This is a genomic window from Thioalkalivibrio versutus (assembly GCF_001020955.1).
Classification (GTDB): Bacteria; Pseudomonadota; Gammaproteobacteria; order Ectothiorhodospirales; family Ectothiorhodospiraceae; genus Thioalkalivibrio; species Thioalkalivibrio versutus.
Genome location: NZ_CP011367.1, coordinates 2,453,968 through 2,563,935, shown reverse-complemented (window position 1 = coordinate 2,563,935; position 109,968 = coordinate 2,453,968). Strand labels below are relative to the sequence as shown.

General features: G+C 67.5%; 113 protein-coding genes and 2 pseudogenes (2 of these 115 cut by a window edge). 70 read left to right on the top strand and 45 right to left on the bottom strand.

Translation table 11 applies throughout. From position 1 onward, the window contains the following. Positions 1 to 873: the 5' portion of an outer membrane protein assembly factor BamC gene (gene bamC, locus TVD_RS11870; protein WP_047251680.1), read on the bottom strand. Its footprint begins 294 nt before the window's first position; the window shows 873 of its 1,167 coding nt (coding positions 1-873); the start codon lies at positions 871 to 873; its stop codon lies beyond the left edge, outside the window. A gap of 8 nt (positions 874 to 881) precedes the next feature. Beyond that, positions 882 to 1,760: a 4-hydroxy-tetrahydrodipicolinate synthase gene (gene dapA, locus TVD_RS11865; protein ID WP_018145300.1), complete on the bottom strand. Its 879-nt coding sequence runs from the start codon at positions 1,758 to 1,760 to the stop codon at positions 882 to 884. A gap of 270 nt (positions 1,761 to 2,030) precedes the next feature. Between dapA and TVD_RS11860 the strand changes: the two genes are divergently transcribed. The 3 genes from TVD_RS11860 to TVD_RS11850 all read left to right on the top strand — a co-directional run bounded on the left by TVD_RS11860 (position 2,031) and on the right by TVD_RS11850 (position 4,582). Next, positions 2,031 to 2,585, top strand: coding sequence for a glycine cleavage system transcriptional repressor (locus tag TVD_RS11860; RefSeq protein WP_018937257.1), 555 nt, complete (start codon positions 2,031 to 2,033; stop codon positions 2,583 to 2,585). 68 nt (positions 2,586 to 2,653) lie between these two features. Then, positions 2,654 to 3,130, top strand: coding sequence for a peroxiredoxin (locus TVD_RS11855; protein ID WP_047251679.1), 477 nt, complete (start codon positions 2,654 to 2,656; stop codon positions 3,128 to 3,130). A gap of 33 nt (positions 3,131 to 3,163) precedes the next feature. Beyond that, positions 3,164 to 4,582 carry a PhoH family protein gene (locus TVD_RS11850; RefSeq protein ID WP_018937255.1) on the top strand — a complete coding sequence of 473 codons (1,419 nt, stop codon included), beginning with the start codon at positions 3,164 to 3,166 and terminating at the stop codon, positions 4,580 to 4,582. Positions 4,583 to 4,835: 253 nt separating this feature from the next. Here the strand turns inward: TVD_RS11850 and queD are convergent, their stop codons facing one another. Genes queD through TVD_RS11830 form a run of 4 tightly spaced genes read right to left on the bottom strand, consistent with a single transcriptional unit; the run spans position 4,836 to position 8,386 of the window. Then, entirely contained in the window at positions 4,836 to 5,219 is a 384-nt protein-coding gene (gene queD, locus TVD_RS11845) for a 6-carboxytetrahydropterin synthase QueD (protein WP_018145304.1), read from the bottom strand. Between the two features lie 41 nt (positions 5,220 to 5,260). Continuing rightward, positions 5,261 to 7,162 (bottom strand): 1-deoxy-D-xylulose-5-phosphate synthase, encoded by a 1,902-nt coding sequence (gene dxs, locus TVD_RS11840; protein ID WP_047251678.1) that lies wholly within the window; start codon positions 7,160 to 7,162, stop codon positions 5,261 to 5,263. A gap of 14 nt (positions 7,163 to 7,176) precedes the next feature. Then, the gene (gene ispA, locus TVD_RS11835) at positions 7,177 to 8,070 is read right to left on the bottom strand and encodes a (2E,6E)-farnesyl diphosphate synthase (RefSeq protein ID WP_019571470.1); all 894 of its coding nucleotides are present in this window, start codon (positions 8,068 to 8,070) and stop codon (positions 7,177 to 7,179) included. Between the two features lie 10 nt (positions 8,071 to 8,080). Further along, positions 8,081 to 8,386 carry an exodeoxyribonuclease VII small subunit gene (locus TVD_RS11830; protein WP_047251677.1) on the bottom strand — a complete coding sequence of 102 codons (306 nt, stop codon included), beginning with the start codon at positions 8,384 to 8,386 and terminating at the stop codon, positions 8,081 to 8,083. A gap of 237 nt (positions 8,387 to 8,623) precedes the next feature. On the opposite strand from TVD_RS11830, the gene TVD_RS11825 reads away from it, so the two are divergent. The 4 genes from TVD_RS11825 to TVD_RS11810 all read left to right on the top strand — a co-directional run bounded on the left by TVD_RS11825 (position 8,624) and on the right by TVD_RS11810 (position 11,579). Then, on the top strand, positions 8,624 to 9,043 hold the full coding sequence (locus TVD_RS11825; RefSeq protein WP_018145308.1) for a rubrerythrin family protein: 420 nt from the start codon (positions 8,624 to 8,626) through the stop codon (positions 9,041 to 9,043). Between the two features lie 156 nt (positions 9,044 to 9,199). Further along, entirely contained in the window at positions 9,200 to 10,552 is a 1,353-nt protein-coding gene (locus TVD_RS11820; protein ID WP_018145309.1) for a heterodisulfide reductase-related iron-sulfur binding cluster, read from the top strand. Positions 10,553 to 10,617: 65 nt separating this feature from the next. Further along, complete coding sequence (locus tag TVD_RS11815) at positions 10,618 to 10,920, top strand: encapsulin-associated ferritin-like protein (RefSeq protein WP_017940767.1); 303 nt, start codon at positions 10,618 to 10,620, stop codon at positions 10,918 to 10,920. A 47-nt stretch (positions 10,921 to 10,967) separates the two neighbouring features. Then, positions 10,968 to 11,579, top strand: a complete 612-nt coding sequence (locus TVD_RS11810; protein WP_018169074.1) for a DUF3501 family protein — start codon at positions 10,968 to 10,970, stop codon at positions 11,577 to 11,579. Positions 11,580 to 11,912: 333 nt separating this feature from the next. Here the strand turns inward: TVD_RS11810 and TVD_RS14970 are convergent, their stop codons facing one another. From TVD_RS14970 to TVD_RS11790, 4 genes are all read right to left on the bottom strand, one after another. Next, complete coding sequence (locus TVD_RS14970) at positions 11,913 to 12,119, bottom strand: hypothetical protein (protein WP_026330526.1); 207 nt, start codon at positions 12,117 to 12,119, stop codon at positions 11,913 to 11,915. A gap of 409 nt (positions 12,120 to 12,528) precedes the next feature. Continuing rightward, complete coding sequence (gene radA, locus TVD_RS11800) at positions 12,529 to 13,875, bottom strand: DNA repair protein RadA (RefSeq protein WP_047251676.1); 1,347 nt, start codon at positions 13,873 to 13,875, stop codon at positions 12,529 to 12,531. Then, on the bottom strand, positions 13,875 to 15,161 hold the full coding sequence (locus TVD_RS11795) for an HlyC/CorC family transporter (protein ID WP_047251675.1): 1,287 nt from the start codon (positions 15,159 to 15,161) through the stop codon (positions 13,875 to 13,877). Before TVD_RS11795 ends, radA begins: the two co-directional genes overlap by 1 nt. 100 nt (positions 15,162 to 15,261) lie before the next feature. After that, positions 15,262 to 16,062 (bottom strand): cytochrome C assembly family protein, encoded by an 801-nt coding sequence (locus tag TVD_RS11790; protein ID WP_018169176.1) that lies wholly within the window; start codon positions 16,060 to 16,062, stop codon positions 15,262 to 15,264. Positions 16,063 to 16,261: 199 nt separating this feature from the next. On the opposite strand from TVD_RS11790, the gene ffh reads away from it, so the two are divergent. The 18 genes from ffh to TVD_RS11700 all read left to right on the top strand — a co-directional run bounded on the left by ffh (position 16,262) and on the right by TVD_RS11700 (position 32,038). Next, positions 16,262 to 17,650 carry a signal recognition particle protein gene (gene ffh, locus TVD_RS11785; protein WP_018145314.1) on the top strand — a complete coding sequence of 463 codons (1,389 nt, stop codon included), beginning with the start codon at positions 16,262 to 16,264 and terminating at the stop codon, positions 17,648 to 17,650. Between the two features lie 135 nt (positions 17,651 to 17,785). Further along, entirely contained in the window at positions 17,786 to 18,049 is a 264-nt protein-coding gene (gene rpsP, locus TVD_RS11780; RefSeq protein WP_018145315.1) for a 30S ribosomal protein S16, read from the top strand. 37 nt (positions 18,050 to 18,086) lie between these two features. Continuing rightward, complete coding sequence (rimM, locus tag TVD_RS11775; RefSeq protein ID WP_047251674.1) at positions 18,087 to 18,596, top strand: ribosome maturation factor RimM; 510 nt, start codon at positions 18,087 to 18,089, stop codon at positions 18,594 to 18,596. Between the two features lie 10 nt (positions 18,597 to 18,606). After that, positions 18,607 to 19,374 carry a tRNA (guanosine(37)-N1)-methyltransferase TrmD gene (gene trmD / locus TVD_RS11770; protein ID WP_047251673.1) on the top strand — a complete coding sequence of 256 codons (768 nt, stop codon included), beginning with the start codon at positions 18,607 to 18,609 and terminating at the stop codon, positions 19,372 to 19,374. Positions 19,375 to 19,383: 9 nt separating this feature from the next. After that, positions 19,384 to 19,740 carry a 50S ribosomal protein L19 gene (rplS, locus tag TVD_RS11765; protein WP_018145318.1) on the top strand — a complete coding sequence of 119 codons (357 nt, stop codon included), beginning with the start codon at positions 19,384 to 19,386 and terminating at the stop codon, positions 19,738 to 19,740. Between the two features lie 23 nt (positions 19,741 to 19,763). Further along, the gene (locus TVD_RS11760; protein ID WP_018169172.1) at positions 19,764 to 20,330 is read left to right on the top strand and encodes a methylated-DNA--[protein]-cysteine S-methyltransferase; all 567 of its coding nucleotides are present in this window, start codon (positions 19,764 to 19,766) and stop codon (positions 20,328 to 20,330) included. A 442-nt stretch (positions 20,331 to 20,772) separates the two neighbouring features. Next, complete coding sequence (gene soxA, locus TVD_RS11755) at positions 20,773 to 21,582, top strand: sulfur oxidation c-type cytochrome SoxA (protein ID WP_018169171.1); 810 nt, start codon at positions 20,773 to 20,775, stop codon at positions 21,580 to 21,582. Positions 21,583 to 21,610: 28 nt separating this feature from the next. Beyond that, positions 21,611 to 22,303 carry a sulfur oxidation c-type cytochrome SoxX gene (gene soxX, locus TVD_RS11750; RefSeq protein WP_018169170.1) on the top strand — a complete coding sequence of 231 codons (693 nt, stop codon included), beginning with the start codon at positions 21,611 to 21,613 and terminating at the stop codon, positions 22,301 to 22,303. A gap of 241 nt (positions 22,304 to 22,544) precedes the next feature. Continuing rightward, positions 22,545 to 23,231 (top strand): sulfur oxidation c-type cytochrome SoxX, encoded by a 687-nt coding sequence (soxX, locus tag TVD_RS11745; protein WP_047251672.1) that lies wholly within the window; start codon positions 22,545 to 22,547, stop codon positions 23,229 to 23,231. A 90-nt stretch (positions 23,232 to 23,321) separates the two neighbouring features. Continuing rightward, positions 23,322 to 24,230 (top strand): 23S rRNA (adenine(2030)-N(6))-methyltransferase RlmJ, encoded by a 909-nt coding sequence (locus TVD_RS11740; RefSeq protein ID WP_047251671.1) that lies wholly within the window; start codon positions 23,322 to 23,324, stop codon positions 24,228 to 24,230. After that, positions 24,227 to 26,137 carry a molecular chaperone HtpG gene (gene htpG / locus TVD_RS11735; protein WP_019571103.1) on the top strand — a complete coding sequence of 637 codons (1,911 nt, stop codon included), beginning with the start codon at positions 24,227 to 24,229 and terminating at the stop codon, positions 26,135 to 26,137. The genes TVD_RS11740 and htpG overlap by 4 nt, the downstream gene beginning before the upstream one ends. A gap of 108 nt (positions 26,138 to 26,245) precedes the next feature. After that, positions 26,246 to 26,728, top strand: a complete 483-nt coding sequence (locus TVD_RS11730; RefSeq protein WP_018169167.1) for an FKBP-type peptidyl-prolyl cis-trans isomerase — start codon at positions 26,246 to 26,248, stop codon at positions 26,726 to 26,728. Positions 26,729 to 27,112: 384 nt separating this feature from the next. Then, positions 27,113 to 27,871: an energy transducer TonB gene (locus TVD_RS14965; RefSeq protein WP_240472314.1), complete on the top strand. Its 759-nt coding sequence runs from the start codon at positions 27,113 to 27,115 to the stop codon at positions 27,869 to 27,871. A 42-nt stretch (positions 27,872 to 27,913) separates the two neighbouring features. Continuing rightward, positions 27,914 to 28,663, top strand: a complete 750-nt coding sequence (locus tag TVD_RS11715) for a MotA/TolQ/ExbB proton channel family protein (protein WP_018169164.1) — start codon at positions 27,914 to 27,916, stop codon at positions 28,661 to 28,663. A gap of 3 nt (positions 28,664 to 28,666) precedes the next feature. Then, on the top strand, positions 28,667 to 29,083 hold the full coding sequence (locus TVD_RS11710; RefSeq protein WP_018169163.1) for an ExbD/TolR family protein: 417 nt from the start codon (positions 28,667 to 28,669) through the stop codon (positions 29,081 to 29,083). Further along, a complete protein-coding gene (gene hemP, locus TVD_RS14455) occupies positions 29,080 to 29,253 on the top strand; it encodes a hemin uptake protein HemP (RefSeq protein WP_018169162.1) in 174 nt (57 codons plus the stop codon). The genes TVD_RS11710 and hemP overlap by 4 nt, the downstream gene beginning before the upstream one ends. A gap of 147 nt (positions 29,254 to 29,400) precedes the next feature. Beyond that, a complete protein-coding gene (locus TVD_RS11705; protein ID WP_476718447.1) occupies positions 29,401 to 31,626 on the top strand; it encodes a TonB-dependent receptor family protein in 2,226 nt (741 codons plus the stop codon). A 223-nt stretch (positions 31,627 to 31,849) separates the two neighbouring features. Further along, entirely contained in the window at positions 31,850 to 32,038 is a 189-nt protein-coding gene (locus TVD_RS11700; RefSeq protein ID WP_018145331.1) for a hypothetical protein, read from the top strand. A 107-nt stretch (positions 32,039 to 32,145) separates the two neighbouring features. On the opposite strand, the gene TVD_RS11695 is transcribed toward TVD_RS11700, so the two are convergent. Then, complete coding sequence (locus TVD_RS11695) at positions 32,146 to 32,424, bottom strand: hypothetical protein (RefSeq protein WP_047251668.1); 279 nt, start codon at positions 32,422 to 32,424, stop codon at positions 32,146 to 32,148. 212 nt (positions 32,425 to 32,636) lie between these two features. Between TVD_RS11695 and TVD_RS11690 the strand changes: the two genes are divergently transcribed. Continuing rightward, positions 32,637 to 33,302, top strand: coding sequence for a tetratricopeptide repeat protein (locus tag TVD_RS11690; RefSeq protein WP_047251667.1), 666 nt, complete (start codon positions 32,637 to 32,639; stop codon positions 33,300 to 33,302). Positions 33,303 to 33,372: 70 nt separating this feature from the next. Here the strand turns inward: TVD_RS11690 and TVD_RS11685 are convergent, their stop codons facing one another. The 3 genes from TVD_RS11685 to TVD_RS11675 form a co-directional block, all read right to left on the bottom strand. Next, positions 33,373 to 33,804, bottom strand: a complete 432-nt coding sequence (locus TVD_RS11685) for a hypothetical protein (protein ID WP_047251666.1) — start codon at positions 33,802 to 33,804, stop codon at positions 33,373 to 33,375. Between the two features lie 50 nt (positions 33,805 to 33,854). Next, positions 33,855 to 34,070: a hypothetical protein gene (locus tag TVD_RS11680; RefSeq protein WP_018145335.1), complete on the bottom strand. Its 216-nt coding sequence runs from the start codon at positions 34,068 to 34,070 to the stop codon at positions 33,855 to 33,857. 93 nt (positions 34,071 to 34,163) lie between these two features. Then, complete coding sequence (locus tag TVD_RS11675; RefSeq protein ID WP_047251665.1) at positions 34,164 to 35,300, bottom strand: hypothetical protein; 1,137 nt, start codon at positions 35,298 to 35,300, stop codon at positions 34,164 to 34,166. A gap of 102 nt (positions 35,301 to 35,402) precedes the next feature. Here TVD_RS11675 and TVD_RS11670 point away from each other — a divergent pair, with 102 nt between their 5' ends. From TVD_RS11670 to TVD_RS11660, 3 genes are read left to right on the top strand one after another with little or no spacing between them, the layout of a single operon-like run. Beyond that, positions 35,403 to 36,104, top strand: coding sequence for a hypothetical protein (locus TVD_RS11670; RefSeq protein ID WP_018937237.1), 702 nt, complete (start codon positions 35,403 to 35,405; stop codon positions 36,102 to 36,104). Further along, on the top strand, positions 36,097 to 36,609 hold the full coding sequence (locus tag TVD_RS11665) for a YcgN family cysteine cluster protein (RefSeq protein WP_018937236.1): 513 nt from the start codon (positions 36,097 to 36,099) through the stop codon (positions 36,607 to 36,609). Before TVD_RS11670 ends, TVD_RS11665 begins: the two co-directional genes overlap by 8 nt. Before the next feature lie 2 nt (positions 36,610 to 36,611). Continuing rightward, positions 36,612 to 37,097, top strand: a complete 486-nt coding sequence (locus TVD_RS11660; RefSeq protein WP_047251664.1) for a gamma-glutamylcyclotransferase family protein — start codon at positions 36,612 to 36,614, stop codon at positions 37,095 to 37,097. A 184-nt stretch (positions 37,098 to 37,281) separates the two neighbouring features. On the opposite strand, the gene recN is transcribed toward TVD_RS11660, so the two are convergent. Both recN and TVD_RS11650 read right to left on the bottom strand, forming a co-directional pair. Further along, positions 37,282 to 38,943 (bottom strand): DNA repair protein RecN, encoded by a 1,662-nt coding sequence (gene recN / locus TVD_RS11655; protein ID WP_047251663.1) that lies wholly within the window; start codon positions 38,941 to 38,943, stop codon positions 37,282 to 37,284. A 4-nt stretch (positions 38,944 to 38,947) separates the two neighbouring features. After that, positions 38,948 to 39,826: an NAD(+) kinase gene (locus tag TVD_RS11650; RefSeq protein WP_018169154.1), complete on the bottom strand. Its 879-nt coding sequence runs from the start codon at positions 39,824 to 39,826 to the stop codon at positions 38,948 to 38,950. Between the two features lie 115 nt (positions 39,827 to 39,941). Here TVD_RS11650 and hrcA point away from each other — a divergent pair, with 115 nt between their 5' ends. From hrcA to dnaJ, 4 genes are all read left to right on the top strand, one after another. After that, positions 39,942 to 41,000, top strand: coding sequence for a heat-inducible transcriptional repressor HrcA (hrcA, locus tag TVD_RS11645; RefSeq protein WP_018175854.1), 1,059 nt, complete (start codon positions 39,942 to 39,944; stop codon positions 40,998 to 41,000). A gap of 118 nt (positions 41,001 to 41,118) precedes the next feature. After that, positions 41,119 to 41,685 (top strand): nucleotide exchange factor GrpE, encoded by a 567-nt coding sequence (grpE, locus tag TVD_RS11640; RefSeq protein ID WP_018175853.1) that lies wholly within the window; start codon positions 41,119 to 41,121, stop codon positions 41,683 to 41,685. A gap of 140 nt (positions 41,686 to 41,825) precedes the next feature. Next, positions 41,826 to 43,757, top strand: a complete 1,932-nt coding sequence (gene dnaK / locus TVD_RS11635) for a molecular chaperone DnaK (RefSeq protein WP_018145344.1) — start codon at positions 41,826 to 41,828, stop codon at positions 43,755 to 43,757. 124 nt (positions 43,758 to 43,881) lie between these two features. Beyond that, positions 43,882 to 45,030, top strand: a complete 1,149-nt coding sequence (gene dnaJ / locus TVD_RS11630) for a molecular chaperone DnaJ (RefSeq protein ID WP_018145345.1) — start codon at positions 43,882 to 43,884, stop codon at positions 45,028 to 45,030. A gap of 324 nt (positions 45,031 to 45,354) precedes the next feature. Here dnaJ and TVD_RS11625 read toward each other — a convergent pair whose 3' ends face one another. The 3 genes from TVD_RS11625 to epmB form a co-directional block, all read right to left on the bottom strand. Then, on the bottom strand, positions 45,355 to 47,427 hold the full coding sequence (locus tag TVD_RS11625) for an EAL domain-containing protein (RefSeq protein ID WP_047251662.1): 2,073 nt from the start codon (positions 47,425 to 47,427) through the stop codon (positions 45,355 to 45,357). A gap of 4 nt (positions 47,428 to 47,431) precedes the next feature. Continuing rightward, entirely contained in the window at positions 47,432 to 49,309 is a 1,878-nt protein-coding gene (locus tag TVD_RS11620; RefSeq protein WP_047251661.1) for a hypothetical protein, read from the bottom strand. Positions 49,310 to 49,398: 89 nt separating this feature from the next. After that, on the bottom strand, positions 49,399 to 50,442 hold the full coding sequence (gene epmB / locus TVD_RS11615) for an EF-P beta-lysylation protein EpmB (RefSeq protein WP_047251660.1): 1,044 nt from the start codon (positions 50,440 to 50,442) through the stop codon (positions 49,399 to 49,401). Between the two features lie 77 nt (positions 50,443 to 50,519). Here epmB and efp point away from each other — a divergent pair, with 77 nt between their 5' ends. The 3 genes from efp to dacB all read left to right on the top strand — a co-directional run bounded on the left by efp (position 50,520) and on the right by dacB (position 53,644). Further along, positions 50,520 to 51,083: an elongation factor P gene (efp, locus tag TVD_RS11610; RefSeq protein WP_026182087.1), complete on the top strand. Its 564-nt coding sequence runs from the start codon at positions 50,520 to 50,522 to the stop codon at positions 51,081 to 51,083. 25 nt (positions 51,084 to 51,108) lie between these two features. Further along, positions 51,109 to 52,068 (top strand): EF-P lysine aminoacylase EpmA, encoded by a 960-nt coding sequence (gene epmA, locus TVD_RS11605; RefSeq protein WP_047251659.1) that lies wholly within the window; start codon positions 51,109 to 51,111, stop codon positions 52,066 to 52,068. 175 nt (positions 52,069 to 52,243) lie between these two features. Next, a complete protein-coding gene (dacB, locus tag TVD_RS11600) occupies positions 52,244 to 53,644 on the top strand; it encodes a D-alanyl-D-alanine carboxypeptidase/D-alanyl-D-alanine endopeptidase (protein WP_019628690.1) in 1,401 nt (466 codons plus the stop codon). A gap of 79 nt (positions 53,645 to 53,723) precedes the next feature. Here dacB and TVD_RS11595 read toward each other — a convergent pair whose 3' ends face one another. Continuing rightward, positions 53,724 to 54,293, bottom strand: a complete 570-nt coding sequence (locus TVD_RS11595) for a hypothetical protein (protein WP_047251658.1) — start codon at positions 54,291 to 54,293, stop codon at positions 53,724 to 53,726. A 67-nt stretch (positions 54,294 to 54,360) separates the two neighbouring features. After that, positions 54,361 to 54,912 carry a hypothetical protein gene (locus TVD_RS11590; RefSeq protein ID WP_047251657.1) on the bottom strand — a complete coding sequence of 184 codons (552 nt, stop codon included), beginning with the start codon at positions 54,910 to 54,912 and terminating at the stop codon, positions 54,361 to 54,363. A gap of 159 nt (positions 54,913 to 55,071) precedes the next feature. On the opposite strand from TVD_RS11590, the gene TVD_RS11585 reads away from it, so the two are divergent. After that, the gene (locus TVD_RS11585; protein WP_018145354.1) at positions 55,072 to 55,545 is read left to right on the top strand and encodes a Z-ring associated ZapG family protein; all 474 of its coding nucleotides are present in this window, start codon (positions 55,072 to 55,074) and stop codon (positions 55,543 to 55,545) included. A gap of 244 nt (positions 55,546 to 55,789) precedes the next feature. Here TVD_RS11585 and TVD_RS11580 read toward each other — a convergent pair whose 3' ends face one another. The 13 genes from TVD_RS11580 to TVD_RS11520 form a co-directional block, all read right to left on the bottom strand. Continuing rightward, on the bottom strand, positions 55,790 to 56,185 hold the full coding sequence (locus TVD_RS11580; RefSeq protein ID WP_018145355.1) for a hypothetical protein: 396 nt from the start codon (positions 56,183 to 56,185) through the stop codon (positions 55,790 to 55,792). A gap of 92 nt (positions 56,186 to 56,277) precedes the next feature. Further along, positions 56,278 to 57,003 carry a glycosyltransferase family 2 protein gene (locus TVD_RS11575; protein ID WP_047251656.1) on the bottom strand — a complete coding sequence of 242 codons (726 nt, stop codon included), beginning with the start codon at positions 57,001 to 57,003 and terminating at the stop codon, positions 56,278 to 56,280. Positions 57,004 to 57,010: 7 nt separating this feature from the next. Then, positions 57,011 to 57,733: a 3-oxoacyl-ACP reductase FabG gene (gene fabG / locus TVD_RS11570; protein ID WP_018649688.1), complete on the bottom strand. Its 723-nt coding sequence runs from the start codon at positions 57,731 to 57,733 to the stop codon at positions 57,011 to 57,013. Then, positions 57,730 to 58,191 carry a hotdog family protein gene (locus tag TVD_RS11565; protein ID WP_047251655.1) on the bottom strand — a complete coding sequence of 154 codons (462 nt, stop codon included), beginning with the start codon at positions 58,189 to 58,191 and terminating at the stop codon, positions 57,730 to 57,732. The genes fabG and TVD_RS11565 overlap by 4 nt, the downstream gene beginning before the upstream one ends. Before the next feature lie 30 nt (positions 58,192 to 58,221). Further along, on the bottom strand, positions 58,222 to 59,001 hold the full coding sequence (locus TVD_RS11560) for a beta-ketoacyl synthase chain length factor (RefSeq protein ID WP_018169141.1): 780 nt from the start codon (positions 58,999 to 59,001) through the stop codon (positions 58,222 to 58,224). Next, positions 58,998 to 60,185, bottom strand: coding sequence for a beta-ketoacyl-ACP synthase (locus TVD_RS11555; protein WP_047251654.1), 1,188 nt, complete (start codon positions 60,183 to 60,185; stop codon positions 58,998 to 59,000). Before TVD_RS11555 ends, TVD_RS11560 begins: the two co-directional genes overlap by 4 nt. Before the next feature lie 67 nt (positions 60,186 to 60,252). Then, entirely contained in the window at positions 60,253 to 62,658 is a 2,406-nt protein-coding gene (locus TVD_RS11550) for an MMPL family transporter (protein WP_047251653.1), read from the bottom strand. Between the two features lie 262 nt (positions 62,659 to 62,920). After that, positions 62,921 to 63,466 carry a LolA-related protein gene (locus tag TVD_RS11545; RefSeq protein ID WP_047251652.1) on the bottom strand — a complete coding sequence of 182 codons (546 nt, stop codon included), beginning with the start codon at positions 63,464 to 63,466 and terminating at the stop codon, positions 62,921 to 62,923. A gap of 58 nt (positions 63,467 to 63,524) precedes the next feature. After that, the gene (locus tag TVD_RS11540; RefSeq protein ID WP_047251651.1) at positions 63,525 to 64,424 is read right to left on the bottom strand and encodes an LpxL/LpxP family acyltransferase; all 900 of its coding nucleotides are present in this window, start codon (positions 64,422 to 64,424) and stop codon (positions 63,525 to 63,527) included. Further along, on the bottom strand, positions 64,421 to 64,753 hold the full coding sequence (locus TVD_RS11535; RefSeq protein ID WP_047251650.1) for an ApeI family dehydratase: 333 nt from the start codon (positions 64,751 to 64,753) through the stop codon (positions 64,421 to 64,423). The genes TVD_RS11540 and TVD_RS11535 overlap by 4 nt, the downstream gene beginning before the upstream one ends. 13 nt (positions 64,754 to 64,766) lie before the next feature. After that, complete coding sequence (locus TVD_RS11530; protein ID WP_047251649.1) at positions 64,767 to 66,116, bottom strand: AMP-binding protein; 1,350 nt, start codon at positions 66,114 to 66,116, stop codon at positions 64,767 to 64,769. Continuing rightward, positions 66,113 to 66,727 (bottom strand): COG4648 family protein, encoded by a 615-nt coding sequence (locus TVD_RS11525; RefSeq protein ID WP_047251648.1) that lies wholly within the window; start codon positions 66,725 to 66,727, stop codon positions 66,113 to 66,115. Before TVD_RS11525 ends, TVD_RS11530 begins: the two co-directional genes overlap by 4 nt. After that, the gene (locus TVD_RS11520; RefSeq protein ID WP_047251647.1) at positions 66,724 to 66,996 is read right to left on the bottom strand and encodes a phosphopantetheine-binding protein; all 273 of its coding nucleotides are present in this window, start codon (positions 66,994 to 66,996) and stop codon (positions 66,724 to 66,726) included. Before TVD_RS11520 ends, TVD_RS11525 begins: the two co-directional genes overlap by 4 nt. 220 nt (positions 66,997 to 67,216) lie before the next feature. Here TVD_RS11520 and TVD_RS11515 point away from each other — a divergent pair, with 220 nt between their 5' ends. Together TVD_RS11515 and TVD_RS11510 are read left to right on the top strand one after the other, a co-directional pair. Further along, on the top strand, positions 67,217 to 68,530 hold the full coding sequence (locus TVD_RS11515; RefSeq protein WP_018145368.1) for an NAD(P)/FAD-dependent oxidoreductase: 1,314 nt from the start codon (positions 67,217 to 67,219) through the stop codon (positions 68,528 to 68,530). A gap of 10 nt (positions 68,531 to 68,540) precedes the next feature. Next, entirely contained in the window at positions 68,541 to 69,215 is a 675-nt protein-coding gene (locus TVD_RS11510; RefSeq protein ID WP_047251646.1) for a YdcF family protein, read from the top strand. A 197-nt stretch (positions 69,216 to 69,412) separates the two neighbouring features. On the opposite strand, the gene TVD_RS11500 is transcribed toward TVD_RS11510, so the two are convergent. Then, on the bottom strand, positions 69,413 to 72,190 hold the full coding sequence (locus tag TVD_RS11500) for a valine--tRNA ligase (protein ID WP_047251644.1): 2,778 nt from the start codon (positions 72,188 to 72,190) through the stop codon (positions 69,413 to 69,415). A gap of 508 nt (positions 72,191 to 72,698) precedes the next feature. On the opposite strand from TVD_RS11500, the pseudogene TVD_RS15080 reads away from it, so the two are divergent. Then, positions 72,699 to 72,912, top strand: a pseudogene (locus TVD_RS15080) (hypothetical protein). A 281-nt stretch (positions 72,913 to 73,193) separates the two neighbouring features. On the opposite strand, the gene TVD_RS11495 reads toward TVD_RS15080, so the two are convergent. Then, complete coding sequence (locus TVD_RS11495; RefSeq protein ID WP_047251643.1) at positions 73,194 to 74,039, bottom strand: SDR family oxidoreductase; 846 nt, start codon at positions 74,037 to 74,039, stop codon at positions 73,194 to 73,196. A gap of 130 nt (positions 74,040 to 74,169) precedes the next feature. Between TVD_RS11495 and TVD_RS11490 the strand changes: the two genes are divergently transcribed. Next, the gene (locus tag TVD_RS11490; RefSeq protein WP_047251642.1) at positions 74,170 to 74,577 is read left to right on the top strand and encodes a YchJ family protein; all 408 of its coding nucleotides are present in this window, start codon (positions 74,170 to 74,172) and stop codon (positions 74,575 to 74,577) included. Beyond that, complete coding sequence (locus TVD_RS11485; RefSeq protein ID WP_047251641.1) at positions 74,574 to 75,179, top strand: DNA-J related domain-containing protein; 606 nt, start codon at positions 74,574 to 74,576, stop codon at positions 75,177 to 75,179. The genes TVD_RS11490 and TVD_RS11485 overlap by 4 nt, the downstream gene beginning before the upstream one ends. Positions 75,180 to 75,182: 3 nt before the next feature. Here TVD_RS11485 and TVD_RS11480 read toward each other — a convergent pair whose 3' ends face one another. The 3 genes from TVD_RS11480 to queG form a co-directional block, all read right to left on the bottom strand. After that, positions 75,183 to 75,974, bottom strand: coding sequence for a ferredoxin--NADP reductase (locus TVD_RS11480; protein WP_018175830.1), 792 nt, complete (start codon positions 75,972 to 75,974; stop codon positions 75,183 to 75,185). A gap of 110 nt (positions 75,975 to 76,084) precedes the next feature. After that, entirely contained in the window at positions 76,085 to 78,529 is a 2,445-nt protein-coding gene (locus TVD_RS11475; protein ID WP_047251640.1) for an EAL domain-containing protein, read from the bottom strand. Positions 78,530 to 78,671: 142 nt separating this feature from the next. Further along, positions 78,672 to 79,841 carry a tRNA epoxyqueuosine(34) reductase QueG gene (queG, locus tag TVD_RS11470; protein WP_047251639.1) on the bottom strand — a complete coding sequence of 390 codons (1,170 nt, stop codon included), beginning with the start codon at positions 79,839 to 79,841 and terminating at the stop codon, positions 78,672 to 78,674. 18 nt (positions 79,842 to 79,859) lie between these two features. Here queG and TVD_RS11465 point away from each other — a divergent pair, with 18 nt between their 5' ends. The 7 genes from TVD_RS11465 (at position 79,860) to hflX (ending at position 88,042) form a co-directional block, all read left to right on the top strand. After that, positions 79,860 to 81,344: a bifunctional ADP-dependent NAD(P)H-hydrate dehydratase/NAD(P)H-hydrate epimerase gene (locus tag TVD_RS11465; RefSeq protein ID WP_047251638.1), complete on the top strand. Its 1,485-nt coding sequence runs from the start codon at positions 79,860 to 79,862 to the stop codon at positions 81,342 to 81,344. Continuing rightward, positions 81,341 to 81,826 (top strand): tRNA (adenosine(37)-N6)-threonylcarbamoyltransferase complex ATPase subunit type 1 TsaE, encoded by a 486-nt coding sequence (gene tsaE / locus TVD_RS11460; protein WP_047251637.1) that lies wholly within the window; start codon positions 81,341 to 81,343, stop codon positions 81,824 to 81,826. Before TVD_RS11465 ends, tsaE begins: the two co-directional genes overlap by 4 nt. Before the next feature lie 191 nt (positions 81,827 to 82,017). Beyond that, complete coding sequence (locus tag TVD_RS11455) at positions 82,018 to 83,322, top strand: N-acetylmuramoyl-L-alanine amidase (RefSeq protein WP_047251974.1); 1,305 nt, start codon at positions 82,018 to 82,020, stop codon at positions 83,320 to 83,322. 120 nt (positions 83,323 to 83,442) lie between these two features. Then, positions 83,443 to 85,320, top strand: coding sequence for a DNA mismatch repair endonuclease MutL (gene mutL, locus TVD_RS11450; protein ID WP_047251636.1), 1,878 nt, complete (start codon positions 83,443 to 83,445; stop codon positions 85,318 to 85,320). Beyond that, positions 85,320 to 86,288, top strand: coding sequence for a tRNA (adenosine(37)-N6)-dimethylallyltransferase MiaA (gene miaA / locus TVD_RS11445; protein WP_047251635.1), 969 nt, complete (start codon positions 85,320 to 85,322; stop codon positions 86,286 to 86,288). The genes mutL and miaA overlap by 1 nt, the downstream gene beginning before the upstream one ends. Positions 86,289 to 86,416: 128 nt before the next feature. Continuing rightward, the gene (gene hfq / locus TVD_RS11440; RefSeq protein ID WP_018175824.1) at positions 86,417 to 86,677 is read left to right on the top strand and encodes an RNA chaperone Hfq; all 261 of its coding nucleotides are present in this window, start codon (positions 86,417 to 86,419) and stop codon (positions 86,675 to 86,677) included. 24 nt (positions 86,678 to 86,701) lie between these two features. Beyond that, positions 86,702 to 88,042 (top strand): ribosome rescue GTPase HflX, encoded by a 1,341-nt coding sequence (gene hflX, locus TVD_RS11435; RefSeq protein WP_018175823.1) that lies wholly within the window; start codon positions 86,702 to 86,704, stop codon positions 88,040 to 88,042. Between the two features lie 81 nt (positions 88,043 to 88,123). On the opposite strand, the gene TVD_RS11430 is transcribed toward hflX, so the two are convergent. After that, on the bottom strand, positions 88,124 to 89,704 hold the full coding sequence (locus tag TVD_RS11430) for a LysM peptidoglycan-binding domain-containing protein (RefSeq protein ID WP_018175822.1): 1,581 nt from the start codon (positions 89,702 to 89,704) through the stop codon (positions 88,124 to 88,126). Here TVD_RS11430 and TVD_RS11425 point away from each other — a divergent pair. The 3 genes from TVD_RS11425 to dnaQ are packed head-to-tail and all read left to right on the top strand — an operon-like array spanning position 89,703 to position 91,640. Next, positions 89,703 to 90,464 (top strand): hypothetical protein, encoded by a 762-nt coding sequence (locus tag TVD_RS11425; protein WP_018939211.1) that lies wholly within the window; start codon positions 89,703 to 89,705, stop codon positions 90,462 to 90,464. The genes TVD_RS11430 and TVD_RS11425 overlap by 2 nt on opposite strands. Then, positions 90,457 to 90,918 carry a ribonuclease HI gene (gene rnhA / locus TVD_RS11420; RefSeq protein WP_018145389.1) on the top strand — a complete coding sequence of 154 codons (462 nt, stop codon included), beginning with the start codon at positions 90,457 to 90,459 and terminating at the stop codon, positions 90,916 to 90,918. Before TVD_RS11425 ends, rnhA begins: the two co-directional genes overlap by 8 nt. 11 nt (positions 90,919 to 90,929) lie before the next feature. Then, a complete protein-coding gene (gene dnaQ, locus TVD_RS11415; protein ID WP_018168068.1) occupies positions 90,930 to 91,640 on the top strand; it encodes a DNA polymerase III subunit epsilon in 711 nt (236 codons plus the stop codon). A 268-nt stretch (positions 91,641 to 91,908) separates the two neighbouring features. Here the strand turns inward: dnaQ and TVD_RS14960 are convergent, their stop codons facing one another. Further along, entirely contained in the window at positions 91,909 to 92,115 is a 207-nt protein-coding gene (locus TVD_RS14960; RefSeq protein WP_038084186.1) for a hypothetical protein, read from the bottom strand. A 487-nt stretch (positions 92,116 to 92,602) separates the two neighbouring features. Continuing rightward, entirely contained in the window at positions 92,603 to 93,082 is a 480-nt protein-coding gene (gene smpB / locus TVD_RS11410) for an SsrA-binding protein SmpB (protein WP_047251973.1), read from the bottom strand. A 199-nt stretch (positions 93,083 to 93,281) separates the two neighbouring features. Here smpB and TVD_RS11405 point away from each other — a divergent pair, with 199 nt between their 5' ends. Genes TVD_RS11405 through TVD_RS11395 form a run of 3 tightly spaced genes read left to right on the top strand, consistent with a single transcriptional unit; the run spans position 93,282 to position 95,462 of the window. Further along, the gene (locus TVD_RS11405; RefSeq protein ID WP_018168070.1) at positions 93,282 to 94,640 is read left to right on the top strand and encodes a sodium-dependent transporter; all 1,359 of its coding nucleotides are present in this window, start codon (positions 93,282 to 93,284) and stop codon (positions 94,638 to 94,640) included. After that, complete coding sequence (locus tag TVD_RS11400; RefSeq protein WP_018145393.1) at positions 94,640 to 95,080, top strand: type II toxin-antitoxin system RatA family toxin; 441 nt, start codon at positions 94,640 to 94,642, stop codon at positions 95,078 to 95,080. The genes TVD_RS11405 and TVD_RS11400 overlap by 1 nt, the downstream gene beginning before the upstream one ends. A gap of 28 nt (positions 95,081 to 95,108) precedes the next feature. Then, on the top strand, positions 95,109 to 95,462 hold the full coding sequence (locus TVD_RS11395; RefSeq protein ID WP_047251972.1) for an RnfH family protein: 354 nt from the start codon (positions 95,109 to 95,111) through the stop codon (positions 95,460 to 95,462). A gap of 41 nt (positions 95,463 to 95,503) precedes the next feature. On the opposite strand, the gene TVD_RS11390 is transcribed toward TVD_RS11395, so the two are convergent. Further along, a complete protein-coding gene (locus TVD_RS11390) occupies positions 95,504 to 95,866 on the bottom strand; it encodes an outer membrane protein assembly factor BamE (protein WP_018145395.1) in 363 nt (120 codons plus the stop codon). A gap of 98 nt (positions 95,867 to 95,964) precedes the next feature. Here TVD_RS11390 and fur point away from each other — a divergent pair, with 98 nt between their 5' ends. Together fur and TVD_RS14955 are read left to right on the top strand one after the other, a co-directional pair. Beyond that, complete coding sequence (gene fur, locus TVD_RS11385) at positions 95,965 to 96,390, top strand: ferric iron uptake transcriptional regulator (protein ID WP_018952118.1); 426 nt, start codon at positions 95,965 to 95,967, stop codon at positions 96,388 to 96,390. Between the two features lie 423 nt (positions 96,391 to 96,813). After that, positions 96,814 to 97,021: pseudogene (locus TVD_RS14955) on the top strand (hypothetical protein). 289 nt (positions 97,022 to 97,310) lie between these two features. Here TVD_RS14955 and TVD_RS11380 read toward each other — a convergent pair. Next, positions 97,311 to 98,000 carry a glutathione S-transferase family protein gene (locus TVD_RS11380; protein ID WP_018168072.1) on the bottom strand — a complete coding sequence of 230 codons (690 nt, stop codon included), beginning with the start codon at positions 97,998 to 98,000 and terminating at the stop codon, positions 97,311 to 97,313. 106 nt (positions 98,001 to 98,106) lie between these two features. Between TVD_RS11380 and TVD_RS11375 the strand changes: the two genes are divergently transcribed. The 12 genes from TVD_RS11375 (at position 98,107) to TVD_RS11320 (ending at position 108,627) form a co-directional block, all read left to right on the top strand. Next, entirely contained in the window at positions 98,107 to 98,547 is a 441-nt protein-coding gene (locus TVD_RS11375) for an RNA-binding S4 domain-containing protein (RefSeq protein WP_047251634.1), read from the top strand. Further along, complete coding sequence (locus TVD_RS11370; protein ID WP_047251633.1) at positions 98,544 to 99,014, top strand: NUDIX domain-containing protein; 471 nt, start codon at positions 98,544 to 98,546, stop codon at positions 99,012 to 99,014. The genes TVD_RS11375 and TVD_RS11370 overlap by 4 nt, the downstream gene beginning before the upstream one ends. 52 nt (positions 99,015 to 99,066) lie before the next feature. Then, positions 99,067 to 100,506 (top strand): polynucleotide adenylyltransferase PcnB, encoded by a 1,440-nt coding sequence (pcnB, locus tag TVD_RS11365; RefSeq protein WP_018168075.1) that lies wholly within the window; start codon positions 99,067 to 99,069, stop codon positions 100,504 to 100,506. Continuing rightward, the gene (gene folK, locus TVD_RS11360) at positions 100,503 to 101,048 is read left to right on the top strand and encodes a 2-amino-4-hydroxy-6-hydroxymethyldihydropteridine diphosphokinase (RefSeq protein ID WP_047251632.1); all 546 of its coding nucleotides are present in this window, start codon (positions 100,503 to 100,505) and stop codon (positions 101,046 to 101,048) included. The genes pcnB and folK overlap by 4 nt, the downstream gene beginning before the upstream one ends. After that, positions 101,045 to 101,695 carry a deoxynucleoside kinase gene (locus TVD_RS11355; RefSeq protein WP_018144144.1) on the top strand — a complete coding sequence of 217 codons (651 nt, stop codon included), beginning with the start codon at positions 101,045 to 101,047 and terminating at the stop codon, positions 101,693 to 101,695. Before folK ends, TVD_RS11355 begins: the two co-directional genes overlap by 4 nt. 34 nt (positions 101,696 to 101,729) lie before the next feature. Next, on the top strand, positions 101,730 to 102,524 hold the full coding sequence (gene panB, locus TVD_RS11350) for a 3-methyl-2-oxobutanoate hydroxymethyltransferase (RefSeq protein ID WP_047251631.1): 795 nt from the start codon (positions 101,730 to 101,732) through the stop codon (positions 102,522 to 102,524). Between the two features lie 30 nt (positions 102,525 to 102,554). Then, positions 102,555 to 103,433 (top strand): pantoate--beta-alanine ligase, encoded by an 879-nt coding sequence (gene panC, locus TVD_RS11345; RefSeq protein WP_019562815.1) that lies wholly within the window; start codon positions 102,555 to 102,557, stop codon positions 103,431 to 103,433. Positions 103,434 to 103,752: 319 nt separating this feature from the next. After that, entirely contained in the window at positions 103,753 to 104,133 is a 381-nt protein-coding gene (gene panD / locus TVD_RS11340) for an aspartate 1-decarboxylase (protein WP_018144141.1), read from the top strand. A gap of 68 nt (positions 104,134 to 104,201) precedes the next feature. Next, positions 104,202 to 105,362 (top strand): ADP-forming succinate--CoA ligase subunit beta, encoded by a 1,161-nt coding sequence (gene sucC, locus TVD_RS11335; RefSeq protein ID WP_047251630.1) that lies wholly within the window; start codon positions 104,202 to 104,204, stop codon positions 105,360 to 105,362. Continuing rightward, positions 105,359 to 106,234 (top strand): succinate--CoA ligase subunit alpha, encoded by an 876-nt coding sequence (gene sucD, locus TVD_RS11330; RefSeq protein ID WP_047251629.1) that lies wholly within the window; start codon positions 105,359 to 105,361, stop codon positions 106,232 to 106,234. The genes sucC and sucD overlap by 4 nt, the downstream gene beginning before the upstream one ends. 7 nt (positions 106,235 to 106,241) lie before the next feature. Then, a complete protein-coding gene (locus TVD_RS11325; protein ID WP_047251628.1) occupies positions 106,242 to 107,936 on the top strand; it encodes an NAD+ synthase in 1,695 nt (564 codons plus the stop codon). 352 nt (positions 107,937 to 108,288) lie between these two features. Further along, positions 108,289 to 108,627, top strand: coding sequence for a P-II family nitrogen regulator (locus TVD_RS11320; RefSeq protein ID WP_017940393.1), 339 nt, complete (start codon positions 108,289 to 108,291; stop codon positions 108,625 to 108,627). Positions 108,628 to 108,888: 261 nt separating this feature from the next. Here the strand turns inward: TVD_RS11320 and TVD_RS11315 are convergent, their stop codons facing one another. Next, a complete protein-coding gene (locus TVD_RS11315; RefSeq protein ID WP_018144137.1) occupies positions 108,889 to 109,731 on the bottom strand; it encodes an outer membrane protein assembly factor BamD in 843 nt (280 codons plus the stop codon). A gap of 79 nt (positions 109,732 to 109,810) precedes the next feature. On the opposite strand from TVD_RS11315, the gene rluD reads away from it, so the two are divergent. Further along, a protein-coding gene (rluD, locus tag TVD_RS11310) for a 23S rRNA pseudouridine(1911/1915/1917) synthase RluD (RefSeq protein WP_018175812.1) crosses the window boundary here: on the top strand, positions 109,811 to 109,968 show its beginning. Its footprint extends 802 nt past the window's final position; the window shows 158 of its 960 coding nt (coding positions 1-158); its start codon is at positions 109,811 to 109,813; its stop codon lies beyond the right edge, outside the window.

Genomic DNA, 109,968 nt, shown 5'->3' with positions numbered 1-109,968 from the left:
CATCTGCGACCACATGCGGTCGAAGTCGCTGCCCGTCACCAGTACCGGCTGGCCTTCGTGTTCCGTCTGGTGCAGCTCGGTCGGACGGTCGCCAATGGTCTCGGCTATCCGGGTGCCGCCCTCGGGGGTCTCGCCCGTGGCGAGGTAGACACGCAGGCGATTAAGCATTTCGGCTTCGAGTTCGGGATCGGACGGGCGCATGGCCCAGCGCCAGGTCTCGCCCTCGGGTTCTTCGGTGGCCCTTCGGTGCGAGATGTAGATGGCTGAGCGGCCATTGTCGCGTTCGACACGCAGCCGGTATTGGTCGCGCGTGTTGGCGTCGTACACGTTACCCAGCGCACGGGCGAAGATGTTCTGTGTGCCCCGCAGCGGAATCCCGGCGCGGTCTTCGGCCCATTCGGTCTCCATGACGCCGACCTGAGGTTCGTTGCGCTCCAGGCGCAGGTTCTGACTGTCCCAGAATGCGGTCAGGCGATCCCAGAGATCCTCCGGGGCCACCTCGACACTCAGCCAGCGGACGCTGCCTTCGCGCATCAGCTGGATCTCGGTCGATTCCGGAAGGACCCGGGCATCGCTGCGGACCGGCGCGGTTGCCCCGGTGGGCTGGCGCTGCTGCTGGCGGGCCGCGGAGTCTTGCTGCATCTCGCGGGCGCTGATCCGTTCGCCCGGGGCGTCCGGAATACGGTAGGCGCGTTCGCTGTCGGGCGCGATCAGGTCCGGTGGGACCTCGAGGTTGTCCATCTGCCGACTCATTTCGTACTCGGGGCCGGACTGGCGGTCGCCGGAGGTCGAGCACCCGGCGATGGCCAGGCCCGTAGCCAGGGCCAGGGCGGTGCGGGTCGCGTGACGGTGGAGCTTGGCAGACTGTTTCATGTCGGGGATCAGACCTCTATGCCGGCCTGGCGCATCGCGTCCAGGACCGGCGCATGGAAGGGTTCGGACAACGGAGTCAGAGGCAGGCGGATGCCTTCCTCCATGAGGCCCATGCGTTGCAGCGCCCATTTGACCGGAATCGGGTTGGCCTCGAGGAACAGGGCTGAATGCAGCCCGTCCAACTGGCGATTGATCTCGCGCGCCTCGTCGGGGCGGCCTTCGCGCACGGCGCGGCACATGGCGGCCATCAGTTGCGGTGCGACGTTGGCGGTGACAGAGATAACCCCGTGGCCGCCCGCGAGCAGAAAGGCCAGCCCGTTGCCGTCATCCCCACTGTAGAGGTCCAAGCGGTTGCCGACACGGGCGACCAGCTCGGCGGTGCGTTCGTTACTGGCCGAGGCTTCCTTGATCCCGATGATGTTCGGGATGTCGGCCAGACGCTCCACCGTCTCCGGTAACAGATCGACTGCCGTGCGGCCAGGCACGTTGTACAGGATCTGCGGGATGTCCACCGCTTCCGCAATGGCCTTGTGGTGCAGGTAAAGGCCTTCCTGGGTCGGCTTGTTGTAGTAGGGGGAGACCAGCAGGCAGGCATCCGCGCCGCCTTCCTTGGCGCAGCGGGTCAGGGCGATGGCCTCGCGCGTGGAGTTCGCGCCGGTACCCGCGATCACCGGCAGGCGCCCCGCGACGGTCTTCACCGTGTGGGCGATGGCCTCGCAGTGCTCGTCGAAATCGAGGGTCGCGGATTCGCCGGTGGTGCCGACGGCAACAATGGCATCGGTGCCGGCCTCGATGTGGAATTCCAGGAGCCGATCCAGGGCCGGCCAGTCCAGGCTGCCGTCCGCGTGCATCGGGGTCGCCAGTGCGACCATGCTGCCTTGAAACATCGACTCCTCCAACAACGGTAATGGTGCAGTCTAACGGGCGGGTGACAGGGCATTCAAGATTCCTTCGGCCGGGTGTTCGCCGCACCTCGTCTTTCGTGCACCCGGTCGCCTCCCCTGGCGGGGAGAGACGCGGATCAAGTCGCCCGGCTGCGTTGGCGCCGCCGGGGCAAGGTGGTATGTTGCGAGCCATCATGCCTGTCGCCGCTTTCACGCAGAGAACCCCCGGGTGCTTGCCCGCCCCTTGCCTCGCGCGCAGCCGGCGGGTGCCGCATGGCTGAGGTGGTTGGCGCGGGCACCCACACCCACCTGATCCTCAACCTGATCGGGCCCGATCAGCCCGGTCTGGTGTCCAGCGTGACCCGGGTGATCGCCGACACCGGCTGCAATCTCGAATCCAGTCGCATCACGGTCGTGGGTGGCTACTGCTGCATGGCGCTTAGCGCCAGCGGCAACTGGAAGACCCTGGGTACTCTGGAGTCCCGCCTGCAGCGCCTGGAGGCGGAGATGGGGCTGGTCGTGGTGGCCCGTCGCGGCCCGCTGGAGGAACGCCCCGAGGCCGCCATGCCCTATGCCGTGGACGCAGTAGCCCTGGACACCCCGGGCCTGCTGAATGCCCTGGCCGATTTCTTTACCAGCCGTGGGGTAAACCTGCGCGACGTTCAGACCCGGGTATACATCGCCCAGCAGACCGGGGCGCGCATGTTTGCGGCCAATATGGTCGTGGATATCCCCGCAGGGCAGCACCTGGCCAGCCTGCGCGGCGAGTTCATGGATTTCTGTGACGAACTGAACGTGGACGGCGTGCTGGACCCGATCAAGGCCTGAACCGGCCCGGCTCGCGTGGCGTCCGCGGTCTTACGCTTTGAGACCCTCTACTCAAGGAGCAACGCCTGATGAGCATCGCAATCGACCAGCGGGTACCCGAGAACCTGCGTGTGCCGGCGACCGGCGACCAGACCCTGGGACCGGCCGACTTCAAGGGCCGCATCGTGGTCCTGTATTTTTACCCCAAGGACAGTACCCCCGGCTGCACCAACGAGAGCCGCGACTTTGCTGCCAACCAGGCCGCCTTTGACGCCGCCGGTGCAGTGATCCTCGGTGTCTCGCGCGACAGCGTGAAGAGCCACGAGAACTTCCGCGCCAAGCAGGAGTTGCCCTTCGATCTGTTGAGCGATGGCGACGAGACCCTGTGCGACGCCTTCGATGTCATCAAGATGAAGAACATGTACGGCAAGCAGGTGCGTGGTATCGAGCGCTCCACGTTCGTGATCGATGCCGATGGCGTGTTGCGCAAGGAGTGGCGCAAAGTGAAGGTGCCGGGCCATGTGGACGAGGTCCTCGCCGCGGTGCGCGAACTCGCAGGGAGCTGAGTCCCTCTTCCCCCACTTCGCCCCGGAGGTGTCATGAACGCGACCGCCCAGGATCCGAAACGCCTGCTCGTCCTGGACACCAATGTCCTGATGCACGACCCCACGGCGCTGTTCCGCTTCAAGGAACACGACATCTTCCTGCCCATGGTCGTACTCGAGGAGCTCGACCGTGGCAAGAAGGGGGTTTCCGAAGTCGCGCGCAACGTACGCCAGGTCTCGCGCTTCATTGACGAGCTCACCACCGGCGCCCAGCACGAGCAGATCGCCGCCGGGTTGCCGCTTCAGGCGGATTCGCTCAGCGAGTCGACGTTCGCGCCCACCGGGCGCCTGTTCTTTCAGACCCGCAACCTGTCCTCCAGCCTGCCGGCCTCGCTGCCGGGCACCTCGGCCGACAATGACATCCTCGCCACTGCCCAGGCGCTGAAGACCGAGTATCCCGACACCCCGGTGACGCTGGTATCCAAGGACATCAACCTGCGCATCAAGGCCACGGTGATCGGCCTGCACGCGGAGGACTACTACAACGATCAGGTGCTGGACGACGTCAGCCTGCTGTTCTCCGGCATGACCGAACTGCCAGCGGACTTCTGGGAGACCCACGGTGCCAAGATGGACTCCTGGCAGGAGTCCGGCCGCACCTACTATCGCGTGACCGGCCCGCTGGTGGCCGAGTGGCAGCCCAACCAGTTCGTCTACCGTGAGGGCGAGAACCCGCTGTCCGCGATCGTGCTGGAGATCGACCAGCCGAACGAATCCGCGGTAATCGAGCTGGTCGACGACTACATGACCCCGCGCCACAGCGTCTGGGGCATCAACGCCCGCAATCGCGAGCAGAACTACGCCCTGAACCTGCTGATGGACCCGGAGGTGGACTTCGTCTCCCTGCTGGGGGCCGCCGGCACCGGCAAGACCCTGCTGACCCTGGCCGCCGGGCTCGCGCAGACGCTGGAGGACAACACCTACAAGGAGATCATCATGACCCGGGTCACGGTCCCGGTGGGCGAGGATATCGGCTTCCTGCCCGGGACCGAAGAGGAAAAGATGACCCCGTGGATGGGAGCGCTGATGGACAACCTCGAGGTGCTGGCCAAGTCCGAGGGCGCCGGGGACTGGGGGCGCATGGCCACCAACGACGTGCTGACCAGCCGCATCAAGATCCGCTCGCTGAACTTCATGCGCGGGCGTACCTTCCTCAACCGCTACATCATCCTTGACGAGGCGCAGAACCTGACCTCCAAGCAGATGAAGACCCTGATCACTCGTGCCGGACCGGGGACCAAGGTGGTCGCGCTGGGGAATATCGCGCAGATCGACACCCCGTACCTGACCGAGACTTCCAGCGGACTGACCTATGTGGTGGACCGGTTCCGCAACTGGACCCACAGCGGCCACATCACGCTGACACGCGGGGAGCGCTCACGGCTGGCGGACTACGCCTCGAATCACTTGTAGTCGGCGAGTAAGGCACGCGCAGGCCTAATAGCGGAGCGGGCACCTGGCACCGTCATTGCGAGGTCCCACAGCGGCCGGACTTTGGTTATCGCGCGCAGCGTCATCGCGAGGAGCGAAGCGACGTGGCGACCTCCTGAAGCTGGCAACGAGCCGGGATCTGGTGGTTCCGGATGGAGGTTGCCGCGTCGCCTTCGGCTCCTCGCAATGACGGTGCGTGTGGCGGGGCGCGGGGGTTGCTGGAGCGAGTGGGGCGTCAGCCGTCTTCGCTGTAGCGCACGCAGGCGCGGTCGGTCTCCCACAGGGTCAGCGCGTGCATGCGCAGGCCCGGGCGGTTCAGGCGTCCGGCCATTTCCCGGTAGAACCACTGGGCAATGTTCTCGGCCGTGGGGTTGACCGTGTCGAACGGCGGGACGTCGTTCAGGTAGCGGTGATCCAGCTGCCCGGCGATCTCGCGCGCGGCGGTCTTGACCACCTTGAAGTCCACCGCCATGCCGGAATCGTCCAGGGTCTCGGCCTGGACCTCGGCCTCCACCTTCCAGTTGTGCCCGTGCATGTTCGCGCACTGCCCCGGGTAATCGCGCAGGGTATGCGCGGAGGCAAAGTCGGTCAGGACGCGAAGGGTGTAACGGGCACTCATGATCGTTTTCCGGGCGAGCGGCCATGGCGGCCGGGTTTTGATTAGCCCGCGAAGCCTATCCGGCTGCCGTCGTCCGCGCAATTCTCCAGCCCGAAGGCGTGGCGAATCGCGGCCAGTACGCCGGCCGTGTCGAGGCCGCAATCGGCGAGGATCTGCTCGCGCGAGCCATGCTCGGTGAAGGCATCCGGGATGCCCAGTACCTGGCAGGGCCGGGTCAGCCCTTCGGCCGAGAGCCACTCCAGTACTGCGCTGCCGGCACCACCGGCGCGCGCATGATCCTCGAGCGTCACGAAGCCCTGGTGGCTGGCGGCCAGTTGCGCCAGCAGATCCGTATCCAGGGGCTTGATGAAGCGCATGTTGACCACGGTGGCATCCAGCGCCTCGCCGGCCGCCAGGGCGGTCTCCAGCAGCGCGCCGAAGCTGAGGATGGCCAGACCCCGGCCCTCGCGCACGACCTCGGCGCGCCCGACCGGCAATGTTTCCAGATCCTCGCTGTCGCCCTCCGGCAGTTCGCCGGGCCCGCCACCGCGCGGATAGCGCACCGCCGCCGGGCCGTCGTGGGCGAAGCCGGTGGACAGCATCTGGCGACACTCGCGCTCGTTGGCGGGTGCCATCAGCAGCAGGTTGGGGACCGTGCGCAGCAGGGCCGTGTCGAAGGTGCCGGCATGGGTCGGGCCATCGGCGCCGACGATTCCGGCGCGATCCACGGCGAACAGCACCGGCAGGTTCTGCAGTGCGACGTCGTGGATCACCTGATCCATGGCGCGCTGCAGGAAGGTCGAGTAGATCGCAACCACGGGCTTCTGGCCCTCGCAGGCCATGCCCGCGGCCAGGGTGACGGCATGCTGCTCGGCGATCCCGACGTCGAAATAGCGCTGCGGGAATTGTTCGGAGAACGCGACCAGGCCGGAACCCTCGCGCATGGCCGGGGTGATACCCAGCAGGCGATTGTCGGCCGTGGCCTGGTCGCACAGCCACTGGCTGAAGATGTCGGTGTAGGTTGGGGACTTCGGGGCGGACGGGGCGAGGCCGTTTTCCGGCTCGAACTTGGACACGCCATGGTAGCGGCAGGGGTCTTCCTCCGCCGGTGCATAGCCCTGGCCCTTGCGGGTAACCACGTGCAGCAGTTGCGGCCCGTGGGTGCCGCGCAGGTTCTTCAGGATCGAGACCAGCCCGTTCACGTCGTGGCCGTCCACCGGGCCGAAGTAGCGAAAGCCCAGTTCCTCGAACAGCGTACCGGGCACGAACATGCCCTTCATGTGTTCCTCGGCGCGCTGGGCAAAGGCCTTCATCGGCGGGACGAACTCCAGCATGCGCTTGGAGCCCTCGCGCATCGAGCTGTATAGCGGGCCGGACAGCAGTCGGGTGAAGTACTGATTGAGTGCGCCGACATTGGGCGAGATCGACATATCGTTGTCGTTCAGGATCACCAGCAGGTTGCAGTCGAGATCGCCGATGTGGTTCAGCGCCTCGAAGGCCATGCCCGCGGTCATCGCGCCGTCGCCGATCACCGCCACGTGGCGCCGGTCCAGCCCGGCGTGCTTCGCGGCCAGGGCCATGCCGGCGGCAGCGCTGATGGAGGTGCTGGAGTGCCCCGCCCCGAAGGCGTCGTATTCGCTCTCCGCGCGCTTGGGGAAGCCGGCCAGGCCCCCGTACTGGCGCAGACGGGCCATGTCGGCCCGGCGTCCGGTCAGGATCTTGTGGGCGTAGGCCTGATGGCCGACGTCCCAGACGATGCGGTCGTCGGGGGTGTTGAACGCGTAGTGCAGCGCGATCGCGAGTTCCACCGTGCCGAGGTTGGCAGCGAGATGGCCGCCGGTGCGCGAGACGCTTTCGATCAGGAATTGACGCAGTTCGTCGGCCACCCCGGTGAGGTCCGAGGCCGGGCGTTCCCGCAGGTCGGCGGGCCATTCGATTGCATCCAGCAGGGGTGTGGGGGTCATCTAGGCGGGCCGGTTCAATTCATGCGATCGACGATGTACCGCGCCAGGAAGCGAAGCAAGTCCGCCTCCTGACCGAAGGGTTGCAGCTCGGTCAGTGCCTCGTCGACCAGAGCCACCGCCCGCTCGCGCGAGGCCTCCAGGCCCTGCAGCGAGGGGAAGGTGGGCTTGTGCAGGCGGGCATCCGCGCCACAGGCCTTGCCCAGGATCTCGGGGTCGCCTTCCACGTCGAGGACGTCGTCACGGATCTGGAAGGCCAGGCCGATGCATTCGGCGTAGCGTGTCAGGCGCTCCAGGGCGTCGGGGTCGGGCGTGCCGGCCAGCGCCCCCAGCCGCACCGAGGCGCGGATCAGGGCGCCGGTCTTCAGCCGGTGCATGCGTTCCAGTTCCGGCAGGTCGATGGGCTGGCCGCAGGCCCCGAGGTCGATCGCCTGGCCGCCCGCCATGCCGTGCAGGCCGGCGGCGCGTGCGAGCTCGCGCACCGCGTTCAGCCCGGTCGGCGCGGGCAATTCCGCGACGCCATCGGTCAGGATGTCGAAGGCCAGGGCCTGCAAGGCATCCCCGGCGAGGATGGCGGTCGCCTCGTCGAAGGCCTTGTGGCAGGTCGGGCGGCCGCGACGCAGGTCGTCATCGTCCATCGCCGGAAGGTCATCGTGGATCAGTGAATAGACGTGGATCATCTCCACCGCTGCGGCCATCGCATCCAGCGCCGGTTCCGGGGCGCCGGTCGTGCGCCCGGCCGCGTAGACCAGGACCGGGCGCAGGCGCTTGCCGCCGGAAAGCGTGGCGTAGCGCATCGCCTCGATCAGGCGGGCGTCGGGGGCGCCGCCCGTGCCCAGGTGGCGGTCGAGGACGGCCTCGATGCGATGCTGGTATTCGTTCAGGGCCTGCTCGGGGTCGGTGGCGGTCAATGGCGGCTCGCTAGAACGGGACATCGGGGTCCGTCGTATCGTGCGGCTCCGGTGTCCGGGGAACATGGGTGCTTGCGTGATGGTCATTCTGGGCAGCGGTGGCGGAAGGTGCTTCCTGGGCCAGTGCCTCGATCCGGCGCTGGGCATCGTCGAGCGCCAGCTGGCAGCGGTTGACCAGTTCCATGCCACGCTGGAATTCGCCCAGCGACTGCTCCAGGCCGAGCTCGCCGGACTCCATCCGGGCGACCAGGGCCTCCAGGGCCTCCAGGCTGGCTTCGAATTCCGCCGGGCTGTCGGCGCTGGGCGAATCGGTCATGATGGATTACCGGGTCGAAAAGGTGAGAAAGTATCCGATCCGCTGCGGCGAGGAAAGGCGTGGCACACGGCAGCCCTTGTTTATGGCGCCACCGCCCCCATAATCCGGAAGGCTTCCGGTTGACACTGAACCGGGTGCCGACTAGAGTTTTCGTACGGTTTAGACCGAGTCTAAACGCCCGTCTGCACAGGCATTCCTGTGGTTGTGTAGAACTTATCCAGAAAGAAGGAGAGCACCATGGACCTGAAAGGCAGCAAGACCGAAGAAGCCCTGAAAGAGGCCTTTGCCGGCGAATCGATGGCCAACCGCCGTTACCTGTACTTCGCTTCCAAGGCCGACGTGGAAGGCTACAACGACGTCGCCACCGTGTTCCGTTCCACCGCGGAAGGTGAAACCGGCCACGCCCACGGTCACCTCGAGTACCTCGAGAGCTGCGGCGATCCGGCCACCGGCCTGGAGTTCGGCCCCACCTCCGCCAACCTGAAGACCGCCGTCGCCGGTGAGACCCACGAGTACACCGACATGTACCCGGGCATGGCCAAGACCGCCCGCGACGAAGGCTTCGACGAAGTCGCCGACTGGTTCGAAACCCTCGCCAAGGCGGAGCGTTCCCACGCCAACCGCTTCCAGAAGGCGCTGGACCAGCTGGACGACTGATCGTCTCGCAGTGCTGGAAGTACACGGGGCCGGTCCGCCGGCCCCGTTTTCCGGGAGATACGGAACAGCCTGTGGCGTGGCTGAATGCAGTTCACCTCGCATGCTGTTCCGTGTTTCCCTCGAAGCATCGTACTGATACGGACACCGGAGGGATGCATGTCTGCGCCGACGCACCAACGTGAAGGAAGTCTCGAAGCCCCGACCCGTCATCCGCTGGACTGGAAGAACCCGGAGTTCTACAACGAGGAATCGCTGTTCAGCGAACTGGAACGGGTCTTTGATATCTGCCACGGCTGCCGTCGTTGCGTAAGCCTGTGCAACTCCTTCCCCACCCTGTTCGACCTGGTCGACGAATCCGAGACCCTGGAGGTCGACGGGGTCGACAAGAAGGATTACTGGCAGGTCGTCGATCACTGTTACCTGTGTGATCTGTGCTACCTGACCAAGTGCCCCTATGTGCCGCCGCACGAATGGAATGTGGACTTCCCGCACCTGATGCTTCGGGCCAAGGCCTTCCGTTTCCAGAACGAGGGCGCCAAGACCTCGCACAAGCTGATGTCCAGCACGGACATGGTCGGCAAGCTGGCGGGCATCCCGGTGGTGGCCGGCGCGGTCAATGCCGCGAACAAGAACGGCGCGGTGCGCAAGATGCTGGACAAGACCATGGGCGTGCACCCGGACGCCCCGGTCCCCGAGTACCACTCCAGCAAGGGCCGCTCGCGTGTTGCCAAGACCGCGAAGGGTGTCAGCAACCCCGAGCCGGCCGGTGCCACCCAGGGCAAGGTCGCCCTCTACGCGACCTGCTACGGCAACTACAACGAGCCGCATCTGGTCGAGGACCTGGTCAAGGTCTTCGAGCACAACGGTATCGAGGTCACCCTGGTCGAGAAGGAACAGTGCTGCGGCATGCCCAAGCTGGAGCTGGGCGACCTGAAGTCGGTAGAGGCCTCCAAGGACGCCAACATCCCGGCAATGAAGCGCATGATCGACCAGGGCTATGACATCGTGGCCCCGGTGCCGTCCTGCGTGCTGATGTTCAAGCAGGAACTTCCGCTGATGTTCCCGGACGACGCCGATGTGATCGCGGTGCGCGACCGCATCTTCGACCCGTTCGAGTACCTGATGGAGCGGCACAAGGACGGCAAGCTGAATACCGATTTCCCCGAGAAGCTTGGCAAGATCGCCTACCACGCGGCCTGCCACCTGCGGGTGCAGAACATGGGGCTGAAGACCCGTGATCTGCTCAAACTGGTGCCGGAGACCGAGATCGACGTGATCGAGCGCTGCTCCGGACACGACGGCACCTACGGGGTGAAAAGCGAATTCTACGAGACGGCATCCAAGATCTGCCGTCCGGTGGTCAGCCGCGTGCAGAAGGCCGAGTCCGACCACTACTCGAGCGATTGCCCGATGGCCGGCCACATGATCGAGAACGGGCTGCAGGGCAAGGGCGAGGACAAGGCGCCCGAGCATCCGCTAACCCTTCTGCGCCAGGCGTATGGCCTGTAAGGCTGCCGGGCGGTATATCAGGATCAGCAAGGGCGTGAACGAACGCCCGCGAACGGAGAGAACCCATGGCGAGTGACAGCTACCACGAACCGGTCGAGGAACTGAGCGACGAGTCGCGCGAGATGCATCGCGCGATCGTCTCGTTGATGGAAGAACTCGAGGCGGTGGACTGGTACCAGCAGCGCATCGACGGCTGCAAGGACGAAGAGCTCAAGGCGATCCTTGCGCACAACCGCGACGAGGAGATCGAGCACGCCGCGATGGTGCTGGAGTGGATCCGTCGGCATAACCCGGTGTTCGATCACGAACTGAAAGACAACCTCTGGTCCGACAAGGACTACACGAAGACGGGGCATCACGATCACTGAGGTGTGCTGATCCTGACGGACCCGTCCGGCGCGAAGGAGGTATCGAGATGAAGATGGAGGCAAGTGTGGACAAGCTGAGTCGTGAAGACCTGTATTCGCTGGAGAAGTACCACGAGATGCGGCCCCAGTTCCGCGCCGAGGTGATGCAGCACAAACGCAATCGCGTCGTGCAGGTGGGCCCGGCCGTGAGCCTGCACTTCGAGGATCGCAAGACGATGCAGTACCAGATCCAGGAGATGCTGCGGGTCGAGAAGATCTTCGACGCCGAGGGCATCCAGGAAGAGCTGGATTCCTACAACCCCTTGATCCCGGACGGCTCCAACTGGAAGGCGACCATGATGGTCGAGTATCCGGACGTGGATGAGCGCAAGGTGCAGCTGTCCAAGCTGATCGGGATCGAGCGCAAGACTTATGTGCAGGTCGAAGGGCATGACAAGGTCTACCCGATCGCGAACGAGGACCTCGAGCGCGAGACGGACGACAAGACCTCGTCAGTGCACTTCCTGCGCTTCGAGTTGACGCCGGAGATGGTCGCGGCGGCGAAGTCGGGTGCGGCCATTGCCATGGGTGTGGAGCACGAGAACTACAACCACCGGCTGGACGCGGTCGCCGAAGGCACCCGCGAGTCGCTTGCCGCCGATCTCGACGCCATCAACTAACGCCGCGCGCTCCCGCGCATCGCAAAGGCGCCTCCGGGCGCCTTTTTTGTGCCTCCGTGTTGCCGGCGAACAGGCTGACCGTGGCCCGAAATCCGGTGTTTACATGCCTTCGCCCAGCCGCCTGCCCTGTTGTGGCTAGGCCGGGTTCGTCATCTGGTGTTTACGGTGCGTTCGTCTGGCCGCCTGCCACGCGCTCTCTCGCGAGCGCACCGCGAGGTCCTTTCTTGCTTGTCCAAGAAAGGACCCAAAGAAGGACACCCGGATTCCGCCCGGGAACCTTGCTCCAGGGCCCTCGGGCCGGCGGCGCTGAACTCGCTGCGCCTGCGGCTCCGCTCAGACATCCAGCGCCTTCTCCCGGCCCGAGAACCCTTCCGCAAGGGGCTCCATACGGGAGGCGAAGGTCAAAACCGACCGCATCCCGACGCTTCCGCCTAACCATAGGCATCGCCGCTCGAAAGCCCCCGGCGCCCGCCGCGCGGGCGCGGCACGCAACGGCCAAAGGCCGAGCGTGCCGAAGATGTCCGAAGACCTAGCCATCATCCACTGGCAACAACGTCGGGAAAGCTGTTGTTTTGACCTACCTCCCCGTTGTCGTCGCGCCGAGTGGAGAGGCTTTTCGCGGGAGAAAAGGCGCTGGATGTCTGAGCGAAGCGCAGCGTAGCGAGTTCAGCGCCGCCCGCGAAAAGCCTCGGAGCGAGGGAAACCCCGGCCCGCGCAGCGGGCTGGGGTCGCGGCAGTCGGGCGTGTTTCTTGGGTACTTCTTTGCACGAGCAAAGAAGTACCTCGCGGTGCGCTCGCGAGAGAGCGCCTGGCAGGCGGTGGACCGGAGCCACCGTAAACACCGGACGATGAACCATGGCCAGCCACAACAAGGCAGGCGGCCGGTCGAAAGTACGTAAACACCGAGCGATGAACCTGGCCCGACCTGGGCGCGCGGCAGGAGACGACGCTACAGGGCGTCGAGGACTTCGGAGAGGCGCGCGACGGGAATGACTTCCATCCCCTTGATCGGCTTGCGTGGGGCGTTGGCGGCCGGCGCGATGGCGCGGGTGTAGCCATGCTTGGCCGCCTCGCGCAGGCGTTCCTCGCCGTTCGGGACCGGGCGGATCTCGCCGGCCAGGCCGACCTCGCCGAACGCCAGCAGCTCCTGCGGCAGGGCGCGATCACGGAAGCTGGAGAGCGCGGCCGCCAGCATCGGCAGGTCGGCGGCAGTCTCTGTTACGCGCACGCCGCCCACCACGTTGATGAACACGTCCTGGTCGAACAGGGCCACGCCGCCGTGGCGATGCAGCACGGCCAGGAGCATGGTCAGGCGGTTCTGCTCCAGCCCTACGGTGATCCGCCGCGGCTGCGAGGCATGGCTCTCGGCGACCAGCGCCTGCACCTCGACCAGCAACGGGCGCGTGCCCTCGCGGGTAACCATGACGACGCTGCCGGGCACCGGCCCCTGGTGACGTGACAGGAAGATCGCGGACGGGTTGGAGACGGCCTTCAAGCCGTTCTCCAGCATGGCGAACACGCCCAGCTCGTTCACCGCGCCGAAGCGGTTCTTCACCGCGCGCAGCATGCGATAGCGCCCGTCCGGGTCGCCCTCGAAATAGAGCACCGTATCGACCATGTGCTCCAGCACGCGTGGCCCGGCGAGCTGGCCGTCCTTGGTCACGTGCCCGACCAGGATCACGGTGATACCGCGCTGCTTGGCCATGCGCACCAGGGCCGCGGCGCTTTCGCGCACCTGGCCGACCGAGCCGGGGGCGGACTGCAGCGCAGCGGTGTAGAGCGTCTGGATGGAGTCGATTACCAGTACGCGCGGGCGCTCGCGTTCGCAGGTGGCGATCACGTTCTCGACCTGGGTCTCGGTCAGCAGGCGCAGCCCGTCGACCTCCAGGCCCAGGCGCCGGGCGCGCATGCCGATCTGTTGGGCCGATTCCTCGCCGGTCACGTAGAGCGTGTCGCCGATGGGCAGCATGGCCAGGGTCTGCAGCAGCAGCGTGGACTTGCCGATGCCCGGGTCGCCGCCCAGCAGCACCACTGACCCGTGGACCAGGCCGCCCCCCAGGGCGCGATCCAGCTCCGATAACCCGGTGCTGGTGCGCGGTACCTCGGCCAGCTCGACTTCGCCCAGACGGGTAATGCCGGCGACCGCGCCGGCGTACCCGCCGCGCGGGCCTGCGCTGGCCGCCGGAGCGGCCTCCTCCAGGGTGTTCCAGGCGCCGCAGTCGCCGCACTGGCCGGCCCACTTGGGGCTGATCGCGCCGCAGGACTGGCATACGTACTGGGTCTTGCTCTTTGCCATCAGGGGGCCTTCTGCGGTGGGGCTTCCGGCAGGTCGGGCGCGACCACGCGCACGGTGCGGATGGTGTTGTTCTTGATCTGGGCAATGTCCATCACCACGCCGTTGATCTTCACGCTTACGGGCGCTTCGGGGATGCTTTCCAGGTGTTCGACGATCAGGCCGCTGAGGGTCTTCGGGCCATCCTGTGGCAGGTCCAGGCCCAGGGCCCGGTTCAGTTCACGCAGGTGAATGCCGCCGTCGACCATGACCGAGCCGTCGTCCTGACGCAGGAGGTCGTCGCTCATCGCCGGGGAGTCGGTGGTGAACTCGCCGACGATCTCCTCCAGCAGGTCCTCCAGCGTGATCAGCCCCTCGATATCGCCGTACTCGTCCACCACCAGGCCGATCCGCTTCTTCTGTTGCTGGAAGTTGATCAGCTGGCGGTTGAGCGCCGTACCTTCGGGAATGAAGTAGGGCGGGGTCAGGACCTGACGCAGGTCGTCGGGGCCGAACGCGTCACGCTCGACCAGTGGCAGGACGTCGCGGCGATGGACGAAGCCGACGATGTGGTCCAGCTCGCCCTCCACCACCGGCAGGCGGGTGAAGCTGCCGTGGATCAGTTGGTCCTCGACCTCGTTCCAGGGTTCGTTCAGGTCAATCACCACAATCTCGTTGCGCGGGATCATGATGTCCTCGACCGTGGTGCGCTCCAGATCCAGCAGGTTCAGCAGCATGCGCTGGTGGTTGGCCGGGATCAGCGCGCCGGCCTCGGAGACCACGCTGCGGAGTTCATCGGTGTTCAGTGCGGCGCGCTGGCCGGCATTCATATGGACGCCGAACAGGCGCAGCACGCCGTTCGCCATCAGGTTGATCATCCAGACCACCGGCCACATCACCTTGATCAGTCCAGAGTAGACCCAGGCGGCGGGGTAGGCCACGCGTTCGCTGTGCAGCGCGGCGAGGGTCTTCGGTGCGGTCTCGGCGAAGATCAGCAGGGTCAGGGTCAGCACGCCGGTGGCGATGGCCACGCCGGTATCGCCGAACAGGCGCCACCCGATGAAGGTGGCGATCTGCGCGATCATGATGTTGACGAAATTATTGCCCAGCAGGATCAGTCCGATCAGTCGATCCGGTTTCTCCAGCAGCCGCGCGGCGCGCTGGGCACCGCGATGGCCGGTCTGCGCGCGGTGGCGCATGCGATAGCGGTTCAACGCCATCAACGCCGTCTCCGAGCCGGAGAAGAACGCCGACAGCAGGAACAGCACCACCAGGGCGCCGAACAGGACGTACAGCGGGATCTCTTGCAAGGGTGCGGCCTGCGGTCAGGGGTGGGCGGACGGGCGGGGCTGCATGCTCGGGATCATTTCAGGCAAGGCCCGCGGGGGTGTCAAGCCGTGGTTACCGCGTTCAGATGCGTCCGAGGATGACTTCCAGCACCAGCTTGGAGCCGAAATAGGCCAGCACCAGCACGACAAAGCCGCCGGTGGTCCAGGCCAGTGCGCGGGTGCCGCGCCAGCCGAGACGCCAGCGGCCAATCAGCAGGGTGGAGAAGATCAGCCAGGCCAGGATCGACAGTGTGGTCTTGTGGACCAGGTGCTGGGCAAACAGGTTGTCCACGAACAGCAACCCGGACAGCAGGCTGAGCCCGAGGAACAGCCAGCCGATGAAGATCATCCGGAACAGCCACACCTCCATCGAGAACAACGGCGGCAGGGCGCGCACGAAGCCCGAGGCGTGATGGTTGTGCAGGGCCCGGTGCTGGGCGGCCATCACCGCCGCCTGTGCGGTGGACAGCGCGAGGAATGCCCAGCCCAGCGCGGAGAACAGGATGTGCAGATCGATCCCGGCCGAGGTGGTATAGCGCGTATCGCCGTCACACAGGAGAGCGGTGAGGGCGGCCAGCGCGGTCAGCGGCAGGATCACGACCCCGAGGATGGCCAGGGGATGGCGCCAGCTCGTCAGCCACAGCAGTGCGGCCACCAGCCACAGCGAGGCCGACAGCGCATTGCCCAGGCACAGGTTGAGTCCCGTATCGGTCAGCACCATCGGCAGCAATGCGCCCAGGTGGGCGAGCAGCGCGAGCCCCCACAGGGCCAGGGGGCCCCGCGGCTGGCCCTGTGTCAGCGGCTGCCGGCGGGCGGTGACAACCAGGTAGCCCGCGGTGACGAGATACAGCGCGACGGCGAGGAGTCCGATGGCAATGATCATGACGCCGGATTATCGCCGCTCCGCGGGCGGATTGCACATGGTGGCGGCCGTTCCGGCGCCAGTTAGGGTGCCCCGCTGTGATCTCTCGACCGGTTGCCCGGCGGTGGGCCTGCATCCCGGAGCGCGAGAGCGGTATACTGTGCGGTCCCGTGGTCGGTGGATGTGCGCCGACCGCCGCTGATTCAGACGAGGACGCGTGATGTTCGACGGCCTTTCCAGCCGCCTGCAGGAGACCATGAAGCGCCTGAAGGGTCAGGCGCGGCTCACGGAGGATAATGTCCAGGAGGCCATGCGCGAGGTGCGCATGGCGCTGCTGGAGGCCGACGTGGCCCTGCCGGTGGTGCGCGAGTTCATCAAGGACGTCAAGGAAAAGGCGCTGGGCAAGGAGGTCATCGGCAGCCTGACCCCCGGCCAGGCCCTGATCAAGGTCGTCCATGACGAACTGATCGCGACCATGGGTGGCGAGAATGCCACGCTGAACCTGGCGCAGCAGCCGCCCGCCGTGGTGCTGGTGGCCGGCCTCCAGGGCGCCGGCAAGACCACCAGTATCGGCAAGCTCGCGCGCCTGTTGCGCGAGCGCGAGAAGAAAAAGGTCGCAGTGGTCAGCTGTGACGTCTATCGCCCGGCGGCAATCCAGCAGTTGGAAACCCTGGCCGGCCAGGTCGAAGTCACGTTCTATCCCAGCGACACCAGCCAGAAGCCCGAGGCGATCGCCAGGGATGCGGTCGCCCGCGCCCGCCGCGAGGGCATCGAGGTCCTGCTGGTGGATACCGCGGGCCGCCTGCATGTCGACGAGGACATGATGGCCGAGGTCCAGGCCCTGCATCAGGCGATCGACCCGATCGAGACCCTGTTCGTGGTCGATTCCATGACCGGGCAGGATGCGGCGAACACCGCACGCGCCTTCGGCGAGGCGCTGCCGCTGACCGGCGTGGTGCTGACCAAGGCGGACGGCGATGCCCGTGGGGGGGCGGCTCTCTCGGTGCGCCAGATCACCGGCGTGCCGATCAAGTTCATTGGCATGGGCGAACGCCCGGATGCCCTGGAGCCGTTCCACCCCGAGCGCATCGCCTCGCGCATCCTCGGCAAGGGTGACGTGCTGTCGCTGGTCGAGGAGGCCAGTCGCCAGGTCGACCAGGATCAGGCCGAGAAGCTGACCCGCAAGTTGAAGAAGGGGCGCGGCTTCGACCTGAACGACCTGCGTGATCAGCTGGGCCAGATGCAGAAGATGGGCGGCATGAGCTCCATGCTCGAGAAGCTCCCCGGCGGCGGCAAGCTGCCGGATGCGGTGAAGAATCAGGCCAACGACAAGGAGATCGGTCGCATGATGGCGGTGATCTCGTCGATGACCGAGCGCGAGCGCCGTCACCCGGAGGTGATCAAGGGCTCGCGCAAGCGCCGTATTGCCGCTGGTTCCGGCACCCAGATTCAGGATGTGAATCGTCTGCTCAAGCAACACACCCAAATGAGCAAGGCGATGAAGAAATTCTCCAAGGGCGGCGCATCGAAGATGATGCGGGCCCTGGGGAGCAAGATGGGCGGCATGGGGGGCATGGGTGGCCCCGGCGGCGGGATGCCGTTTCGCTAGCAGAAACTACCTAAAGCACGTGCGAGCGGCGGCCTGGCGCACAAGGGAGACCTGAGCTCTCCCTTGTGTTGTCGGTCGAATTCGTTATAATCGCGCGTTTTCTCGAGAAAACGGACTCACGGGGTTCAACACTACATGGTTACGATTCGCCTGCTACGCCGCGGCGCCAAGAAGCGCCCGTTTTATTCGATCGTGGTTACCGATTCCCGCGCTCGTCGCGATAGCGGCTACAAGGAGCAGATCGGTTTCTTCAACCCGGTGGCCCGCGGTCAGGAAGAACCGCTGCGCATCGATCTGGAGCGCGTGGACCACTGGCTGGGTCACGGCGCCGGCATGTCCGAGCGTGTGAATCACCTGGTCAAGGGTTACCGCAAGCAGCAGCAGTCCGCGGCGGCCTGAGGGCGCCCGGCCGTTGTACTGACGCTTGGCTGCGGTCATGAATGAGGCGGATGATCGTATCCGCGTCGGGCGTGTGTCCGGGGTCTATGGCGTCAAGGGTTGGGTGCGGGTCTTTTCCGAGACTGCGCCGCGCGCCGCGATTACCGAATTCCCGCAGCTGTGGATGCAGCACGGGAGTGATTGGCGCCTGGTTGAAGTCGAGGGCGGCCGCGGCCATGGCCAGGGCGTCGTGATGAAGTTTCACGAAGCCGCGGATCGCGATGGGGCGCACCGGTTGATTGGTGCCGAACTCGCGATCGAGCGCGCCTGGTTGCCACCGGCCGAGGATGGCGCCTACTACTGGGCCGATCTTCTGGGCATGGCGGTCGAGAACAACGACGGCGCGGTGTTGGGAACCATCTCGGGTTTTATCGAGACCGGTGCCAACGACGTGCTGGTAGTCCAGGGGGATCGGGAACGCCTGATCCCCTGGGTTCGCGACCAGTACGTGCTGGACGTGGATCTGGAGGCCCGCCGCGTGCGGGTCGACTGGGACCCGGAATTCTGAAGCGGCGCGGATGCGTTTCGACGTCATCTCGCTGTTTCCGGAGCTGGTCGCAGCGGTTGGCGAATCCGGAGTGACCGGGCGGGCCGTGGAGCGCGGTCAGCTGGAACTGAGGTACTGGAATCCGCGTGCCTGGGGCGCCGGTGTTCACCAGGCAGTGGACGACCGGCCATATGGCGGGGGTCCCGGCATGGTGATGCAATACGCGCCGCTGGCGTCCGCGCTGAATGCGGCGCGGGCGGATGCCGAAGCCACGCCGTACGTGATCGCACTGACCCCGCAGGGGCAGCCGATCCGGCAGGCGATGCTGCGTGAACTGGCCGGGCGGCCGCGGGTCGCCCTGGTCTGCGGGCGCTACGAGGGTATCGACGAGCGCTTTATCGAGGCGCAGGTCGACGCAGAGTGGTCGCTGGGCGACTTCGTGCTCTCGGGCGGCGAACTTGCGGCGATGGCGGTGATCGATGGCTGTGCCCGCCTGCTACCGGGGGTTCTGGGGCATGCGGACTCGGCCGAGCAGGACTCGTTCAGTGCGGGGCTTCTGGATTGCCCGCACTACACGCGCCCGGAGACGGTCGCCGGACGTACCGTGCCGCCGGTCCTGAGGGGGGGCGATCATGGCGCGATCCGGCGCTGGCGCCGCCGCGAGGCACTGGGCAGGACCTGGACCCGGCGGCCGGACCTGCTGGCCCGGCTGGAACTCGGGGCCGAAGATGCGGCCCTGTTGGACGAATACCGTGCGAGTGGCCATACCGGCGGCTCGCGCACCGAAAGCGATGATTGAGGTCGAGCAATGAATAACGTCATTCAGGAACTGGAAGCCGAGCAGATGAAGTCGGATGTGCCCGCCTTCGGGCCCGGCGATACCTTGGTGGTGCAGGTCAAGGTTCGCGAAGGCGACCGCGAGCGTCTGCAGGCCTTCGAGGGCGCGGTGATCGCCGTGCGCAACCGCGGCCTCAACTCCGCCTTCACCCTGCGCAAGGTCTCCTACGGCAACGGCGTGGAGCGTACCTTTCAGACCCACAGCCCGCAGATCGCCGAGATCAAGGTGAAGCGCCGCGGCAAGGTGCGTCGTTCCAAGCTGTACTACCTGCGCGACCGGACCGGCAAGGCCGCCCGCATCAAGGAAGACGTCAAGGCCGCGAAGTAACGCGACCGGACGGGGTTCGGCGTATGGCCGAATCCCTGCCACCCCTGGCGTTTAACCATTCGATGTCGGCAGGTCCGATGACCCGCAGCCAGCGCTGCCTCCTCCCCGGAGTCGCGCTGGCTTTTGTGTGGCTGGAATCCGCCGATGGCGAAGTCCTGGCCTGCGACTGGCAGGATCCGGGCGATCCCGAGGACCTGGTGCCGTTGGTGGATATCCCGAGCGCGGATCTCCAGGCGCCGCGCTTTGACCCGGAACGCTACGGTCGTGACGCCACGGCCTGGCGCCCGACGTCGGCTGTACCCCCCGGCAGCGCCCATGCGCGCCGGGTGTGGGCCGCCTTGTCGGAGATCCCGGTGGGCGAGGTGCGCACTTACTCCGAGATCGCGACCCGCGTGGGTTCTGCGCCCCGTGCGGTGGGGCAGGCCTGTCGTGCCAACCCCTGGCCCTTGTTCATCCCCTGCCACCGCGTGGTGTCCTCGCGTTTTCGTACCTCCAGCGATGTCGGCGGTTACGCCGGCGATCAGGTTGGCGAGCTGGCCCAGGTGAAACGCCTGCTGCTGGTCCATGAGGGTGTTTTGGGTCGCGATTGACCCCGCGGCCGCTAGTTCGCAGCTCGCCGATCCCTCCCCATACTCGTACCTGCGTCGGGTGCTTTTCTCATTCTGGCCCGCTATTCCGTGGAGGCCGCGTTAGCCCGCCGTTCTCGGGCTGGTGATGGCCCCCGGGTATTCGCCCGCGGCATCAGGTGTTTGTCGCTCGGGGCGCGCCTGAACGGCGCCTGAAAAAAACTCTGGAAAGGCGGGAATAATAAAGGGGTAATCATCGTCTGCCCCTTGGTGTTGATCCCCAAGAATCGTTGCAAAACAGACTTTTAGGAAACGCTAATATAGTCTTTTGTGTTGACAGCGCGGACTCGGGTTCAGCACTCTGCTACACAGGTCCGGGCCAGATCAGTCCCGGGCTCAATCGAAAAAAACCCGTGTGATGGAGGTTTCCATGTTCAAGAAAGCATTGCTTGCGTTGCCCGTAGCAATGGCTGTTGGGGCTGCGGCTCAGGCCGGCGAATGGCAAGACCCCAATGATGTCCTGCAGAACCTGCTGCAGAACAACCCCGATTCCGCCTACCTGCATCAGAGTGAAATGAACATCATGATGATGCCGGACAACCCGGCCCTGTGGCTGGTCGAGGAAGGCGAGGACCTGTTTTACGCCCAGCGCGGCCCGAACAATGTCTCCCTGGAAGGCTGCGACTTCGGCAAGGGGCCGGGCGAGCTGGACGGCGCCTATGTCGAGCTGCCGCGCTACTTCGAAGACACCGGCAAGGTGATGGACTTCGAAATGCGCCTGGTGCACTGCATGAAGGAACTGCAGGGCTTCACCAGCGATGACGCCGCTGTAGGCCAGCGTCACGGCAACGGCTCCGACATCATGAAGCTGACCACCTACATCGCCCACCAGTCCTCCGGCATGGCGTGGAATCCGCCGCTGGATCACCCGGAAGAGCAGGCCATGCGCGATGCGGGCGAGAAGCTGTTCTTCCGCCGCGGTGGCGCGATGGACTTCAACTGCGCCAGCTGCCATGGCGATTCCGGCAAGCAGATCCGTGCCTCCGTGCTGCCCGAGATGCGCAATGGGCAGGAATGGACCAAGGCTGTTTCCTGGCCCGCCCACCGCGCCGGCCACGACAACGTGCGTAGCCAGAACCACCGTATCCGTGGTTGCGTGTGGCAGATGCGTCACGCAGGTATCAAGCACGATACCCCGGTCAACACCGCCCTGATCTCGTTCTGGAACGACGCGGCGCGTGGCGAACCGGCCATCCTGCCTGACCTGAAGCGGTAATCTACGGACGCAATAGGAGACACCAAGTATGTTTAAAAAGAATGCTGTTGCGGCCGGCATGGCCGCGTTCGCATCCGTCGCCCTCGCCGCTGGTTGCGCCGTTGCCGATGGAAGCAAGGGTTCGGATGTCGACATCACCGCGATGAGCGCTGACGAGCTGGCCGAGCATCTCATCTTCGAAACGGACAGCTTCCGTGACCAGGAGATGCAGGAAGGCGGTTCCTGGCGTGATCGCATGACCCAGGACGAGCTGCAGAAGGCCTGCTCCATGGAAGGCGATCCGGATGGCGAAACCGCCGGCCGCGTCGTGGCCATGGCGCGTGCCGGCTACGAACGTCCGGAAGGCGGCGTGGAGCTGGGTGACTGGCGCAAGGGTGCCGAACTGGCGAACTCCGGTTATGGCTACCGCCAGGGTCACAACACGGACAACCACGGTCAGCGCGAGGCGGGTGGCAACTGCTACAACTGCCACGTGTTCGACCCGCGGGTTTCCGAGCAGGGGACCATCGGCCCGAGCCTGCAGAACTACGGTGCCAACCGTGGTACCAGCGAAGCGGTGCTGAATTATGTGCACGAGGTGATTTCCAATCCTCACCAGTACTTCCCGTGCACCCAGATGCCGCGGTTCAACTCCGACCGTCACCAGCTCCTGAGCGACGAGCAGATCAGCCATATCATGGCTTACCTGCTGGATCCGGAGTCGCCGGTCAACAACCAGTAAGCCACACGCTGGTTCTAGGGCAGCCTTCCGGGGCTGCCCTTTTTTGGAACCACCGCGGGAGGGCTCGCGGTGGTTTTTCCTGACGGACCCGCGCATGGGTCTATCTACTTTGCGGCCATGGGCCGTTGATCCGGGACCTGTTCTCCATCGGGCCTGGAGGCAGCCGGGCCTACGCCTGGAAGACGCAGGCACGATGATCGGCAAGAAGCGGCAATAGCCGACGCAAGAGGAGACATCAGGGATGCTTAGGAACAAGACAGTTGGGGCGGGCTTGGCCGTTCTGGCGTCCACGGTGCTGATCGCGGGTTGCGATGGCTGGATGGGCGAGACCAGTGGCGAAGTCGACATTACGGCGATGAGCGCCGACGAATTGGCAGATTACCTCGTGCTCGAAACGGACAGTTATCGTTTCGAGCAGGAGGCACAGGAAGGTGGGTCGGCCCGTGATCGCATGGTGCAGGATGGCATTCAGGCCGCCTGTTCGATCGATGGCGATCCGGATTCCGGGACCGCAGGCGAGGTGATCGCCATGGCCCGCGAAAGCTACGAGGCGCCGCCGGGTGGTCCGCGCCTGGGCAACTGGCGCCGTGGCGCCGAGTTGGCGCGCTCCGGGTATGGCTACCGTATCGGTCATCGAAACGATGACCATGGTACCCGCGAGGCAGGCGGTAACTGTTACGCCTGCCATCAGATGGATCCGGCCGAGGAGCTTTACGGCACCCTGGGCCCGAGCCTGGCCGGGTATGGGGCCACCCGCGGTAATGACAGTTCGGTGGTGAATTACGTGCACCAGGTGGTGTCCAACCCCCACCAGTACTTCCCGTGCACCAAGATGCCGCGGTTCGGGCGCAACAACTTCCTCAGCGAGGAACAGATCGCGCACGTCATGGCGTATCTTCTGGATCCGGACTCGCCGGTCAACCAGTAAGCCGTTCACACGGTCGAGGGCGGTCCTTCCGGGCTGCCCTTCTTGAGCCACCGCGGGTACCCTCGCGGTGGCTTTTTGTTTGAGGGACGCATGCTCAGCTACCAACACGACTACCACGCCGGCAATTTTGCCGACGTCCACAAGCATCTGGTCCTGTGGCAGGTGCTGGAAGCGCTGCGCGGGCGCGAGAAACCCTTCGTGGCCGTGGACCTGCACGCCGGCGCCGGGGGCTACGACCTGACCAGCGCGCGGGCACGCAAGACCGACGAGGCCACCTCCGGTATCGCACGTCTGTGGTCTGCGGATCCGGTCTGGCCATCTGCGGGCCGGACGTTCCTGCAGACGCTGCGGGGGATGCAGCCGAAGCCCCCGCGCCTTACCGAATATCCGGGGTCCCCGTTGCTGATTCAGGCGCGGTTGCGCGAACGCGATCGCCTGATCGCGTGCGAACTCCATCCGGAGGCCTATGATCGGCTGCAGACGCGCCTCGCCGGCGATTCACGCTGCCATGTGCACAAGCGTGACGCGCGCGAGGCCGCGCGAGCGCTGTTTCCGCCGGAGCCACGCCGCGGTCTGGTCCTGCTGGACCCGTCCTACGAGCGCAAGTCGGAGTATCGCGAGGTGGCGGAGATGGTGGCGACCATCCGTCGGCGCTGGAACACCGGGATCATCCTGGTCTGGTACCCCATTCTCGCAGGCCGGCCGGATCACCCGATGCGCGAACAGTTACGCGCCGAGCTGGACGATCCCTGGCTGGTCAGCGAGTTGCGTATCGCCGCCGACCCGGAGCGCCACCTCGGGCTGGCGGGCTCCGGGATGCTGGTGCTGCGTCCGCCGTGGCAGCTGGAGGAGCAGCTTCCGGCGCTGCTCGCGCCGGTCTGGGCACTCCTGGATCCGGAAGGAGCGGGCGGACTTTACCAGGCCGCGGTCCTTGAAAACGGGGCAGGCGACCCTACCTTACGACGTGTCGAGAACAATCAAGGGACACGCACGCCATGACCGAAACCCAGACCGAACCCAGCACCGAAACTCGCCGCTTCGAGACCGAGGTCAGCCAGCTTCTGCAGCTGATGATCCACTCGCTTTATTCCAATCGCGAGATCTTCCTGCGTGAGTTGATCTCCAACGGCGCCGATGCCTGTGACAAGCTGCGTTTCGAGGCCCTGGCCCAGCCGGACGCGATCCCGCAGCCGGCGGAGCTGGTGATTGACGTCGAGGTGGACGCGGAGGCGCGGACCGTTACGGTGCGCGACAACGGCATCGGCATGTCACGTGACGAGGTGGTCGAACATATCGGCACCATCGCACGCTCGGGTACCAAGGCGTTTCTCGAGAAGCTGACTGGCGACCAGAAAAAGGATTCCCAGCTGATTGGTCAGTTCGGGGTGGGTTTCTACTCGTCGTTCATCGTCGCCGACCACGTGCGCCTGGAGACGCGCCGCGCCGGCAGCGAACAGGATGCGGGTACCCGCTGGGAGTCGCGTGGCGATGGTGAATACACCATTGCCCCATGCGAGCGCACCGAGGCCGGGACCGAGATCACCCTGACCCTGAAGGAAGACGCTGGCGAGTTTCTCGAGCCCGTGCGTCTGCGCCACATTATCGGGCGCTACTCGGACCATGTGGCGTTCCCGATCCGCATGCGCAAGCAGGACGAGGAGGGCAACCCTACCGACGACTGGGAGACCGTGAACCGTGCCAGCGCGCTGTGGACCCGCTCGAAGAGCGAGATCAGCGACGAGGAATACCGGGAGTTCTACAAGCACGTCGCGCACGACTTCGAGGATCCGGCCGCCTGGACCCACAACCACGTGGAGGGCCGGCAGGAATACACCACGCTGTTCTACATCCCGAAGCGCGCGCCGTTCGACCTTTGGGATCGCGATGCCCGCCACGGGGTGAAGCTCTACGTGAAGCGGGTGTTCATCATGGACGACGCGGACAAGCTGCTGCCCAACTACCTGCGCTTCGTGCGCGGGGTGGTGGACTCGGCGGACCTGCCGCTGAACGTCTCGCGCGAGATCCTGCAGGACAACCGCCTGGTGGACTCGATCCGCTCCGGTTCGGTGAAGAAGATCCTGGGGCTGCTGGAAAGCATCGCCAAGAACGAGCCCGAGGCGTACGCCGAGATCTGGCAGAACTTCGGGCGGGTGCTGAAGGAGGGCCCGGGCGAGGATTTCGCCAACCAGGAGGCGATCGCCAAGTTGCTGCGCTTTGCCAGCACCCATAACAGCGACGACACCCAGAACGTCGCGCTGGCGGATTACCTCGAGCGCATGAAGGAGGGCCAGGAGGCGATCTACGTGATCACTGCCGACAATGCCTCCGCCGCGCGCAACAGCCCGCACCTGGAGATCTTCCGCAAGCACGGGATCGAGGTCCTGTTGCTGTCGGACCGGGTCGACGAGTGGCTGCTGTCCCACCTGCGCGAGTTCGACGGCAAGCCCATCAAGAATGTTGCCAAGGGTGACCTGGACCTGGACAAGATCATCGGCGAGGACGTCGAGCAGAAGGACGAGACCGGCGAACAAGCCGCGGAGGGCGACCTGGGCGATCTGCCGGAACGACTGCAGCAGGCCCTGGGCGACCGCGTGGAGAGCGTGCGGCCCTCGCGGCGGTTGGTGGAGTCCCCGGCCTGTATCGTGCTCGGCGAGCACGAGATGGCCCTGTACCTGCAGGAACTGCTCAAGCAGGCCGGCCAGGAGACCTTCTCCGGAAAACCGGTGCTGGAGGTCAACCCGGGCCATCCGCTGGTCGCACGCCTCAAGGCCGCGGAAGGCGACGAGTTCAACGACCTGGCCTCCTTGCTGTTCGAGCAGTCCCTGCTGGCCGAGGGCGGGCAGCTGGAGGACCCGAGCGGCTTCGTCGCCCGGTTGAACCGACTGCTGTTGCAGAAGGCCGCCTGACCCGGCGGACACCCACCCGCCGGAAACCGCGTGTCCGGCGGGTGGACCTGACGTGGAGCGATATTCCGCGTTACCCTTAAAAGTTCATGTATTAAGAGGGCAAAGCCCATGCAAGTCGCGCAGAACGCCGTGGTGGCCATCCACTACACCCTGACCAACGATGCTGGCGAGAAGATCGACAGCTCCGAAGGCCGCGAGCCGCTGGCCTACCTGCACGGACAAGGCCAGATTGTCCCGGGCCTGGAAAAGGAGCTGGAGGGCAAGGCCGCCGGTGACAAGGTCCAGGCGAAGGTCTCCCCGGAAGAAGGCTATGGCGAGAAGATCGACGCCATGGTTCAGGAGATCCCGATGGAGGCCTTCCAGGGCGTTGAATCCGTCGAGCCGGGGATGCAGTTCCAGGCGCAGACCGAGAACGGCCCGCTGACGGTCACCGTGACCAAGGTCGAGGGCGACACCGCCACGGTCGATGGCAACCATCCGCTGGCCGGCGAGACCCTGAACTTCGACGTCGAGATTGTCGAAGTCCGCGAGGCCTCGGCCGAAGAGCTGGAGCACGGCCACGCCCACGGCGAGGGCGGTCACCAGCACTGATCGCGCCTGGCCGGCGATACCGCCGGCCTAGCCGCCTTTTTCGACCCGCCCCGGTGCCGCCGGGGCGGGTTTTATCGTTTTGGACCCGAGGAAAGTTGACCCGGGCTGCTGCGTATCGATCCGGAGCGAATGGCGCTATATGCGACTGGTATTGCAAACCATTCGCATTAAGGGTAGGGTGCGCTCTGTTCGTGGGCAGTGACTTGGCAATCCGCCGGCCAGCCGCGATAGTCGGGTTCCGGGAGATGCGTGACCCATACGCGCCGATGTGCGAGCGGGTTAGCTTCTCTTCGGTCAAGGCGTCTATACATTCGTGTCCTGCGGCGAGCTAGCTCATCCATGACCCACCGTTTTTCCATATCCCCTTCCGGCAGTCGTCGTGCGTTGGCGCTGGGCGTGGCCGTGAGCTTCGCGCTGCACGGCGGGATACTGGGCGCGCTATGGGTGATGCGTGATGCCGCACCGGAGTTGGCTGGCACCCGGGGCGGGGGCATGGAGGCACACTGGGTCGAACTGGACGCGGTGTTGCCTGACACGACCGGGCAAGAAACGGCGGTCGTTGAGCCCGACGCCGTGACCGAGACACTTGAGGAACCGGAACCGGAACCGGAACCGGAACCGGAACCAGAGCCAGAGCCAGAGCCAGAGCCAGAGCCAGAGCCAGAGCCAGAGCCAGAGCCAGAGCCAGAGCCAGAGCCAGAGCCAGAGCCAGAGCCAGAACCGGAGCCAGAACCGGAGCCAGAACCGGAGCCAGAACCGGAGCCAGAACCGAGTCGTTCGGGCTCGTCCGGGCCGGCCGAAGACCAGGAGCCGGCGACGGAGGCGGCCCCCGGTGGTCCGGTGGGCCAAGAGGACGAGCCCTTCGAGGAGCCGGGGTTCGGGGCGGAGTACCTGAATAACCCGCCGCCGGACTATCCGCGAATCTCGTTGCGCCGAGGGGAGGAGGGTACCGTCCTGCTGCGAGTCCGGGTCTCCGCGCAGGGGCAGCCGCTGGACTGGTCGGTGGAGGAGAGCAGCGGCCACCGGCGCCTGGACGATGCCGCCGAAGCGGCGATCGAGCATTGGGAGTTCGAGCCTGCCCGCCGTGGGGGACGCGCGGTGGAGGGCGTGGTGCTCGTACCGATGGACTTTTCGATTCGATGACAAGGCCGGCGCATGAAGCGCTGCGCAGCCGGGGATGATTGCATGAACGAGTTCGATGTCTTCTACGTGTTTCGCCATGGTGACCCGGTGCTGGTCGCGGTCTTCGCGATCCTGCTGCTGATGTCCGTCGCGACCTGGGCGATTGCCGCGAGCAAGCTGCTGACGCTGATTGGCGTGCGTCGCGACAACCGCGCCGCGTTGGCGGCCTTCGATGCCAGCCAGACGGCGCCGGCCTTCCACGATGCGATCCACGACCAGCGCGGCCCGCTGGCGGTGATCGGTCAGGAGGCGTTTGCCGCGTTCGACGACTACCGCGGGGTGCGTGATGGGTCGGACAAGGCCGAGCAGCGCCTGGATGACCACGTGGTGCGCCGGATTCGCCAGGCGATGGACCGCCAGCTGCTGCGCATGCAGGCCGGCAATATCGTGTTCGCCTCGGTCGGGGCGCTGGCGCCCTTTGTCGGACTCCTCGGTACCGTCTGGGGTATCCATGGCGCCCTGATCGACATCTCACAGGAGTCGTCGGTGTCCATGGATCTGGTGGCGGGTCCGCTCGGCGAGGCCCTGGTGGCGACCGCCGCCGGCCTGGCCGCGGCGATCCCGGCGGTGGCCTTCTTCAACATCTTCAATCGCTCCCAGCGCCTGTTGCATCAGGACTTCGAGGCCTTTGCACACGATGTGCATGCGCTGCTGATGCACTCGGACCTGAAGCCCGGCAATGCTCGCGAGGCGCGTGACCGTCGCACCGATCCGCATGCACTGCCGGACGACGGCCTGCACCAGGAGGGCTAAGCCATGGCCTTCGGACGCATGGGCGACACCAGCGAACCAATGTCGGACATGAACGTGATCCCGCTGGTGGATGTGATGCTGGTGCTGCTGGTGATCTTCATCATCACTGCACCGGTGATTACCCACTCGGTGGACCTGGATCTTCCTCAGGCCACCAGCGAGCCGGTGGACGAGCTGCCGGACAGCGTGACGCTGTCCCTGGACGGAAGCGGCGACCTGTACTGGAACAACGAGTCGGTCTCGCTGGGGCGTCTCCCGGCGCGCCTGCGCGAGGCGCTGGAGACACAACCGGACATCGTGATCTATCTGCGCGCGGATCGTGACACGCGTTACGAACGCCTGGCCCGGGTGATGGCCGAGGTGCGCCAGTCCGGGGTGAGCCGCATGGCCTTCGTCTCCGAACCGGAGGGGGAACAATGAATTCCGGAACGCATCCATCCGGCAAGCCGGCTGTCCGCGAGGATCCGGGCCCGCGCGAGATCGCCAGCGAGCAGCTGCTGGGCCCCGCGCGGCAGATCCGCATCTGCCACCGCGGCGAGTGGTACACCCTGCGCCGGACCGCCAACGACAAGCTGATCCTGACCAAGTAAACCCCGTGAAACACCAGCCGCGGTCCACACCGCGGCTCCTGCCAGCCAGGGGAGTCTCTCCCTCAGCCAGCCTCCAATCCGTCACCGATCCGCGGCGCCCCGGCGTCCGTGGCGGTGTTGATGCTGGCCAACTCAAGGGAGACAACCATGGCTCGAAACCATCTGGCAAGCCGCCGAATCGCACGACCCGCCGACCACTCGCGCAACTCCGGGGTATGGAGGCGACGTGCCGTCGTACTCGCAATTGCCGGGGCCGTGGGGATTCCCGCGCTGCATGCCGACGAGGCCGCCCCGACAGCCGAATCCGGAACCGAGGCCCGGCTGGCGCCGGTGCAAATCCTCGGAGACGTGACCGCGACGCAGCGGCTGCCCGGCTCGGCGGCCGTGGTGGGTCGCGAACAGCTGGAAACCGAAGGGACCACGGACATCCACCAGGCGCTCAAGACCGTGCCTGGCGTGTATGTGCAGGAGGAAGACGGGGCGGGTCTGCGTCCCAATATCGGGATCCGTGCAGCGCCTCCGGGCCGCAGCAGCAAGGTGACCCTGATGGAGGACAACGTGCTGATCGCCCCGGCACCGTATTCCAACCCGGCGGCCTACTATTTCCCGACCATGATGCGGATCAACGAGATCGAAGTGCTCAAGGGGGCCCCGCTGTTGCGCCACGGGCCGCAGACCACCGGGGGTGTGATCAATCTGGTGTCCACGCCCATCCCCCGGGAACGCGGAGGTTCCATCGAAACGGTGGTGAACGATCGGGGCGGCACCGACGTGCACGCGATGTTCGGGGATCGTTCCGGTGACTGGAGCTACATGGTCGAGACCGTCCAGCGCAGAGGGGCCGGCTTCAAGGACATCGATCGCAGCCACCGCGATACCGGCTACGACATTCAGGACTATGTCGGCGAGCTGCGCTGGGACGGCGAGCGCCAGAGCATCGAGGCCAAGGTCCAGTACTCGGAGGAAACGTCCAACGAGACCTATCTTGGCCTGACCGATGCGGATTTCGCGCGTGATCCCAATCGGCGCTATGGCCTGTCCGGGATCGATCAGATGGAGAACGACCACCTCGGTCTGAGCGTCACGCACGACATCGACTGGTCCGAGCGCGTGCGCATGGCCACCACGTTGTACCGCAACGAATTCGCCCGAAACTGGTTCAAGCTGGGCGGGGGTGGCGCGTTCATTGACGACGCCAATCGGGGCGATGCGACCGCGCAGCGAATCCTCCGGGGCGAGGACGATGTGGCGGGGCTGACCTACCGCAACAACAACCGCGAATATGTCTCCGAGGGTATCCAGACCGAACTGGGCATGGACTTCGGGGACCACTGGCTGCGTGCGGGTGTCCGTTATCACCAGGACGAGATGGACCGCTTCCAGCCGGACGACATCTACGATCAGGTGAACGGTTCCCTCGTCTACCAGGAGACCATCCAGCCGACGGGCAGCAACAACCGGTTCGAGGATGCGCAGGCCTGGAGCTTCTGGCTCGCCGACGAGTGGTACGTCAGTGACCGGCTGACCGCGAACCTGCTGCTGCGCTACGAGGATGTCGAGACCTCGCGGACCCAGTATGCCGATACGCAGCGAAACGTCGTGGATTCGCGGCGCTCCAATTCGAGCAGCGTCTGGCTGCCGGGGGCCTCGCTGACCTACGATTTCACGGATCGCTGGCAACTGCTGGCGGGGGTTCACCGTGGGTTTGCTCCCCTGGGGGGCGGTGCGACCGAAGACCAGGCCCCGGAAACCAGCACGAACTGGGAACTGGGCGCCCGGTATCAGGGCGACAATGCGTTTGTCGAGGCGATTGGTTTCTACAGCGATTTCTCCGACTTCGTGCAGAACTGCTCGGTGGCGACGCCCTGCTCGGACGGTTCCACCTCCGGGACCTTCACGACCGGGGAGGCGGTCATCTCCGGACTGGAGTTGCGGGCCTCCACGGGGGTGGACCTGGGATCCTTCCACGCGCCCCTGGAGGCCAGCTACACCTACACCAGCGCCAAGGCCAGCGCGGACAACCCGGCCTCGGGGCAGCAAGAGGGCGATCGCTTGCAGGGGATCCCGCGCCACCAGTTCAGCCTTCGAGGGGGCCTCGAGCACGCGAGTGGCTGGAACCACTACGCGGTCGTGAAGTACATCGACGCGACCTGCAATAGCGATGGCTGTAACCGGAGCGCGGGCGCATTCGACCGCACCGAGTCGCTGACGACGATCGACCTGGTGAGCCAGTATCCCCTGGGCAGGAACACCGACCTCTATGCCCGGGTGAGCAATGTGCTGGATGAGCAACAAATCATCGCCCGCTCCCCGGACGGTGCCCGGCCCAACGAACCGCGTACGTTCTCGGTCGGGTTGACGCACCGGTTCTGAGTCGGTGTCTCTTGCACCGCAGACCGCACCTTCCTCGGGTGCGGTCTTCTTGTATGGGAAACCGGAATCGGCAGCCCGTCACATTCTGGACGGCGGGTTTCCGGCAAGACGGATCGTATGTTGGGCTTCCCGGTCGAACGCCCCGAGTGTCCCCGGTTCGACGGGTAACTGTCGGGTACTGGGGGCGAAGCGAGAAAGGACCCTTACGGTAAAGGAGAACACCATGTGGAAATCGCGACTGACGATCCTGATGCTTGCCCTGATGATGGCGCTGGGCAGTGCCACCCTCGCGGGGTGTGACAATCAGGGCCCGGCGGAAGAGGCCGGCGAGAACATCGATGACGCCATGGACGATGCGGGCGATTCGATGGAGGATGCCGGCGACGAGATGGAAGACACCTTCAGCAACTGATTTCCTGCCCTGCAGTACGTGAAAGCCCCGGCACGCGCAGCGTGTCGGGGCTTTTTTGTGGCGGACCAGCGCCAGCTGGTCGCCTGGGTGACGGATCCGGGGCAGGATCAGAGGCGGTCGTCACCCTCGGGTTCCAGGGAGCCGCCCTGCTCGTCCATGCCGTCATCCATCGGGGGCTGCTGCATGTCGCCTTCCCGCGGCTGCTGTTGCTGCATGCCGTCTTGGGGTGGCGGGGCGCTCTGCATGCCGCCTTCACCGGTCTCGGGCTGTTCCTGCATCTGTTGCTCTTCGAACTCGTCCATGCCCATGTCGCCGTCGGAGCAGCCCATCAGGAAGACGAGGGGTGCGATGGCCATGGCGGCCAGGATCTTGGTGGAATGTTTCATGGAAACTCCTGTGTATCCGGGGTGAATGTGAACGGAAAAATGACGTTCAATCCAGTTGACCGGAATACCCCCTCATATGTTGCGAGAAGTTCATCACACTCCACCGTTTCGGTGAGGCGATCGTGGCGCTCATCACGTATCCCCGTGCGGTTTGTCGACGCATCACGAACCCGCCGCTACAGTGATGCCCAGGCAATTCACGGACCGTAGTGATGGCGCAATCCTCCCAACCCGACCCCCTCCTCGATCAGGCCCGCTCGGCCTGGGTCCGGGGCGAACATGACGCTGCGATGACCCTTTGGCGCCAGGGTGCCGAGGCGGGGGATCCGCAGTGCGCGTTTAATCTTGGCGTGCTGCTGGACGAGGGGCAGTACCTGCCCCGGGATCCGCTCGAGGCCGCGCAGTGGTACCAGCGCTCAGCCGAAGCCGGCTTCCCGGATGCGGCCTTCAACCTGGCGGTGCTGTTCGAGCAGGGTGATGGGCCGGAGGCGAATCCCAACGAGGCCGCGCGCTGGTTCCATATTGCCGCCGAGCGCGGGAACGCCCAGGCCATGTTCAATCTGGGTCTCAAGTTCGACGAGGGCCGGGGCCTGCCGCAGGACCCGGAACAGGCGGCACAGTGGTACCTGCTGGCGGCCGAGGCCGGTGAGGGGCGTGGGGCGGCCAATCTCGCGCGTCTGTTCGCGATGGGCGAGGGCGTGGAGCGGTCCGACGTGTCGGCGTTCAAGTGGTATGCGATTGCGGCGGAGATGGGGGTTGCGAGCGCCGCGCGGCACCGCGAGCGGGTCGCTCGCGAGCTGAGCCCGGAGCAGCGCCTGCATGCCGGTGAGCGTGCGCAGGAGTGGTTGCAGGGCCATTCCTCGCCCCGTCTGCAATAGCGGGTCGGGCGCTTGCGCTGGGGTGCCCCTGAGACTGAGAAAGGGGCAAGGCGTTGCGGTTGGCGTTGGGCTAGATCACTACGTTCAGTTCGCGGCGCGGCTCTTCGGCCGGGCCGGCCAGGCTGACCGCGAGTTCCACGCGACGGCGCAGGGCCTCGACACCACCACCGCTCAGCGGGCCGCCGTCCGCCGGCATGGCCTCGGCGGAATCATTGCCGCTGCGGAACGCCTCGATCTGGGCCGCCACGCGGGCGCGGGAGGCCATCTCCTGGTCCGATCGCGGGAAGGCCAGTCCCTGATCCTGTTCGGTATCACCGCGCCGGTTGTCGTCCTGTTCCGGGCGGTCTTCGAGCGGCCGGCGGGCCGCGCCGGCCTCCGGATCGTTCAGCGGGCGTTCGAAATCCGCCGGGGTGGAGAGTTGGCCCAGGCCCAGCCGGTCGCTTCCGGTCGGGCGTGTGCCGATCGGTACTGCAGCTGAGGGGTTGGAGACTGGGACTTCCATCGTGTGACTCGTCGAGCCCCCTGATCGTTACGTGGTCTTGTCGCCTGGATTCAGGCGCGCACATCCAGCAGTGAGCCGATCATTCGATCTTCGGCCTGCAGGGTCTTCACCGAGGCCTCGATCTGATTCTGGCTGGCGATCATGCCGACCTGGGCGCCCATGCCCTCGCGACTGCCCGCATTCTCGGTGGCCACCGTATGTGCCTGCTGGCGCATGCTGGTCATGCCCTTCTGAATGCCCGCGAGGGAGGTGCTGCCGTCGATCATCGTTTCGAACTCGTTATGGTTTTCGGTTGCAACCCTACGACCGAATTATAGATCAATTAGTTGCACTTCACCGGAAGTCCATCCAGGAAGGCGTCAGGAGGTGCCGAGCAAGCTTTGCAGGCGGGCTTTAACAGCCTCGCGGGCGCCGGCCTGTCGCGCCTGCCATGCAGCCAGACGCTCGCGGCGAGCCTGCCGATCAATCCCTTCCGCCAGGCGGGCAAGCACCTCTTCGGCCACCTGTTCGGGGTCCTCGCCGCGGGCGACCAGGCCGGTGTGTTCGGCCGCGATGCGCAGCCGGGTGGCGGCGTCCGGATGGCGCTCGTGCTGCGCGGGGCCGCAGATCACCGCGCTGCCACAGGCCAGTGGTAGACCCAGGTCCGGAGGGGTCTCGCTGGCGGCCAGGGTGCCACCCGGCAGGGTCACGTCGGCGCAGGTGTAGGCGGCGTGCAGGGTCTCCGGGTCCTCGATGTAGTAGACCCGGTTCTTGCGCGGCACGAAGGACGTCATGAAGCGGTTGTGGCGGATGATCGGCAGGGAGTACTTGATCGCGTCGCGATAGACCGGCTCGTGGCGTGCCGGGTCGGCCGGGGCCAGCAGCAGGATGGCGGCGCTCTTGCGCAGGACCGCGAACAACACGGCGAAGGCGAAGGCCTCCTCGCCCGGGCCAGTATTGGGTGCCAGCAGGATCGGGTGACCCTTCTCGTGGTACTCGCGAAAACGCTCGCAGAACCCGTCATCTCCGGATGGCGCGGGCGGCAGTTCCACCGCGCCGGCGATCGGATCGCCGATCACCTCGACCGGGCCGGAGGGGGTAGCGGCCTCGCGTGCAGCGAAGACCGCATTCCATCCGACGCCTGCCGCGCCGTCACCCTCGGCATTGATCCAGATGCGTGGCACGTGGACCGCGCCGAGGGCGGGTCCCAGGTCCAGATCGCCAGCGTGCAGGGGGCCGATGACCACGATGGCGCGCGGTTGCAGGCGCGCCAGACGTGTGGCGGCCAGTTCGGGACGCATCGCCAGGGCCGGGAGGCCGTCGATCAGGTCCTCGACCTCGCGGTCCTGGCCACAGTCGGTGACGCCGAGGGCGATGGGGCCGACGGACCCGGCCAGCTCCTGCAGCCAGTCGGCGGCGGTCTCCAGAGTGGCCCGCGGGGCCAGGACCAGGATGCGCCCGCTGCTTTCGCCGGGGACGGAGCGGGCGGTGATCCAGGCAGACAAACGTGCGAACATGGTGGGCTGTTATCCGGTCGTCGGGCGAGCGCCTCATTATACGAGGCGCCGCACAGCGCCCGCCACGGGCGGGCTACACGTTGTCTCGAGGGGAATCGCGGAATGGGCATACGCTGGATCATCGGGCTGGTGGTGATGGGGGTCATCCTGGCCCTGGCCATGTGGGTCTATTCCAACCCCGGCGGGATGCGCAGCCAGCAGTTCTCCGATCTGCCCTGGCAGATCGAGGTGGGGGACCGCCAGCGCACCCGGGTGCTGGGGGTCGTGCTGGGCGAGACCACCATGGCGGATCTGATGCACCGTCTGCCGGTGCCGGATATCCGCCTGTTCGTGGACGCGGACGGCTCGCGTTCGCTGGAGGCCTATTACGTGAATGCGCGCATCCCGCCGTTCGAGGCCAACCTGATCCTGCGCCCGGATCTGGACGAGGCCGCGCTGGACCGGATTCAGTCCGAGGTCACCTCCGAGCGCCCGATGCCCAGTGGCGCCCGGCGCTACGGGCTGAGCGACAATGCCCTGACCTCGCTGGGCAATGTGCCGATCGTCGAGATGAGCTACATCCCCCGCGCGCAATGGACCGAGGACCTGATCACCAAGCGCTTCGGCGAGCCCCGCGAGCGGATGCGCATCGCCTCCGATCACAGCTACTGGCTCTACCCCGAGGAGGGGTTGGTTATCCTGGTCCCGCGGCGCGGCCGCGTGCTGATGCATTACGTCACCCAGGACCGCTGGGGGCAGACGGTGGAGCGCCTGCGCGACGAGGGGCGGCGCCGTCTGGGCGAGGATCACGGGGATCATGAGTGAGTCGAACCCGACGGATGACCGCCCGTTCTGGGAGCGCCCGCTCGAGAGCCTGACCCATGCCGAGTGGGAGGCCCTGTGCGATGGCTGCGGGCGCTGTTGCCTGCACAAGCTGGAAGACGAGGACTCGGGCGAGCTCGCCTTTACCTGGCTGGCCTGCGATCTGCTCGACTGCGAGACCGGCTACTGCTCCGACTACACGAACCGCCGCGACTTCGTGCCGGACTGCATCCAGCTGACCCGGAAGGACCTGCCGCACTATCACTGGCTGCCACCGACCTGCGCCTACCGGCTGCGCTTCGAGGGCCATCCTCTGCCAGCCTGGCATCCGCTTCTGAGCGGCGATCCGGAGACGGTCCGCCGCGCCCGCGTTTCAGTGGCCGGGCGCGTGATCCGCGAGCAGGACGCCCCGGACCTGCCACTGATCGACTACGTCGTGGACTGGCCCGGCGAGGTGCCCGAGTCCGCGCGCCTGTGGCGCCCGGTGGTCCGTCTGCCGCGGGAGTAGCCATGCCGGAGGTGGTGGACCTGTTCGTCTACGGGACGCTCAAGTGCGGTTTTGCCAACCACCGTGCATTCTGCGAGCGCGCGATCAAGATACGCACCGCATCGATCGCCGGAGCGATCTTTGATCTGCCTGTGGGCTATCCGGCGGTGCAGCTCCCAGGCGCAAGCATCCTTCTGGAGGCGGGTGCCGACCCCGTGCGCGATGCGGGCCGCCAGAGGCTCGTCCGCACGCCCGCGTCAGCTAGACCGGCCGGGGCCGTCCGCGAACAAGTCCATGGGGAATGGATCCGCCTCCCGGACCCCGCGCGGACCCTGCCGCTGATCGATGCCCTCGAAGGTGTGCGCGCCGACGACCGCGGAGAGTATCGCCGCGCGCTGGTTCCCGCCCGAACGCAGGAGGGTCCACGGGCCCTGTGGGTGTACTGGATGCCGCAATTGCCGCCCGATGCGCGCTACCTGCCGGATGGGGCCTGGCCGGCGCGGTCCTGATCCGGGCGGCGCGTTCATTGTGGTCCCGGGACGCCGGCGGCCCGGTCCGAAAGCGGTAGGATGCGATGAGCGCAGCGAATCGCATCGGGTGGCCCATGGGGTGAGTGCCACGTCTTGAACGATGCGATTCGCTGCGCTCATCGCATCCTGCGGTTTCCCTGGTATTCGTGGTTCCGGGGAGGCGCTAGCCGGCGGAGGCGAGGAGTTCGCGGGCGTGGGTGCGGGTGGTCTCGGTGAGCTGGGTGCCGCCGATCAGGCGGGCCAGGGCCTCCACGCGGCGTTCGTCGTCCAGCGGCTGGATCGCGGTGCGGGTGCCGTCCTTGGCGTGGCTCTTTTGTACCTCCAGCTGCTGGTGCGCCTGGGCGGCGACCTGGGCCAGGTGGGTCACGCACAGGACCTGATGGCGCTCGCCCAGGCTGCGCAGCTTGCGCCCGACCACCTCGGCGACGGCGCCACTGATGCCGCTGTCGACCTCGTCGAAGATCAGCGTGGGCACTGTCTGCTGCTCGCTGGCCAGTACCTGTAGCGCCAGCCCGATGCGCGAGAGCTCGCCGCCGGAGGCGACCTTGGCCATCGGCTGCGGCGCAGCACCAGGGTTCGCGGCCACGCGGAATTCAATGTGGTCCACGCCGTGGGCCTGCGGCTTGTCGGCGGGCTCGACCCCGATCTCGAAGTGGCCGCCAGCCATGCCCAGTTCCTGCATGGTCTCGGTGACCGACTGGCCGATGCGGCTGGCGGCCTTCTGGCGGGCCTGAGTGAGTTTCGTGGCAGCGGTATCGAAGGCCTCGCGGGTCTGCTGTTCGCGCGCCTCCAGGGCCTCGACGGTCTGGTCGCCGTTTTCCAGGGCGTCCAGTTCCGTTTGCAGTTCATCGAACAGGCCCGGCAGGGCCTCGGGGTCGATCCGGTGCTTGCGCGCCAGGCGCAGGTATTCGCTGACGCGAGTATCCAGCTCGGCGAGGCGTTCCGGGTCCAGCTCGATGCCGTCGGCCAGGCGGCGCAGGTGGTCGCCGGCCTCGTCGATCTGGATGCGGGCGGATTCCAGCAGCTCCACCGCCGGACTGACCCGTTCGTCGTGTTGCGCGGCGTCCTGCAGGGCGTGCAGGACCTGGCCCAGCTGCGTGTCCAGCCCGCTGTCCTCCTCGATCTGCTGGCTGGCGGTCTGCAGGGCGGTGAGTACCTCGGTGCCGTGGGCGAGCTGGTTTTGTTCGGTCAGCAGTCGGGGGTATTCGTCCTGTACCGGGGCCAGCTCGGCCAGTTCTCCGCTCTGGAAGCGCAGCAGGTCGAGGCGGTCGGAGGTGTCGGCCTGGGCCTCGCGTGCCTGGTCCAGGGCGCTCGCCGCAGCGCGCCAGGCGCGGTGGGCCTCGCGGACATCGCCCGTCGGGTTGCCGTCGAGGAAGCCGTCCAGCCAGTGGCGCTGGGTATCGCGCTGCAAGAGCTGCTGATGCGCGTGCTGGCCGTGGATGTCCACCAGCCATTCGCCCAGGGTGCGCAGCTGACCCACCGCGACCGGCCGCCCGTTGATCCAGGCGCGGCTCTTCCCCTGGCGGGTCAGCACGCGGCGCAGCAGGACGTTTTCGTCGTCCGCCGCGGCCAGGTCCTGTTCGGCCAGCCAGGCGCTGGCCGGGCCCTTGGCGGGCAGGGCGAACTCGGCCGACAGATCGGCCTGTTCGGCGCCCTCGCGCACCATGCCGGCGTCGGCGCGGTCGCCCAGCAGTTGGCCGATCACGTCGATCAGGATGGACTTGCCGGCCCCGGTCTCGCCGGTCAGGGCGCTCAGGCCGGTGTCCAGCTCCAGTTCCAGCCGGTCGATGATCGCGAAGTCGCGGATGCTGATCAGATGCAACATGGGATCAGGGCTGCTCGCCCCAGCGCAGCTTGGTGCGGAGCACGCGCAGGAAGTGGTGTTCGCGGGGGTGGATCAGGGTCAGGGCCTGTTCGCGGCGATGGATGCGCAGCAGGTCGCCGGGGGCGAAGTCCACGTTCTCCTGGCCATCCAGTGCGACCTGGGCCGGCGAGCGGCTGCCGCTGGACAGGCGGATCTCGATGGTGGAGCGGCCGCTGACGACCAGCGGGCGGTGATTCAGGCTGTGCGGGCAGACCGGCACGAGCACCATCGCGTCCAGCTGGGGGGTCAGGATCGGCCCGCCGGCGGACAGTGCGTAGGCGGTGGAACCGGTGGGGGTCGCGATCACCAGGCCGTCGGCCCGCAGGCGTCCGACATCCATGCCGTCGATCGCGGTGTCGAATTCGATAATGCGCACCACGCTCAGCACGTGGAGGACGACGTCATTCAGGGCGATCCCGCGGTGGATGGTGACGCCGTCGCGGATCAGCTCGGCCTCGAGCATGGCCCGGGGTTCGCGCTCGAAGGCGCCATCCAGGACCTCGCCCAGTTCCTCCGGGGCGGTGTCGGGGGAGACATCCACCAGGAAGCCGAGCCGGCCGAGGTTGATCCCCAGCAGCGGGGTGTCGGCATCCGCGGTGACGCGGGCCGTGGCCAGCAGTGTCCCGTCACCGCCGATCACGATCAGCAGGTCCACCGCGTGGGCCAGTTCGTCCAGCGGCAGGAGCCCGACGCTGTCCGGCCGCTCGAAGCCGTCGATCTCCTGTTCCATGAAGACCTGGCGGCCGCGCTCCTGCAGCAGACCCACCAGGGTCGCGACCAGGGGCGCGGTACGCGAGTCGCTGGACTTGCCGACCAGTCCGACCTTGTTGAAGTCTGGCATCATGCCGGCATTATCCGGAAAAGGGACCGCGACTGCACCCGGGGTTTCTTGACCTGATTCCTGCACGATCCAAGACTGAACCCTTTAAGCACTCGACCGAGTGGAGCGCTGACGATCCATGGAAAACGCAACGATCAATCTGGACGCCAGGGCCCGCACCCTGTTGCGGACCCTGATCGAGAGCTATATCCGGGATGGCCAGCCCGTCGGTTCGCGCACCCTGGCCCGGACCTCTGGCCTCAGTGTGAGCGCCGCCACCGTGCGCAACGTTATGGCGGATCTCGAGGATATGGGGCTGATCCATTCGCCGCATACCTCGGCCGGGCGCATACCGACCCCGGCCGGCTACCGGCTGTTCGTCGACAGCCTGCTGGAGGTGCGCAACCCCTCGCCGGAGGATATCCGTGCGATCCAGTCGGGGTTCGATCCGACTGCCAGCACCCAGGACCTGATGGACGCCACCAGCAACCTGCTGTCGCGGGTCACGCGCATGGCCGGGATGGTGCGCCTGCCGCGGCATCGCAACGTGGCGCTCAGTCAGATCGAGTTCCTGCGCCTGGGCGAGGGCCGCATCCTTGCGATCCTGGTGATCGACGGCAAGGAGGTGCAGAACCGGGTACTGGAGCTGGACCGTGACTTCAGCCAGGACGAACTGCAGCGCATGGCGAACTACCTGAATGCCCATCTGGCCGGCAAGAGCCTGCATGCGGTGCGCGCCGAGCTGTTACGCGAGATGCGTGACGTGCGCGACGACCTGGACGCAATGATGCTGGCGGCGATCGACCTGGGCGAGAAGGCGGTGGGCGACGAGGACCCGGACGATGTGGTCGTGGCCGGGCAGACCCACCTGCTGGGCTACGAGGAGCTGGCGGACATGGCTCGCCTGCGCCAGTTGCTGGAGGCCTTCAACGAGAAGCAGGAGATCCTCGGCATCCTCGACCAGTGCATCCGCGGCGACCGGGTGCAGATCTTCATCGGCCGCGAATCGGGGCTCGACTGGTTCGAGAACTGTTCGGTGGTGACTGCGCCCTACAGTGTCGACGGCGAGGTGGTGGGCGTGCTCGGGGTGATCGGTCCCACGCGGATGTCCTACGACCGGGTGATCCCGATCGTGGACGTGACGGCCCGCCTGCTGGGCTCGGCGCTGGGCGATCACCCGGTGGATGATTCGAAGTAGCGGCCCCTTGAAACCGGGGGGAATGCCCCCAGCATCCAGATAGACAACCCAATCCACCCTGTCCGCCGGTGATCGGCGCGGCGGGCGATTTTGTTTTTCATTGATTTGCGAGGCCAGCATGTCCGAACAGCGGGAATCCCAGGAACAGCCGGAAGAACTCGAGACCCGGAACGAGGAGGCCCCCGAGGCCGAGGGTGGCACGGATGATCGGCTGCAGGAGCTCGAGGCTCTGGCCGAAGAGCGCCGCGACCAGGCCCTGCGGGCCCAGGCCGAGCTGGAGAACCAGCGCCGCCGCTTCGAGCGCGAGCTGGAGAACGCGCACAAGTACGCAATGGAGAAGTTCGCTGCCGAAATGCTGGAGGTGGGCGACTCGCTGGAACTGGGGCTGCAGGCGGCGCGCGAGTCCAAGGATGTCGAGCGCATCATCGAGGGCGCCGAGCTGACCCTGAAGAACCTGACCCGGGTGTTCGAGAAGTTCGGCATCCAGTCCGAGGACCCGACCGGCCAGCGCTTCGATCCGGAGCGTCACCAGGCGATGTCCATGCAGGAAGACCCGGAGAACCCGCCGAACACCGTGGTGGCCACCATGCAGAAGGGGTACCGGTTGCAGGACCGCGTGCTGCGCCCGGCGATGGTGGTGGTCTCCAAGGCGCCGACCTCGCCGAACATCGACGAAAGCGCCTGACACCGTCTTTTCGGGCCGGTTTTCGGGGTATCGGACACGCTGCCCCTTGAAAACCCGGCCCGGGGCCCCAGATTCCCGTACAAGTTGGCAGAGAAACACGCTCTGCAGCGCAAAATTTTTCGCATCAGGAGATTTCAGTCATGGGCAAGATCATTGGTATTGACCTCGGGACCACCAACTCCTGCGTCGCCGTAATGGAAGGCGACCAGGCCAAGGTCATCGAGAACGCGGAAGGCACCCGCACCACCCCGTCCATCGTCGCGTTCAGTGACGACGGCGAGGTGCTGGTTGGCCAGTCCGCGAAGCGCCAGGCGGTCACCAACCCCCAGAACACCGTGTTCGCTTCCAAGCGCCTGATCGGTCGCAAGTTCCAGGAAGACGAGGTCCAGAAGGACATCAAGCTCGTCTCCTACAACATCGTGAAGGCTGACAACGGTGACGCCTGGATCGAGGTGCAGGGCAAGAAGATGGCCCCGCCGGAGATCTCTGCGCGCGTGCTGCAGAAGATGAAGAAGACCGCCGAGGACTATCTCGGCGAAGAGGTTACCGAGGCGGTCATCACCGTCCCGGCGTACTTCAACGACTCCCAGCGTCAGGCGACCAAGGACGCCGGCAAGATCGCCGGGCTCGAGGTCAAGCGCATCATCAACGAGCCGACCGCGGCCGCACTCGCCTATGGCATGGACAAGCAGCGCGGGGATCGCAAGATCGCCGTGTACGACCTGGGTGGCGGTACCTTCGACGTCTCGATCATCGAGATCGCCGAGGTGGATGGCGAGCACCAGTTCGAGGTGCTGGCGACCAACGGCGACACCTTCCTCGGTGGCGAGGACTTCGACAATCGCCTGATCGACTACCTGGTCGACGAGTTCAAGAAGGACCAGGGCATCGACATCAAGGGCGATCCGCTGGCGATGCAGCGCGTGAAGGAGGCCGCCGAGAAGGCCAAGATCGAGCTGTCCTCCAGCCAGCAGACCGAGGTGAACCTGCCGTACATCACCGCCGACAACACCGGGCCCAAACACCTGGCGCTGAAGATCACCCGCGCCAAGCTGGAAAGCCTGGTCGATGACCTGGTCAAGCGCTCCATCGAGCCGTGCAAGGTCGCGCTGAAGGATGCCGGTCTGTCCGCCTCCGAGGTGGACGACGTGATCCTGGTCGGTGGCCAGACCCGCATGCCCAAGGTGCAGGAAGCGGTGCAGGCGTTCTTCGGCAAGGAGCCGCGCAAGGACGTGAACCCGGACGAGGCCGTTGCGGTCGGTGCCGCGGTGCAGGCCGGCGTGCTGGGTGGCGACGTCAAGGACGTGCTGCTGCTGGACGTGACCCCGCTGTCGCTCGGGATCGAGACGATGGGCGGCGTGATGACCAAGCTGATCGAGAAGAACACCACCATCCCGACCCGGGCCAATCAGGTGTTCTCCACCGCCGAGGACAACCAGACGGCGGTGACCGTGCACGTGCTGCAGGGCGAGCGCGACATGGCCAGCGCCAACAAGTCGCTGGGTCGCTTCGACCTGCAGGACATCCCGGCCGCGCCGCGTGGTGTGCCGCAGATCGAGGTCACCTTCGACATCGACTCCAACGGCATCCTGAACGTCTCGGCCAAGGACAAGGCGACCGGCAAGGAGAACAAGATCGTCATCAAGGCCTCCTCCGGCCTGTCCGACGAGGAAGTCGAACAGATGGTCAAGGACGCCGAGGCCCACGCCGAGGACGACAAGAAGTTCCAGCAGCTGGTCCAGGCGCGCAACCAGGCTGATGGCCTGGTGCATTCGGCCGAGAAGTCCCTGAAGGATCTGGCAGACCAGGTCTCCGACGACGAGCGCACTGCGATCGAGTCGGCGGTGGCCGAGACCAAGACCGCGATGGAAGGCGACGACCCCGAGGTGATCGAGCAGGCCGCGCAGAAGCTGGCCGAGGTCTCCGGCAAGCTGGCCGAGAAGGCCTATGCCCAGGGCGCGGACGCCGCGGGCGAGGCCGGGGCCGAGCAGGCCGAGGGTGGCCCGCAGGGCGACGATGTCGTGGACGCCGAGTTCGAGGAAGTCGACGACGACCAGAAAAAGCAGGGCTGATGCCGCAGCCGGCGGGACGCTATGGCGTCTCGCCGGAACTGTTTGAACGCCGCGCCCGGGGTACTCGTGACTCCGGGCGTTTGCGTGAAGGCATTCCGCGTTCGCGCGCACGAATCAGCAGGGAATGACCATGTCACAACGCGACTATTACGAGGTGCTGGGCGTCTCCAAGGACGCCTCGGCCGCCGATATCAAGAAGGCCTTTCGCCGCCTGGCGATGAAGCACCACCCGGACCGCAACCCCGGGGATGCGGAGGCCGAGGCCAAGTTCAAGGAGGCGCGCGCCGCCTATGACGTCCTCAGCGACGACCAGAAGCGCGCCGCCTACGACCGTTACGGCCATGCCGGCGTGGACGGCTCGGCCGGGGGCTTTGGCGGGGGCGCCGGGGCCTCCAACTTCAGTGACATCTTCGAGGACATCTTTGGCGATATCTTCGGAGGTGGCGGGGGCGGCCGCGGGCAACGGGCCTATCGTGGCTCCGACCTGCAGTACAACCTGGACCTGACCCTGGAAGAGGCCGTGTTCGGCACCGAGGTGAAGGTCCGTATCCCGACCACCGTCAGCTGCGAGGCCTGTGATGGCTCGGGCGCCGAGCCGGGGACCTCGCCGGAGACCTGCCCGACCTGTAATGGGGTCGGCCAGGTGCGCATCCAGCAGGGCTTCTTCTCGGTGCAGCAGACCTGCCCGCGTTGCGAGGGCGCGGGCAAGGTCGTCTCCAGCCCCTGCAAGTCCTGCCACGGCAAGGGTCGAGTGCAGGAGCAGAACACCCTGGACGTGAAGATCCCGGCCGGGGTGGACAGCGGTGACCGCATCCGCCTGGGAGGCCAGGGCGAGGCCGGCATGAACGGCGGCCCGCCGGGTGATCTGTACGTGCAGGTGCGGGTCAAGCCGCACAAGTTGTTCCGGCGCGAGGGCTCGGATCTGCACTGCGAGGTGCCGGTGTCGTTCGCCACGGCCGCTCTGGGCGGCGATTTGGAAGTGCCGTCGCTGGATGGCCGGGTCAAGCTGAAGGTCCCCGCGGAGACCCAGACCGGCAAGCAGTTCCGGGTCGGTGGCAAGGGCGTGAAGTCCGTGCACGGCGGCGGGGTCGGTGACCTGATCTGCCGCGTGGTGGTGGAGACGCCGATCAACCTGACCAAGGAGCAGAAGCAGCTCCTGCGCCAGTTCGAGGAGTCCACCCAGGCTGGCGGTACCAAGCACAGCCCGCAGGCTCACTCCTGGCTGGACGGCGTTAAGGGGTTCTTCGAGGACCTGAACTTCTGGTCCAAGTAGTCCCGCAGGGCAAGGACGATGCTTCGCACAGGCCCCGGTTTTCACCGGGGCCTGTTGCGTTGGGGGCGTGCTCAGCCCTCCATGAAGCTCCTCGCTCTGCGGACTCGACTTTCGTGCTACCCAACACGGGGTTCACGGAGGACAACGCTGTGCAGGAAGACGGGATGGGCGGCCGCATGAGCGCCGCCGGGGCCGCGCTTCCCTGCGCAGCCGTCAGCGCGGTTCCTCACACCCCTGGATCTGGCTGTGAATCGCCCTTGATCTGCCCGGCGCCGTGTCCTCTGCGCGTTCTGTGGGAGAAGCCGGAGTCCGCGAGATGGGGGCTCAGGTCGAGGTGAAATCGAAGGTGGGGGCGGGCATCGGTGCCTGCAGGAAGTAGCCCTGAACGAGGTTCACGTTCAGGCTGTAGAGCACGGCGAGCACGCTGGCGTCCTCGACATAGGGCACGATGACCTGCTTGCCCTTGGCATGCGCGGCATCGGTATGTTCGCGGATCAACTGCTGGTTCTCCTCGCTCTCGGCCAGGTTCTTCACGTAGGACGGGTCCAGCTTGATGTGATCCGCCTCCAGGTGCTGCAGGAGCTGGAACGGGTTCAGGCCGCTGCCGAAGTCGTCGATGCACAGATGGCCGTGCATTTCCTGCAGCCCGCGGGCGACGTGGATCGCCGGCTTCAGGTGGGTAACCACGGTGGGTTCCTTCAGCTCGACGACCACGTTGTCGGCGGGGATGCGCATGCCGTGCAGGTCGTCGTGCAGCCAGCTGACCACGGAGGGGTCGCCCAGGGAGCCGTTGGTCAGTTTGAGGAAGAACTGGGTGGTCGGGTCTTTCTTCAGCTGTTCCGCCAGCATCTGCAGCGCAGTCTTCAGGACCCAGCGGTCGATGGGTGCCGCCATCTCGGTGCGCTCGGCACTGGGCAGGAAGGCATCCGGCTCGTGGATATGCCCCTCGGCGTCACGCAGGCGCACGAAGACCGAGTAGCGCGGGCGATCGGCACCGTGCAGGTTCACGATCGGCTGATACAGCAGTTCCAGGCGGTTGTGTTCCAGGGCGTCCTGAATGCGCAGCTTCCACTGCTGGTCGTTCTGCGCCTGGGTCATCTCGCCCTCTGCGGGACGGAAGAAGCGGTGGTTTCCGCCCCCGGCCTCCACGGCCTCTTGCAGGGCGCGGTCGGCGTGGGTCAGCAGTTCTTCGGTATCCACCGCCGTCTCGTCGGCGATCACGATGCCGGCCGACAGGCTGCAGTTGGTCGAGGCGTTGCCGAGTTCGAAGACACGTCCGGTGACTGCTTCCATCAGACCGTGGATGCGGGCCTCCACCTCGTTGCGCCGGGTGTCGGGGACCACGATCCCGAAGTGCTCGGCCTCCAGGCGTGCGGCGATGGCCGGGTCGGGAAAGTGATCCTCGATCAGCTTGCCAATATCGGCAAGCAGCAGATCGCTCGCGGACATGCCGACGTTGGCCCGGATCTCGGGGAAACGGTCGACCGCAAGGGTGACCAGGGCGAAGGGCTTTTCCGATTGCGCGGCCTGGCTCTGCGCGGTCTCGATCATCCCGGAGAAGTGCTGGCGGTTGTAGAGCCCGGTGACCAGGTCACGCTGCGAGAGGTAGTCGATCTTCTCGGCCAGCTCCGGGTCCTCCTGGGCCGAGTCCAGCAGCACCTGGGTGCAGGCCTCCCCCTCGACGCTGGCGGTGGACAGACGCAGGTTGGCCTCGAACGGCGTGCCGTCAAACGCCTGCAGCTGGAAGGCCTGATGGGTCTGGTCACCTTCCTCGCCACTCTGGAAGCGGCGCAGCAGGCCCTTCAGTTCGTCGCGGCTCTCCGGGGCGATCAGGTCCATCAGCGGCAGGCCTTCCACTTCCTCCGGATCGGCAATCCCGAAGCGCTCGCGCCAGGACGCGTTGGCATAGATGTGCATGCCCTCGTGGACGTAGGCGATGGCGTCGCGCGAGTTGTCCAGCAACAGTTGGCAGCGGCGTTCGGACTCCTGCAGCGATGCGTCCATGCGCCCCATCCGCTGGCGCAGCTGGAACTGCTCGGCAGCGCGCACCGCAAGGATGCCGGCCAGTTCGTGCAGTTCGTGATCGACGACGGCATAGGCGCCGGCCTCGTAGTCGTCTATGCGCGCGGGTTCGGGACGCTCGGTCATGATGACCAGCGGGGTACGTCGACCGGATGCGTGCAGCGCCGCGTCGACGTGTTCCCGGGTCAGGGCCAGGCCGGGTTCGATCAGGACGATCACGTCGAAGCGCCGGCCCTCCAGCGCCTCGGCCAGGGCGTCGCTACCGGATACCTGCTCCGGGCGGATCGCGCTGCCGCGGGTCCGGATACTGCTGATGACCTCTTCAGCCCGGTTCGGGTTGCTGGTCACGAAGAGCGTGCGAATCGTTTCGTTCATGGGGCTAGTCGTCGCGGTTGCGGGTGGTGAATGGCGGTCCGTCGTCATCCGCGAGGGCCGGTCCGTCGGCGGTGTCGGGTGTCTCGCCAGCCGGTTGGCGGACCTCCAGGGCGGTCATGCGGCACCCGACCTCGGTAAACAGCGTAGTGCCCGTGCGCTCGCTGTCCAGTTCCAGAACACGGGCGCGCCTGTTCAGCCAGCAGACGACACGTTGTTCATGATCGAACACCTGCGCCGGCAGGAACAGTACCGCCCCGTCGGCATCGGTGCGCTGCGGGGCGAACAGTCCTGATTGCGGGACCCCCGCCGCCATGCCATTGCGGAAATCCTGAATCTGCATGGGCAGGCAGCGATCGGCGAGAAATTCCACGCCGATGCTGATCAGGCTGCCGGCCTGGTCGTCGAAGCGAATCCAGCGCAGGACCCCGATGGTCCAGCGATGACCATCCACGGCACGCAAGCCGACGAGATCCCCGATCAGCAAGGGCTGTTGGGGGCTGTCCAGGCGCAGACGCACGCCGCCGGCGCCGATGTCGTCCACCTGCCAGTGTTCCGGGGGGTGACGCTTGGTGATCGGCCCCGTGGGTTCATCGCGGGCGGCGATCTCGAGCCCGCGCCCGACATCCTCCCAGGCGGTCGCGGCGGTATTCGGCGAGTCGTCCGCAAGTGGCTGCAGGTCGCGTTCGCGGTCGGAACGGTGCGGGCTGTCTACCAGGGCGAGATCCGAACCGCGCCGCGCGGCCTTCGACATTTCGAACACGCTGACGCCGCGGTCGCGTTCGTGCAGGGATTTCAGGCCGGTCTCCGGCGCTTCCGCTGCCCCGGTGGTCTCGGACCCACGCCGGCTGCCCATCTCCATCAGCAGGAAATCATGGATGCGTTCCAGGCCCATCACGCAGATCCGCTGCAGGTCGCTGGCGCTTTCGCGACTGTGACGGCGGGTCGGCAGGTTCGACCACAGGCGCAACAAGTGTTCGGCCAGCGGCTGTCCCTCGCCGCGGCCGCGCGGTTCCAGGTCGTCGGGGCGTTCACGAAGGGCGTCCAGCGCCGGCGTCAGCTCAACAAAGCAGGCGGGTTCGGTCGCCGGCGTCCCGCGCAGGGCCAGGCCCGGGGCGTGGTCGCGGTCGAGATCGCAGCGCAGCACGGGAAGGTCGGGGTGCTGTTCCGGGTCGGGGGCGGGGGTGCAGGCAAGGGGCAGGGTGTTGGCCCAGCGAGCCAGCAAGTCCATTTCGCCCATCTTCATCGCATTGGGGTCGGTGCTGCCCAGTATCATCAGCCGTGCGCTCATGGCTTCGATGCGGTCCACCTCCAGCGGGCCGAAGCGCTTGTCGGTGGCGGGCCGCTCGTCGGCGATTCCCTGCTCACGCGCCAGGCGCAGCACATCGAACAGGCGCTGCCAGTGGCCCGGCGGCACGGACTGGTACAGCCGCCAGTGGTGCATGCTCAGGGTCCCAAGCAGTGCGACTGCGGCCTGCAGGGGCGCCGTCAGGCGTTTCGCGTGGCGGTTGTCGTGCGGGTCCGCGCGTTCGCGGACCACCAGCAGCTCCGCGTTGAGGAGGGCGCGCACAGCGGCGCTGTAAACATCGGCACGCTTGCGGCTGCGGTTCCCCAGCGGCAGGGGCCGCTGGCGCAGCAGTCGCTCCATGGCCGGGAGTAGCGGCAGGAGATGATCTTCCAGTATTGCGACCAGCGTGGCTCGGGTTCCGGGGCGAAGTACGATCGCGTTCAGCCCGTCGAGGGCCTCGCGGATGCGCTGGATGCCGAGCTCCGGCTCGCTGCCGGGCAGCTCCGCACACCAGGCGTCCAGTGCTTGCGGGGTCTGGTGGGGGAAGCTGTCGGGACCGGCCGGTTGGGTGGGCAGCTCGGGCAGGGCTTGCAGCATGGGCGTGTCCAGTGGTTGCTGGGCCGGTTGCAGGATTCTGGCGCTACTTTAGCAGCAAACCGCGCAATCGGTGTGGGTGCCGGTGGGGCTCATTCATGCGCGGGAAACGGTGTCTGCAGGGTCTTGCCGGGTTCTCCGGCGATCTCGCGCGCCAGTCGCGGGACCAGGTAGCCCGGCAGGCGGGCGTGCAGGGCGCGGTAGAGTTCGCGTGCGCGGGCGTCCGGTACCTCGAAGTGGGCTGTGCCACGGGTGCGGTCGAGCTGGTGCAGGTAGTAGGGCAGCACGCCCAGGCGGAAGCCGGCCTCCTGGAGTTCAATCAGGGTCTCGGTGTCGTCGTTGATGCCGGCCAGCAGTACTGCCTGGTTGAGGAGCGTGACCCCGGCGGCGCGCAGGCGATCGATCGCGGCATCGGCCGGTGCGGCGAACTCGCGCGGGTGATTCGCGTGCAGCACCAGGATGTGCTGCAGACGGCCCTTGCCGAGCCAGGCCAGCAGGCGGCCGTCGACCCGTTCCGGCAGCACCACCGGCAGGCGTGTGTGGATGCGCAGGCGCTCGAGGTGCGGGATGTTTCCGAGCCGGTCCGCCAGCCGTTCCAGGCGGGTATCCGACAGGCTCAGCGGGTCGCCGCCGCTGAGGATGACCTCGCGGATGTCCGGATGCGCCGCAATGTAGTTCAGCGCGGGTTCCCAGTCATCCCGGGCCGGGTTGTGATCGGCATAGTCGAACTCGCGACGAAAGCAGTAACGGCAGTGGATGGCGCAGGCCCCGGTGGTCAGCAGGAGGGCACGGCCGTGGTACTTGTGCACCACGCCGGGGGCAGCCAGCGCGTTGTGGTCGCCGACCGGGTCACTGACGAACCCCGGGGACTCGATGGCCTCGCGCGCGTCCGGCAGGGCCTGCAACAGCAGGGGATCCCGTGGGTCGCCGGGGCGGATGCGGGCCAGGTAGCTTTCCGGGATGCGGGTGCGAAACAGCCGGTGCCCGGCCTGCATGCCCGGCAGGGACTCGGGCGGCAGTCCCAGGCGTGCGGCCAGGGTCTCGGGATCGGCGATCGCGCGCGCCAGCGCCTGCTGCCAGGCCGGCGTGGATGCCGGCTCGGGTGGCTGGGTTCCGCGCGGCTCGCGCGTTATCATGACGGGCTTTGTGGGCATGAATCGTTTCCGGACGGGGCGGCATGTCCGCGCCACGCATCATCGAGGGACAGCGCGCAATGGCAACCTACAGTACCAACGAATTCAAGGCCGGTCTCAAGCTCCTGCTGGACGGCGACCCGCAGGCCATCGTGGAGAACGAGTTCGTCAAGCCGGGCAAGGGCCAGGCCTTCAGCCGGGTCAAGCTGCGCAATCTGCGTACCGGCCGGGTGCTGGAGAAGACCTTCAAGTCCGGCGAGTCGGTGGAGGCCGCCGACGTGATGGATACCGAGATGCAGTATCTCTACAACGATGGCGAGTTCTGGCACTTCATGGTGCCGGACACCTTTGAGCAGTATGCCGTCGGCGAGGCCGCACTGGGTGATTCCGGGCAGTGGCTGAAGGAGCAGGATATTTGCACCGTGACCTTGTGGAACGGCGAGCCGCTGTCGGTGGTGCCGCCGTCCTTCACCGAGCTGAAGATCACCCAGTGCGATCCGGGCCTGCGCGGTGACACCGCGCAGGGCGGCACCAAGCCGGCCACGCTGGAAAGCGGCGCGGTGGTCAAGGTTCCGTTGTTCGTCGAAGAGGGCGAGACGGTGAAGGTGGATACCCGCAACGGCGAGTACGTCTCGCGCGTGTGAGCCGGACCCCGGCAGGCCCTGCGACATGACCGACTGGCGTCCGGGTGCGGCGCCGGCCCGCGCGGCGCGCGCCCGCCTCCTGGCCGGGCTGCGGGCGTTCTTCGCGGCCCGCGGGGTGCTCGAGGTCGAGACCCCGATCCTGAGCCGGGGCGCGCCGCAAGATCCAATGCTGGAGAGCTGGGAGGCACAGGCTCCCGGCGGCGAGCGCGGCTACCTGCAGACCTCGCCGGAGTACCCGATGAAGCGCCTGCTGGCGGACGGCGCCCCGGATATCTACCAGATCGCACGGGTGTTCCGCGGGGGTGAATCCGGCCCGCGGCACAACCCCGAATTCACTCTGCTGGAGTGGTATCGCCTGGGCCTGGACCACCACGCACTGGCGCGCGAGGTGGTGGCCCTGATCGCGGACCAGGCCGCGCAGTCTCCCGACTGGCACGCGCCCCGGGGGTGCGAGGCGATCGCCTATGCCGATCTGTTTCGCTCGACTTTGGGGGTGGACCCGGCGGAGACGAATGCCGCGGAGCTGGAACGGGTCGCGGGGGACCACGGGCTGGTCATCCGCGGCGGGCTGGATCGGGACGGCTGGCTGGATGCCCTGATCAGCCTGGTGATCGCGCCGGGCTTCCCGCCGGACCGGCTGACAATCCTGTTCGACTACCCCGAGAGCCAGGCCGTGCTCGCGCGCCCTTGCGCGGACCGGCCGGGCTATGCCGCCCGTTTCGAGCTCTACTGGGGCGACCTGGAGCTGGCCAACGGCTATCACGAGCTGATCGACCCCGCAGTGTTTCGCCAGCGCCGCGAGCGGGACATCGCTCAGCGCCGCGCGCGCGGCCAGCCCCTTCCGCCCGTGGACGATCACCTGGAGGCGGCGCTGGAGTCGGGTCTGCCGGACTGCGCGGGCGTGGCCCTGGGCGTGGACCGGCTGCTGATGCGTCTGTTGGGGGTGTCGCGTATCGATCAGGTGATCGATTTCCCCTGGGAGTGACGAAGCCCACCCGGAGGGCTTGTCGCGGCCGGGATGGCGGCACACTATAGGGGCCGTTGCCGAAGGCTCTCATGCAGGATGGCTGGTCTCAATGTCCCCTTGTCGTTTTTCGCGTCGCCCCGGGCCCCGGTCCGGACCTTCCTGGTGTTTCGTATCCGTCGCTCTGATCCTCTTGTTGTGGCTGGCACCGCTGGCCGCACAGGCCCAGTTCGAGCATCTCCCGGGACCGCTGCAGCGGGCGATCGAGAGCCAGCGTCTGCCGCCGGCAAATGTGGGCCTGTGGGTACAGCGGATGTCCGATGGCGCGGTCCTCGCGCGCCTGAATGCCGATCAGCCGTACAACCCGGCCTCTACCATCAAGCTGGCCACCTCGCTGGCGGCCTTGCACGAGTTGGGGCCCGAGTACACTTGGACCACCGAGGTGTGGGCCACGCGACCGGTGCGCGACGGTGTATTGCGCGGCGATCTGGTGATCCGCGGGACCGGCGACCCCGGCATGGTCAGCGAGGAGCACTGGCGCATGTTGGGGCAGTTGCGTCAGACCGGGCTGCGGCGCATCGAGGGCAACGTCATCCTCGACGCCTCGCATTTCGAACTGCCTCCGGGCCATCCGGCCGCATTCAATGACCAGCCGCTGCGGGCCTACAACCAGCTGCCCTATGCCCTGCACGTAAACGCCAACGCCCAGCGCTTCCGTGTGCGGCCGGAGCGGCATGGGAACGGGATTGACGTGACCGTGGATCCGCCGCTGCCGGGGCTGACGATCGAGAATCGCCTGCAGCCGTCGCGTGGCAGCTGCGGGGCCTGGCAACGGGGCATTCGCTTTGACGCCGATCCCGAGGCACAACGCGTGACCCTATCCGGCGAGTACCCGGTTAACTGCGGGGACTACGAACTGCTGCGTACGGTCCTGACGCCGGAGGCCAATCACGCCGAGATGTTCCGTCTGCACTGGTCGCAGTGGGGCGGTGAGCTGACCGGCGACATTCGCCCCGGCGTGCTGCCGGTGCTGTACGACGAACCGATCCTGCGCCATACCTCGCGGCCGCTGGCGGATCTGATCCGGGTCTCCAACAAGTGGAGCTCCAACGTGATGACCCGCCACCTGCTGCTGACCCTGGGGGCGCGTCACTTTACCCCGCCGGCTACGCTGGAGAAGGGGCAGCAGGCCCTGCTGGAGTCGCTGCGCGGGTTGGGGGTCGAGGTGGGTGGCATGGTGGTCGACAACGGGTCGGGGCTCAGCCGCGAGACCCGCATGACCGCGCGCCAGCTGGGCCAGATCCTCGAGGGCGGATGGCAGCACTCGCACCGTCCGGAATTCCAGTCCTCCCTGGCCCTGGCCGGGCTGGACGGGACCCTGCGCAATCGCTTCCGCAACGGCAGCCAGCGCGACCTGCGCGGGCAGATGCACCTGAAGACGGGGCACCTCAACGAGGTCTCTGCGGTCGCCGGCTACGTGCGCACGCAAGGCGGGGACGACCTGGCCGTGGTGGTGCTGGTCAACGACCCCCGCGCGCATCAGGGCCTCGGTCGGAACCTGCAGGATGCCGTCCTGGAGTGGGCCCACCGCCTTTGACGCCCGGCGTTTATCCACCACGAAGCGCGCACGAAGGGTTAGGTTCGCACGCTTCGTGGTGAGGGGGCCCTGATTGACCTCAGGGTGAGTCGAGCTTCCAGTTGGACATGATCGGGAGGCGCGAGACATCGACCTCCAGGGCCGTCAGCCAGTGCGCGACCATGCGGTTGGAGTTGTTGCGCAGGGTGTAGGCCTCGGGGTGTTCGACAAAGGCCATGTCCCATTCTGTCGATACCTCGCGATCATCGTGGCCCGCCTGCCAGATTTCCTCCAGCGCCTCGCGCAGTGCCGTAACCCTGGCCCCGGGGACCGTCAGCAGATGCAGTTCCTCCAGCGGCACGCGCAACTGGGTTGCCGTCGCGTCCTCCAGGTTGGAGCCGGTCAGGGATTGCCGGCCGAGGCCCGCCCGTGTGGGCAGGAACAGCCCGGCCAGCCCCTGCAGGGGGTTGATTCGCCGCTCGACGTAAAACGACCAGTCGCCGTAGGAATAGCGCAGCCAGGCGTCCGGGGTCGCGGTCGGCAGGACCAGACTGGAGTGATGGCCGTGGTCCAGGAGTGCCACGGTGACCGGGTCTTCCGGTTCGGCCGGCGGCTGCAGGGTGACTGCGGCGCAGCCTTGCAGGAGCCACAGGGCAATTACGGCCAGCATCAGATGCTCGAGGCGGAACGTGCCTCGGCCGCGCGGCCTGCAAATGCTGGAATGGCGCACGGGTTGGTCAGTGGTGCTCGAGCTTGCCCAGCTCCGAGAGGATCGAGAGCACCAGCGACTCGCCCTGGGCGTCCATGCCGCGGCACAGCACATCCGGGTCACGCTCGCCGTCCACCAGGCGCTTGGTGATGCCACCGAGGCGCGCCATGTCGCCCCCGGCCCGGCTCATCTGTTCGGCCATCTGCGACAGCCAGTGCAGCGACTGGGCGTCTCCGTGGGCCGCGCCGTGGATCATCTGGGCCAGCCCCGGTGCGGCCTGCGCCGGATCGCCGCTTTGCTCGGGGTTCGGCAGGGTGGAGGGGTCCTGCAGGCCGGCCAGGATCGCCGTCAGGATCACCGTGTCCTCGTCGTCCAGCCCCTGCAGCAGGGACGTGTCGCGTTCGCCTTCGAGCACGCGGCGGATGCGCAGGATCAGCTCGCCCCAGCCGGCCTCGTGGGCCTGGTTCAGCACTGGCTCCAGTTCGCGGCGGGTCTCCGGGTTCTGGGTGGCCTGCACCACCAGGTTGATCAGGCCGGCCTGGGCCTGGCGGATCTGCTGGGCATGTTGCGGTTCGATCATGGCGGGTCTGGCTCTTGGTTGTACGGCGGATTGAAACGGCTTCCGGGGGCCTTCCTGCGTGGTTCCGGTGTCCCTGTTGTGGCGAGGTTAGCATGCCCGGCAGTGCGTTCGGCGAGGGCCTGCGGCACAATGGCGGCTCCATTTGCAGAGGATGTCGTGGTGGAAGAACAGACAGCAGTGGGGCTGTGGGTGGCCCTCGGGATCCTGGCCATCGTGGTTGCCGCCCTCGTGGGTTTCTGGGTGGGCCGCGTCACCAGTGACGAGCGCAAGCTGATCCGCGAGCTGGAAGAGGAACTCGACCGGCGCATGCAGGAACTGACCCGCTACCGCAGCCAGGTCAACGACCATTTCGATCGCACGGCCACGCTGTTCGCGACCATGGCGGGTTCCTACCGCGACCTCTACCACCACCTGGCGCAGAGCGCGGAGGAACTGGCGGACAAGCCGACCCGTGATCGCCTCGAGGACCGGGCCGGGCAGTTGCTGTCGCACATGACGCGCCGTGACTACGGCGCCGGTCCCGGCGAGGCGGCCGGCGGCGCCAACGAATCGGACGCCCAGGACGACGAGCCGACCCCCAAGAGTTCCGAGGGCGAGGCACGCAAGCCGGACGAACGCCCGCGCCCCGACTGACCCGTGACCGAGGAGTCGGTTTGGGATCACCGCGACGCACAGGAAGGGACGAAGAAAACCTGAAAAGCATCACCCGGTCGGTGTAAAGACTGGATGGTGGGCAAGACCGCAACGGAGGCGCAAGACGCTTTCGTCACCGGATTCCTTCCGATCTCCCCGCCCGCGTGCGCTTCGTGATGAAAGGCCCTTTGCCCTGGAGCGTGCGCACCGCGCCGGGGTGTGCCCGACGCGGTGCGGGGTGGGATCAGAGGGCGGAGATCTGCGCCCGGATCTGGTTGTCCAGATTCTGGATCCAGTTGTTGTAGTTCGGGTGGATATTGCCGTCCGCGTAGTTCAGGTTGGTGCTGTCCTTGTAGCGAATGCTGTATTCACCCGCCGCATAGGGGATCTCCACTTCGGCGACGTGGTCGCGCAGCGCAAGTCGCCCTTCGAGCAGCCCCGGTTCCACTTCTTCCATGCGCCAGCCCAGCGCCGTTCCGGCGGTGCGGATGGCGCGTTCCATCTGTTCGGCGCTGGGGCGTTCACCCGCAACATCGGTGACCGTGGTATCGCTGACGTTGTGCACGGGGACCGTGCCGCGGCAGCCGGCCAGCGCGATCAGGCTGGCAAACAGGATGACCAGCAACGTCCTGGTATTCATGGCGTTTTCCTTCTGGGATGGGTGCGTCGAGAGTGTAGACACGCGTGCCGTTGGTTTCCAAGGGCGCGGCCCGGAGCGGCACGCCGGGGCCTTCAGCGCACCAGGCCCCGCGAGCGCAACAGCCCCAGCGGGCGCATCCCGCGGCGCAGCAGGTGGCCGGCGACCATGGCGATGATGCGCAGGGTGTCCGCGGTCGCGCGGTAATGGCTGGGGCGGTGGTTCTCCGGGTAGATACAGCGTACCGGGACCACCCGCACCGGGAATCCCAGCCGCTCGGCGACGATCAGGGCCTCGCTTTCGAACACGAAGCCGCGCGCCCGGTGATGACGCAGCTCGAGGCGTCGCAACAGCGCCGCGGGATACAGGCGGAACCCCGACTGCGAATCCTGCAGCGGTTGCCCCGAGGCCCAGGCAATCCAGAAGTCCGCCATGCGGTTGCCGAACAGGCGCAGCGGCGGGGTATGTTCGCGGCCCTTGAGTCGGGCCCCCAGGATCAGCCGCTCGGGGGTCTCGCGCCAGGCGGCGATGAGGGCCGGGATCTCCGTGGTGTCGTGCTGGCCGTCGGCGTCCAGGGTCACCACGGCATCGGCTCCGGTGGCCAGGGCATGCTGCATCCCGGCCCACAACGCGGCCGCCTTGCCGCCATTCTCGGGCAGGCGCAGGACCTCCGCCTGGCCCTCGATCAGGCTTGCGGTCGCATCCTTGGAGCCGTCGTCCACCACGATCACCCGGTCCACGTGGGCGCGGGCGCCGGCGACGACGTCTTCGATGGTGGCGGCCTCGTTGTGGGCCGGGATCAGGGCAACGACGTGGCTCATGGCGGGGTCAGGCGAGGGCGCCGTTGACGCCGATCACCTGACCGGACACGTAGCTGGCGCCCTCGCTGGCGAGGAAGCCGACCACACTCGCGACCTCCGCGGGCTGGCCGGCGCGGCGCATGGGTACGACGCTGCGGATGCGGTCGGCATCGAAGCTCGAATCGCTCATCGGGCTTTCGATGATCCCGGGGGCGACCGCGTTGGCGGTAATCCCGCGCGAGGCGACCTCCTGGGCCAGCGAGCGAATGGCACCATGGAGCCCGGCCTTGGCCGCTGCGTAGTTGGCCTGGCCGCGATTGCCGATCTGCCCGGCGACGGAGGAGATCGCCACGACCCGGCCCCAGCGGGTGGTGATCATCGGCAGCAGTAGTGGCTGGGTGACGTTGTAGAACCCGTTCAGTCCGACGTCGATCGGTCGGTCCCACTGCTCGCGGCGCATTCCGGCCAGCGGCGCATCGTCGTGGATGCCCGCGTTATGCACCAGGATCTGCACCGGTTGCTCGGCCGCCAGGGGCTCCAGGGCCTCGCGGCAGGCCCCCTCGTCGGTGATGTCGAACACCAGCACGCGGGCCTGGCCGCCGTCGGCGCGGATGGCCGCGGCTGTTGCTTCGGCCGCGTCGGCATTGCGATGGGCGTGCAGGACCACCTCATGGCCAGCCGCGGCCAGGGCTTGGGCAATGGCGGCGCCGATGGCGCCGCTGGCTCCGGTAATCAGGGCGCGTGCAGTCACGGGGTCTTTTCCTCGTCGGCGGGTTGCAGGATCACCGTCGCGCGGGCGCTCAGCACCGGCCGGTCACCGGCGGTGACCCGCAGGTCGTAGATCGAGCTGTGGGTATCCGACAGGATGCGTTCGGCGTGGATCTCCAGCGGGTCGTCGAGGCCGTCGAGACGTTGGACCTGCAGTTGCAGGTTGCGCACGGCCGCCAGGTAGCCGGCCCGGGGCGGGCCGCCATCCGCCAGCAGTGCCCCGTGCACGGCCATGCCCTGGGCGCCGTATTCCAGTGCCCCCAGGGCATGCAGGCCGCCTTCCCCGCGCAGCGGGTTGGCCGGATCCCGGTGGCTGTCGGCACGACAGTGGATGGCGTCGTCGGACCAGGCCTCTACCGAATCCAGCAGACACATCGCCCCGGCGTGCGGCAGCAGCCGGCAGATAGCGTCGTGATCCAGGGTTTCGGGTCGCGATGGCATGCGCGGGATCTTCCTGATCCGGGCGATTGTTCAGGGCTCGATGCGGATGCTCAGCGACCGGCCCAACGGGGCGTCAAGCGTAACATGGCCGGCCGTGCCCCGGGCCAGTTGCTCCAGCAGCGGCAGGGCGCGTGCCGCCGGGTTGCTCTCGCGCAGGGCCTCCAGTTCGTCTGCCACGCAGCGATCGGCGGTGGCGGGTCCCTTGAGGTCCATCTGCAGCCGCCAGGTGGCGCCCTCCACCGGCCCCAGGCGCAGGGCGACCGCGAACGCATGGTGGATCGGGCGCACGCGGATGAATGTCTCCATCGACGGTACGTCGTAGCAGGTGAGCAGCACCTCGCCACCCTCGCACTGTTGCAGCGTCGCGGCCTCCAGCAAACCGGCGGCCACCGTGGCGTTGTAGCCGGATACGGCGGTCGCCGGGGCGGGGTTGCGGGTGGCGATCGACCAGTTACCGGCCGGGGCGTTGTGCACCGAATTGTGGAACTGGACCGGCGAAACCACCGGCTCCGGCTGGGTGAGCGCGTCGCAGATGCGATCGATGATGTCCATGTCGCCGGAGGACGAGGCGAACACGCTGCGCAGTTGGCTGCGATCGCTGTCGGTTGTGGCCTCTTCCGCCACCTTCAGGGCCAGGCGAATCGTGGTCGTGGTGCGTCGACGCTCGTTGGCGGGGAGCAGCCGCACGGGTGGGATATTGATCGCGTCGCCCGCCAGAGGCGCCGTGCCGGCGAGGATGGCGCGGGCGGTCTCGAAGTCGTCCAGTCCCGGGCCTAGCAGTCCGACCGCATGCAGACCGATGGTGTTCATTGCGGTGCCTCCAGCAGCAGGCTGCAGTTGTTTCCGCCGAACCCGAAGGCGTTGATCAGGACCCGCCGAACCGGGCGGTCCTCGGTCTCTGCCCGTGCATCCAGGCCCAGTTCCGGGTCCGGGTGCCGCAGCCCGGCGGTGGCCGGTACGAAGCCGCCGGCCAGGCTGGCCAGCGCCTGCGCGACCCCCACCGCGCCGGCGGCCCCGAGGGTGTGTCCGGTCAGGCCCTTGCTGCCCACCGCGCGCGGGGTCGGGCCTAGGCGGTGGATCAGGGCGCGGGCCTCGGAACGGTCGTTGGCCGGGGTCGCGGTGGCATGCATCAGCACATAGTCGATCTCGTCGCTTTGCCGCCCTGCACGGTCCAGGGCTTGCTGTAGTGCCGTCGCGGCCCCCAGGCCTTCCGGGTGCGGGGCGGACATGTGGTGGGCATCGCTGGATTCGCCGTAACCGGTCAGCCGTGCGCCTTGGGCATTCGCGGAGGGGCGCTCCAGCAGGAAGAAGCCGGCGGCCTCGCCGATGGAGATCCCGGTCCGGTCGCGATCCAGTGGGGTGCAGGGCTGTGCGGCGACCAGCTGCAGGGCGTTGAAGCCGTACAGCGTCATGCCGCACAGGCTGTCGACGCCGCCGACCACGGCGGCGTCGCACAGTCCCGCCGCGATGTAGCGCCGGGCATCGGCAAAGACCTTGGCGCTGGACGAGCAGGCAGTGGAGACCACCATGGCGGGGCCGGACAGGCCGAGGCGGGTGGCAACAAAGTCGGCTAGCGAGAACATGTTCTGGGTGTGCTGGTAATCGTAGTCCGGTGGCAGGGCCCCGGTCTGCGGGTCACGACGGTGGTACGCGGCCTCGGTGGCGGCGATCCCGGAGGTGCTGGTGCCCAGCAAAACGGCTACCCGATCGGCCCCGTGGCGCTCCACTGCAGCCGCCACCGCAGCGACGAAGCCGTCCTGGCGCAGCCCCAGTTCGGCCAGCTGGTTGTTGCGGCACTGGAACGGGGCCAGGGCACCCTCGAGGGCGATGGCTTCCACACCCGGCACGCGGCCGACGTAGGTGTCCAGGTTGACGCGCTCCAGGTCGCAGGCACGCAGTCCGCTGGTGCCGCTGCGCAGGGCCTCGGCGTTGGCGGCGATCCCGGTGCCGGCGGCACTCGTCAGGGTGTGGGCAGTGATGACCAGGGGGTCCATGGACGGGCGTATCTGCGGGTTGTGGCCGGAGGGGTTTCCGGGTGGATTGGGCCAGTTCGGCGTTGCTTCAGGCAGTTTGCCGGCGGCTGGCCTCGGGGGCCAGCAGGGCCGCTGCGAGGAAGGAAAATACCACGCCCAGCACCACCGTGAGGCCCATGGCCTGCAAGACCGGAAGACTGGACAGGGCCAACAGACCGAACACCACCAGCGTGGACAGTGCGCATACGCTGACCGAGCGCAGGTTGCGCAGGCGCGCTGCGGCATCCCGCAGCGGGCGGCTGAAGAACACGGCGTAATCCAGGCACAGCCCGGTGATCAGCAGCATCGCGATCAGGTGGAACAGCGACAGCTGGATGCCCAGCAGGATCAGTGTGGCCAGGGTCAGCAGCAACCCGGTGCCGACCGCGGTCAGGATACGCAGGCTGCGTCCCGGCGCCCGGGTGACGACCAGCAGCAGGAGGGCCACCGCGACCATTCCCAGCGCGAGCCGTTGCAGGGCCTCGACGCGAAAGCCGATCACCAGTTCTTCGGAGGCGCGGAAGAAGTCGATGTGGCGGATGCCCACCCCGTCCAGTTCCGGCACGCTGGCCAGAGGCGCGTCTTCGGCCCAGCGGGTCAGGGCATCGGGGTCATGGACGCCCTGCAGGCGCACCCAGGCGATCCAGCCAGTGTCGTCATCGCGGGGCTGGAGCAGGGGTTCCAGGGCATTGCGCAGCGGCCCGTCGGGAAGGCCCTCGGGTTCCAGCAGGTCTTGCTGGCGGGCCGTCTGGATGTCGTTCACGAAGGGCTCGAAGGCCCCGTCGCGAAACCCCAGCCCTGCGCTCGCCACCTCCAGGCGTTCGCGCAGGGTATCGGGTTCCGGCAACGCGGCTTGACGCTCGCGCTGCAGTGCCCGGCTGGGCAGGACGTTCGCGGCATGGCTGAAGCCGTCCAGGGCCTCCGTCTCGCGCAGCGCCTCCAGGCCCGGCGTCAGGGCCTCGCTGGCGCGCAGGGCTTGCTCCGGCGTGTCGCCGCTGACCAGCAGGGCATGGCGGACGTCCGGCAGCCCCAGGGCGCTGCGCAGGTCCTGGTCGAGCGCAATCTGGTCCTCCGGTACCGGGTGCAGGGCGGACAGACGATCCTCCCACGGGAAGGGGTCGGCACTCGCGACCACGGCGATCGCGGCCAGGCCCAGCAGGGCGAGGCCCCAGCGCGCGATGGCGGGGGGCTGGGCGAGACCCGTGGGCAGGGGCAGGCGCAGCGGCGGCAGGCCCTCGCGCTGCAAGCGGGTGGGGACCAGCGTGGGCAGGATCCAGCGGGTGACCACGGCGGCCACGGCCACGCCAGTCAATACGAACAGCCCGAGCTGGGCCATGCCGGAGAACCCGGTCATTGCCATCAGGGCATACACCAGTACCGTGCTGCCGGCTCCCAGGGCAATGGCGGGCCACAGCTCGCGCGCGACCTGCGGGAGGCGCCCGCCGTCGGCCCGTCCGTCGCCGGACGGTTCACCATCGCCTCGTTGCGCATGGGCGAACAGGTGCAGCGGGTAGTCGAGGGCGATGCCCAGCACGGTGATGCCGAAGGCCAGCGCGATCCCGTGCAGATGTCCGAAGACCAGCGTAACCACGGCCGCGGCGATCAGGATGCCGCTGGCCAGGGGCACGGCCGCCAACCAGACCGGGTGCGGATGGCGGAACACCGCCAGCAGCAGGAGGGCCAGCGCGACGCTGGCGCCTGCGGTGATCCAGGTGACCTCGCCGCGGATGGTGGCGCGGGAGTCCACCGCGATCACCGCCGGGCCGGCAATCTGCAGCTGCAGATCCGGTTCGTCGATGGCGCTGAAGGCCGCGTGCGTGCGTTCGATCAGGGCGGCCTGGGCATCCAGGTCCATGCCGTCGGCCGTGCTCCGCAGCACCAGCAGGGCCCGTCCCCGGTCGGGGGTGACCCAGACGCCTTCGGCGCCGGTCGTCGCCTGGCCACCGCTGGCGGCGAGCTGCTCCAGGACGACCCGGGCCTGTGCGGTGGGGTCACGCGGGATCAGTTCCCGCGGCAGTTCCGGGACGGCGCTGGCGAGGTCGTCGCGGCGGGCCTCCAGGTGTTCGCTCAGGCGGTCCTGGCTGAAGTGTTCGGCATCGACCCGGGGGCTTAGCAGGTAGCGATGCTCGATCAGGAAATCCAGCGCCGGGTCGTCGGGGTCGAGGCGGCCGTTGTGGATGCCGGCAACATCGGGGGCATCTTCCAGGGCCGCGACCAGTGCATCGCTGGCTGCCGCCCGCTCGCGGGCCTCGCCACCGGCGATGGCCAGCAGCAGCATGCGTCCGGCGGGGCCGGCCCCGGGGTCCAGGGCGATCCCGTCCGCGCTGACCGGGTCAGGGGCAAAGCCCTGGAGGTCGGTGACCAGTTCGCCGCGCAGGGTCAGCGTCAGCGTGGCCAGGAGCAGGGCGGCCAGCCAGAGCGTCAGGGCAACGCGGGAGGGGTGGCGGCGCAGCAAGGGCTAGTGGTCCTTCAATGGGATCATTGCGGGTTCAGCGCTCCTGTGGCGTTTCGCTGCAAGGCGCGGTGCGCAGGCAATGGCCGTAGCCCTTGGCAAGCGCCGCAACGGAGCACCACAGGAACGCCCGAAGGGTTGGTCTGTCAACGCCCATGGCCGCGTTCCGGCTCTTGTAAAGGGCTACGGCCATTCACTGCGAGCCGCGCCTTGCCCTGAACGTTGACAGACCAACTGAACCCGTAATGATCCCATTGAAGGACCACTAGTCCGCGTACTGCGGCGGTTCGAAACGCATGCGGCTGTGGTGGCCGCCAGCCTCGATGGTGACCAGTTCGAGCAGTTCACCGTCGGCGCCTTTCAGGGTCAGTTCGGGGACCATGCGGCGCAGGGCACGATCCCGCGGGACGAGCGCGAGGGTCCAGGCGTCGATGTCCCCCGTGACGTCGATCTCGAAGTCGCTCTCCAGGGTCTCGCGGTCGCCGGTCAGCAGGGCGCGGAATAACCCGGCCAGGGTGGCCAGGGCGGGCTGTTCGTTGAGGTCGATCTCGCGGCTGGAGCCGCGACGTTCCAGGGTGAGGGTGTCGCCCTCGATGTGCACGGTCTCGCCACGCGGGCCGTCGACCTGGCGGGTAAGGGTATCGGGGGGCTCGAAGGCCAGGGAGCCCGAGCGGGTCTCCGGGAATTCCAGCATCGGGTCGTCGCGGCGCTCTTCGAACGCGAGGGTCGCCGCGCGCTCGGTGGTCAGGGCTTCGAGCAAGGCGCCGAGGGTGTCGTTGGCCAGGGCCGAAACAGGGACGAGAAGACCCAAGGCCAGGATCAGCGTGATGCCGGACTGGCGGATACGCGGGCCAGAGCCGTGGCCTCGCCTATTTGGATGCATCGTCCCAGAAGTCATAGAAATTGAACCAGTTGTAAGGGGCCTCGCGCACCCGCGCCTCGAGGCGATCGGCGTAGCGCTGTACCCAGTGTGCCAGGGCTGCATCGCGCTGCCCGCGTGGGGCCTCGATGGTCTCGGCGAAGGGTTCAAAGACGATATCGTAGCGGTTGCCCCCGCGATAGAGCCCGAAGCACAGGATCACCGGGACCTTGAGCACCGCGGCCAGCAGCAGCGGCCCTTGCGGGAACAGCGCGGTGTCGCCGAGGAAGTTGCAGGCGACCATCTTGTCACTCTCGGCGACGCGGTCGCCCAGTGTTGCGATCAGCTCGCCGCGATCCAGGCACTCGCGGGCCTGGATCAGGGTCTCGGTGCGCCCCAGCGGGATCACCGACGCGGCGACCTCGGGATTCAGCGCCTCCAGGACTTGGGTGATGCTCTGGTTGTGGTCGTTGTACATCAGGACCTTGACCGGAAAGTCGTACTTGCCCACCGCCAGCGCCCGCAAGGCCTCGAAGCTGCCCAGGTGCGCGCCCAGCAGGATCGCGCCGCGGCCACTGTCCACGTGTTCCAGGAAGGTCTCGCGGTTGTGTACGTGGATGTCCAGACAGGCGTCCTTGCCGGCGAGCAGGAAGACGCGGTCGAGGATGACCGCCGCAAAGCAGTGCAGGTGCCGGGCCAAATCGCCCAGGCGCGGTTCGCGCCCCAGGACCCGGCGCAGGTAGTTGCGACTGTGGCGGCGAGACTTTGGTGCGAACAGCAGGAAGTAGGCCGTGATCGGATAGAGCAGGGTGCGGCTGGCGCGGCGCCCGAGATTCAGGGCCACCCAGAGGATGATGCGCAGGGCCAGGGGCGAGCCCCGCTCCGCCTGCTGAAACCAGCCGCGGCTCATGCGTCCGCGGTGTCGTGAGTCGTGATCAGTTGGCCGGCACAAAAGGTGACGGGGGCCTCGCCATCCGCCGCGAGTACGCGGAAGGCCTGACGGCCGCCGTGCCCGGGCGGATCGATCTCGACCCGGAATGCCGTCTCGGGTCCCAGGGGTGCAAGGAACTTGACCTGGGGGAGGGCCTCGACCGGCCCGAGACCGTGGGCGTGGGCCACTGCCGCGACCTGGTCGAGGATGACCACGCCGGGCACCACCGGGTGACCGGGGAAGTGTCCGGGCAGGGATGGGTGACCGGCCCCGATGTGGCGAATGGTGGACTGGATGAGGGTCTGCATCAGGGCGGGCGGCTCAGGCGCAACGGCCGTGATGGGCGAGCAGGTCCAGCAGGACCTGGCGCGGTAGCTTGCCGGTGGCCGAACGCGGCAGGTGATCGACGCGGACCAGCGGGCGCGGCAGGAACAGCGGGTCCATGCACTCGGCCAGTGCGGCCTGGATTTCGGCCGCGCTGCGATCCGGTGCCACCACCAGGGCGGCCAGCCGGGTCACGCCGTGCGCTTCCTGATCGGTGCCCGGCGGAATGAACACCCCGTCGAGTACCCCGGGGATTGCGTTGAGCCGGCGGTTGAGATCGGCCAGGGAGGCGCGTTTGCCGGCGATGTTCAGTTGATCGGCGAGGCGCCCCTCCATGCGGAAGTGGCTGACGTCCCGGACCTCGATGTGGTCCGGAAGCGGGACCTCTTCGGGGTGCTGGGGTCCCTGGACGCGCGCGAGGCCGTCGTCATCGCGGTGCAGTTGCGCCCCGGGGTAGGCGGTCCAGTCGGATTCGCGGGTAGTGCGGCGGGTCGCAATGGCGCCGGCCTCGGTGCAACCGTAGATCTCGTCCAGCCGGCAGCCGAACACCCGTTCGGCCTGGCCGGCCGTTTCCGGGTCCAGGGGTGCGGTTGCGCAGAGGATGCGTTCCGGGGTCGGCCACTCCAGTCCCGCACGCAGGCAGGCGCTCAGATGAAAAGGTGTGGTGACCAGAACGGCCGGGGTGCAGTCCGCCAGTGCGGCACGGATGTCCTCGGGGTAGAACGGGCGTCCGGCGAGCAGGGTGGCGTGCCCCAGCAGGGCGTACAGGAGCGTGGACTCCAGACCGTACATGTGCTGCGGCGGGACCGTGCCGATCAGGGTCGGTCCGGAGCCATCCACCAGATCGAAGCATTCCAGCGCCTGGCAGGTGACAGCATGCAGGGCCTCCCAGCTGCGCGCATGGGCCGTGGGGGTGCCGGTGCTGCCGGAGGAGAAGGCCAGAACGGCGGTCTGGTCGGCGGGGATCTCGGGGATCGCCCCGGTGGCCTCGCCCGCTTCGCCGCGGGCTGACACCCGCAGGATCGGGATTGCGATCTCGGCATCCGGGCCGTCGACCAGGGCGGGCGCGTCCGGGTATTGGCTGGCGATCTCGGCCAGGGTAGTGCTCCCGCGGTTCGGGGGCAGCAGATTGACCTGGCCGCGCAGCAGAATGGCGGCAAAGGCGACCGCGAAGTGGTAGCGGTCCTGGCACAGGTTGAAGGCCGCCTGCGCCTGCGGCAGGCGTGCGGCCAGCGCCTGCGCGTCGGCGAGGAAGGCGGCGCGCGAGATCGCCCGATCGCCGATGCGCGCCAGCGGGGCGGGCGTGTCGGCGATCAGTGGTCGAGTGACCTGCGGGGTATCTGTCACGGGTGCCTCAGCATCCGGTGGTGATCGACCCGCGCCAGCTCCATCAGATAGGCCAGGAAGCCGTTGTGCGGCTCGTCGCGCAGGAGCCAGCGGCGCAGTGGATACTCCAGCAGGAACAGGCCGGCCAGCAAAAGGTAGTTGATTCCGTTGGCAAACAGGGCCCAGGTGGTGGCGGTGGCGAACAGCGCCAGCCAGGCGGACACGATCGCCAGTCCGGCACACAGCAGGGCCCAGGTAATGGTGAGGTTGCGCGTGTAGCGGTGCACCGCGGGGGTGTCGGAGGCCCCCATGGCCAGGGCATAGCGCGTGATCAGCGGGGTGGAGTCGCTGCGTAGCGAACGCGCGAACAGAAGCGACAAGAGCCCCATGATGAGCACCGGCAATGTGTACAACAGCCAGGTGGCCATCCCGCCGAGGAGCAACAGGCTTATGCCCACGGCCAGGCTCGCGGCCAGCACGCCACGTCCGGCGGCGGCCAGCGAGGCCCATGCAGCCACCAGGATCAGGCTGGCCAGGACCGCCAGCGGCACCAGCGGGATCTCGAAGGTCACGCCGAGGACGACCGCGACCGGATAACTCAGGGCCACGCAGGCGGCGAGTGGGGTGTTCACGACGTGGCTCGGTTGGCCTCGATATGGGCGCTCAGCGCACGCAAGGACGCGAAGATCTCGCGGTTGTTTTCGTCGTCCGACCGGATCTGGACGCCGTAGGCGCGGGAGATGGCCAGGGCCAGCTCCAGGGCATCGATGGAATCCAGCCCCAGTCCTTCACGGAACAGCGCATCTTCCGGCTCGATGTCCTCCGGCGCGACCTCCTCCAGATTAAGGCTGTCCACGATCAGTTGGGCGACTTCCTGTTCGAACGCTGTTTGTGATGGCACGTGTTCCCCCGGTGCAGTGATGTGCGCATTTTGTGATCGCCTCCGAACTTGCCGTTCGCGCGAGGGTCACCCTGCTGTGGGCGCCGATGATACCCACACCCGAGGGGCCGTGGTACCCTCGCGACCAGACCGGGTCGCCTTTCTGGGGTTGCGGGCGGGCAAGCGGAGACGTGATTTGATACAACCGGGACAGGAAGCCGTAACCGACGGGCGCTGCCAGGTGGTGGTGATCGGAGGAGGCCCCGCCGGCTCCACGGTGGCCTCCCGACTGGCGCAGAAGGGGCGCGACGTGGTGCTGCTGGAAAAGGCCCGGCATCCACGCTTCCACATCGGCGAATCCCTGCTGCCGATGAATATGCCGCTGTTCGAGGAACTGGGCGTGGCCGAGGCCATCGCGGCAATCGGCATCCCCAAGCACGGGGCCGAGTTCACCATCCCCGAGGCGCCCGACGCGCCGCGAACCTATTACTTCGAGCGTGCCCTGAACGACGACACACCCGCGTCGGCATGCGAGGTGCGGCGTTCGGAGTTCGACCATCTGTTGCTGGAAAACAGCGCCCGCCTGGGTGTGCGGGTGCTGGAAGAGGTCACCGTATTCGATGTCGCCCTGGCCGATCCCGCCAAGGGCGGGACCCAGCAGGTCACCGCGCGCGATGCATCCGGCAACACGCTGGAGTTCGAGGCCGATTTCGTGGTCGACGCCTCCGGTCGCGATACCTTCCTGGCGCGCCGTCTGGACCTGAAGGCGCGCAACCCGGAACACAACAGCGCCGCGATCTTCGGGCACTTCAACAACGTGCCGCGGCGTGCCGGGCGCGATGCCGGCAACATCAGTATCTACTGGTTCCAGCATGGCTGGATCTGGATGATCCCGTTGCGCGACGGGGCGATGAGCGTGGGCGCGGTTTGTTTTCCCGAATACCTGAAGACGCGCAAGACCAAGCCCGAGACGTTCCTGTGGGACACGCTGAAGCTCTGCCCGCCGGCCTTCGAACGCATGCAGGGCGCGGAGCTGGCCGGCCCGGTCAACGCCACCGGCAATTTCTCCTACCGCTCCAGTCAGGCCCACGGCCCGGGTTATCTGCTGGTCGGCGATGCGTTCACCTTTGTCGACCCGGTGTTCTCCAGCGGGGTCTATATCGCGATGTCGGGGGGCTTCCGCGCCGCCGATGCGGTGGATCGCTGCCTGGAGCATCCGGCGCGCTCCGCACGCTATCTGCGTGCCTTTGAGCGCGACGTGCGCCGTGGCGTCCGCCGTTTCTCCTGGTTGATCTATCGTTTCAACAGCCCGGTGATGCGCAAGCTGTTCATGGGTCCGCGCAATACCTTCGGGATGGAGCAGGCGGTGATCTCGCTGCTGGCCGGGGATGTCTACCGCAATACCCGTGTGCAGTGGTCCCTGCGCGCCTTCAAGACGGTGTACTACGTGCAGATGGCGCTGAACCTGCCGCGGGCCCTGGCCTTCTGGGCGCGGCGCCGGCGCAACGCGCGGCTGCACTTCACCGGCGGCACCACGCCCGAAGACGAGGCCTGAGAAGGCTCCCGTGGGCGAGGTGCGCGTCGGACTGGGTCGCATCGGGCCGGACGGCCTGGCGACCTTTGCGCTGTCGAATCTGATCATCCTGGCCACCGGCGGCTTGTCCTGGCTGGCGCTGTGGCTCTACACCGTGCACTGGTCGCGGCGGCGGCGCTGCCCCGGGCGCGGGGACTGCATCCTGGTGTTGGGGCAGCAGCTGGAGTCGGGGGCGCCCGGTCCGGGCTATCGCCTGCGCCTGCTGCGCGCCGTGCGTCTGGCGCGCCGGAATCCCGATGCCCGGATCCTGGTGCTGGGCGGGCAGACCTCCGTTGGGGCTCCCAGCGAGGCCGCCGCGGGCGCGGCCTTTCTGCAACACCACGGGATCGCGGCGACGCGCATCCGTACCGAAGACGCCTCGCGGCATACGCTGGAGAATCTGCGCAATGCGCGCGATCTGCTGACGGCGACGCCGGAGGCCGGTGATGCGCCCCTGGTGCTGGTGACCAGTCGCTTTCATCTCGCCCGGGCGGTTGCCATCGCGCGCGGCATGGGATTGCGCGTCTGCCCCTGTCCGGCGGAGCCGGGCTCCACCGTATCGGCGGCGCGCCTGGCGCGCGAATGCTGGATGCTGCACTGGTACCACACCGGCCGCACCCTGGCGCGCCTGATCCGCCACCGGGGTATGCTCGAACGGATCAGCTGATGTTCTTCAAGCGCGAAGCGCACGAAGACACGAAGGCGGGCAAGAGCGATCAACAGGGATTCAAGGGGTATGGGCCCGAGGCTATTACCGCCTTGGGTGCAGCCGGTCCTCAGTACGGGCCCGTCAGCCTGGATCCTTCCCGTCTCCCGTCAATGCTTTTCCGGTCTTCTGCGCGTGCCTCGTGGTGAACAGCGCCCTCACATCGCGCGGATGCGTTCGCGCTGGGCGGCCAGCTGGTCGCGGGTGGCGTGCATTTCGGCGACGCGGTCGCGTTCCTTCTGCACCACCTCGGCCGGGGCGCGGTCGACGAAGCTCGCGTTGGAAAGCCGCTGCTCGCTCTGTTCGAGGTTCTTGTCGAGCTTGCCGATTTCCTTGTCCAGGCGCGCGAGCTCGGCGTCCTTGTCGATCAGCCCGGCCAGCGGAATCAGCAGCTGCATGTCGTCGACCAGGGCCATCGCGGATTCCGGGGCCTCGTCGGCCGTGTCCAGCCAGGTGACGCTCTCGGGCTTGGCGAGGAACTCCAGCAGGCCGCGGTGGCGGGTGTAGCGCTCCTGGTCGGCGTCGGTCCAGTTCTTTACCAGCACCGGCAGCGGTTTGGCGGGGGCGATGTCCATCTCCGCGCGGATGCGGCGCAGCCCGGTGATGAAGTCCTTCACCCAGTCGAGCTCGGCCGTGGCGGTCGCGTCACGCGGGAAGCCGTCGCGGCCGGGCCAGGGGCGCTGCACCAGGAATTCGATGTCATGCGTGATGCCGGCATGCGGTTTCACGTTGGTCCAGATGGCCTCGGTGATGAACGGGGTCACCGGGTGCAGCAGGCGCAGCAGGGCCTCGAGCACGGTGACCAGGGTATTGCGCGTGGCGCGCTTGACCGCCTCCGGCGTGGCGTCGTCGTTCAGCACCGGCTTGGTAAGCTCCAGGTACCAGTCGCAGTAGTCGTGCCAGGTGAACTCGTAGAGCGTCTGCGCGGCGAGGTCGAAGCGGTAGGCATCGAGCTGCTGCGTGGCGGTCGCGGCGGTGGCGGCCAGGCGGTCAAGGATCCAGCGGTCGGCCAGCGTGCGGTGCTCTGCGGTATCGGTCGCGGCGGAGCAATCGTGGCCCTCGACGTTCATCAGCACAAAGCGCGAGGCGTTCCACAGCTTGTTGCAGAAGTTGCGGTAGCCCTCGATGCGGCCGAGGTCGAATTTGATATCGCGCCCGGTGGTGGCGAGTGCCGCCAGGGTGAAGCGCAGGGCATCGGTGCCAAAGGCGGGGAAGCCGTCGGGGAAGGCCTTGCGCGTGGCCTTTTCGATCTTCTGCGCCATCTGCGGCTGCATCAGGCCGCGCGTGCGTTTGGCGACCAGGTCGTCGGCGCTGATGCCGTCAATGAGATCGATCGGATCGATCACGTTGCCCTTGGACTTGGACATCTTCTGGCCTTCCGAGTCGCGGATCAGGCCGGTGACGTACACCTCGCGGAAGGGCACATCGCCCATGAAGTGCTCGCCCATCATGATCATGCGGGCGACCCAGAAGAAGATGATGTCGAAGCCGGTGACCAGCACGCTGGTCGGGTAGAAGTCGCGCAATTCCTGCGTCTGCTCGGGCCAGCCGAGGGTGGAGAACGGCCACAGCGCGGAGCTGAACCAGGTGTCGAGCACGTCCTCGTCCTGTTCGAGCACCACGTCCGTGCTCAGGCCGTGCTTCTCGCGCACTTCGGCCTCGTCGCGGCCCACATACACGTTGCCATCCGCGTCGTACCAGGCCGGGATGCGGTGACCCCACCAGATCTGGCGCGAGATGCACCAGTCCTCGATGTTGCGCATCCACTCGAAGTAGGTCTTCGACCAGTTCTCCGGCACGAAGCGGATGCGGCCGTCCTCCACTGCCTTGATCGCCGGTTCGGCCAGCGGGCCGGCCTTCACGTACCACTGGTCGGTCAGATAAGGCTCGACCACGGTGCCGGAGCGGTCGCCGCGCGGGACCATCAGCTTGTGGTCGTCGATCTTTTCGAGCAGTCCTTCCGTATCCAGGTCGTCGACAACCTTCTGTCGGGCCTGGTAGCGGTCCAGCCCGCGATAGGCGGCCGGCACGTTGTCGTTCATGCAGGCGTCGGTGGTCAGGATGTTGATCACCGGCAGGTCGTGGCGCTGCCCCATCGCGTAGTCGTTGAAGTCGTGCGCCGGGGTGATCTTCACGCAGCCGGAGCCGAACTCGGCCTCGACGTAGTCGTCGGCGATGATCGGGATCTCGCGCCCGACCAGCGGCAGCCGGATGGTCTTGCCGATCAGGTGCTGGTAGCGCTCGTCCTCCGGATGCACTGCGACGGCGGTGTCGCCCAGCATGGTCTCCGGGCGGGTGGTCGCGACGGTCAGATGGCCAGAGCCGTCGGCCAGCGGATAGCGGAAGTGCCACAGGTGGCCGACCTCTTCCTCGGACAGGACCTCGAGATCGGAGAGCGCGGTGTGCAGCACCGGGTCCCAGTTGACCAGGCGCTTGCCGCGATAGATCAGGCCCTCCTCGTGCAGGCGCACGAAGACCTCGCGCACCGCGTCGGACAGCCCGTCGTCCATGGTGAAGCGCTCGCGCGACCAGTCCATGGAGTCGCCCAGGCGGCGCATCTGGCGGGTGATGGTGCCGCCGGATTCGGCCTTCCAGTCCCAGACTGCCTCGAGGAATTTCTCGCGCCCGAGGTCGTGGCGGCCCTTGCCGTCGGCGGCCAGCTGGCGTTCGACGACCATCTGGGTGGCGATCCCGGCGTGGTCGGTGCCGCCCTGCCACAGGGTGCGGTCGCCGTGCATCCGCCGATAGCGGATGAGGGTGTCCATCAGGGTGTGCTGGAAGGCATGCCCCATGTGCAGGGTGCCGGTCACGTTCGGTGGCGGCAGCAGGATGCAGTAGTTGGCCTCGCCCGTCGCCGGCGGCGCGAAGACGTTCGCGTCCTCCCAGCGGTCGTACTGGGTCTGTTCGATGCTTTTCGGGTCGAAGCTCTTGTCCATGATCGCGGGCGCGCTCGGGTCGGAGTGTGGGGAAAGCCGCGCATTATAACGGCGCGGCGCGCTGGCCGCCCGGGGGATATGCCCTTGGCGGTTGTGTGCCGTGTAGGCTGGCTCTGGTTCGTCCTCCGGTGTTTACGGTGGCTCCAGGCTGCCGCCTGCCTTGTTGTGGCTGGTCCCGGTTCGTCGTTGGGTGTTTACAGTGCCTCCGGTCCGCATACTGCCAGGCGCTGACTCGCCAGCGCGCCGCGAGGTACTTCTTTGCTCGTGCAAAGAAGTACCCAAGAAACACGCCCGACTGCCGCGACCCCGGCCCGCTGCGCGGGCCGGGGTTTCCCTCGCTCCGAGGCTTTTCGCGGGCGGCGCTGAACTCGCTACGCTTTCGGCTCCGCTCAGACATCCAGCGCCCCGTGTCTATTTAGAATCGTCCCGCGAAAAGCCTCTCCACTCGGCGCGACGACAACGGGGAGGCAGGTCAAAACAACGGCTATCCCAGCGTGCTTGCCAGTGGATGATGGCTAGGTCTTCGAGCATCTTCGGCACGTTCGGCCCTTGGCCCTTGGCCGTTGCGTGCCGCGCCCGCGAAGCGGGCGCTGGGGGCCTTCGAGCGGCTGTGCCTGTTGTTGTGCCACGGGGCCGGAATACCTGTTGTTTTGACCTCCCCCTCCCGTATGGAGCCCCTTGCGGAAGGGTCCTCGGGCCGGGAGAAGGCGCTGGATGTCTGAGCGAAGCGCAGCGTAGCGAGTTCAGCGCCGCCGGCCCGAGGGCCCTGGAGCAAGGTTCCCGGGCGGAATCCGGGTGCCCTTCTTTGGGCACTTTCTTGGGCAAGCAAGAAAGTGCCTCGCGGTGCGCTCGCGAGAGAGCGCCTGGCAGGCGGCCGGACGAAGCCACCGTAAACACCTGATGACGAACCCTGGCTAGCCACCGTGGGGCTGGCGGTGGACCAAAGGCAACATAAACACGAGAGGATGAATACGCCCGAGCCATTGCGTGGCGAGGAGGCGGCTCAGGTGGTGGCGATGTGGTCGAGCAGGGCGCGGTAGCCGGTGCGGTAGTCGGGATACTGGAGGCGATAGCCACTGGCATGCAGGCGCTTGTTGCAGCAGCGCTTGCCGGAGACTCCGCCCTCGGGCATCGGCGGTGTGCCGGGCGGATCGATCTCCATCGCCTGTGCCAGCCAGGCGAGCAGCTCGTGGCGCAGGGCGGGCTCGTCATCCACGCCCAGATAAATCGGGTCGGGGTCATCCAGATGGAACAAGTGGGTCAGCAGGCCCACGCAGTCATCGCGGTGGATGCGGTTGGTCCAGACCGGCGCTTCGTGCTGACCACGCACGCCCTCGCGCACCTTGCGCAGGTGGTACTCGCGCCCCGGGCCATAAATGCCGCCAAAGCGCACGACCACGCCGGGAAAGGGACTGTCGGCCAGCAACTGCTCGGCTTCCCGCAGGGCGCGCCCGGAGAACCGGGTGGGTTCGGTGGGGCTGGCCTCGTCCACCCAGCGGCCGTCGTCGGCGCCGTAGACCGATGTGCTGGAGACGAAGACAACGCGGCGCGGCTGCTGGCTGGCCCGTTCCAGGGCGGTCAGGGTGTTGCGCAGGCCGTCAACATAGGCGCGACGATAGGCGGGCTCGGTGAACTCGCCCGGGGTGGCGATGAAATAAACCGTGTCGAGCGCCGGCGGCAGCTCCGGCAGGCCGTCCGCGACGCCGAAGTCGCCGGCCAGGGGCTGGATCGGCTTGGGGATGTGCTCCGGCCGGCGGCGCAGGCCCCAGACGGAGTGTCCGCCGTGGGCAAGTTGCTGGCCAACGGCACCGCCGAGATCGCCGCAGCCCATGATCAGGATGTTGGCCATTGTTCCCTCCGGGATCGTGATACGCACGCTACCGATTTCGCTGGCGAAAGACCAGTGCCAAAGTGAGGGTTCGACCGTGGGCGATAGCTCGGGCATGCTGGCTGGAACGCAGATGAACGGGAGATGGGGCTTGGGCAAGGCGAGCCGAAAGAAGGTCGACACGTGTGTCTGCGGGTCCGGGCAGGACCGTGCCGCCTGCTGTGGGCCGTATCTGGATGGTACGGCCTCGGCGCCCACGGCGGAGGCGCTGATGCGCTCGCGTTATGCCGCGTTTGTGGAAGGGCGTGAGGACTATCTGCTGGCGACCTGGGCGGCCGCGACACGCCCGGCATCCATGGAGCTGGCCCCGGAACAGCGCTGGCTGGGGCTCGCGATACGTGCGACCGAGGCGGGTGGGCCGGACGACGAGACAGGCTGGGTCGAGTTCATTGCCCGGTCACGGGTGCGCGGTCAGGGCGTACGCCTGCACGAGCGCAGTCGTTTTCGCCGCGAAGACGGGCGCTGGGTGTATGTCGACGGGGAGTTTCCGGGCGCATGACAGCCGCTTCGGATGCGGTCGCGTCACCGGTCCATCCGGCATTGCTGGATCGGGTGCTGGAGTGCCTGCGCATGCAGTCGGACGGGCTGACCGAGCACGCCCTGATCACGCAGTTGCGCGACGCGGGCGTGGAGCCATTTTCCGGGGCGCGGCTGCAGGAGCCCTTGAGCCTGTTTCAGGCGCACTTTGTGCTGTTCCACTGCCTGTACCGGCTGCGCGACCGCCTTGCGGAGGGCGGCGAAGGCTTGCGTATCCACTGCCTGGATATCGGGATCGAGCCGGTGCGGGAGGGAGGCGCGGTGGATGGGCTTCTGGCGACGCATGATCCACTGCGGGCCTATTACCTCGACCTGGCGCAGCTGGAAACCATGGATGCGTCGGCGGTGGAGGCGCTTCTGGGTGAGTTCTGGTCGCAGCTGGGGCGTGACCAGCAACGCGAGCAGGCGCTGGAGGTGCTGGAGCTTGCGGACCCGGTGGATGCCGACACGATCCGCCGACAGTACCGCCGGATGGCGCAGCGCCACCACCCGGACCGGGGTGGCGACACGGCCAAACTGCAGCGGATCAACGCGGCCCGCTGGGTCCTGCTGGTCCGGGGCTGAGGTTCAGTCGTCCGAGTCCGACATGGTGGTGACGAACGCCTGTTCCACGGTGAAGGTACCCACGCCCTTGTAGTTGGTCTGGGTCCAGCCGTGTTCGGTGAGCCACTCGCTCATCTCGCGGTTCATCGCCGGGTTGCCGCACAGCATCACACGGTCGTGTTCCGGATCCGCGGGCGGCAGATCGAGGATCTGGCTCAGCTCGCCGGAGCGGAACATGTCGGCGCCACGCTGGTTGTTGTCGTAGGGCTGCTGCGCGATCGGGCAGGCGAAGTCGTGGTTCTCGCGGGTCACGGTCGGCACGTAGCGCAGGCGGTCGCTGATGCGCGACTCGATCTCCTGGCGGTAGGCCAGTTCCTCGACGGTACGCACGCTGTGTACCAGCACTGCATTGTCGAAGTGCTCGAACAGCTCCGGGCTGCGGATCAGCGAGATGAACGGGGCGAGCCCCGTGCCGGTGGCCAGCATGTACAGGGTGCGACCCGGCTGCACGTAGTCGAAGGTGAGCGAGCCGGTGACCTTGGTGTTGATCCAGATTGAATCACCCGGTCCAGCCTCGGCCAGGCGGCTGGTCAGGGCGCCATCCGGCACGTGGATGCTCAGGAATTCCAGTTCCTCGGCCTCGGGTTCGGAGACGATCGAATACGCACGCGGAATCAGCTTGCCCTCGGGGCGCAGCCCCAGGGTCACGAATTGCCCGTTCTTGAATTCCAGACCCTCCGGGCGCGTGGTGGTGAAGCTGAAGGTCTTGTCCGACCAGCGGTGCGTGGAGGTGATGCGTTGTTCCGAATAAGGCATAAGTGCGTGGTTTTCCGATTATTGTTCGGTCCTACGCTAGCAAGTCCGCGCACCGGAAGCGAAAGCGCCGGCAAAAACCAAGGAAAACACTCGGAAATGGGTATCGCTCGTCAGCGGACGTTGCTGTCGATGAGCGTGAGGTGTTGCTCCAGCGGGGCCGGTTCCGACAGGTAGAAGCCCTGCACGAAGTCCAGGCCGATCTCGCGCAGGCGGTCCATGGTCGCGGCTGATTCGACACACTCGGCGATGGTGCGCAGGCCGAGGACATGACCCACGCGGTGAATGGCCGTGACCATGGCCGAGTCCACCGCGTTGTGGGCAATATCGCGCACGAAGCTGCCGTCGATCTTGATGAAGTCCACCGGCAGGTTCTTCAAGTACCCGAATGACGACAGACCGCTGCCGAAGTCGTCCAGGGAGAAACGACAACCCATGTAGCGCAGGGTGCGGATCAGGCTCTGGGCGCGTTCGTGGTGGCTGATGGCCGCGGTCTCGGTGATCTCGAAGATGATGCAGCGCGGCGGGATCGCGTAGTGCTGCAGGCGCTCGGTGACGAACTCCAGCATGCTCTCCTGCGCCAGCGACTGGCCCGAGAGGTTGATCGCCAGAGTGGGGTCGCAGTGGGATGAGTTCTCGCGCGGCGCACGATGCCGGGCGAGCATGGCGAAGGCGTTGTCGATGATGTGGCGGTCGATATCCGGCATCAGGTGGTAGCGCTCCGCGGCCGGGATGAAGCTGCCCGGCGGGATCAGCCGGCCATCCTCGTCGCGCAGGCGCATCAACACCTCGACATGGGCAAGGTCCGGGGCGACTGGACCCAGCGGGTGGACGGCCTGGCCGAACAGCGCGAAGCGCCCTTCCTCCAGCGCCGAGCGGATGCGGCCGACCCATTCCATCTCCCCGCGTCGGCGGCGCAGGGCCTGGTCGCTGGGCTGCCAGACGTAGACCTGGTTGCGGCCATTTTCCTTGGCGGCGTAGCAGGCGGAGTCCGCCTGGCTGAGGATCTCGGGCAGGGTCTGTTCCGGGCCGCTGACCGGCACCAGACCGATGCTGACGCCGACATCGAAACGCCGGCCCTCCCATGCGAAGCGCAGGGACTGGACGGTCTCCAGCATCTTCCGGGCAATCGCCTCGGCGCGTTCGGGCGGGCAGTGGCACAGCAGCACGCCGAATTCGTCGCCACCCAGCCGAGCCAGGGTGTCGTTCTCGCGGATCAGGTGCCGCAGGCGCTCGGAGAGTTCCCGCAGGAGCTCGTCGCCGGCCTGGTGACCGCAGGTGTCGTTGATGATCTTGAACTGGTCGAGGTCCATGTAGAACACCGCATGCGGCGTCTCGCCCTCCTCCTGAATGTGCAGGGCCTGGTCCAGCCGCCGCTCGAATTCGCGGCGGTTGCACAGGCCGGTGAGGTCGTCATGGGTCGCCTGATGGTTGAGCTGCTGGGTCATCTGCCACAGCTCGGTGTGGTCGTGCAGCACGACCACCACACCCTGGGCCTCGCGGTTCGGGCGTTGCAGGGGCGAGGCCAGCATGCGTACCACGCGGGTTTCGCCGTCGGCGCGATGCAGTATGCGTTCGGGTGATTCCACGGTACCGCCCAGGTTCAGGCAGTGTTCCACCGGGCGGAGCACGCTGGTCCCCGTCCGGGTGTCTTCCAGGTCCAGCAGTTCGTCCACCAGGCGGCCCTGGGCGCTGGTGGCATCCAGCCCCAGCAGTACTTGGGCGGCGGGGTTCAGGTAGGTCAGGCGCCCGTGGGTGTCTGCGGTGATGACCCCGTCGCTGATTGATTGCAGCGTGGTTAGCAGGCGGTCCCGTTCGGCACCCGTGGCGGCCTCCGCGGCCCGCAGCGAGGTGACGTCCCAGGCCACGCCGAGCACGCCTGGGCGGCTGGATTCCCCATCGGTCAGCGGCATCCATGAGACGCGTAGATAGGTGTCGCCAATACGGACCTCGCCGTCGAAGCTATCCCCCCTCAGAGCGCGTTCCACGGCAGCGATCACGTTGGGCTGGTCGGCGTAGACTTCCCGGGCGTCGCGGCCCAGGACATCGCCTGGCTTTAATCCCAGGGTCCGGAGGCCGGCTCCCTCCGATAGCGTGAAGCAGCCTTCAGCATCTAGCGCGAACAGGATCAGCGGGGCATGGCGAATGGTCGCGCCCAGCTGGGTCTCCAGGCTCTTCAGCGCCTGCTCCGACTGACGCTCGCGGGTGATGTCGCGCACGGTCGCGAAGACCTCGAGCTCGCCGTCCGTGCGAATCGCGTTGATGTGCACCTCGGCCGGAAATTCGCCACCGTCACGATGCCGGTAGCGGCTCTCGAAGTGCGCGGGGAGGCGCTGTTCGGGGTTGGAGTGGGCCTGGTCCACGTCGTCCTGAGTGGCCTGCAGGTCCAGCTCGGTGATGTGCACGCCGCCGGTCAGTTCGGCGCTGGTATAGCCCAGCAGTTCGCAGGCAGCGTAGTTGGCCGCGACGATCCCGCCCTTGCGGTCGAGGACCAGATGAGCCTCGGGCGCCTGTTCAAAGATCCGCTGATAGCGCGTGGTGTCCGGGTGATCGGGCATGGCGGCGGGCTGAACCTTTGGTGGCGGGCCGGGCCCCGCGTCGGGGCGTGATTCGGCACCGGAGTGTCGCCGGTTGCGCCGGCACTGGCAACCTTGGGAGGTGCGGATTTGCCTCTTCCGGGGCGGTTTCTGCTTGCCCGGCCTATCCGGGCGCTTGGGTGAGCCGGGACAGGTTTTCCGTGGACAGGGGCGCGCTGTGCGGGGGGTTGCGCAGTTGTTCGCGCGCCCAGGCGGCGTGTTCGCGCACCAGCTCGGAAGGGTGCTCGGCGCGGGCGGCCAGGGCTGCGTCCGCCTCGGGTGTGGCCGGACCGTTGCCGAGGGCCACAGCGAGGTTGCGTAGCCACTGGGCATGGCCGATTCGGCGAATGGCCATGCCCTCGGTGCGGGCGAGGAAGGTTGCCTCGTCCCAGGCGAACAGCTCGATCAGGCTGGCGCTATCCAGACCGTGGCGGGCGATGAAGTCGGGTTCCGCCGTGACCTCGGCAAAGCGGTTCCAGGGGCAGACCAGCTGGCAGTCGTCGCAGCCGTAGATGCGGTTGCCGATCAGCGGGCGCAGGTCCTCGGGGATTGCACCCTTCAGTTCGATGGTCAGATACGAGATGCAGCGGCGGGCGTCCAGGTCGTATGGCCCGCGGAACGCCCGGGTCGGGCAGACATCGAGACAGGCGGTGCACTGGCCGCAGTGCTCGTCCACGGGTTCATCCAGTGGCAGTGGCAGGTCGGTAAACAACTCCCCGAGGAAGAACCAGGAGCCGCTCTCGCGCGCCAGCAGATTGGTGTTCTTGCCAATCCAGCCCAGCCCGGCGCGGGCGGCCAGGGCCTTTTCCAGGATCGGGGCGCTGTCGGTGAAGGCGCGATAGCCGAACGGCCCGACCTCCGCCTCGATCCGGCGCGCGAGGGTGGTCAGGCGCTTGCGCAGCAGCTTGTGGTAGTCGCGGCCCAGGGCATAGCGCGAGACATAGGCGTGATCACGTTCGGCCAGCTGGATCGCCGGGCGCCGGGTGGCCGGCGGGAAGTAGTCCATGCGCACGCTGATGATGCGCTGCACGCCGGGCACCAGGGCATCCGGGGCGTGGCGCAGGGGGGCGCGGTCGGCCATCCAGTCCATGTCGCCGTGCGAGCCCTGGGCCAGCCAGTCGTCCAGATGCCGGCGATCCGCCTCGGGCACCTCGGCGGGGGCGATGCGCACGGCCTGGAAGCCGAGCTCGCGTCCCCAGTCGCGGATGCGTTCGGCGAGTTCGGCAGATTGGCGTGGATCGAGGCGCTGAGGCACGATTTCGGCTTCCGCGACGGAGGTGATGGCGTGAATCATGAACCCGACCCACAAGCATTGACCAGCGCACTGTTCGATAACGCGGGCATGCGGGCCCTGGATGCCGCCGGCCTGGCCCTGCCGGGGATGGCTCCGGGCGAGCTGATGGAGCGTGCCGGGCAGGCCCTGTTGACGGTGGTGCGCCGCGACTGGCCGCAGGCCCGTCGCATCGGGATCCTGTGCGGGCCCGGCAACAACGGCGGAGACGGCTACGTGCTTGCCCGGCTGGCGGCCGAGGCCGGGCTGGAGGTGCGGGTCCATGGAGGCCCCTCGCGGGCGCGCCCCGAGTCCGATGGTCGTCAGGCCCACCGGCGCTGGCAGGCGAGCGGCGGCGAGGTCCATGCCCTGGAAAACTTCGACCCGGCGGCCGCGGACCTGTGGGTGGATTGCCTGTTCGGGATCGGCCTGGAGCGGCCGCTGACCGATGCCTACGGCGCGGTGATCGAGTCGCTGAACGCGAGTGGGCGGCCGGTGCTGGCGGCCGATGTGCCCTCGGGCGTGGATATCGATCGCGGCCGGCTCCTGGGGGAGGCGGTCCGGGCGAATCACACCCTGACCATGATCGCCGACAAGCTGGGCCTGCATACCGGGGCCGCGGTCGACCGGGTCGGCCAGGTGGAGGTGGCCCCGCTCGATCTCCCTGCCTCGGTGGCCCATGGCATCGCGCCGGTTGCGCGTCGGGTCGGGCCAGAGGACTGGCGGCCGCGCCTGCCGGTGCGGCGCCCGGGGGCGCACAAGGGCGACTGTGGGCATGTGCTGATCGTGGGCGGCGCGCCCGGCTACTCGGGGGCCGCGCGGCTGGCGGCGACGGCCGCCCTGCGCGCCGGGGCCGGGCGCGTGACCCTGGCCACGCACCCCGAGCATGCGGCCTGGGCGAATCTGGAGCGACCCGAGTTGATGGTGCGTGGCGTGGCGGACGCCAGCGAGTTGCAGGCCCTGATGCGTCGCGTCGATGTCGTCGCGGTGGGACCGGGACTGGGACAGGGCGCCTGGGGTCGCGGCCTGTGGCTGGCGGTGGCGGATGCCGACCTGCCCCGGGTGGCGGATGCCGATGCCCTGAACCTGCTGGCCGAGGCCCCGCGCCGGGGCGAGGACTGGGTGCTGACCCCGCACCCAGGCGAGGCCGCCCGTCTGCAGGGGCAGGACGTGGCCACCATCGAGGCCGATCGCCCCGGGCAGGTGCGGGCGCTGGCCGCGCGCCTGGGTGGAGTGGTGTTGCTGAAGGGGGCGGGCACGCTGGTCGCCAGTTCGGGTGCGGAGCCGCTGGCCTGTGTCACCGGCGGCCACCCCGGTATGGCCACCGCCGGTAGCGGCGACGTGCTGACCGGCATCATCGCGGCGCTGCGCGGGCAGGGCGCGGATGCGCGCAGCGCCGCGGAGATCGGTGCCGCCTGGCACTGCGCCGCAGCCTGCATCGCGCGTGATCGCCTGGGCGGGGCGCGCGGGATGCTGGCCGGGGATCTGGCCGAAGCCCTGCCGGCCGCGGCCGGGGGTGGGGCATGACGGTAGCAGCGGCCCCTCTGATCCTCCCGCACCTGGAGGCGACCGAGGCGGCCGGGGCCGCGCTGGCGGCGCTCGACGCCCCGCATATCGTGTTCCTGGAGGGTGATTTGGGTGTCGGCAAGACCACCTGGGTTCGGGGTCTGCTGCGCCGGCTCGGGCATGAAGGCGCGGTCCGCAGTCCGACCTACACCCTGGTGGAGCCGTATGCGCTGGCGGGGCGCGAGGTCCTGCACTTCGACCTTTACCGCCTGGGTGATCCCGAAGAACTCGAGTACCTGGGGGTGCGCGAGGCCTTCGGGGGCGATGTCCTGTGGCTGGTGGAGTGGCCGGAGCGCGGTGCGGGCTGGCTGCCGGCGCCGGATCTGGTGGTGCGCCTGGCGCATCGCGAGGGCACAGCCGAAGGCCGGGATCTGTGGCTGGAGGGGCCGCTGGCGGCGGCCTACCACCGGGTGCTTCGGGACCAGGAGATCGTGACAGGGTGACACGCCGGGGCTGCCCCGGAGTTGGCCCGCCACGCGCACAATGCGCGATATCTCGCTCATAAAGAAAGAAAATTGCTATTGCTTTTCCAGAAAAAGCGTCCACAATGTAGTCAGAACCCCTGATTACAAAGGGAAACGCCGTGGGCCAATCAACATCGCCGGATCTGCGCCGCCGCCAGCTGCTGCGCGCCATGACTGCCCTCGGGCTGGTCGGGATGCCTTTGCCGGCCCTGGCTCGCACGGACGTCCGGCGCGTGCGCATGTCCGTGGATGGCGGAACCACCCGTCTGGTCTTCGACATGGACGGCGAGGCGGAATACTCCATGTTCCACCTGCAGTCTCCCGACCGCCTGGTGGTGGATCTGGAGAACGCGCGGGCCGTGGAAGACCTGACCATCAGCGATAACCCGCGCTCGGCGATCAAGGCCGTGCGCCATGCCGCACGCAATGGCTCCGATCTGCGCGTGGTGTTCGACCTGCGCAAGCCGGTGGAGCCGAGCAGTTTCGTGCTGATGCCGGCACAGGGTGCGCCGCACCGCCTGGTCCTGGATCTGGCCAGCGGCGAGGCACCCGCCGCGCCGCGCTCGGCGGAGAACAACGGCTCCCGCCGTGGGCGCTCGCAGGAGGACCTGCGCGATGTCGTGGTCGCCATCGATGCCGGTCATGGTGGGCATGATCCGGGTGCCATCGGCCCCGCCGGCACCCGCGAGAAGGACGTGGTCCTGCAGATCTCGAAGCGTCTGGCCGATCGCGTGAACAGCGAGCACGGCATGAAGGCCGTGATGACCCGCAGTGGCGACTATTTCCTGCCCCTGCGCGAGCGCATCGAGCGGGCGCGCAAGGCGGACGCCGATATCTTCGTGTCCATCCACGCCGACGCGATCGCCAATCGCAGTGTCCAGGGTTCGTCGGTGTACATGCTGTCCGAGCGCGGGGCCTCCAGCGAGGCGGCGCGCTTCCTCGCCCAGCGCGAGAACCAGGCGGATCTGAGCCTGGGCGGGGTGCCGATCAACGGCAAGGACGATTCCCTGACCAACGTGCTGCTGGATCTGGCCCAGAGCGGGAGCCTGGAGGCCAGCAACACCCTGGCCGAGCGGATGATCGCGGAGCTCCACCGGGTGGGCAAGGTGCGCAAGCCGGAGGTAGAGCGCGCGAACTTTGCGGTCCTGCGCTCGCCGGACGTGCCGTCGGTCCTGGTCGAGGCGGCCTTCATCTCCAATCCCTCCGAGGAGCGCAAGCTGCGCAGCACGACCTTCCAGAACTCGCTGGCGGACGCCCTGCTGACCGGGTTGCGGTCGTACTTCTCCACCCATGCCCGTCCGGGCACGCTGATCGCCGACGGCCAGCCCGACCAGCACATCATCCGCCCGGGCGAGACCCTCTCCGGGATTGCCGATCGCTATCGCCTGTCGCTGGCGGACCTGCGTTCGGCCAACGATGTCCGCGACGACCGCATTTACGCCGGCCAGGTCCTGCGTATCCCCCGCGACTCCTGAGCCCGGCACCTCCGGGCAGCCCGTCACGTCTTGCAGGCGTTGTTCGGCCGCCGGCTAGGCACTCCGGCGCTGCCCCGGTTAGGCTAGGCACCCGGTTCTCGTCTCTCCCAGGTGTCGCGCGTGGCGATCGCAAAGCTCTCCGAACAACTGATCAACCAGATCGCCGCCGGCGAGGTGATCGAGCGTCCGGCCTCGGTGGTCAAGGAGCTGCTGGAGAACGCCCTGGATGCCGGGGCGACGCGGGTGGATGTGCGCCTGGAGCAGGGTGGCATTCGACTGATCCAGATCAGCGACAACGGCAGCGGGATCTATCGCGACGAGATGCCGCTGGCCCTGTCGCGCCACGCCACCAGCAAGATCGCCTGCATGGACGATCTCGAGGCGTTGCATACCCTGGGCTTTCGCGGCGAGGCCCTGCCCTCGATCGCCTCCGTCTCGCGGCTGTCGCTGACCTCCATGGTGGCGGACGAGCGCAACGGCTGGCGCCTGACCGGGGACGGCTCCGATGTCTTCCGCGAGGCCGCCCCGGCGTCACATCCGGTGGGCACGACCGTCGAGGTCCGCGACCTGTTCTTCAACGTCCCGGCGCGGCGCAAGTTCGTGCGTACCGAACGCACCGAATACAACCACTGCGAGAACGTGATCCGCACCCAGGCGGCTGCTTGTCCCGAGGTCGCCTTCAGCCTGCGCCACAATGACCGCGTCACCCTGGACCTGCCGGCGGCCGACGACCCCGGCGAACGGGTGCGGGCGCTGCTGGGTGATGCCTTCCTGGAGCATGCGACCCCGGTGGACGAACAGCGCGCCGGGCTGGCGCTGTCCGGCTGGCTGGGCTCGCCAACCCAGTCGCGCGCCCAGCCCGATCAGCAATTCTTCTTCGTCAACGGCCGCGCGATCCGTGACCGCGTGCTGGCCGCGGCCGTGCGCAAGGCCTATCAGGACGTGCTCTACCACGGGCGGCATCCGATGTTCGTGCTGGACCTGGAACTGGATCCGACCCAGGTGGATGTGAACGCGCACCCGACCAAGCAGGAAGTGCGCTTTCGCGAGTCGCGCATGGTTCACGACTTCATCTTCCACAGCCTGCACAAGGCGCTTGCCGCGTTGCGTCCGGGGGATTCCGGGCATGCCGCGGCGGTACCCGACATGGGTGCGCCGGCCCCCGCCGGTCGCCCCATGCCCATGCCGGCGCAGGCGGATCGCCCGCTGTCCGGGCTGGGTGTGCCGGGTGCGGGCGGTGGGTACGCGCCCCCTCGCGAACCGCGACTTGAGCCGGTCGGGCGCGATCCAGGCTTTGGTGCGGCCTGGGCCGAGTTCCGCGGGACGTCTGCGGTGGCCGAGGCGCGGCCCGCCGCTTATGACACCCCGATGCCATCCGCCACGTCCGGTGCGCCCGCAGCGGACCCGGACGGCATGCCGCCCCTGGGGTTTGCCCTGGGGCAGGTAGCCGAGACCTTCATCCTGGCCGAGAGCCCCCGCGGCCTGATCGTAGTGGACATGCACGCGGCCCACGAGCGCATCACCTATGAACGCCTCAAGCGCGAATGGGAGGGGGCACGGGTGACCTCGCAGCCCCTGCTGGTGCCGGAGACCCTGGACGTCACCCCGGCCGAGGCCGAACTGGCCGAGGAACGCGCGGGCCTGCTTGGGGAACTCGGCTTCGAGCTCGACCGTGCCGGCCCCGAGACCCTGACCCTGCGCGCGGCGCCCGCGCTGCTGCGCGGCCAGGACACCGCGCAGCTCGTGCGCGATGTCCTGGCGGACCTCGCGGCCGACGGTTACAGCCATCGGGCCGAGGGGGCGATGAACGCGGTACTGGGAACGATCGCCTGCCACGGTTCCGTGCGTTCGGGGCGGCGCCTGACCCTGCCCGAGATGAACCAGTTACTGCGCGATATGGAGGCCACCGAGCGCTCCGGCCAGTGCAACCACGGGCGCCCGACCTGGGTGGAGCTGGACCACTCGGCGCTGGACCGGCTGTTCCTGCGAGGACGCTGATGGCCGGACTGGATGGGGAGCGGCCGCCGGTCATCCTGCTGGCCGGTCCCACCGCGAGCGGCAAGACCGCGCTGTCGCTGGCGCTGGCCGAGGCCCTGGACGCGGAGATCGTCAGCGTGGATTCCGCGCTGGTCTATCGCGGCATGGATATCGGCACCGCCAAGCCGGACGCCGCCGAGCGTGCCCGCGCCCCGCATCACCTGCTGGATATCCGCGACCCGGAGGACACCTACAACGCCTCCGACTTTGCCCACGATGCCCGCGCCGCGATCGATGCCATTCATGCCCGCGGCCGGGTCGCCCTGCTGGCGGGCGGCACGCTGCTCTACCTGCGCGCCCTGCTGGACGGCTTCGATCCGATCCCGCCGGTCCCGGATGCGGTCCGCGAGTCCGTGCGTGGCCGTCTGGAACACGAGGGCGCCGTGGCCCTCCATGCCGAGCTGGCCACCGTGGACCCGGAGGCCGCCGCGCGCATCCACCCGAACGACCCGCAACGCATCCTGCGCGCCCTGGAGGTGTACGCGGCCAGTGGCCAGCCATTGTCGGGCTTCCAGAGTGGCGCGGCCGCGACGGTCCCGGCGGGCTGGGTGTCGCTGGCCCTGTGGCCGGCGGATCGCGAGCGCCTGCGCATCCGCATCGCCGACCGCTTCGATGCGATGCTGGAGGCCGGCTTCGTCGACGAACTGATGACCCTGACCCGTCGCCCCGGCCTGACCGCGGAGCACCCGTCGCAGCGGGCGGTGGGGTATCGCCAGGGCTGGCAGTGGCTGGCCGGCGAATGCGACTTTGCGACCTTTCGCGAGCGGGCCATCGCCGCGACCCGCCAGCTCGCAAAACGCCAGCTCACCGGGCTGCGGCGCTTCCCCCTGCATGCCCGGTTGAACGCCGAGGACGCGGATTTGTCGCAGGCTTTGCGGGCCATCCAGGCTGCACGGATAGCGGCCCCGGCAGCGGCGATGTCCGAATAACGCCCGGTGTACGCCTGGAACGGCGCCGCGAAGCCGGTATGCTACGCTTCAACCTGACCGTGCGGCGGGCCGACCTCGAGCCGCCGGCGCGGGTCGCGAACCAATAATAACGATCAAGGAACGCACCGATGGCCAAAGGGCAAATGTTGCAGGAACCCTTCCTGAATGCGCTGCGTCGGGACCGGATCCCGGTCTCCATCTACCTGGTGAACGGGATCAAGCTGCAGGGGCAGATCGAATCCTTCGACCAGTTCGTGGTGCTGCTGCGCAGTACGGTCTCGCAGATGGTGTACAAGCACGCCATCTCCACGATCGTGCCGGCCCGTCAGGTGAACATGAATCTCGAGGGCGAGGCAGCGGCTCCCGCCTCCGCCGAGGCCGAGTCCTGAACATGAGTGGAGGTCTCCTCCAGCTTGTTTGAGCGTCCGGAGAGTGCCGGCGACGAGCGCGTCGGCAATGGTGCGGTCCTGGTCGCGCTGAATGTCGGGGACAACCCCGATATCGAGGCCCAGGTCCAGGAATTCGACGAGCTCGTGCGCTCCGCCGGGGCCGAGATCATGGCGGTGGTGCGCGGATCGCGCGACCGGCCGCACCCCAAGCTGTTCGTCGGCGCCGGCAAGGCTGACGAGATCCGCGATGCGGTCGAGGCCTCGGGGGCTGACGTGGTGATCTTCAACCACGCCCTGTCGCCCAGCCAGGAACGCAACCTCGAGGCCCACCTGAAGGCCCGGGTGCTGGATCGCTCCGGTTTGATCCTCGATATCTTCGCCCAGCGCGCCCGTTCCCACGAGGGCAAGCTGCAGGTGGAACTGGCCCAGTTGCGCCATATGTCCACGCGCCTGGTCCGTGGCTGGACTCACCTGGAACGGCAAAAGGGCGGGATCGGCCTGCGCGGTCCGGGGGAAACCCAGCTGGAGACCGACCGCCGCCTGCTGGCCGGGCGCATCAAGCACATCGAGCGGCGTCTGGAGAAGGTCGAACGCACCCGCGAACAGGGCCGTCAGGCGCGCCTGCGCAACGAGATCCCCACGGTGTCGCTGGTGGGCTACACCAACGCCGGCAAGTCGACCCTGTTCAATCGCCTCACGCATTCCGACGTCTACCAGGCGGATCAGCTGTTCGCGACCCTGGACCCGACTTTGCGCCGTCTGGACCTGGCCCCGCACCAGTCGCTGATCCTGGCCGACACCGTGGGCTTCGTGCGCGACCTGCCGCATGAGCTGGTTGCCGCGTTCAAGGCGACCCTGACCGAGACCCGCGAGGCGGCGCTGCTGCTGCACGTGATCGACGCCGCCGACCCGGAGCGCGAGGCGCGCATCCGGCAGGTCGAGGAGGTGCTCGAGGAGATCGGTGCCGAGGACGTCCCCTGCTGGAGGGTGTACAACAAGATCGACCAGCTGGAGAACCCGGCCGAGGACCCGGACGACCGTTTCGGCATGGCGGACGATGCCTTCTGGCTGTCGGCGCATACCGGCGAGGGTGTGGAGCGCCTGGAGCAGCGCCTGGCCGAGACCTTCACCGAGTCCATGACCCAGGGCTGGGTCGAGCTCCCGGCCTCGGCCGGGCGCCTGCGCGCCCAGCTCTACGAAGAGAAGGCCGTGGAGGCCGAGCAGACCACGCCGGACGGGTCGATCCAGTTGCGCCTGCATGTGCCGAAGCGGCGTTTCGAGCAGCTCTTCCGCGCGGCCGGGCTGGACCCCGAAACCGTCCGCCTGCAATCGGAAGCACCGGGGGCGGCGGCCGCCGACCACTGAAGCCGGCCGCGGCTCGCTTGCGCACGAAAAAGGCCCCGGGTTCAACCGGGGCCTTTTTCGTGGCGTCGATGTCGTCGCGGTTCAGGCGTCGCTCTGGGCGATCGCTTCCCCGTCGGCGCTGGCCAGGTACAGGGTCAGGGTCTCTCCGGCTCGGATGCCATCGCCGTTTAGCCCGTTCCAGCGCCGCAGGTCGCCGATGCTGACCTGGTGGCGGCGAGCGATGGTCGACAGCGAGTCGCCGGGGCGGACCTCGTACTCGACGCGCTGGCCGTCGGGCCCACGGTCGGGATCGGCGCGCACCACCTTGAGGGTGTCGCCCGGGCGGAGGATCGCGTCCGGGTCCAGGTCGTTGGCGGCGCGCAGGGCGCCGATGGACATGCCGGTGCGCTGGCTGATGTGCCACAGGCTGTCGCCAGCCTGCACCTGATAGTCCTCCGCTAACTGGCCGTTGTCGCCGGCCACCTGCAGCGGAGCCTCTTCGCTCGGGGCGGAGGCCGGCAGGCGCAGGGTCTGACCGGCGCGGATCATGTCGTCGTCGAGGTTGTTCATGTCGCGCAGCACGGCGACGCGGGTGCCGGCGCGCTGGGCAATCTGGCCGAGGTTGTCGCCCGAGCGCACAGTGTATTCGCGGAACCGGAGCAGCGGTTCATCGTTGCGGGTCTCCAGTGCCGCCTCGAGGGTGGGCAGCGCCTCGCGCGGGACGAACAGGTGCTGGGCGCCGCCGGGGTGGGTGGCATGGCGGTGGTAGCCGGGGTTGAGCTGTTTGAGGGTCTCGGTATCCAGGTCGGCGAGCTCCGCGATTAGCGAGAAGTCCGCCTGCTGGCCGGGTTCGATCATCTCCAGCGCGGGTTCGTTGGCGATGGGCGCGATGGCGATGTTGTGGGCATCGGGGTCCAGGAACAGGTGGCGCAGGGCCAGCAGCCGCGGGATGTACGCGGTCGGCTCGGACGGCAGGTCCAGGCTCCAGTAGTCAGTGGGCTCGCCGCGGGCGGCATTGCGGTCGATGGCGCGCTGGATGTTGCCCTGGCCGTAGTTGTAAGCGGCCAGGGCCAGGTACCAGTCGTCGAAGCGTCGATGCAGCGCCTGGAGGTAGTCCAGCGCGGCGAGGGTGGATTTGTAGACGTCGCGGCGGCCGTCGTACCAGTGATCGCGCGACAGATCGAAATAGTCGCCGGTGGCCGGCATGAACTGCCAGATCCCCGCCGCGCGGCTGCGCGAGGTCGCCTGGGCGACGAAGCCGCTCTCCACGATCGGCAGCAGCAGGAGCTCGGCGGGCATGTCGCGCGCCTCAATCTCGGACAGGATGAAGTAGGCGAACGGCTCCGCGCGCCGGGTGCTGTACTCGATGATCCGTGGATGGTCACGGTAGTGCCTGATATAGCGATCCACGCGCTCGTGGTCCAGCGCGTCGTTGAAGCCGAAGCCCAGGCGCGCGCGCTCCCACAGGTCGTCGGTCTCGGCGGCACGTTGCGCGGCGTCGCGCTGCTGGCGTTCCATCGCGGCCTGCACGTCCTCGGTCGTGCGCGGTTCCACGATCGGCCGATCCGCCGCCGAGGTGTCCAGCGTGCGCTCGGAGTCGTGTAGGCTACAGGCAGAGGCGAAGATCGCCGTCAGGCCGAGAATCAGGGCGGTGGTCAGTCGTGTGCGGAGGCGTGGTGTCATGGCGCTGGAGGATAAACCAGAGATGGGGGATCACCAAGACCCATTCCTGACTTGGTTGGCGCACTGGTATGCCCAGCCGCAGGGGCGGAGGGTCCGCGAGCGCTTTCTGGAACGCATTCGGCGCTATGGCGATGCGGGCCCCGGGGGGCTGGCGGTGGAGCTGGCGCCGGTGCCGATCCTGGAGGACAGCGATGCCCTGCAGGCCCCGCTGATCCGGATCGCCTCGGCGCGCCCGGCGCTGCGCATGGACCCCGAGGCCTGGCCGCTGGAGTCCGCCTGTGCCGGGCGCATCGTGCTCGCCCATCCCTGCGCCCAGAGCGAGCAACCGGCGGCGGTGGTGGCCGAGGCGGCCCGGGTGCTGGAGCCCGAGGGACGGGTGTTTCTGCTGGAAGGCAACCGCCTGCAGCGCGGTGGGCGCAACGGGGTGCGCGCCTCGCCGTTGCCCGAAGGCCTGCGGCGGCGCCAGTATCGCGAGTTGCTGGAGGCAGCGGATCTCGAGGTGCTGGATCAGTGGAGCCTGAGCCTGCTCCCACCGGGGCTGCCCGCCGCCTGGCAGAAACGCCTGGCCACCATGGATGCCTGGACCCTGCGCGGCCTGCCGCCGTTGGCCAGCATGATCCTGACCGTGGCCCACAAGCGGGTGAACATGCCCCTGCGTCCGGAGCCGCGTTTCCGCTTCGCCATGCCCAACCCCGCGATGCGTCCGGGGCTGGTATCCTCGCGCTCCTCTCATTCTGGAGCCCGCCGAACGCATGGCTGACGAACGCGTGTACATCTATACCGACGGGGCCTGCCGTGGAAACCCCGGGCCGGGCGGCTGGGGTGCGATCCTGCGCTTCGACGGGCGCGAGCGCGAGCTCTACGGGGCCGAGGCCGAGACGACCAATAACCGCATGGAGATGACCGCGGCCATCCGCGCGCTGGAGACCCTGAAGCGCCCCTGCAAGGTGGAGCTGGTCACGGATTCCAAGTACGTGAAGCAGGGCGTGACCGAGTGGATGCCGGGCTGGAAGCGGCGCAACTGGAAGTCCGCCAGCGGCTCGCCGGTGAAGAACCGTGATCTCTGGGAGGAGCTGGATGCACAGGCCCAGCGCCACGACATCGAGTGGTACTGGGTACGGGGCCACAGCGGTCACCCGGAGAACGAGCGCGCCGACGAACTGGCCAATGCAGGCATTGATGCCCTGCTGGCCGGCGAACCGATCGAGAATTGAAGGAAACCACGATGCGTCAGATCGTGCTGGATACCGAGACCACGGGCCTGGACCCCTCCGACGGCCACCGCATTATCGAGATCGGCTGCCTGGAGCTGGACAACCGCCGCCCCACCGGGCGCAAGCTGCACGAGTTTCTGCAACCGGATCGCGAGATCGACGCCGGCGCGATCGCGGTGCACGGGATCACCAACGAGTTTCTGGCCGACAAGCCTCGATTTGCCGATGTCGTCGATGACTTTGTCGACTTCATTCGTGGGGCCGAACTGATCATTCACAACGCGCCCTTCGATGTCGGCTTCATCAACAACGAGCTGCGCCTGTTGGGCGATGTGGCGCCGGCGTCCGAGGTGGCAGAGGTCAGCACCGTGCTGGATTCGCTGGTGATGGCGCGGCGCATGCACCCGGGGGCGCGCAATTCCCTGGATGCCCTGTGCAAGCGCTACGAGGTGGACGGCTCCGGGCGCACCCTGCACGGGGCGTTGCTCGATGCCGAGCTGCTCGCGGATGTCTATCTGGCGATGACCGGCGGGCAGGTGGCGCTCACCCTGGATTCCGGAGGCGACGGCGATGCCGCGGCCGGCCCGGTCAAGGCGCGGCGCTCGGGCAAGCCGCTGCCGGTGATCGAGCCGACGCCCGAGGAGCAGGCGGCGCACGAGGCGCTGCTGCAGACGCTGGACGAGGCGGCCGGCGGCACCTGCCGCTGGCGCGCCAACGCCTGATCCTGGCGCCCGACGCGGGCTCCGCTCCTGCGTTTCGGTGCCTTCGGCCCGTCACCCTGCCTTGTTGTGGCTGGCCATAGTTCGTCCTTCGGTGTTTACGGTGGCTTTGCTCCGCTTACTGCCATGCGCTGACTCGCCAGCGCGCCCCGAGGTACTTTCTTGCTTGCCCAAGAAAGTACCCAAAGAAGGGCACCCGGATTCCGCCCGGGGACCTTGCTCCAGGGCCCTCGGGCCGGCGGCGCTGAACTCGCTTCGCCTGCGGCTCCGCTCAGACATCCAGCGCCTTCTCCCGGCCCGAGAACCCTTCCGCAAGGGGCTCCATACGGGAGGGGAAAGTCAAAACAGACGGTGTTCCGACCTCGTGGCACAAAAGCAGGCACAGCCGCTCGAACACCCTCGGCGCCCGCTCCGCGGGCGCGGCACGCAACGGCCACAGGCCGAGCGTGCCGAAGATGCCGGAACAGCCTGCCTCCAACCAATGGCGCAGGCCTTCGGATCGCAATTGTCTTGACCTACCTCCCCGTTGTCGTCGCGCCGAGTGGAGAGGCTTTTCGCGGGATTCAAGGCGCTGGATGTCTGAGCGGAGCCGCAGGCGCAGCGAGTTCAGCGCCGCCCGCGAAAAGCCTCGGAGCGAGGGAAACCCCGGCCCGCGCAGCGGGCTGGGGTCGCGGCAGTCGGGCGTGTTTCTTGGGTACTTCTTTGCACGAGCAAAGAAGTACCTCGCGGTGCGCTCGCGAGAGAGCGCGTGGCAGGCGGCCAGACGAAGGCACCGTAAACACCAGAGGACGAACCCGGGCCAGCCAAGTTGGCAGGCGGCCCGACGAAGGCATGTAAACACTGGATGCTGAACCAGGCCCAGCCCCCCTGGCAGATGGCAGGAAGAGGGCACCGTACACATCCCGGGATGAGGAGGCGCGGCCGGCGCGAGCCGGAATGGGGATGGTGGGCGGGGCGTGGCGGCGTTAGCCGTGCTTCATGATCCGTGCCCGCTCGCGTTCCCAGTCCTTGTCCTTCTTGTCGGCGCGCTTGTCGTATTCCTTCTTGCCCTTGGCGAGGCCGATCTCGAGCTTGGCTCGCCCGCGCTTCCAGTACAGAGCCATGGGCACCAGGGTGTAGCCCTTGCGCTCCACCGCGCCGACCAGGCGGTTGATCTCCGCGCGATGCAGCAGCAGCTTGCGCGTGCGGCTGGGATCCGGATTGATATGGGTGGAGGCGGTCGGCAACGGGGTGATGTGGGCCCCGAACAGGAAGGCCTCGCCGTTGCGCAGCAGCACGTAGGCCTCGCTCAGCTGCGCGCGGCCCGCGCGCATCGACTTGACCTCCCAGCCCTCGAGCTCCATCCCCGCCTCCAGGCGGTCCTCGATGAAGAATTCGTGGCGCGCCTTGCGGTTGAGGGCGATGGTGCTGGACGGTTCCTTGGCTTGTTTCTTGTTCTTTCCCATAACCCGGGCAGTGTACTGCAGGCGGGCGGCCGAAGCAGTCCGAATGTCCGGGCGCGCGGGGTGAAAGTTGAGCCGGGCGACCCGCTGCCCCACAATTCCGGCGGACCCGGCGATGCGTTTGCGCGACCGGCCCTGGCCGCTGCCGGGGGCGGCGGCCCGCGGGAGCGCCCCCCCGTCTCCGTTCAACAAGGAGCCACCGATGCCAGCCACGACCTCGATCCACGGGCAATGGACGACCCGTCTGGCCTTTATTCTCGCGGCCACGGGTTCGGCCGTTGGCCTGGGCAATATCTGGCGTTTCCCCTATATCGCCGGTGAGAACGGGGGTGGCGCCTTTGTGCTGGTTTATCTCGGCTGCATCCTGTTGATCGGCCTGCCGGTGATGATGGCGGAGATCCTGCTGGGCCGGCGCGGGCGGCAGAGCCCGATCAATACCATGTCGGCCCTGGCGCGCGAGGAGGGCCTGACGCGCGCGTGGGGCATGATCGGCTGGATCGGGGTGCTGGCCGGATTTCTGATCCTGTCGTTCTACAGCGTGGTCGCGGGCTGGTCGCTGTCGTATGTCTTCAAATCGGGGACCGGCGGCTTTCTCGGGCTGGATGCAGATGGCTCGGAGTCGATGTTCGGCAACATGCTGGCGGACCCGGAGGCCCTGCTGGCCTGGCACACCATCTTCATGGTGATGACGGCGATGGTGGTCGCGCGTGGGGTGCAGTCCGGCCTGGAGAAGGCGGTGACCATTCTGATGCCGCTGCTGTTCGTGATGCTGGTGGTGATGGTCGGCTATGCGATGGTCGAGGGGCAGTTCCTCGCCGGACTGGAGTTCCTGCTGTATCCGGACTTCTCCGCGCTGTCCGCCAACGCGGTTCTGCTGGCGATGGGCCAGGCCTTCTTTACGCTCAGCCTGGGCATGGGCGCGATCATGATCTACGGCAGCTATCTGCAGAGCGATGCGTCCATCGCGCGCACCTCCGCGGCGGTGGTCGGGGCGGACACCCTGGTCGCGATCATGGCCGGGCTGGCGATCTTCCCCATCGTGCTCGGGGCTGGGCTGTCGGCCGAGCAGGGGCCGGGGCTGATCTTTGTGACCCTGCCGCTGGCCTTTGCCGACATGCCGGGCGGGCTGTATTTCGGCACCATGTTCTTCGTGTTGCTGGTGTTTGCGGCCTGGACCTCGGCGATCTCCATCATCGAGCCGGCGGTCGCCTTCCTGGTCGAGAACATGGGGCTGACCCGGGTGATGGCGACCGCGATGATCGCCATCGGGGCCTGGTTCCTCGGCATCGGCGCATTGCTGTCGCTGAACGTCTGGTCCGACTACACCCTGTTCGACATGGGCATCCTGGACCTGCTGGATTACGTGACGGCCAACATCCTGCTGCCGCTGGGTGGGTTCCTGATCGCGATCTTCGTGGGCTGGCGCATGACCGAGCGCTCGGTGCAGTCCGAGCTGCGCCTCAAGCACCCGGTCCTGTACCAGGTCTGGTACTTTCTGGTGCGTTTCGTCGCGCCGGTCGCGATCCTGTTTGTGTTCCTGCGCGCCGTGGAGTTGATCTGATGGCCTCGAAGATTCGCCGCTACGCGGACGTGCCCTACAGCCGTGAACAGATGTTCAATCTGGTGAATGACGTAGACGCCTATCCGCAGTTCCTGCCCGGCTGCCGCAGTGCCTCCGCGCGCCCGCGTGGCGAGCACGAGGTGGAGGGCACGATCGAGCTGGCCAAGGGGGCGCTGCACAAGTCGTTCACCACCCGGAACACGCTCAAGCGCCCGGAAAGCATCGACATGCGCCTGGTCTCCGGGCCGTTCCGACGCCTGCACGGGACCTGGAGCTTTACCGAGGTCGAGGGCGGCAAGACCCGCATCGCCCTGGAGCTGGAGTTCGAGTTTGCCAACCGGCTCATGGCCTTTGCGATTGGCCCGGTGTTCACTCAGATTGCCAATTCGCTGGTGGATGCCTTTGTCCAGCGCGCGCGCGAGGTCCACGGTGACGGATAGCCACGTGGCACCGGCCGCAGAGGGCGGCATGATCCGGGTGGAGATTGCCTACGCGCGGCCCGACCGGCAGGTGATCCTGCCGCTGGTGGTGCCCGAGGGCACGACGGTCGATACCGCGCTGCGCCAGTCGGAGATTGAACTGCAGTTCCCCGAGATCGATCTGGACAACGCCAAGGTCGGGATCTTCGGCAAGATCACCCGTAGGGACACCGTGCTGCGCCCACGCGACCGCATCGAGGTTTATCGCCCGCTGATCGCGGACCCGAAGGAGGTGCGGCGCCAGCGTGCCGACAAGGGGCGCAAGAAGAAGCCGGGCAAGAGTGACGCCGGCGCCGCCGACGACAAGCCGAAGGAGGCGCCGGCCGACAACGCGAAGGAGTAGCAGGGGCGTGCGGCGGAGGAATATGCCGCCGCACGCGGGTGTCAGTCGTTGTCTCTGTCTACCGGATGCTCGTCCAGCGCCACCGGCTGCGGGATGTCGGCATCCACATGGCTGACTACGCCGTTGTCGAAATGCACGGTCACTCGCTGGCGTTCGGTGGAGCCGAAGCCTGGACGGCGATAGTAGACGTAGTCCCAGCGGTCATCGGCCCGGAAGGCGGGCTCCAGCTGGGGCGACCCCATCAGGAAGCGGACCTGCTGCGGGGTCATGCCGGGCTGGATCTGGGCCACCTGTACGGGGTCGATCACATTGCCCTGCTGGACATCCAGACGGAACTGGTTGAGGCCACCGCAGGCGCTCAGCAGGCTTGCGGCCACGGCGATAGAAATGAGAATCTTGATCATCTGAGCGGGCGGTCCTCGGCGTCTGGTGGGCCGTGAACGCGCATGGTACACCAAAGCGTCCCGCCTCTCTCAAGCGGACGGGACCGGGAAAACGGGCAATGGAAACGAGTAATCTCAAGAAGGCCGGGCTCAAGGTCACGCTGCCGCGGATGAAGATCCTCGAGATCCTCGAGAACTCGGAAACCCGTCACCTGACGGCCGAGGCGATCTATCGCGAGCTGCTCGATTCCGGCGAGGAAATCGGTCTGGCCACGGTGTATCGCGTGCTGACGCAGTTCGAGGCGGCCGGGCTGGTTTGCCGCCTGCACCTGGAGGGCAACCAGGCGGTGTTCGAGCTGGAGCGGGGCGGGCACCATGACCATATCGTCTGCAACCAGTGCGGGCGGGTCGAGGAGTTCTTCGACGAGACCATCGAGCGGCGTCAGCGCGAGGTGGCGCAGCACCACGGCTTTTCCATCAAGGACCACGCGCTGGTCCTGTACGGCGACTGCACCGACAGCGCTTGCCCCCACCGCCCGGCCTGACCTCGCGCCTCTCGCTAGTCTTTTCCCAGCCGCACCGACGCGACGCACGCGGCGTGTGATGCGGGCTCGCTCTCGGGCCTTTTCTCGCTCAGTTGTGGCTGGCTCTGGTTCGTCCTCTGGTGTTTACGGTGGCTTCGTCTGGCCGCCTGCCACGCGCTCTCTCGCGAGCGCACCGCGAGGTACTTCTTTGCTCGTGCAAAGAAGTACCCAAGAAACACGCCCGACTGCCGCGACCCCGGCCCGCTGCGCGGGCCGGGGTTTCCCTCGCTCCGAGGCTTTTCGCGGGCGGCGCTGAACTCGCTACGCCTTCGGCTCCGCTCAGACATCCAGCGCCTTTTCTCCCGCGAAAAGCCTCTCCACTCGGCGCGACGACAACGGGGAGGCAGGTCCAAACAACGGCTATCCCAGCGATATAGCTAGTGGATGATGGCTAGGTCTTCGGACATCTCGGGCACGCTCGGCCTTTGGCCGTTGCGTGCCGCACCCGCGGAGCGGGTGCCGGGGGGCCTTCGAGCGGCTGTGCCTTTTGTTGTGCCACGGGGCCGGAATACCTGCTGTTTTGACCTTCGCCTCCCGTATGGAGCCCCTTGCGGAAGGGTGCTCGGGCCGGGAGAAGGCGCTGGATGTCTGAGCGAAGCGCAGCGTAGCGAGTTCAGCGCCGCCGGCCCGAGGGCCCTGGAGCAAGGTTCCCGGGCGAAATCCGGGTGCCCTTCTTTGGGTACTTTCTTGGGCAAGCAAGAAAGTACCTCGGGGCGCGCTGGCGAGTCAGCGCTCGGCAGGCGGCCGGACGAAGGCACGTAAACACCAGGTGCCGAACCATGGCCTGCCACAGCAAGGCAGATGGCGGACCGAAGGCACTGTAAACACCGGATGACGAACCGAGGCCGACGACCGGGGCAGGCGGTCGGGTGAAGCCTCGGTCAGGCGGGCGCGTCGAGCTGCGCCGCGAAATGCGCCGGCGCAAAGCCGTCCTGCTGGCGCAGGTAGTCGGCCAGTTGTGCCGCAAAGTCGGTCGGGACCGAGTCCCGCACGGCCGGTATCTCGCGCAGCTGGTCCCAGCGGGCCGCAAGGCGCGGAAAGGCCTCGGTCTCCCAGGGGCTGTCCGGATCCTCCAGCAGCGCATAGCGCATCAGGATCGGGGCCAGGGTGGCATCAATCAGCGAGAAGCCGGGCGCGGCCAGGCGGTCGTCTTGCGTCATCTGCTGTTCCAGGCGCTCCAGCCCGCGTGCGGCGGTGTGGCGCGCCAGCTCGAAGGCATCCTCGGTGGTCGCGGTCATCCAGTGGTACTGGGCAAAGGTCTGTTCCGAGAGGTACTCGATCCAGGCCCGGGTCCGCGCCTGTTCCAGCGGGTCGGTCGGCATCAGCGCGGGCGGGGTAATGGCATCGATATATTCGTTGATCACGGCCGACTCGAACAGCACCGTATCGTGGTCGACGATCAACAGCGGAACCTTGCCCAGGGGCGAGCGTTCGCGGAACCAGTCCGGCGGGTTGGCCAGATCGATCAGGCTCAGCTCGAACGGCGCCTCCTTGTATTTCAGTGTGATCACGCTACGCTGAACGAACGGACAGATGGCGAAACTGATCAGGTGCAGATGCGGCAGATTCATGGTGGTCTTCGGCGTCCGCAGGTGGGGCGGGGCCCCGATCCGGGTCGCCGGTTCCTCGCTATTAAAGGGGGCGCATTGTCTCCCCTCGTGATGTCGCGGGAAAGCCTTGGGCAAGGGTAGCGGCCACAACGGGGCGCCCGGCGCCGGGCTGCGGATCGACAAATGGCTTTGGGCCGCCCGTTTTTACAAGACGCGCGGCCTTGCCAGCGAGGCGGTCGGCGGCGGCAAGGTCCACGTGAACGGCGAGCGCTGCAAGCCGGCGCGTCGGGTGCACACCGGTGATCGCCTGACCATCCACCGCGGCCCGCAGGTCTGGGAGCTGGATGTGGTCCATTTGAGCGATCAGCGACGGCCGGCGCGCGAAGCCCAGGCGCTGTACACCGAGACCGAAGAAAGCCAGGCCCGGCGCGCGGCCGAAAGCGAACGCCGACGCAGCGAGCGCGCGGTCGCGGACAGCGCCCCCAGCCGGCGCCCGGACAAGCGCGAGCGGCGCAAGATCCGCCGCTTTATTCGCCAGGACGGCAGCGACAGGAGTGAATCCGAGTGAACAACCCCGAAGGCTCGAGTGGCCCGCCCGTCACCCCCCGGCTGGCGGTGGATATGGTCATCCGCCACTCGGCGCAGCCCGGTCGTGTGCTGGTGATCGAGCGCCACAACCCCCCGTACGGCTGGGCCCTGCCGGGCGGCTTCGTCGACGTCGGTGAGTCGACCGAGAATGCCGCGGTACGCGAGGCGCGCGAAGAGACCGGGCTGGAGGTCGAGCTGGAGGCGTTGCTGGGGGTGTATTCCGACCCGCAGCGCGACCCGCGCGGGCACACCGTCAGCGCGGTCTACATCGCGCGGGGCCGGGGCGAGGCCAGGGCCGGGGATGACGCTGCCGACTGCGCCTGGCTGGACCCGGAAGACCCGGGCCAGGTGCTGGTCTTCGACCACCGACGCATCCTCGACGACTATCGGCGCTGGCGCCTGACCGGCGAAACCGCCGCCCCGCGTCCGGTACAAAAAACGGGATGAATCCGGCCAAGCTGTTACCATACGGCGCTTTCGACCACCGATACGGTATCGCGTGACAAAGGCTGACCCCGCAACCCCGTCCCGGCCCGACAGCGAGCTGCCGGAACCGCGCGTCTACGAGCGTGCGGAGCACGGCATCTCGCGCGCGGCGATCGACGACAACGCCCTGAAGGTGCTTTATCGGCTGCGCGAGGCCGGTTATCGCGCCTGCCTGGTGGGCGGCGGCGTGCGCGACCTGCTGCTGGGCCGCGAGCCGAAGGACTTCGATGTCGCCACCGACGCCACCCCCGAGCAGGTGCGTGGCCTGTTCCGCAACTGCCGCCTGATCGGGCGCCGCTTTCGCCTGGCGCATGTGCTCTTCGGACGCGAGATGATCGAGGTGGCGACCTTCCGCGCGCCGCATGACGACGAGTCCGAGGACGAAGGCCAGGTCGCGCTGAGCGAGGAAGGTCGTATCCTGCGCGACAATCGCTACGGCACCATCGAGCAGGATGCGGTGCGCCGCGACTTCACCATCAACGCCCTGTATTACGACATCGAGGATTTCTCGGTGCTGGATTACACCGGTGGGTTCGAGGACCTGCGCGCGGGCGAGCTGCGCCTGATCGGCGACGACGTCGAGACGCGCCTGCGCGAAGACCCCGTGCGCATGCTGCGAGCGGTGCGCTTCGCCGCCAAGCTGGGTCTGACCATCGCGCCGGAGGTCGAGGCCGGCATCCTTGATCTCGCCTCGCTGATGCAGACGGTAGCCCCGGCGCGGCTGTTCGACGAGGTGATCAAGCTGTTCCACAGCGGTGCGGCGGTCACCTGTCTGGACGAGCTGGAACGCCTCGGCCTGTTCGAGCCGATGTTCCCCGAGGCTGCGGCCTGCTTTGCCGATCCGGACGTTGGCCCCGAGCGCCGCCAGTTCCTGGTCGAGTCGCTGCTGAATACCGACAAGCGCATCAATGAGGGCCTGGGTGTGAACCCGGCGTTCCTCTACGCGGCCATCCTCTGGGCCCCGGTGCAGGTGGCCGCGGCCAAACGGATCGCGGCCGACGAACAGGAGATTCCGGCCTGGCAGCAGGCGATGGCCGAGGTGCTGGATCGTCAGGTGAAGACGGTGTCCATTCCCAAACGCTTCAGCCTGATCGTGCGCGAGATCTGGGAACTCCAGGCGCGGCTGGAGCGCCATCGTGGTGGCCGTGCGCTGCGCCTGCTGACGCATCCGCGCTTTCGCGCCGGTTATGACTTTCTCTGCCTGCGCGCCCGCGCCGGCGATGCCGACCCCGAGCTGTGTCGCTGGTGGACCGAGATCCAGGAGCTGGACGAGGACGCACAGAAGGCCATGGCGGGTGCCCAGGGCAAGGGTGTTCCCAAAGGGGATGGCAAGGCTGGAGCCAAGAGCAAGTCACGCCGTGGCGGCCGGCGCCGGCGTCGGGGACGCAAGGGCGGTGCCGGCGCTAGCGCCGATGCGGGCGCAAACCCGGAATCGGGGGGTGGCGGCGAATGAGCAGCGAGCCTGCCCGCGGCGTGCACGCGTTCATCGGGATCGGCGCCAACCTGGGTGACCCCGAGACGCAGGTGCGGGACTCCTTTGCCCGGCTGGCGCATGAGTTGCCGCAAACGCGTCTGATCGGGCGCTCGCGGCTGTTCCGTAACCCGCCGATGGGCCCGCAGGACCAGCCCGACTACGTGAACGCCGTGGCCCGTCTGCACACCCGGCTGGAGCCGCTGGACCTGCTGGCGGAGCTGCAGGCCATCGAGTGCGCCTGCGGGCGCGAGCGGGACGGTACCCGCTGGGGGCCGCGCCTGCTGGATCTGGACCTGCTGCTGTTCGGCGAGCAGTCGCTGGATCTGCCGGGACTGAAGGTGCCGCACGCCGGGATCGCCGAGCGCGACTTCGTGATCCTGCCGCTGCTGGAGCTGGCGCCGTCGCTGCAGATCCCGGGAGTGGGTCCGCTGGAGCGGCTGGCGCAGCGCTTCGACGGTGCGAGCCTGATCCCGATCGCGGAACCGCAGGAGGCCGTGGCGACCGCGGAGGGGCGCGGATGAGCCTTGCCGATTTCGATTTCATCGCGGTAGAGGGGCCGATTGGGGTCGGCAAGTCCAGCCTGGCCAAGCGCCTGGCCGAGCACCTGCAGGCGGAGGGCATCTTCGAGGCCCCGGACGAGAACCCTTTCCTGGATCGCTTCTATCAGGAGCCGGACAAGCACGCCCTGGCGACCCAGCTGCACTTTCTGGTGCAGCGCGTGCGCCAGCTGACGCCGCTGGCGCAGAAGGGCCTGTTCGAGCAGCGCCATGTGTCCGACTACCTGATGGACAAGGACCCGCTGTTCGCCGAGTTGAACCTGCATCCGGATGAGCTGGAGATCTACCGCGAGATGTTCCGCCATCTGCGCGGGGGGCTGCCGCGCCCGGACCTGGTGGTCTACCTGCAGGCGCCGGTGGAGGTGCTGCAGGAGCGCATCCGCCGCCGGGCACGACCGTACGAACGTCACATCGAGGCCGGTTATCTGGAGCGCTTGAACGCGGCCTATGCGGAATTCTTCTATCATTTCGAAGGACCGGCGCTCGTGATTGTGAACGCCACCGAGATCGACTGGGTGAACAACCCGGCCGACTTTGACCAGCTGGTGCAGTTCCTGGAGCCGATCCAGGGCGGGCGGCACTACTTCAACCCGTTGCCGATCTCGCTTTGAGGCTGGCAAGCCGGACTGCCCGGGAGGCATGAGCATGCGTCCGATTACCGTGAATACCCTGGCCCAGCGCAAGCAGGCGGGCGAACCCATCGCTTGCCTCACGGCCTATGATGCAGCCTTCGCCGGGTTGCTGGATCGCTGTGGGGTCGAAGTGATCCTGGTCGGCGATTCCCTGGGCATGGTGGTCCAGGGGCATGCGACCACCCTGCCAGTGACGCTGGAGGACATGGTCTACCATGTAGCCAACGTGGCCCGCGGCAGTGAGAACGCGCTGATCATGGCCGACATCCCGTTCCTTGGCGATGTCGATCCCGCTACCGCGCTGGTCCAGTCCGGGGCGCTCCTGCGCGCCGGGGCTCACATGGTCAAGGTGGAATGCGGCGCGATGGAGGTCCCCGTGGTCGAGCGCCTGGTCGCCGCCGGGATTCCCGTCTGTGCCCATCTGGGCCTGACCCCGCAGGCGGTGCACCGTCTCGGCGGGCACCGCGTGCAGGGGCGCGACCCGAAGGCGGCGGCGGAGCTGGAATCCCTGGCCGCCCAACTGGAGAACGCCGGGGCCCAGGCCCTGCTGCTGGAGGGTATCCCCGAAAGCCTGGCCGATGTCATCGTGCGCAGTGCAGGGGTCCCGGTGATCGGGATTGGCGCCAGCCCGCGTTGCGATGGTCAAGTGCTTGTCTTGACCGACGTGATCGGCCTGACGCCCGAGCCGCCGCGCTTCGCGCGCGATTTCCTTGTCGAAGGCGGTTCCCTGGAGGGCGCCGTCCGCGGATACTGTGATGCGGTGCGGGCGCGAGCCTTCCCCGAATCCGGCGTGCATACCTTCAGTTAACTGCGTTTCCCAAAGGATGGATCCTGGCCCATGAGAATCCTGCGTGATCGGCCGCAACTGGTGGCCATGCATCGAGAGTGGTCCCGCAAGGGGCGCGGTACCGTGGCGCTGGTGCCCACGATGGGCAACCTCCACGAGGGCCATATGACCGTGATCCGGCATGCCCGGGCGCGGGCCCAGCGGGTGGTGGTGTCGATCTTCGTCAATCCACTGCAATTCGACCGCGCCGAGGATCTGGAGCGCTATCCTCGCACCCTCGACGAGGACGCCCGGCTGGCGACGAATGCCGGTGTGGACGCCTTGTTCTGTCCCAGTGAAGAGGACATGTACCCTGCCGACGGCCTGCCCCCGGTGCAGGTCGTGGTGCCGGTGCTTTCCGAGATCCTGGAGGGTGCCTATCGCCAGGGGCACTTTGAGGGCGTGGCCACCGTGGTGACCAAGCTGTTCAACCTGGTGCGCCCGGATCTGGCCCTGTTCGGCGAGAAGGATTACCAGCAGTTCAAGTTGATCGAGCGCATGGTGCAGGGGCTCGACATCCCCACCCGGGTGGAGGCAGTCCCGACCGTGCGCGAACCGGATGGCCTGGCCTTCAGTTCACGCAACAGCCAGCTGTCGGAAGAGGCGCGGGCCGTGGCACCCGAGCTCAAGCGGGTGCTGGACGAGGTGGCGACCGTCTGCCGCACGGCCACCAAAGTGGACGCCGACCGCATCGCCGAGGTGGAGGCCCGCGCCAGCGAGCGTCTGCGCGAGGCCGGCTTCGAGCCCGAATACCTCTCCATCCGCCGTGCGGAAGATCTGATGGCGCCGGCAACCGATGTGCCCCTGGCCGAGCAGGACCTGGTGGTCCTGGCCGCCGTCTGGCTGGAAGGCGTCCGCCTGATCGACAACGTCCGCACCCGTACCGACTGACGCTGCTTGTTTCGGCCACCCCGAAGTACACGAAGAAATTCAAGAGTCATCCACAGAAGACGGGCAGGTTAAAGGGTGAGGGTGGTGCTGCAGGGCGCTGACAATCGGTAACGTTCTTGCGGGCCCCCGAACGCCGGGTCCATTCTTTTTTGCCACTCGTTCTGTCTTCCAGCCTGCCTGTAAGTCGCCCTCGAATTTCTCCGTGTCTTCGCGCGCTTCACGGTGAAAAACCATCGACTCGAGAAGGCGCGTTTGCCGTATCCGCCGGGATCGCGGATAATTTTCCGCCCTTCCGAGGTTCAAGCCGGGAATTCGCCGTATGTTTGTCACCATGCTGAAAGGCAAGCTGCATCAGGGCCGGGTCACGCATTGCGAGCTGGAATACGAGGGCTCCTGTGCCATCGACACGCGCCTGCTGGACGCCGCCGGCATCCTGCCGTTCGAGCAGATCCAGATCTACAACGTCGACAATGGCGAGCGCTTCACCACCTACGCGATCGAGGGCGAGGCCGGCTCCGGGATCATTTCGGTCAACGGCGCGGCCGCACACAAGGCCGCGGTGGGCCATCGCGTGATCATCTGTGCCTATGGCCAGATGGAGGCCGCCGAGGCCCGCGAATTCACTCCCGACCTGGTCTATCTCGACGCCGGCAACCGCATCGTGCGCACCGGTAACGGCATTCCGGTCCAGGCCGCTTAAGAACACTCTCCTTCGCGCGCGCCTCCCGCAGTTGTCGGGCCGGGGCTGCGCCGCTATCCTCGACGCCCATGAATCTCCACGAATTCCAGGCCAAGGCGCGCTTTCGCGACGCCGGTATCCCCGTCCCCGAAGCTCAGGTGATCGACGCCGCCGAGCAGGTCTCCGGGGCCTGGCAGGCGCTGGGTGCCGAGCGCGCGCTGGTCAAGGCCCAGGTGCACTCGGGTGGTCGCGGCAAGGCCGGTGGCGTGGTGATGGCGGATTCCGCCGATGCTGCGCACGAGGCGGCGGAAAAGCTGCTGGGGTCGCGCCTGGTGACCGGCCAGAGCGGCCCCGAAGGACTGCCAGTGGACCAGCTTCTGCTGGAGCCGGCGGCGGACATCGCCCGCGAGTTCTATTTCGCGATGCTGGTGGATCGTTCGCGCGAGCGCCTGGCGCTGGTGGTCTCCGCCGAGGGCGGCATGGACATCGAGACCCTGGCGGCGGAGCGCCCGGAGGCCGTGGTGACCTTGCCGATCCATCCGGCCACCGGCGTGATGCCCTTCCACGGCCGCCGGGTCGCCGCCACCCTGGGCCTGTCCGGCGACGCGGCGAAGGCGATGGCGCAGCTGGTGACCAATGCCCATGCCCTGTTTCAGCAGCTCGACGCGCAGCTCCTCGAGATCAACCCGCTGGTGCTGACCCATGAGGATCAGCTGCTGGCGATCGACGCCAAACTGACCATCGACGACTCCGCGGCCTACCGCCAGAAGGCGCTGTTCGCGGAGCGCGACGTGCGCCAGCGCGACCCTGCCGAGGAGCAGGCACACGAGCACGACCTCAACTACATCCGCCTGGACGGCTCGATCGGCTGCATGGTCAACGGCGCCGGGCTGGCAATGGCGACCATGGACCTGATCCAGCACCACGGCGGCTCGCCGGCCAACTTCCTCGATGTCGGCGGCGGTACGACGGTGGAGCGGGTCACCGCAGCGTTCAAGCTGATCCTGTCGGACCCATCGGTGAAGGCGGTGCTGGTGAATATCTTTGGCGGCATCGTGCGCTGCGACCTGATCGCCGAGGGCATTATCGCCGCGATCCGCGAGATCCAGGTGCAGGTGCCGGTGGTGGTGCGCCTGGAGGGCACCAACGCCGAGCAGGGCCGCGCCGCGCTGGCCAACTCCGGCCTGGACGTGATCCCGGCCGCCGATCTGGACGCGGCGGCGCGCGCCGTGGTGGAGGCCGTGGCATGAGCATCCTCGTCGACCGCGACACCAAGGTGATCTGCCAGGGCTTCACCGGCAAGCAGGGCAGCTTCCATTCCGAACAGGCCATCGCCTACGGGACCCGCCTGGTCGGCGGCGTGACGCCCGGCAAGGGCGGACAAAGCCACCTGGACCGGCCGGTGTTCGACACCGTGGCCGATGCCGTGGCGCAGACCGGCGCGAGCGTCAGCATGATCTACGTCCCGGCCCCGTTCGCGGCCGACGCGATCTGCGAGGCGGCGGATGCCGGGATCGAACTGGCCGTTTGCATCACCGAGGGCATCCCGGTCCAGGACATGGTGCGGGTCAAGCAGGTACTGGCCGGCAGCCCCACGCGCCTGATCGGCCCGAATTGCCCGGGCATCATCACCCCGGAGGCCTGCAAGGTCGGGATCATGCCCGGCTATATCCACAGCCGCGGGCGCATCGGCATCATCTCGCGCTCGGGCACCCTGACCTACGAGGCGGTCAAGCAGACCTCGGACCTCGGGCTTGGTCAGAGCACCTGCGTGGGCATCGGCGGTGACCCGATCCAGGGCCTCGACTTTGTCGACTGCCTGCGCCTGTTCCGCGATGACCCGGAGACCGACGGCGTGCTGATGGTGGGCGAGATCGGCGGTGATGCCGAGGAACGCGCCGCACGTTACATCGCGGACGAATTCGACAAGCCGGTAGCCGCCTATATTGCCGGCGCCACGGCGCCCCCGGGGCGGCGCATGGGTCATGCCGGCGCGATCATCGCCGGTGGCCAGGGTACCGCGGAGCAGAAGATGACGGCCCTGCGCGAGGCCGGCGCGACCGTGGCGGAGAGCCCGGCCGAGCTGGGCGCCGCGATGCAGTCCGCGCTCGCCCGCGCCTGAGTCGCCGATGACCCCTGACCAGCCTCTGCGTCTGGCCCTGGCCCAGATCAATCCGGTCGTGGGCGGGCTGGACGACAATCGCCACCAAATCCTCGAGGCCATCGAGCAGGCCCGTGCCGGTGGCGCCCGCGCGGTGGTTTTCCCCGAACTCGCGGTCACCGGCTATCCCCCCGAGGATCTACTGCTGCGCCCGGCCTTCCTGCTGGGCGTGGAGCGCGCGGTGGTGGCGATCACCAAGGCGGCGCGGGATATCGACGTGATCCTGGGTGCCCCGGTGCGCAGCGACGCCGGCCTGATCAACGCGGCCCTGTGGCTGCGCGACGGGGCCTGTATCGCGCGCTACGCCAAGCAGGTTCTGCCTAACTATTCGGTATTCGACGAGCAGCGCTATTTCGTTGCTGGCGATGCCCCCTGCGTGGTCGAGCTGGATGGCTGGCAGATCGGGCTGACCGTCTGCGAGGACATCTGGCAGCCGGGTCCGGCCGCCGGGGCGCAGGCTGCCGGGGCCGAGATCCTGCTGAATCTCAACGCCTCGCCCTACCACCGCGGCAAGGCCGAGGAACGCCTGCAGGTGGTCGGGGCGAGGGTGGCCGAGACCGGCTGTCCGGTGGTCTACGTGAACCAGGTGGGCGGGCAGGACGAACTGGTGTTCGATGGCCGCTCGTTCGTGCACGACCCGGTCAACGGGGCCCGCGCCGTGCTGCCCGCCTGGGCCACCGGCCAGGGCCAGGTAGAGGCGAGTCGCAGTGCGCAGGGGCCGGTCCTGCGGTCCCGCGACGAGCACATGCACCTGTCCGCCTGCGGCATTCTTCCGACCCTGACCGACCCCGGCCCGGAACCGGACGAGGCGGACGCCCGTGACCTCTATCAGGCGCTGATGATCGGCATCCGGGACTATGTAAGCAAGAACGGCTTCCCGGGGGTATTGCTGGGCCTGTCTGGCGGCATCGACTCCGGTCTGACAGCGGCCTTGGCGGCGGATGCGCTGGGCCCGGCGGCGGTGACCGCGGTGATGATGCCCTATCGTTACACCGCCTCGATGAGCATCGAGGATGCGGAGGAGCAGGCGCGGCTTCTGGGCCTCGAATACCACGAGATCGCCATCGAGCCGATGGTGGAGAGCTTCATGGCCGGGCTCGGGGATGCCCTGGCGGCCTACCCGGCCGGGGCGGGGGATGTGACCGAACAGAACCTGCAGGCGCGCGCTCGCGGCGTGCTGCTGATGGCGCTGTCCAACCGCAGCGGCAAGCTGCTGCTGGCTACCGGCAACAAGTCCGAGATGGCGGTGGGCTATTCCACGCTGTACGGCGACATGAATGGCGGTTTCGCGCCACTGAAGGACGTCTCCAAGCAGTGGGTGTACCGCCTGGCACGCTGGCGCAACACGTGCGGCGCGGCGATCCCGCCGCGGGTGATCGAGCGCCCGCCCAGCGCCGAGCTGGCGCCGGACCAGCAGGATGCCGACTCGCTGCCCCCATACGATGTGCTGGACGCGATCCTCGAGGCCTTCGTCGAGCAGGAGCAGTCGGTCGCCGAGATCGTCGCCCAGGGCTTCGACCGCCCCACGGTGGAGCGCATCGCGCGCATGGTGTTCATCGCCGAGTACAAGCGCCGCCAGGCCGCGCCGGGGGTGCGGGTCAGCCCGCGCGCCTTCGGCCGCGACCGGCGCTACCCGATTACCTCGGGGTATCGTCCGGATTGAGCGATACGCGACGCCGGACGCGCGCACCGTCATTGCGAGGAGGCGAAGCCGACGTGGCACAAAAGCAGCGAAGCTGCGTTGAACGGCCGTAGGCCGGCCCGAAGGGCGAGCGTAGCGAGTAACCTCTGTCCGGAACCACCGATGTCCGCCTTGGCCGGCATCGGGGCCACCCATGGAGATCGCCACGGCGCTGCGCGCCTCGCGATGACGGTGCTTCGTCGCTGCGTTCCTCGCAATGACGGGGGCACGGGACGCGCGCGGGGTTGGATCTATCAGCGCAGCGCCGGGGGTTTGATACACTTCCGGGTGTGAGACAAGCGCCCGCGCAGCGGGCTCAACCAAAGGGATTCGCATGAAGAAGATCGAGGCGATCATCAAGCCGTTCAAGCTGGAAGATGTCCGCGAGGCCCTGACCGAGATGGGTATTGCCGGCATGACCGCGACCGAGGTTCAGGGTTTCGGGCGCCAGAAGGGCCACACGGAACTCTACCGGGGCGCGGAATATGTGGTCGACTTCCTGCCCAAGGTGAAGCTGGAACTGGTGGTGGACGACGACCGTGTCGATCCCTGCATCGACGCGATCGTGAAGGCCTCGCGCACCGGCAAGATCGGGGACGGCAAGATCTTCGTGTCCGACATGTCGCGCGTGGTCCGTATCCGCACCGGCGAAGAGGGCAGCGAGGCCCTCTAGCAGGGCGGAGTTACGGGCATCGTCATTGCGAGGGGCGAAGCCGACGCGGCACAAAAGCAGCGAAGCTGCGTTGAACGGCCGCAGGCCGGCCCGAAGGGCGAGCGTAGCGAGTAACCTCCGTCCGGAACCACTGGATCCCGGCGCTCTGCCAGCTTCAGGAGGTTGCTTCGTCGCTGCGCTCCTCGCAATGACGGTGCCACCCCCAAGGTGGTGCGGGGGCCCCGCCGGGGGATGGCTTTACGGTTGCGCCGCTTTCCCCGCTTAGTTCGTCAGGAAGGGGATGCGGTCCATCACGCGCCACAGGCCGCGGCGTTCCTCGCCTTCCAGTTCCACCGGTTCGCCGGCGCGCACGGCGACGGCGGCATCCGGGTAGTTCAGTTCCAGCACCGTCATGGTGTTCTCGGCGTGGTCTTCCAGGCCGAGTTCGGTGTAGGCGCGGTGCAGCACGGCCAGGGCCTTCGGCATCACCTCGGCCCCGGGATAGGTGGCCACCACGTTGCGCGCGCGCTGGGCCGCGGCGACCCAGGCGGTACGTTCCATGTAAAACTCCGCCACGCGCAGCTCGTAGGCGGCCAGTGCATTGCGGATGTAGAGCATGCGCTGGTAGGAATCCGGGGCGTAGCGGCTGTCCGGGAACTCGCGGATCAGGCGGTCGAAGTCCTGGAAGGCCTGGTCGAAGGGTTCCGGGTCCATCTCGGCCGGGTCGCGCGGGAACAGGTTGGCGAGAAAGCCCTGCTGGCGGTTGAAGTTGATCAGCCCGCGCAGGTAGTACGCATAATCGAGGTTCGGATGCCGCGGGTTCAGCTGCACGAAGCGGTCCACGGCCGCCAGGGCGGGCTCCGGCTCGCCGGCCTTGTAGTAGGCATAGGGAATCTCGATCTGCGCCTGCTGGGCGTAGCGCCCGAACGGGTAGCGCGCCTCGAGTTTTTCGTAGTATTCGACGGCCTGATCGTAGTTGCCCTCGTTCAGGGCGTTCTTGGCCTCGCCGTAGAGCTGACTGGCGGACCAGCCGAGCGTGGGGTCTTCGCGCCCGGCGCAGCCGGCGACCACGAGCGCCACGAACAGAACGACGAGCAGGCGCGACAGGTGCGGGACAGAAATCACGGCGAGGCCTCACAGATGAACCAAAGTCCAAGGATTCTACAACATCAAGCCCCGGTGGCGACGAGCGGGAGGCCGCGCAATGAGTGAACCGCGTGAGGCCCATCTGCCGGAGGAGGCGGCCGGGCAGCGCCTGGATGCCGCGCTGGCGCAGCTGTTCCCCGAGTATTCGCGCAGCCAGTTGACCCAGTGGCTGAAGGAGGGCGCGCTGCGGGTGGACGGCGCCTCGCCGCGCCCGCG

What these genes read in the sequence shown, in the direction of transcription:
- dapA (WP_018145300.1), bottom strand. Translation starts at nt 1,760, where the DNA reads ATGTTTCAAGGCAGCATGGTCGCACTGGCGACCCCGATGCACGCGGAC.
- TVD_RS11860 (WP_018937257.1), top strand. Translation starts at nt 2,031, where the DNA reads ATGGCTGAGGTGGTTGGCGCGGGCACCCACACCCACCTGATCCTCAAC.
- TVD_RS11855 (WP_047251679.1), top strand. Translation starts at nt 2,654, where the DNA reads ATGAGCATCGCAATCGACCAGCGGGTACCCGAGAACCTGCGTGTGCCG.
- TVD_RS11850 (WP_018937255.1), top strand. Translation starts at nt 3,164, where the DNA reads ATGAACGCGACCGCCCAGGATCCGAAACGCCTGCTCGTCCTGGACACC.
- queD (WP_018145304.1), bottom strand. Translation starts at nt 5,219, where the DNA reads ATGAGTGCCCGTTACACCCTTCGCGTCCTGACCGACTTTGCCTCCGCG.
- dxs (WP_047251678.1), bottom strand. Translation starts at nt 7,162, where the DNA reads ATGACCCCCACACCCCTGCTGGATGCAATCGAATGGCCCGCCGACCTG.
- TVD_RS11830 (WP_047251677.1), bottom strand. Translation starts at nt 8,386, where the DNA reads ATGACCGATTCGCCCAGCGCCGACAGCCCGGCGGAATTCGAAGCCAGC.
- TVD_RS11825 (WP_018145308.1), top strand. Translation starts at nt 8,624, where the DNA reads ATGGACCTGAAAGGCAGCAAGACCGAAGAAGCCCTGAAAGAGGCCTTT.
- TVD_RS11820 (WP_018145309.1), top strand. Translation starts at nt 9,200, where the DNA reads ATGTCTGCGCCGACGCACCAACGTGAAGGAAGTCTCGAAGCCCCGACC.
- TVD_RS11815 (WP_017940767.1), top strand. Translation starts at nt 10,618, where the DNA reads ATGGCGAGTGACAGCTACCACGAACCGGTCGAGGAACTGAGCGACGAG.
- TVD_RS11810 (WP_018169074.1), top strand. Translation starts at nt 10,968, where the DNA reads ATGAAGATGGAGGCAAGTGTGGACAAGCTGAGTCGTGAAGACCTGTAT.
- TVD_RS14970 (WP_026330526.1), bottom strand. Translation starts at nt 12,119, where the DNA reads ATGATGGCTAGGTCTTCGGACATCTTCGGCACGCTCGGCCTTTGGCCG.
- radA (WP_047251676.1), bottom strand. Translation starts at nt 13,875, where the DNA reads ATGGCAAAGAGCAAGACCCAGTACGTATGCCAGTCCTGCGGCGCGATC.
- TVD_RS11790 (WP_018169176.1), bottom strand. Translation starts at nt 16,062, where the DNA reads ATGATCATTGCCATCGGACTCCTCGCCGTCGCGCTGTATCTCGTCACC.
- ffh (WP_018145314.1), top strand. Translation starts at nt 16,262, where the DNA reads ATGTTCGACGGCCTTTCCAGCCGCCTGCAGGAGACCATGAAGCGCCTG.
- rpsP (WP_018145315.1), top strand. Translation starts at nt 17,786, where the DNA reads ATGGTTACGATTCGCCTGCTACGCCGCGGCGCCAAGAAGCGCCCGTTT.
- rimM (WP_047251674.1), top strand. Translation starts at nt 18,087, where the DNA reads ATGAATGAGGCGGATGATCGTATCCGCGTCGGGCGTGTGTCCGGGGTC.
- trmD (WP_047251673.1), top strand. Translation starts at nt 18,607, where the DNA reads ATGCGTTTCGACGTCATCTCGCTGTTTCCGGAGCTGGTCGCAGCGGTT.
- rplS (WP_018145318.1), top strand. Translation starts at nt 19,384, where the DNA reads ATGAATAACGTCATTCAGGAACTGGAAGCCGAGCAGATGAAGTCGGAT.
- TVD_RS11760 (WP_018169172.1), top strand. Translation starts at nt 19,764, where the DNA reads ATGGCCGAATCCCTGCCACCCCTGGCGTTTAACCATTCGATGTCGGCA.
- soxA (WP_018169171.1), top strand. Translation starts at nt 20,773, where the DNA reads ATGGCTGTTGGGGCTGCGGCTCAGGCCGGCGAATGGCAAGACCCCAAT.
- soxX (WP_018169170.1), top strand. Translation starts at nt 21,611, where the DNA reads ATGTTTAAAAAGAATGCTGTTGCGGCCGGCATGGCCGCGTTCGCATCC.
- soxX (WP_047251672.1), top strand. Translation starts at nt 22,545, where the DNA reads ATGCTTAGGAACAAGACAGTTGGGGCGGGCTTGGCCGTTCTGGCGTCC.
- TVD_RS11740 (WP_047251671.1), top strand. Translation starts at nt 23,322, where the DNA reads ATGCTCAGCTACCAACACGACTACCACGCCGGCAATTTTGCCGACGTC.
- htpG (WP_019571103.1), top strand. Translation starts at nt 24,227, where the DNA reads ATGACCGAAACCCAGACCGAACCCAGCACCGAAACTCGCCGCTTCGAG.
- TVD_RS11730 (WP_018169167.1), top strand. Translation starts at nt 26,246, where the DNA reads ATGCAAGTCGCGCAGAACGCCGTGGTGGCCATCCACTACACCCTGACC.
- TVD_RS11715 (WP_018169164.1), top strand. Translation starts at nt 27,914, where the DNA reads ATGAACGAGTTCGATGTCTTCTACGTGTTTCGCCATGGTGACCCGGTG.
- TVD_RS11710 (WP_018169163.1), top strand. Translation starts at nt 28,667, where the DNA reads ATGGCCTTCGGACGCATGGGCGACACCAGCGAACCAATGTCGGACATG.
- hemP (WP_018169162.1), top strand. Translation starts at nt 29,080, where the DNA reads ATGAATTCCGGAACGCATCCATCCGGCAAGCCGGCTGTCCGCGAGGAT.
- TVD_RS11705 (WP_476718447.1), top strand. Translation starts at nt 29,401, where the DNA reads ATGGCTCGAAACCATCTGGCAAGCCGCCGAATCGCACGACCCGCCGAC.
- TVD_RS11700 (WP_018145331.1), top strand. Translation starts at nt 31,850, where the DNA reads ATGTGGAAATCGCGACTGACGATCCTGATGCTTGCCCTGATGATGGCG.
- TVD_RS11695 (WP_047251668.1), bottom strand. Translation starts at nt 32,424, where the DNA reads ATGAAACATTCCACCAAGATCCTGGCCGCCATGGCCATCGCACCCCTC.
- TVD_RS11690 (WP_047251667.1), top strand. Translation starts at nt 32,637, where the DNA reads ATGGCGCAATCCTCCCAACCCGACCCCCTCCTCGATCAGGCCCGCTCG.
- TVD_RS11685 (WP_047251666.1), bottom strand. Translation starts at nt 33,804, where the DNA reads ATGGAAGTCCCAGTCTCCAACCCCTCAGCTGCAGTACCGATCGGCACA.
- TVD_RS11680 (WP_018145335.1), bottom strand. Translation starts at nt 34,070, where the DNA reads ATGATCGACGGCAGCACCTCCCTCGCGGGCATTCAGAAGGGCATGACC.
- TVD_RS11675 (WP_047251665.1), bottom strand. Translation starts at nt 35,300, where the DNA reads ATGTTCGCACGTTTGTCTGCCTGGATCACCGCCCGCTCCGTCCCCGGC.
- TVD_RS11670 (WP_018937237.1), top strand. Translation starts at nt 35,403, where the DNA reads ATGGGCATACGCTGGATCATCGGGCTGGTGGTGATGGGGGTCATCCTG.
- TVD_RS11665 (WP_018937236.1), top strand. Translation starts at nt 36,097, where the DNA reads ATGAGTGAGTCGAACCCGACGGATGACCGCCCGTTCTGGGAGCGCCCG.
- TVD_RS11660 (WP_047251664.1), top strand. Translation starts at nt 36,612, where the DNA reads ATGCCGGAGGTGGTGGACCTGTTCGTCTACGGGACGCTCAAGTGCGGT.
- recN (WP_047251663.1), bottom strand. Translation starts at nt 38,943, where the DNA reads ATGTTGCATCTGATCAGCATCCGCGACTTCGCGATCATCGACCGGCTG.
- TVD_RS11650 (WP_018169154.1), bottom strand. Translation starts at nt 39,826, where the DNA reads ATGATGCCAGACTTCAACAAGGTCGGACTGGTCGGCAAGTCCAGCGAC.
- hrcA (WP_018175854.1), top strand. Translation starts at nt 39,942, where the DNA reads ATGGAAAACGCAACGATCAATCTGGACGCCAGGGCCCGCACCCTGTTG.
- grpE (WP_018175853.1), top strand. Translation starts at nt 41,119, where the DNA reads ATGTCCGAACAGCGGGAATCCCAGGAACAGCCGGAAGAACTCGAGACC.
- dnaK (WP_018145344.1), top strand. Translation starts at nt 41,826, where the DNA reads ATGGGCAAGATCATTGGTATTGACCTCGGGACCACCAACTCCTGCGTC.
- dnaJ (WP_018145345.1), top strand. Translation starts at nt 43,882, where the DNA reads ATGACCATGTCACAACGCGACTATTACGAGGTGCTGGGCGTCTCCAAG.
- TVD_RS11625 (WP_047251662.1), bottom strand. Translation starts at nt 47,427, where the DNA reads ATGAACGAAACGATTCGCACGCTCTTCGTGACCAGCAACCCGAACCGG.
- TVD_RS11620 (WP_047251661.1), bottom strand. Translation starts at nt 49,309, where the DNA reads ATGCTGCAAGCCCTGCCCGAGCTGCCCACCCAACCGGCCGGTCCCGAC.
- epmB (WP_047251660.1), bottom strand. Translation starts at nt 50,442, where the DNA reads ATGATAACGCGCGAGCCGCGCGGAACCCAGCCACCCGAGCCGGCATCC.
- efp (WP_026182087.1), top strand. Translation starts at nt 50,520, where the DNA reads ATGGCAACCTACAGTACCAACGAATTCAAGGCCGGTCTCAAGCTCCTG.
- epmA (WP_047251659.1), top strand. Translation starts at nt 51,109, where the DNA reads ATGACCGACTGGCGTCCGGGTGCGGCGCCGGCCCGCGCGGCGCGCGCC.
- TVD_RS11595 (WP_047251658.1), bottom strand. Translation starts at nt 54,293, where the DNA reads ATGCTGGCCGTAATTGCCCTGTGGCTCCTGCAAGGCTGCGCCGCAGTC.
- TVD_RS11590 (WP_047251657.1), bottom strand. Translation starts at nt 54,912, where the DNA reads ATGATCGAACCGCAACATGCCCAGCAGATCCGCCAGGCCCAGGCCGGC.
- TVD_RS11580 (WP_018145355.1), bottom strand. Translation starts at nt 56,185, where the DNA reads ATGAATACCAGGACGTTGCTGGTCATCCTGTTTGCCAGCCTGATCGCG.
- TVD_RS11575 (WP_047251656.1), bottom strand. Translation starts at nt 57,003, where the DNA reads ATGAGCCACGTCGTTGCCCTGATCCCGGCCCACAACGAGGCCGCCACC.
- TVD_RS11565 (WP_047251655.1), bottom strand. Translation starts at nt 58,191, where the DNA reads ATGCCATCGCGACCCGAAACCCTGGATCACGACGCTATCTGCCGGCTG.
- TVD_RS11560 (WP_018169141.1), bottom strand. Translation starts at nt 59,001, where the DNA reads ATGAACACCATCGGTCTGCATGCGGTCGGACTGCTAGGCCCGGGACTG.
- TVD_RS11555 (WP_047251654.1), bottom strand. Translation starts at nt 60,185, where the DNA reads ATGGACCCCCTGGTCATCACTGCCCACACCCTGACGAGTGCCGCCGGC.
- TVD_RS11540 (WP_047251651.1), bottom strand. Translation starts at nt 64,424, where the DNA reads ATGAGCCGCGGCTGGTTTCAGCAGGCGGAGCGGGGCTCGCCCCTGGCC.
- TVD_RS11535 (WP_047251650.1), bottom strand. Translation starts at nt 64,753, where the DNA reads ATGCAGACCCTCATCCAGTCCACCATTCGCCACATCGGGGCCGGTCAC.
- TVD_RS11500 (WP_047251644.1), bottom strand. Translation starts at nt 72,190, where the DNA reads ATGGACAAGAGCTTCGACCCGAAAAGCATCGAACAGACCCAGTACGAC.
- TVD_RS11495 (WP_047251643.1), bottom strand. Translation starts at nt 74,039, where the DNA reads ATGGCCAACATCCTGATCATGGGCTGCGGCGATCTCGGCGGTGCCGTT.
- TVD_RS11485 (WP_047251641.1), top strand. Translation starts at nt 74,574, where the DNA reads ATGACAGCCGCTTCGGATGCGGTCGCGTCACCGGTCCATCCGGCATTG.
- TVD_RS11480 (WP_018175830.1), bottom strand. Translation starts at nt 75,974, where the DNA reads ATGCCTTATTCGGAACAACGCATCACCTCCACGCACCGCTGGTCGGAC.
- TVD_RS11475 (WP_047251640.1), bottom strand. Translation starts at nt 78,529, where the DNA reads ATGCCCGATCACCCGGACACCACGCGCTATCAGCGGATCTTTGAACAG.
- queG (WP_047251639.1), bottom strand. Translation starts at nt 79,841, where the DNA reads ATGATTCACGCCATCACCTCCGTCGCGGAAGCCGAAATCGTGCCTCAG.
- tsaE (WP_047251637.1), top strand. Translation starts at nt 81,341, where the DNA reads ATGACGGTAGCAGCGGCCCCTCTGATCCTCCCGCACCTGGAGGCGACC.
- TVD_RS11455 (WP_047251974.1), top strand. Translation starts at nt 82,018, where the DNA reads ATGACTGCCCTCGGGCTGGTCGGGATGCCTTTGCCGGCCCTGGCTCGC.
- miaA (WP_047251635.1), top strand. Translation starts at nt 85,320, where the DNA reads ATGGCCGGACTGGATGGGGAGCGGCCGCCGGTCATCCTGCTGGCCGGT.
- hfq (WP_018175824.1), top strand. Translation starts at nt 86,417, where the DNA reads ATGGCCAAAGGGCAAATGTTGCAGGAACCCTTCCTGAATGCGCTGCGT.
- TVD_RS11425 (WP_018939211.1), top strand. Translation starts at nt 89,703, where the DNA reads ATGGCGCTGGAGGATAAACCAGAGATGGGGGATCACCAAGACCCATTC.
- TVD_RS11430 (WP_018175822.1), bottom strand. Translation starts at nt 89,704, where the DNA reads ATGACACCACGCCTCCGCACACGACTGACCACCGCCCTGATTCTCGGC.
- rnhA (WP_018145389.1), top strand. Translation starts at nt 90,457, where the DNA reads ATGGCTGACGAACGCGTGTACATCTATACCGACGGGGCCTGCCGTGGA.
- dnaQ (WP_018168068.1), top strand. Translation starts at nt 90,930, where the DNA reads ATGCGTCAGATCGTGCTGGATACCGAGACCACGGGCCTGGACCCCTCC.
- smpB (WP_047251973.1), bottom strand. Translation starts at nt 93,082, where the DNA reads ATGGGAAAGAACAAGAAACAAGCCAAGGAACCGTCCAGCACCATCGCC.
- TVD_RS11405 (WP_018168070.1), top strand. Translation starts at nt 93,282, where the DNA reads ATGCCAGCCACGACCTCGATCCACGGGCAATGGACGACCCGTCTGGCC.
- TVD_RS11400 (WP_018145393.1), top strand. Translation starts at nt 94,640, where the DNA reads ATGGCCTCGAAGATTCGCCGCTACGCGGACGTGCCCTACAGCCGTGAA.
- TVD_RS11395 (WP_047251972.1), top strand. Translation starts at nt 95,109, where the DNA reads ATGATCCGGGTGGAGATTGCCTACGCGCGGCCCGACCGGCAGGTGATC.
- TVD_RS11390 (WP_018145395.1), bottom strand. Translation starts at nt 95,866, where the DNA reads ATGATCAAGATTCTCATTTCTATCGCCGTGGCCGCAAGCCTGCTGAGC.
- fur (WP_018952118.1), top strand. Translation starts at nt 95,965, where the DNA reads ATGGAAACGAGTAATCTCAAGAAGGCCGGGCTCAAGGTCACGCTGCCG.
- TVD_RS11380 (WP_018168072.1), bottom strand. Translation starts at nt 98,000, where the DNA reads ATGAATCTGCCGCATCTGCACCTGATCAGTTTCGCCATCTGTCCGTTC.
- folK (WP_047251632.1), top strand. Translation starts at nt 100,503, where the DNA reads ATGAGCAGCGAGCCTGCCCGCGGCGTGCACGCGTTCATCGGGATCGGC.
- TVD_RS11355 (WP_018144144.1), top strand. Translation starts at nt 101,045, where the DNA reads ATGAGCCTTGCCGATTTCGATTTCATCGCGGTAGAGGGGCCGATTGGG.
- panB (WP_047251631.1), top strand. Translation starts at nt 101,730, where the DNA reads ATGCGTCCGATTACCGTGAATACCCTGGCCCAGCGCAAGCAGGCGGGC.
- panC (WP_019562815.1), top strand. Translation starts at nt 102,555, where the DNA reads ATGAGAATCCTGCGTGATCGGCCGCAACTGGTGGCCATGCATCGAGAG.
- panD (WP_018144141.1), top strand. Translation starts at nt 103,753, where the DNA reads ATGTTTGTCACCATGCTGAAAGGCAAGCTGCATCAGGGCCGGGTCACG.
- sucC (WP_047251630.1), top strand. Translation starts at nt 104,202, where the DNA reads ATGAATCTCCACGAATTCCAGGCCAAGGCGCGCTTTCGCGACGCCGGT.
- sucD (WP_047251629.1), top strand. Translation starts at nt 105,359, where the DNA reads ATGAGCATCCTCGTCGACCGCGACACCAAGGTGATCTGCCAGGGCTTC.
- TVD_RS11325 (WP_047251628.1), top strand. Translation starts at nt 106,242, where the DNA reads ATGACCCCTGACCAGCCTCTGCGTCTGGCCCTGGCCCAGATCAATCCG.
- TVD_RS11320 (WP_017940393.1), top strand. Translation starts at nt 108,289, where the DNA reads ATGAAGAAGATCGAGGCGATCATCAAGCCGTTCAAGCTGGAAGATGTC.